Annotated in this window: 88 protein-coding genes, 3 tRNA genes, 1 other RNA gene, 3 pseudogenes and 1 CRISPR repeat array (2 of these 96 only partly in view); of the genes and pseudogenes, 51 read left to right on the top strand and 44 right to left on the bottom strand. The window is 70.6% G+C overall.

Translation table 11 applies throughout. The features are described 5' to 3' along the window. Together ACIHCL_RS18560 and ACIHCL_RS18565 are read right to left on the bottom strand one after the other, a co-directional pair. On the bottom strand, positions 1 to 2,004 hold the 5' portion of the coding sequence (locus ACIHCL_RS18560) for an MFS transporter (protein WP_399862962.1). 534 nt of this gene lie to the left of the window's left edge; 2,004 of the gene's 2,538 nt are visible here — the first part of the coding sequence; its start codon is at positions 2,002 to 2,004; its stop codon lies beyond the left edge, outside the window. Between the two features lie 23 nt (positions 2,005 to 2,027). Beyond that, positions 2,028 to 2,549, bottom strand: coding sequence for a MarR family winged helix-turn-helix transcriptional regulator (locus tag ACIHCL_RS18565; protein WP_399862965.1), 522 nt, complete (start codon positions 2,547 to 2,549; stop codon positions 2,028 to 2,030). 637 nt (positions 2,550 to 3,186) lie between these two features. Between ACIHCL_RS18565 and ACIHCL_RS18570 the strand changes: the two genes are divergently transcribed. Beyond that, positions 3,187 to 3,396 carry a hypothetical protein gene (locus tag ACIHCL_RS18570; RefSeq protein WP_399862967.1) on the top strand — a complete coding sequence of 70 codons (210 nt, stop codon included), beginning with the start codon at positions 3,187 to 3,189 and terminating at the stop codon, positions 3,394 to 3,396. A 201-nt stretch (positions 3,397 to 3,597) separates the two neighbouring features. On the opposite strand, the gene ACIHCL_RS18575 is transcribed toward ACIHCL_RS18570, so the two are convergent. The 12 genes from ACIHCL_RS18575 to casA all read right to left on the bottom strand — a co-directional run bounded on the left by ACIHCL_RS18575 (position 3,598) and on the right by casA (position 17,126). After that, on the bottom strand, positions 3,598 to 4,458 hold the full coding sequence (locus ACIHCL_RS18575; RefSeq protein WP_399862969.1) for a hypothetical protein: 861 nt from the start codon (positions 4,456 to 4,458) through the stop codon (positions 3,598 to 3,600). A gap of 68 nt (positions 4,459 to 4,526) precedes the next feature. After that, positions 4,527 to 5,387 (bottom strand): RNA polymerase sigma factor SigF, encoded by an 861-nt coding sequence (locus ACIHCL_RS18580; protein WP_399862971.1) that lies wholly within the window; start codon positions 5,385 to 5,387, stop codon positions 4,527 to 4,529. Between the two features lie 235 nt (positions 5,388 to 5,622). Further along, the gene (locus ACIHCL_RS18585) at positions 5,623 to 6,591 is read right to left on the bottom strand and encodes an RNA polymerase sigma factor SigF (RefSeq protein ID WP_399862972.1); all 969 of its coding nucleotides are present in this window, start codon (positions 6,589 to 6,591) and stop codon (positions 5,623 to 5,625) included. A 204-nt stretch (positions 6,592 to 6,795) separates the two neighbouring features. After that, positions 6,796 to 7,089, bottom strand: a complete 294-nt coding sequence (locus tag ACIHCL_RS18590; RefSeq protein ID WP_399862974.1) for a Dabb family protein — start codon at positions 7,087 to 7,089, stop codon at positions 6,796 to 6,798. A gap of 12 nt (positions 7,090 to 7,101) precedes the next feature. After that, positions 7,102 to 7,266, bottom strand: a complete 165-nt coding sequence (locus tag ACIHCL_RS18595; RefSeq protein WP_399862975.1) for a hypothetical protein — start codon at positions 7,264 to 7,266, stop codon at positions 7,102 to 7,104. 148 nt (positions 7,267 to 7,414) lie between these two features. Next, positions 7,415 to 7,777 carry a type I-E CRISPR-associated endoribonuclease Cas2e gene (gene cas2e / locus ACIHCL_RS18600; RefSeq protein ID WP_399862976.1) on the bottom strand — a complete coding sequence of 121 codons (363 nt, stop codon included), beginning with the start codon at positions 7,775 to 7,777 and terminating at the stop codon, positions 7,415 to 7,417. Continuing rightward, entirely contained in the window at positions 7,774 to 8,733 is a 960-nt protein-coding gene (cas1e, locus tag ACIHCL_RS18605; protein ID WP_399862978.1) for a type I-E CRISPR-associated endonuclease Cas1e, read from the bottom strand. The genes cas2e and cas1e overlap by 4 nt, the downstream gene beginning before the upstream one ends. Then, positions 8,730 to 9,455: a type I-E CRISPR-associated protein Cas6/Cse3/CasE gene (cas6e, locus tag ACIHCL_RS18610; RefSeq protein WP_399862979.1), complete on the bottom strand. Its 726-nt coding sequence runs from the start codon at positions 9,453 to 9,455 to the stop codon at positions 8,730 to 8,732. The genes cas1e and cas6e overlap by 4 nt, the downstream gene beginning before the upstream one ends. Further along, positions 9,455 to 10,234: a type I-E CRISPR-associated protein Cas5/CasD gene (cas5e, locus tag ACIHCL_RS18615; protein ID WP_399862980.1), complete on the bottom strand. Its 780-nt coding sequence runs from the start codon at positions 10,232 to 10,234 to the stop codon at positions 9,455 to 9,457. The genes cas6e and cas5e (ACIHCL_RS18615) overlap by 1 nt, the downstream gene beginning before the upstream one ends. Next, positions 10,231 to 11,472, bottom strand: a complete 1,242-nt coding sequence (cas7e, locus tag ACIHCL_RS18620; protein WP_399862981.1) for a type I-E CRISPR-associated protein Cas7/Cse4/CasC — start codon at positions 11,470 to 11,472, stop codon at positions 10,231 to 10,233. Before cas7e ends, cas5e (ACIHCL_RS18615) begins: the two co-directional genes overlap by 4 nt. 102 nt (positions 11,473 to 11,574) lie before the next feature. Next, the gene (gene casB / locus ACIHCL_RS18625) at positions 11,575 to 12,408 is read right to left on the bottom strand and encodes a type I-E CRISPR-associated protein Cse2/CasB (protein ID WP_399862983.1); all 834 of its coding nucleotides are present in this window, start codon (positions 12,406 to 12,408) and stop codon (positions 11,575 to 11,577) included. Continuing rightward, complete coding sequence (gene casA / locus ACIHCL_RS18630) at positions 12,405 to 17,126, bottom strand: type I-E CRISPR-associated protein Cse1/CasA (RefSeq protein ID WP_399862985.1); 4,722 nt, start codon at positions 17,124 to 17,126, stop codon at positions 12,405 to 12,407. Before casA ends, casB (ACIHCL_RS18625) begins: the two co-directional genes overlap by 4 nt. Positions 17,127 to 17,709: 583 nt before the next feature. On the opposite strand from casA, the gene ACIHCL_RS18635 reads away from it, so the two are divergent. The 4 genes from ACIHCL_RS18635 (at position 17,710) to ACIHCL_RS18650 (ending at position 20,091) form a co-directional block, all read left to right on the top strand. Then, positions 17,710 to 18,942, top strand: a complete 1,233-nt coding sequence (locus tag ACIHCL_RS18635; protein WP_399862987.1) for a helix-turn-helix domain-containing protein — start codon at positions 17,710 to 17,712, stop codon at positions 18,940 to 18,942. A gap of 99 nt (positions 18,943 to 19,041) precedes the next feature. Then, complete coding sequence (locus ACIHCL_RS18640) at positions 19,042 to 19,251, top strand: hypothetical protein (RefSeq protein WP_399862989.1); 210 nt, start codon at positions 19,042 to 19,044, stop codon at positions 19,249 to 19,251. A 151-nt stretch (positions 19,252 to 19,402) separates the two neighbouring features. After that, on the top strand, positions 19,403 to 19,591 hold the full coding sequence (locus ACIHCL_RS18645; protein WP_399862991.1) for a hypothetical protein: 189 nt from the start codon (positions 19,403 to 19,405) through the stop codon (positions 19,589 to 19,591). A gap of 362 nt (positions 19,592 to 19,953) precedes the next feature. Further along, positions 19,954 to 20,091: a hypothetical protein gene (locus ACIHCL_RS18650; RefSeq protein WP_399862993.1), complete on the top strand. Its 138-nt coding sequence runs from the start codon at positions 19,954 to 19,956 to the stop codon at positions 20,089 to 20,091. A gap of 304 nt (positions 20,092 to 20,395) precedes the next feature. Next, a CRISPR array of direct repeats spans positions 20,396 to 22,925; the repeat unit is 29 nt; unit sequence GGGACCACCCCCGCACGCGCGGGGACCAC. A 200-nt stretch (positions 22,926 to 23,125) separates the two neighbouring features. On the opposite strand, the gene ACIHCL_RS18655 is transcribed toward ACIHCL_RS18650, so the two are convergent. From ACIHCL_RS18655 to ACIHCL_RS18670, 4 genes are all read right to left on the bottom strand, one after another. Further along, a tRNA-Ser gene (locus tag ACIHCL_RS18655) sits at positions 23,126 to 23,213 on the bottom strand. Between the two features lie 45 nt (positions 23,214 to 23,258). Next, positions 23,259 to 23,780 (bottom strand): tRNA adenosine(34) deaminase TadA, encoded by a 522-nt coding sequence (gene tadA / locus ACIHCL_RS18660; RefSeq protein ID WP_399862995.1) that lies wholly within the window; start codon positions 23,778 to 23,780, stop codon positions 23,259 to 23,261. Positions 23,781 to 23,789: 9 nt separating this feature from the next. Further along, complete coding sequence (locus tag ACIHCL_RS18665; protein WP_399863206.1) at positions 23,790 to 24,341, bottom strand: hypothetical protein; 552 nt, start codon at positions 24,339 to 24,341, stop codon at positions 23,790 to 23,792. Positions 24,342 to 24,528: 187 nt separating this feature from the next. Beyond that, positions 24,529 to 24,750: a hypothetical protein gene (locus tag ACIHCL_RS18670; RefSeq protein ID WP_399862997.1), complete on the bottom strand. Its 222-nt coding sequence runs from the start codon at positions 24,748 to 24,750 to the stop codon at positions 24,529 to 24,531. Positions 24,751 to 25,225: 475 nt separating this feature from the next. Between ACIHCL_RS18670 and upp the strand changes: the two genes are divergently transcribed. Next, positions 25,226 to 25,861 (top strand): uracil phosphoribosyltransferase, encoded by a 636-nt coding sequence (upp, locus tag ACIHCL_RS18675; protein WP_399862999.1) that lies wholly within the window; start codon positions 25,226 to 25,228, stop codon positions 25,859 to 25,861. Positions 25,862 to 26,027: 166 nt separating this feature from the next. On the opposite strand, the gene ACIHCL_RS18680 is transcribed toward upp, so the two are convergent. After that, the gene (locus ACIHCL_RS18680; RefSeq protein ID WP_399863209.1) at positions 26,028 to 26,621 is read right to left on the bottom strand and encodes a LytR C-terminal domain-containing protein; all 594 of its coding nucleotides are present in this window, start codon (positions 26,619 to 26,621) and stop codon (positions 26,028 to 26,030) included. Between the two features lie 274 nt (positions 26,622 to 26,895). Then, positions 26,896 to 27,192, bottom strand: a complete 297-nt coding sequence (locus ACIHCL_RS18685; RefSeq protein WP_072488263.1) for a type II toxin-antitoxin system VapB family antitoxin — start codon at positions 27,190 to 27,192, stop codon at positions 26,896 to 26,898. Between the two features lie 777 nt (positions 27,193 to 27,969). Here ACIHCL_RS18685 and ACIHCL_RS18690 point away from each other — a divergent pair. Further along, positions 27,970 to 28,899, top strand: a complete 930-nt coding sequence (locus ACIHCL_RS18690; RefSeq protein WP_399863001.1) for a DUF4157 domain-containing protein — start codon at positions 27,970 to 27,972, stop codon at positions 28,897 to 28,899. Positions 28,900 to 29,122: 223 nt separating this feature from the next. Here ACIHCL_RS18690 and ACIHCL_RS18695 read toward each other — a convergent pair whose 3' ends face one another. After that, positions 29,123 to 30,496 (bottom strand): hypothetical protein, encoded by a 1,374-nt coding sequence (locus ACIHCL_RS18695; protein ID WP_399863003.1) that lies wholly within the window; start codon positions 30,494 to 30,496, stop codon positions 29,123 to 29,125. A 362-nt stretch (positions 30,497 to 30,858) separates the two neighbouring features. On the opposite strand from ACIHCL_RS18695, the gene ACIHCL_RS18700 reads away from it, so the two are divergent. The 20 genes and pseudogenes from ACIHCL_RS18700 (at position 30,859) to ACIHCL_RS18795 (ending at position 54,691) form a co-directional block, all read left to right on the top strand. Then, positions 30,859 to 31,485, top strand: a complete 627-nt coding sequence (locus tag ACIHCL_RS18700) for a response regulator transcription factor (RefSeq protein WP_399863005.1) — start codon at positions 30,859 to 30,861, stop codon at positions 31,483 to 31,485. A 537-nt stretch (positions 31,486 to 32,022) separates the two neighbouring features. Further along, on the top strand, positions 32,023 to 33,942 hold the full coding sequence (locus tag ACIHCL_RS18705) for an HYR domain-containing protein (protein WP_399863007.1): 1,920 nt from the start codon (positions 32,023 to 32,025) through the stop codon (positions 33,940 to 33,942). A 166-nt stretch (positions 33,943 to 34,108) separates the two neighbouring features. After that, positions 34,109 to 35,086, top strand: a complete 978-nt coding sequence (locus tag ACIHCL_RS18710) for a DUF4255 domain-containing protein (protein ID WP_399863009.1) — start codon at positions 34,109 to 34,111, stop codon at positions 35,084 to 35,086. Beyond that, entirely contained in the window at positions 35,083 to 37,128 is a 2,046-nt protein-coding gene (locus tag ACIHCL_RS18715) for an ATP-binding protein (protein WP_399863011.1), read from the top strand. Before ACIHCL_RS18710 ends, ACIHCL_RS18715 begins: the two co-directional genes overlap by 4 nt. A 348-nt stretch (positions 37,129 to 37,476) precedes the next feature. After that, on the top strand, positions 37,477 to 38,310 hold the full coding sequence (locus ACIHCL_RS18720; RefSeq protein ID WP_399863013.1) for an alpha/beta fold hydrolase: 834 nt from the start codon (positions 37,477 to 37,479) through the stop codon (positions 38,308 to 38,310). Positions 38,311 to 38,396: 86 nt separating this feature from the next. Beyond that, positions 38,397 to 38,772: pseudogene (locus tag ACIHCL_RS18725) on the top strand (cytochrome P450); the annotation flags it as partial. 34 nt (positions 38,773 to 38,806) lie between these two features. Next, positions 38,807 to 41,068 carry a serine/threonine-protein kinase gene (locus tag ACIHCL_RS18730; RefSeq protein ID WP_399863015.1) on the top strand — a complete coding sequence of 754 codons (2,262 nt, stop codon included), beginning with the start codon at positions 38,807 to 38,809 and terminating at the stop codon, positions 41,066 to 41,068. A gap of 500 nt (positions 41,069 to 41,568) precedes the next feature. Next, positions 41,569 to 43,128, top strand: a complete 1,560-nt coding sequence (locus ACIHCL_RS18735) for a phage tail sheath family protein (protein ID WP_399863017.1) — start codon at positions 41,569 to 41,571, stop codon at positions 43,126 to 43,128. Between the two features lie 188 nt (positions 43,129 to 43,316). Further along, positions 43,317 to 43,760, top strand: a complete 444-nt coding sequence (locus tag ACIHCL_RS18740; protein ID WP_399863019.1) for a phage tail protein — start codon at positions 43,317 to 43,319, stop codon at positions 43,758 to 43,760. Further along, a complete protein-coding gene (locus tag ACIHCL_RS18745) occupies positions 43,760 to 44,314 on the top strand; it encodes a hypothetical protein (RefSeq protein WP_399863020.1) in 555 nt (184 codons plus the stop codon). Before ACIHCL_RS18740 ends, ACIHCL_RS18745 begins: the two co-directional genes overlap by 1 nt. Continuing rightward, on the top strand, positions 44,311 to 44,454 hold the full coding sequence (locus tag ACIHCL_RS18750; protein ID WP_399863022.1) for a DUF6760 family protein: 144 nt from the start codon (positions 44,311 to 44,313) through the stop codon (positions 44,452 to 44,454). Before ACIHCL_RS18745 ends, ACIHCL_RS18750 begins: the two co-directional genes overlap by 4 nt. A gap of 50 nt (positions 44,455 to 44,504) precedes the next feature. Beyond that, positions 44,505 to 46,607: a hypothetical protein gene (locus ACIHCL_RS18755; RefSeq protein WP_399863024.1), complete on the top strand. Its 2,103-nt coding sequence runs from the start codon at positions 44,505 to 44,507 to the stop codon at positions 46,605 to 46,607. A gap of 181 nt (positions 46,608 to 46,788) precedes the next feature. Next, positions 46,789 to 47,226: a phage tail protein gene (locus ACIHCL_RS18760; protein ID WP_399863026.1), complete on the top strand. Its 438-nt coding sequence runs from the start codon at positions 46,789 to 46,791 to the stop codon at positions 47,224 to 47,226. A 5-nt stretch (positions 47,227 to 47,231) separates the two neighbouring features. Further along, complete coding sequence (locus ACIHCL_RS18765) at positions 47,232 to 48,047, top strand: peptidase M23 (RefSeq protein WP_399863028.1); 816 nt, start codon at positions 47,232 to 47,234, stop codon at positions 48,045 to 48,047. Continuing rightward, entirely contained in the window at positions 48,047 to 50,074 is a 2,028-nt protein-coding gene (locus ACIHCL_RS18770) for a VgrG-related protein (protein WP_399863030.1), read from the top strand. Before ACIHCL_RS18765 ends, ACIHCL_RS18770 begins: the two co-directional genes overlap by 1 nt. A 183-nt stretch (positions 50,075 to 50,257) precedes the next feature. After that, the gene (locus ACIHCL_RS18775) at positions 50,258 to 50,551 is read left to right on the top strand and encodes a PAAR domain-containing protein (protein WP_399863031.1); all 294 of its coding nucleotides are present in this window, start codon (positions 50,258 to 50,260) and stop codon (positions 50,549 to 50,551) included. 6 nt (positions 50,552 to 50,557) lie between these two features. Then, entirely contained in the window at positions 50,558 to 50,971 is a 414-nt protein-coding gene (locus ACIHCL_RS18780; protein WP_399863033.1) for a GPW/gp25 family protein, read from the top strand. Then, positions 50,968 to 52,926 (top strand): putative baseplate assembly protein, encoded by a 1,959-nt coding sequence (locus ACIHCL_RS18785; protein ID WP_399863035.1) that lies wholly within the window; start codon positions 50,968 to 50,970, stop codon positions 52,924 to 52,926. The genes ACIHCL_RS18780 and ACIHCL_RS18785 overlap by 4 nt, the downstream gene beginning before the upstream one ends. 5 nt (positions 52,927 to 52,931) lie before the next feature. Beyond that, a complete protein-coding gene (locus ACIHCL_RS18790) occupies positions 52,932 to 53,465 on the top strand; it encodes a phage tail protein (protein ID WP_399863037.1) in 534 nt (177 codons plus the stop codon). A gap of 482 nt (positions 53,466 to 53,947) precedes the next feature. Continuing rightward, on the top strand, positions 53,948 to 54,691 hold the full coding sequence (locus ACIHCL_RS18795) for a discoidin domain-containing protein (protein ID WP_399863039.1): 744 nt from the start codon (positions 53,948 to 53,950) through the stop codon (positions 54,689 to 54,691). Positions 54,692 to 54,833: 142 nt separating this feature from the next. Here ACIHCL_RS18795 and ACIHCL_RS18800 read toward each other — a convergent pair whose 3' ends face one another. The 5 genes from ACIHCL_RS18800 to ACIHCL_RS18820 all read right to left on the bottom strand — a co-directional run bounded on the left by ACIHCL_RS18800 (position 54,834) and on the right by ACIHCL_RS18820 (position 61,940). Further along, on the bottom strand, positions 54,834 to 56,213 hold the full coding sequence (locus ACIHCL_RS18800; protein WP_399863041.1) for a diaminopimelate decarboxylase: 1,380 nt from the start codon (positions 56,211 to 56,213) through the stop codon (positions 54,834 to 54,836). A 413-nt stretch (positions 56,214 to 56,626) separates the two neighbouring features. Then, positions 56,627 to 58,432: a PucR family transcriptional regulator gene (locus ACIHCL_RS18805; protein WP_399863043.1), complete on the bottom strand. Its 1,806-nt coding sequence runs from the start codon at positions 58,430 to 58,432 to the stop codon at positions 56,627 to 56,629. A gap of 352 nt (positions 58,433 to 58,784) precedes the next feature. Further along, positions 58,785 to 60,029, bottom strand: a complete 1,245-nt coding sequence (locus ACIHCL_RS18810; RefSeq protein WP_399863044.1) for a cytochrome P450 — start codon at positions 60,027 to 60,029, stop codon at positions 58,785 to 58,787. Between the two features lie 254 nt (positions 60,030 to 60,283). Further along, the gene (locus ACIHCL_RS18815; RefSeq protein WP_399863047.1) at positions 60,284 to 61,690 is read right to left on the bottom strand and encodes an NAD(P)/FAD-dependent oxidoreductase; all 1,407 of its coding nucleotides are present in this window, start codon (positions 61,688 to 61,690) and stop codon (positions 60,284 to 60,286) included. Further along, positions 61,680 to 61,940, bottom strand: a complete 261-nt coding sequence (locus ACIHCL_RS18820) for a ferredoxin (RefSeq protein WP_399863048.1) — start codon at positions 61,938 to 61,940, stop codon at positions 61,680 to 61,682. The genes ACIHCL_RS18815 and ACIHCL_RS18820 overlap by 11 nt, the downstream gene beginning before the upstream one ends. Before the next feature lie 755 nt (positions 61,941 to 62,695). Between ACIHCL_RS18820 and ACIHCL_RS18825 the strand changes: the two genes are divergently transcribed. Beyond that, positions 62,696 to 62,842: a hypothetical protein gene (locus ACIHCL_RS18825; RefSeq protein WP_399863050.1), complete on the top strand. Its 147-nt coding sequence runs from the start codon at positions 62,696 to 62,698 to the stop codon at positions 62,840 to 62,842. Positions 62,843 to 62,917: 75 nt separating this feature from the next. Here ACIHCL_RS18825 and ACIHCL_RS18830 read toward each other — a convergent pair whose 3' ends face one another. From ACIHCL_RS18830 to ACIHCL_RS18875, 10 genes are all read right to left on the bottom strand, one after another. Next, the gene (locus ACIHCL_RS18830) at positions 62,918 to 63,169 is read right to left on the bottom strand and encodes an antitoxin (RefSeq protein ID WP_399863052.1); all 252 of its coding nucleotides are present in this window, start codon (positions 63,167 to 63,169) and stop codon (positions 62,918 to 62,920) included. A 152-nt stretch (positions 63,170 to 63,321) separates the two neighbouring features. Next, entirely contained in the window at positions 63,322 to 64,230 is a 909-nt protein-coding gene (locus tag ACIHCL_RS18835) for a hypothetical protein (protein ID WP_399863053.1), read from the bottom strand. Further along, positions 64,227 to 66,311 (bottom strand): hypothetical protein, encoded by a 2,085-nt coding sequence (locus ACIHCL_RS18840; protein ID WP_399863055.1) that lies wholly within the window; start codon positions 66,309 to 66,311, stop codon positions 64,227 to 64,229. The genes ACIHCL_RS18835 and ACIHCL_RS18840 overlap by 4 nt, the downstream gene beginning before the upstream one ends. After that, positions 66,308 to 67,219 (bottom strand): hypothetical protein, encoded by a 912-nt coding sequence (locus tag ACIHCL_RS18845; protein WP_399863057.1) that lies wholly within the window; start codon positions 67,217 to 67,219, stop codon positions 66,308 to 66,310. The genes ACIHCL_RS18840 and ACIHCL_RS18845 overlap by 4 nt, the downstream gene beginning before the upstream one ends. Before the next feature lie 164 nt (positions 67,220 to 67,383). Then, positions 67,384 to 68,055, bottom strand: a complete 672-nt coding sequence (locus ACIHCL_RS18850) for a Crp/Fnr family transcriptional regulator (protein WP_399863058.1) — start codon at positions 68,053 to 68,055, stop codon at positions 67,384 to 67,386. Between the two features lie 388 nt (positions 68,056 to 68,443). Next, on the bottom strand, positions 68,444 to 71,173 hold the full coding sequence (locus tag ACIHCL_RS18855) for a class I SAM-dependent DNA methyltransferase (protein ID WP_399863060.1): 2,730 nt from the start codon (positions 71,171 to 71,173) through the stop codon (positions 68,444 to 68,446). Further along, entirely contained in the window at positions 71,170 to 74,511 is a 3,342-nt protein-coding gene (locus ACIHCL_RS18860; RefSeq protein WP_399863061.1) for a helicase-related protein, read from the bottom strand. Before ACIHCL_RS18860 ends, ACIHCL_RS18855 begins: the two co-directional genes overlap by 4 nt. 454 nt (positions 74,512 to 74,965) lie before the next feature. After that, a complete protein-coding gene (locus tag ACIHCL_RS18865) occupies positions 74,966 to 76,549 on the bottom strand; it encodes a prenyltransferase/squalene oxidase repeat-containing protein (RefSeq protein WP_399863063.1) in 1,584 nt (527 codons plus the stop codon). A 4-nt stretch (positions 76,550 to 76,553) separates the two neighbouring features. Further along, positions 76,554 to 77,312 carry an HAD family hydrolase gene (locus ACIHCL_RS18870; RefSeq protein WP_399863065.1) on the bottom strand — a complete coding sequence of 253 codons (759 nt, stop codon included), beginning with the start codon at positions 77,310 to 77,312 and terminating at the stop codon, positions 76,554 to 76,556. Continuing rightward, complete coding sequence (locus tag ACIHCL_RS18875; RefSeq protein ID WP_399863067.1) at positions 77,309 to 78,550, bottom strand: cytochrome P450; 1,242 nt, start codon at positions 78,548 to 78,550, stop codon at positions 77,309 to 77,311. The genes ACIHCL_RS18870 and ACIHCL_RS18875 overlap by 4 nt, the downstream gene beginning before the upstream one ends. Positions 78,551 to 79,890: 1,340 nt before the next feature. Between ACIHCL_RS18875 and ACIHCL_RS18880 the strand changes: the two genes are divergently transcribed. Continuing rightward, complete coding sequence (locus ACIHCL_RS18880; protein WP_399863069.1) at positions 79,891 to 80,550, top strand: HAD family hydrolase; 660 nt, start codon at positions 79,891 to 79,893, stop codon at positions 80,548 to 80,550. Here the strand turns inward: ACIHCL_RS18880 and ACIHCL_RS18885 are convergent. After that, positions 80,531 to 81,805 carry a transcriptional regulator gene (locus tag ACIHCL_RS18885; protein ID WP_399863071.1) on the bottom strand — a complete coding sequence of 425 codons (1,275 nt, stop codon included), beginning with the start codon at positions 81,803 to 81,805 and terminating at the stop codon, positions 80,531 to 80,533. The two genes, ACIHCL_RS18880 and ACIHCL_RS18885, sit on opposite strands and share 20 nt — an antisense overlap. A 216-nt stretch (positions 81,806 to 82,021) precedes the next feature. On the opposite strand from ACIHCL_RS18885, the gene ACIHCL_RS18890 reads away from it, so the two are divergent. The 9 genes and pseudogenes from ACIHCL_RS18890 to ACIHCL_RS18930 all read left to right on the top strand — a co-directional run bounded on the left by ACIHCL_RS18890 (position 82,022) and on the right by ACIHCL_RS18930 (position 89,341). Further along, positions 82,022 to 83,272, top strand: a complete 1,251-nt coding sequence (locus ACIHCL_RS18890) for a methionine adenosyltransferase (protein ID WP_399863072.1) — start codon at positions 82,022 to 82,024, stop codon at positions 83,270 to 83,272. After that, entirely contained in the window at positions 83,272 to 84,195 is a 924-nt protein-coding gene (locus ACIHCL_RS18895) for an aminoglycoside phosphotransferase family protein (protein WP_399863074.1), read from the top strand. The genes ACIHCL_RS18890 and ACIHCL_RS18895 overlap by 1 nt, the downstream gene beginning before the upstream one ends. Beyond that, on the top strand, positions 84,192 to 84,626 hold the full coding sequence (locus tag ACIHCL_RS18900) for a histidine phosphatase family protein (protein ID WP_399863075.1): 435 nt from the start codon (positions 84,192 to 84,194) through the stop codon (positions 84,624 to 84,626). Before ACIHCL_RS18895 ends, ACIHCL_RS18900 begins: the two co-directional genes overlap by 4 nt. A 47-nt stretch (positions 84,627 to 84,673) precedes the next feature. Beyond that, complete coding sequence (locus tag ACIHCL_RS18905) at positions 84,674 to 84,907, top strand: hypothetical protein (protein ID WP_399863077.1); 234 nt, start codon at positions 84,674 to 84,676, stop codon at positions 84,905 to 84,907. Further along, positions 84,900 to 86,192 (top strand): serine--tRNA ligase, encoded by a 1,293-nt coding sequence (gene serS, locus ACIHCL_RS18910; protein ID WP_399863079.1) that lies wholly within the window; start codon positions 84,900 to 84,902, stop codon positions 86,190 to 86,192. Before ACIHCL_RS18905 ends, serS begins: the two co-directional genes overlap by 8 nt. Position 86,193: 1 nt before the next feature. After that, positions 86,194 to 87,216 (top strand): glycosyltransferase, encoded by a 1,023-nt coding sequence (locus tag ACIHCL_RS18915; protein WP_399863081.1) that lies wholly within the window; start codon positions 86,194 to 86,196, stop codon positions 87,214 to 87,216. Beyond that, positions 87,210 to 88,208: a hypothetical protein gene (locus ACIHCL_RS18920; RefSeq protein ID WP_399863082.1), complete on the top strand. Its 999-nt coding sequence runs from the start codon at positions 87,210 to 87,212 to the stop codon at positions 88,206 to 88,208. The genes ACIHCL_RS18915 and ACIHCL_RS18920 overlap by 7 nt, the downstream gene beginning before the upstream one ends. A 20-nt stretch (positions 88,209 to 88,228) precedes the next feature. After that, positions 88,229 to 88,579, top strand: a pseudogene (locus tag ACIHCL_RS18925) (NUDIX hydrolase). A gap of 207 nt (positions 88,580 to 88,786) precedes the next feature. Beyond that, positions 88,787 to 89,341, top strand: a complete 555-nt coding sequence (locus ACIHCL_RS18930; protein ID WP_399863212.1) for an HNH endonuclease — start codon at positions 88,787 to 88,789, stop codon at positions 89,339 to 89,341. A 1,175-nt stretch (positions 89,342 to 90,516) separates the two neighbouring features. Here the strand turns inward: ACIHCL_RS18930 and ACIHCL_RS18935 are convergent. Continuing rightward, the gene (locus ACIHCL_RS18935) at positions 90,517 to 94,368 is read right to left on the bottom strand and encodes a hypothetical protein (RefSeq protein ID WP_399863084.1); all 3,852 of its coding nucleotides are present in this window, start codon (positions 94,366 to 94,368) and stop codon (positions 90,517 to 90,519) included. A gap of 234 nt (positions 94,369 to 94,602) precedes the next feature. On the opposite strand from ACIHCL_RS18935, the gene ACIHCL_RS18940 reads away from it, so the two are divergent. The 7 genes and pseudogenes from ACIHCL_RS18940 to ACIHCL_RS18970 all read left to right on the top strand — a co-directional run. Further along, complete coding sequence (locus ACIHCL_RS18940) at positions 94,603 to 94,773, top strand: hypothetical protein (RefSeq protein ID WP_399863086.1); 171 nt, start codon at positions 94,603 to 94,605, stop codon at positions 94,771 to 94,773. A 698-nt stretch (positions 94,774 to 95,471) separates the two neighbouring features. Then, positions 95,472 to 97,082: a type I-E CRISPR-associated protein Cse1/CasA gene (locus ACIHCL_RS18945; protein ID WP_399863088.1), complete on the top strand. Its 1,611-nt coding sequence runs from the start codon at positions 95,472 to 95,474 to the stop codon at positions 97,080 to 97,082. Beyond that, a complete protein-coding gene (gene casB / locus ACIHCL_RS18950; protein WP_399863090.1) occupies positions 97,075 to 97,695 on the top strand; it encodes a type I-E CRISPR-associated protein Cse2/CasB in 621 nt (206 codons plus the stop codon). The genes ACIHCL_RS18945 and casB (ACIHCL_RS18950) overlap by 8 nt, the downstream gene beginning before the upstream one ends. Further along, positions 97,692 to 99,035 (top strand): type I-E CRISPR-associated protein Cas7/Cse4/CasC, encoded by a 1,344-nt coding sequence (locus ACIHCL_RS18955; protein ID WP_399863091.1) that lies wholly within the window; start codon positions 97,692 to 97,694, stop codon positions 99,033 to 99,035. Before casB (ACIHCL_RS18950) ends, ACIHCL_RS18955 begins: the two co-directional genes overlap by 4 nt. Beyond that, positions 99,032 to 99,880: a type I-E CRISPR-associated protein Cas5/CasD gene (gene cas5e, locus ACIHCL_RS18960; protein ID WP_399863094.1), complete on the top strand. Its 849-nt coding sequence runs from the start codon at positions 99,032 to 99,034 to the stop codon at positions 99,878 to 99,880. The genes ACIHCL_RS18955 and cas5e (ACIHCL_RS18960) overlap by 4 nt, the downstream gene beginning before the upstream one ends. Before the next feature lie 59 nt (positions 99,881 to 99,939). Further along, positions 99,940 to 100,629 carry a type I-E CRISPR-associated protein Cas6/Cse3/CasE gene (locus tag ACIHCL_RS18965; RefSeq protein WP_399863097.1) on the top strand — a complete coding sequence of 230 codons (690 nt, stop codon included), beginning with the start codon at positions 99,940 to 99,942 and terminating at the stop codon, positions 100,627 to 100,629. Positions 100,630 to 100,727: 98 nt separating this feature from the next. After that, positions 100,728 to 100,910 (top strand): annotated as a pseudogene (locus tag ACIHCL_RS18970) (site-specific integrase); the annotation flags it as partial. A gap of 79 nt (positions 100,911 to 100,989) precedes the next feature. Here ACIHCL_RS18970 and ACIHCL_RS18975 read toward each other — a convergent pair. Next, positions 100,990 to 101,077: transfer RNA gene (locus ACIHCL_RS18975), tRNA-Ser, on the bottom strand. Positions 101,078 to 101,331: 254 nt separating this feature from the next. Here ACIHCL_RS18975 and ffs point away from each other — a divergent pair. From ffs to ACIHCL_RS19005, 6 genes are all read left to right on the top strand, one after another. Beyond that, an RNA gene (ffs, locus tag ACIHCL_RS18980) (signal recognition particle sRNA small type) lies at positions 101,332 to 101,428 on the top strand. Between the two features lie 92 nt (positions 101,429 to 101,520). Continuing rightward, positions 101,521 to 103,740 carry a DNA polymerase III subunit gamma and tau gene (locus ACIHCL_RS18985; protein WP_399863098.1) on the top strand — a complete coding sequence of 740 codons (2,220 nt, stop codon included), beginning with the start codon at positions 101,521 to 101,523 and terminating at the stop codon, positions 103,738 to 103,740. Between the two features lie 334 nt (positions 103,741 to 104,074). Continuing rightward, entirely contained in the window at positions 104,075 to 105,325 is a 1,251-nt protein-coding gene (gene purD / locus ACIHCL_RS18990; RefSeq protein WP_399863101.1) for a phosphoribosylamine--glycine ligase, read from the top strand. Positions 105,326 to 106,211: 886 nt separating this feature from the next. After that, positions 106,212 to 108,140, top strand: a complete 1,929-nt coding sequence (locus ACIHCL_RS18995; RefSeq protein WP_399863104.1) for a hypothetical protein — start codon at positions 106,212 to 106,214, stop codon at positions 108,138 to 108,140. A gap of 715 nt (positions 108,141 to 108,855) precedes the next feature. Continuing rightward, on the top strand, positions 108,856 to 110,316 hold the full coding sequence (locus ACIHCL_RS19000) for a N,N-dimethylformamidase beta subunit family domain-containing protein (RefSeq protein WP_399863107.1): 1,461 nt from the start codon (positions 108,856 to 108,858) through the stop codon (positions 110,314 to 110,316). Positions 110,317 to 110,657: 341 nt separating this feature from the next. Further along, positions 110,658 to 111,572, top strand: a complete 915-nt coding sequence (locus ACIHCL_RS19005; protein ID WP_399863110.1) for a phosphoribosylaminoimidazolesuccinocarboxamide synthase — start codon at positions 110,658 to 110,660, stop codon at positions 111,570 to 111,572. 149 nt (positions 111,573 to 111,721) lie between these two features. Here ACIHCL_RS19005 and ACIHCL_RS19010 read toward each other — a convergent pair. The 5 genes from ACIHCL_RS19010 to ACIHCL_RS19030 all read right to left on the bottom strand — a co-directional run. Then, positions 111,722 to 111,794, bottom strand: a tRNA-Gly gene (locus ACIHCL_RS19010). Between the two features lie 22 nt (positions 111,795 to 111,816). Then, entirely contained in the window at positions 111,817 to 112,428 is a 612-nt protein-coding gene (locus ACIHCL_RS19015; protein WP_399863113.1) for a response regulator, read from the bottom strand. Continuing rightward, positions 112,425 to 113,918, bottom strand: a complete 1,494-nt coding sequence (locus ACIHCL_RS19020) for a sensor histidine kinase (RefSeq protein WP_399863115.1) — start codon at positions 113,916 to 113,918, stop codon at positions 112,425 to 112,427. The genes ACIHCL_RS19015 and ACIHCL_RS19020 overlap by 4 nt, the downstream gene beginning before the upstream one ends. 33 nt (positions 113,919 to 113,951) lie before the next feature. Further along, positions 113,952 to 114,782 (bottom strand): ABC transporter permease, encoded by an 831-nt coding sequence (locus ACIHCL_RS19025; RefSeq protein ID WP_399863118.1) that lies wholly within the window; start codon positions 114,780 to 114,782, stop codon positions 113,952 to 113,954. Continuing rightward, positions 114,779 to 115,343: the 3' portion of an ABC transporter ATP-binding protein gene (locus ACIHCL_RS19030; protein ID WP_399863215.1), read on the bottom strand. Its footprint extends 416 nt past the window's final position; only the last 565 of its 981 coding nucleotides appear in the window; the start codon falls outside the window, past its right edge; it ends in the stop codon at positions 114,779 to 114,781. The genes ACIHCL_RS19025 and ACIHCL_RS19030 overlap by 4 nt, the downstream gene beginning before the upstream one ends.

Genomic DNA, 115,343 nt, shown 5'->3' on the forward strand with positions numbered 1-115,343 from the left:
GTACGACAGCGGCTCGGCACCGACGACCACCGTCGACGCCTGCGGCTGGAAGCCGTCGGCGGACGCGATCAGCACGTAGCTGCCGGTGCCCGGTGCGTTCAGGCCGTAGCTGCCGTCGGCCTGGGCGACGGAGCGCCCCAGCTGGCGGCCGGCCAGCGAGATCAGCGTGACGGCGGCCCGGGCGACGGGTGCGCCCTCCGCGGAGCGCACCACACCGTGCACGGCGGTGCCCTGGGCGGAGGCGGCCGGAGGTTCCGGAGCGGCGGTGGCCGGGGCCGGGACGGTCCGGGCCGCGCTCGCGGCGGTGGCCGCGGGGGCAGCGGTGGCCGCGAGGGCGGGGACGCGAGCCGGGGCCTCGGCCTGCTCGACGGCGGCGGCCTCGTCCGCGACGGGGGTCTCGTCCGTGACCGGGGTGGCGTCGGCGGCGTTCGTCTTCAACGCGACCTCCTTGATGAAGATCGTGATCAGGAAGGCGACCAGCGCGGCCGGAGCGGCGTACAGGAAGACATCGGCGACACCGTGGCCGTAGGCGCTCTCCATGATCTCGCGGAGCGGCGGGGGCAGCTTGTCCAGGTCGGGGATGCCCCCGCCGCCCGTACCGCCGTGTCCCAGTGCGGCGCCCTCGGGGCCGAGCGCCTTGAGGCCGTCCTTGACGTAGTGGGTGACGCGGTTGCCCAGCACGGCGCCCAGCGCCGAGACCCCCATCGCACCGCCGAGGGAACGGAAGAAGGTGACGACGGAACTGGCCGAACCGAGGTCGGACGGAGCGACCTGGTTCTGCGTGGCGAGCACCAGGTTCTGCATCATCATGCCGATGCCGAGGCCCAACACGGCCATGTAGATCGCGATGTGCCAGTACGCCGTGTCGTACCGGATGGTGCCCAGCAGCCCGAGCCCCGCGGTGACCAGGGCGCCACCACTGACCAGCCATGCCTTCCAACGACCGGTCTTGGTGATGATCTGGCCGGAGACCGTCGAGGAGACGAACAGGCCCGCGATCATCGGGATCGTCATGACGCCGGACATGGTCGGCGACTTGTCGCGCGCGAGCTGGAAGTACTGGCTGAAGAACACGGTGCCCGCGAACATCGCGATACCGACGAACAGCGAGGCCAGCGAGGCCAGCGTGATGGTGCGGTTGCGGAAGAGACGCAGCGGGATGATCGGCTCGGCGGCCCGGGACTCGACGACCACGAAGATCACCGCGAGCGCGAGGGAACCGAGGACCATCACGGCGGTCTGCCAGGACAGCCAGTCGTACTTGTCGCCCGCGAAGGTCACCCAGATCAGCAGCAGCGACACGGCGGCGCTGATGAAGAACGCGCCCGCCCAGTCGACCTTGACGTCACGCTTCACGACCGGGAGCTTCAGCGTCTTCTGGAGCACGATCAGCGCGATGACGGCGAACGGCACACCGACGTAGAAGCACCAGCGCCAGCCCATCCAGCTGGTGTCGGTGATGACACCGCCGAGCAGCGGACCACCGACGGTGGCGACGGCGAACACCGCACCGATGTATCCGCTGTAACGGCCGCGCTCGCGCGGGGCGATCATGGCCGCCATCACGATCTGCGCGAGGGCGGAGAGACCGCCGGTGCCTATGCCCTGGATGACGCGGCAGGCGATCAGCATGCCGCTGCTGGTCGAGAGACCGGCGACGACCGAGCCCGCGACGTAGATGACGAGGGATATCTGGACCAGCAGCTTCTTGCTGAACAGGTCCGCGAGCTTGCCCCACAGGGGAGTGGTGGCGGTCATCGCCAGCAGCGAGGCCGTGACGACCCAGGTGTAGGCGCTCTGGCCGCCGCCGAGGTCGGAGATGATCTTCGGAAGGGCGTTGGAGACGACCGTCGACGACAGGATCGCGACAAACATGCCGAGCATCAGCCCGGCGAGTGCTTCCATGATCTGCCGGTGTGTCATCGGCGCACCGGACGAGGGATCGGGAGACCCCCCGTGCTTGGCGCGGCCGCCCCGCACACCGGTCGGTGTGGTCGTAGCCATAGAGTTCCTTGTCTTTGCTTCTGTTACACGGGTGTACGGGTGTGCGCGTCGGTGGCGTCGCCGGAAGGCCGCGAGCGGCACTCGCCACTGTGCGTTCCGGGGACGCAGTCGCCGGCACCGCGGCAGGCGAAGCTGTCGCGCAGCCGGGCCAGGAGCCGATTGAGCTGTCCGACCTCGTCGTCGGACCAGTCGGAGAGGTTGTGGGCGAACATCTCGGTGATGCGTCGGTTCATGTCACCGAGCAGGTCGCGTCCGGCCGGGGTCAGCCGCAGGATGCGGGACCGCTTGTCCGTGGGGTCCGAGGACCGTTCGATCCAGCCGTGGTCGGCCACGTGGGCGACATGCCGACTGGTGACGGACATATCGACGTCCAGCAGTTCGGCCAGTCTGCTGATTCGCATCTCGCCGTGCTGTCTGAGCAGCGCGAGCACGGCGGCGGAGCCGGAGGGGCATTCGGCGGGGAGGACGCGTGCGACGCCTCGCTTGACGGCCCCGACCGCGCTGAGATGCCGGGCCAGCTCTTCGTACTGACTCCGTGCGGCCATGGGACCCCCCAGACGATTCCACCTGTGCATCTTGTTGCTTAGGGCAACCATAAAAGCCGTTGGTTGCTGCAGGCAAACGAAAGCGGGCTTGCAGAAGTAAAGGAAAACAAAAGGCCCTGTAGGGCTCCGGTCAAAGCCCCAGCGTGCGGGGGCGCGGCTCGGGGCGGGTGTGTCTCCTGCCACAGGCGGGGCTGGTTCTGTCGGGTTCTGGCCGGCCTCCCTCCCGGTCTTCGCAGGCTTCCCGCCGGGTTTCCCTCGGGTTTCCGCCGAGGCTCGCCGGGCCCTGCCGGCCCCTGCCGGCCCCTGCGGGCCTCTCCGGGTTCACGCTGGGACGAGGCCGGTTCCGGTGGTGATCGGGGCCGAGTGCAAGAGGCGCGGTGTGCAAGAGGCGCGGTGCGTTCGGTGGCGGCGCTCCACGGCCGTGTTCCGCGGTCGTGGCCCGCGGCGGTGGCCCGCTGGTTGCGCAGGCTGGTCCCGCGGTCGTGTTCTGTGGGTTCTGTGGTCGTGTGCCGCGGGCCGGCTCCGCGGGCCGGTTTCTTGTCCCCGCGAGGTGCCGGGTGCTGATGGGTTCGGTGTCAGGTCGCTTGGCCGACCCGGGGGTTGGGCCGTAACGCCGAGTTCGCTAGGGTCCTGCCCCATGGCACACAACCCCCACGCCCCTCAGGGCCCCGAGGGCAACCACGACCCGGCCGGCAGCACCCAGATGTTCCGCGCCTTCGTCGACGAGGGCGAACCGCAGCGCCGACAGCAGGCCGCCCCTCCGTCCGGACCGAAGACCGGGGTGATCGTCACCGTCGTCGCGGTGCTCGTCGTCCTCGCTGCGGTCGCCTGGCTCGCGCTCGGCTGACCGGTTCGCGGCGGTTGTCTCCGTAACCTTCCCGCTCCGTACGGGCCGGACGTCCGTACGGAGCGGGCGTCGTCACTTCCGCACGGCGGTGCCGTTCGGCGACGGAGGTGCACGGCGGATCACCGCCGTGCACCCACGGCACCACTGCGAACGTCGGGTCGGCGCTGCGGGTATCACCGTCACGACGGCGTCACGACGGCGTCACTCCACCACGGCGGTCACGTCGCGGGTCTCCACGTGCATGCCCAGCGGCACCCGCCAGGCGTCCACGCAGACGGTGTACGTCCTCGTCCGTGCCGCTCCCGCGTCGATCGGTGTCGGCAGCGGTGCAGTCGACTCGACGGTCGCCCAGTCGACCCCCAGCCCGCCGATGATGTGCGTGGCGAAGGTGACGGTGCCGTCGCGGGCCGGCGATCCGCCGGTGTTGCGGAACTCCACGGTCACCTTCTCGCACCAGCGCTGCTCGGCGGCCGCCCGTTCGAGGGCGCCGACCACCAGCACGGCCGGGCCGCCCGGTGCGGAGGGTCCGGGGGCCGGTGGGTCCGTGGTCCCGCCTCCCGCGTCGCCGGAACCTCCCGTACCGCCCCCGGGGCCGCTGCCCGCGCCCGGGCCCTCCGGGCTCTTCGAACCACCCGGGCCGGTCGAACCGCCCCGGCCGTCCGGGCGGGAGGCGTCGGCCGTCGCCCCTCCCCTTCCGCCGACCGTGGCGCTCGCGCCTCCGGCGCTCCCCGGACCTCCCACGCCTCCGAGGCCCCGGGGGCCGCTCCCGTCCGCGCTCGGAACCCTGTCCCCGGGCCCGCGCCCACCAGCGGTGGTGCCCTGCGAGGGCCCGGTGCCGCCGACGTCCCCGTCCAGCGGCACCAGCGTCACCCTTCCCGGCGGCGCCACCGCCCAGGGCGGTTCCCGTTCCGTACCGGAGCCCGCCGCGCCCACCGCCACGTAACCGTCGCCCGCCGTTCCGCCCCCGCAGGCGGCCAGCGCGCCGCCCAGGCACAGCACGGCCGCCGAGGCGGCGATCACGGTGCCCCGGCGGCCGGTCGAGTGAGCTGCCTGACGTCGCATCGCGCCAGTGTGGCTGACGGTCCGTCAAATCGGAAGCCTCTGTGCCGCGGCTGCGGCGTCCACGGCGGTCAGTCGGCGATGAGACCTTCCCTGAGCTGGGCGAGCGTGCGGGTCAGCAGGCGCGAGACGTGCATCTGCGAGATGCCGACCTCCTCGCCGATCTGCGACTGGGTCATGTTGGCGAAGAATCGCAGCATGATGATCTGCCGTTCGCGGGGCGGGAGTTTGGCCAGCAGCGGCTTGAGCGACTCGCGGTATTCGACACCCTCCAGTGCCGTGTCCTCGTACCCCAGCCGGTCGGCGAGGGAACCCTCGCCGCCGTCGTCCTCGGGCGACGGCGAGTCCAGCGAGGACGCGGTGTACGCGTTGCCGACGGCCAGCCCGTCGACCACGTCCTCCTCCGAGACGCCGAGCGCCCTGGCCAGTTCCGGCACGGTCGGCGAACGGTCCAGTTTCTGGGAGAGTTCGTCGCTGGCCTTGGTCAGCGCGAGCCGCAGCTCCTGGAGGCGGCGCGGGACGCGCACCGACCACGAGGTGTCGCGGAAGAAGCGCTTGATCTCGCCGACGACGGTCGGCATCGCGAACGTCGGGAACTCCACGCCGCGTTCGCAGTCGAACCGGTCGATCGCCTTGATCAGCCCGATCGTGCCGACTTGGACGATGTCCTCCATCGGCTCGTTGCGACTGCGGAACCGGGCGGCGGCGTACCGCACCAGCGGGAGGTTGAGCTCGATCAGCGTGTCCCGTACGTAGGCACGCTCCGGGCTCTCCGTTCCGTCGGGACCGGGCGCCAGTGCGGCGAGCCGCAGGAACAGGGAGCGGGACAGTGTGCGGGTGTTGATGGCTTCCGGCGAGCTGGCGGGCGCAACGGGTTCGGGTGCGCCCTTTGTGAGCGTGAGCACCTTCGAGCTGCCCTGTTCTTCGGACATGCCACCCCCTTGAGGTCGCGGACGGTCGCGTCGAGCCGCGACCATCGGAGGAACGCAGCTCCCACCTGAATACCGGAGGCGAGGCCGCGGCAAACGCGGTTTCCGCAGAATGTCACATGTCGGCAACACGCTGTAGCGACATGTCGACAAGTCTTTGTGGCGTCTGCCCAGTTAACGGGGGTGCTCGGTAAGTCTGTCCGCCCAAACCGGACTTCGAGTGCTCTACCCGATCCGGTTAGGCATCGATCCTGTTTGCGGATCTCAGACGGGCAAAGCTTCGGGCCAGAAGCCTTGACACATGCATCTGGGATACACCTAGCTCTGCGCTGATCTGGGACTGTGTCAGGTTGTTGTAGTAGCGCAGCAGCAGGATGCGCTGTTCGCGCTCGGGCAGTTGTACGAGCAGATGGCGGACCAGGTCGCGGTGTTCGACCCCGGCGAGGGCCGGGTCCTCGTACCCGAGGCGGTCCAGCAGGCCGGGCAGCCCGTCGCCCTCCTGGGCGGCCTCCAGGGAGGTCGCGTGGTAGGAGCGGCCCGCCTCGATGCAGGCCAGCACCTCGTCCTCGGAGATCCTCAGCCGCTCGGCGATCTCCGCGGTGGTCGGAGACCTGCCGTGCGCGGTGGTCAGGTCCTCGGTGGCGCCGGTGACCTGCACCCAGAGTTCGTGCAGTCGGCGGGGGACGTGGACGGTGCGCACGTTGTCACGGAAGTATCGTTTGATCTCGCCGACGACGGTCGGCATCGCGAAGGTCGGGAACTGCACGCCGCGTTCGGGATCGAACCGGTCGATGGCATTGATCAGCCCGATCGTGCCGACCTGGACGACGTCTTCCATCGGCTCGTTGCGGCTGCGGAAGCGTGCGGCGGCGTACCGCACCAGGGGCAGGTTCGCCTCGATCAGTGCCGCCCGCACCCGGCTGTGCTCCGGCGTGCCCGGTTCCAGTTCCTTGAGCTGTCCGAAAAGTACCTGCGTGAGCGCTCTGGTGTCCGCGCCCCTGCTTTTGGCGGGTGTCGCCGCCGTGCCGTCGGAGTCCCCGGACCGCATGGCCCCGACGGCGGGCGGCGCGGGTGAAGAGGGCGGATTGGCTTGTGCGGCCTGGGGGGACTGGGAGGCCTGTGCGGCCTGTGCGTCCTGGGCCTTCCGGGAGGACCGCTCGGCCTGGACGGTCTGGGGAGGCACTTGAGGCGCTGTACTGGCCGGCACGGTGAGGCCACCCCTTTGCGGTCAACTTTGGTCAACTCATCCGTCAAAAGCGGTCATAGCATCACAAGACATGCCCACTGTGTGCAAGCACCGTATAGCGTCGTGTTGGGTTCAACTTGGTTTGAACACGCAAAAAGACCCCTCGCCGTGACGGCGAGGGGCCCGGAGGGCGTACGGGGGGTCGGATCAGTCGGAACCGGTGAGTCAGAACGGATAGTCGGCGATCACCCAGGTGGCGAACTCCCGCCACTGGCCGGCGGCCGCCTGGTGGGCCGGATGCTCGATGTAGCGCTTCAGGGCGGCCTCGTCGGCGACGGCGGAGTTGATGGCGAAGTCGTACGCGATCGGCCGGTCGGTGATGTTCCAGGCGCATTCCCAGAACTCCAGCTCGGGGATCTGCCCCTCCAGGTCCTGGAACGCCTTCGCCGCGGCGACGACCCGCGGTTCGTCCCGCTCGACTCCGTCGTTCAGCTTGAACAGGACCAGATGGCGGATCACGGCGTGGTACTCCTAGTTCACGAGCGCGGACATGAAGTCGCCGACGCCCTGTGCGGCACTCGAAATGCCCTCGAACCCTACCTGCACGAGATCTGCGGCCCGGTCCGGGGACGTGATGATCGTGTACAGCACGAAGACGACTATCACGAAGAGAGCTATCTTCTTCGCTTGCGCCATCAGCCCCTTGCCTCCCCATCGGTGCTCTGTGCAGTCGGGCGATTGTATCCGCACGAATGGTCGCATCCATCTGGATCACAGACTCGCCCGTACGAGCGTCGCGACGCCGCTCACTCCTGCTCCCCGGGCTGTTACCGGGACCTGCCGATCACCGGCCGCCGAACCTTCTTCGCTTGGACGCCTTGCTCCAGCCCTGGCGGGGAACACCTGCCGGTTTCTGCGCGGCGCGTGGTGCGCCGGGGTTCGGACGGTGGATCAGCGTGAGGCCCTCGTGGTCGGTCGGGTGCCACGCGTGGTCATGGGTCTCGAAGGTGTAGCCCTGCTCGTTGTCCGTCTGGTAGGCGAGCAGCGCCCGTCCCTGTCCCGCGTACTGGCGGACCTCGTTCCACAGGACTTCGCGGATCCGTGCCGACGGGGCACCGAGAAAGACCCCTGGAGAGATCTCCAGCAGCCAGCGCGTGAGAAAGCCTCGCAGGCCAATGGGACAGTTGGTGAGAACGATGACGGTCACCAGATGATCTCGTCCCCGTAGTTGCGACCGCCCTCGACGTGCCGGTCGCCGTCGGACAGAAGCGTGACCCGGTCCTGTGCGGCGCTGGTCGACTCGGAGGTGTCGCGGGTGCCGTCGTAACCGAGCAGGTCTTTGATGTCCCGGACGCAGCGGTCGAGCAGTCCGATTTGGTTGATGCGGTCCCTGAGCATCCGGCGGGTTCGCGTTGCCACGTCCTCTTCGCCTTCGGCGGCGGCGTCGAACGCCACGGGAATGGCGACCTCCGTCCTGTAGAAGTCCGCCACGTCCATGACGAACGACCGCTCGTGCCCGGAGTGCACGAAGCCGAGGCCCGGGGAGCAACCGAGGGCCGCGATCACGGAGTGGGAGACCCCGTACATGCACTGGGCAGCGGCCGTGACGGCCTGGTTGGGGGCGTCTCCCGCGGAGAAGTCGTCGCGGTTGAACTCGCGTCGGCGCCACGGCACGCCCGAGCGCCGAGACTCCTGCTTGTAGCAGTCCTTCACGCGTCGCCCCTCCATGCCGAGGAGGTCCTGCCGAGTACGACCCGCGGTGTCCTCGCCCGGGAAGCGCAGGCGATACATGGCGCGCGCCACGTCCAACCGGGTGCGCCGGTTCGCCCAGGCGGTCGCCTGGGCCTCGACCAGGCCCGAGGAGCGCGTCAAGGCCCGCCCGCCCGCGTAGTACCGCACGCCGTGCTCGCCGACCCAGACGACCCCGGCACCGGATTCGCCGAGAAGGACCATCGCCTGGTGGGTGACGCGGGTGCCCGGTCCCAGCAGCAGCGTGCCGATGGTGGCGGACGGGATGTGCGTCACACCGTCCGCGTCCTCCGCGGTGATCGCGTTGGAGTCCCGGTGGATGGTGCAGCGCTCCAGATAGACGAAGGAGAGGCGCTCCCCGATCCGGGTGAGTTCGTGCGGGGAGGAGGCCCCTCTGCGGCCGACCGTGCTCATGCCGCCTCCCGCACCGGGGCCAGGGTCATCAGGCCGCAGCCGTATGCCTTCGCCTTGCCCAGGCCGTGGGTGAGCGTGCGGCGGAAGAGCGCCGGGTCCGTGACGCGCAGGCGGCCGTCGAAGGTGACCCGCGTGATCTGTACGTCGTTCTTGCTCGTCTTCGCCGGGGGGCGGGGGAACCGCAGCGGGACCTGGTCGCGGACGATCAGCTCGTAGTCGTCGCCCTCGGGCAGCAGCCGACGCTCCACCGGCTTCTGGACGATCTCGAATCCGGCCTGCTCCTGTCGCTTCAGCAGCCAGGCAATCTGGTGGCGGGGGGTCTTGTGCGCGGCCCGCTTCGTCGGGTCTCCCTCCTTGAGGTACTCGTGGCGGATGTTGTGCACGGGGTTGGCGGTGAGCCTGAACCCCCAGGTGTCGCCCGGGTGGAGCGCGGTGAGGAACTCCTCGTACGCGAACGTCGTCCAGCCCGGTTCGTCCGAGGCCGGCCAGCCCGCCTGCTCGACCAGGTGCGTCAGGTCGGGACGGGTCGGGCTGACGATGTACAGCAGCGTCTCGGACGGGGTGTTGCGATCCACCCGCCACAGCACCCGGGGGCCCGAGCCGTCGCGGGCGGGCGGGGTGGGGAAGGAATTGTTCACCGCGCCGTGCATGCGGTGCGGTGACCCGAGCAACCGCCGGGCGTCGGATCGTCCGGTGTTCACACGGAAGCGGGTGAGGTACATCAGTCGGTCCTCGGTGTGAGGGGCGTGAGCATTTCGGTGGGTTCGTGGGGCTGCGGTGGGACCGGCGACGGAGATCCGGCCGTGCCGGGGACGGGAATCCGCAGGGTGCGGACACCGCGCAGCCCGTACTGCCGGTGGCGCGGATCGAAGCTCACCGGCAGATCGCGCAGCGTCATGTGCGCGTCTTCCCCGGAGCCGTCACCTGGTCGTGTGCTGTCCAGCAGCAGGTCCAGGTAGCTGTCGGACAGCGAATGCCCCGCGCGCCGACAGGACGCCTCGCAGCGCGCCCGGTACCGCCTGGACGCCTCCCATTCGGCTTCGCGCAGAGCCTGCTCCAGGTTCGTCCCCCCATCCAGCGGCTCTCCGATCGTGATCGGCTCCGAGGGCGGGCAGGACCGACGTCCCAGGTACGGGAGGAAGACCGGCTCCAGCAACGCCTCGTACAGCCGCTGCACGAGCGCGGGCTCGCCCCGCACCCCTGCCACGAACACGGCGTCCGCCAGGTAGAAGCGCTCCGACAGCGGCATGGCCTTGTGGGTGTCCTTGTGGTGCGCCGTCTGGAAGTCCCGCAGCCGGGTGCCGGGCTGATCGATACGGACGCCGAACTCCAGCTCGGCCAGGTCGGAGAGATCGGCATCCCGCCTGCGCCCCTGCGCCGCGGCGAGGAGTCCGAGGACTCCGCTCTTCGTGGGCGCGTTCTCGGTGGTACGGCGCACGAAGCGGGCCGCGGACCCCCAGGACTGCAAGGGGCCCGCCAGCCGCATCAGCAGCACACTCATGCCCCGGTCTCCGAAGCGCTTCCCCCGTCATCGTCGGCGGCGGCCTTCCCCGGCTCCAGCCGGGCGACCACGGTGTCTCCCACGGCGGCCAGCAGTCCGGAGAGGTTCACCTCGTCCGCCAGCCCGCCGAGGCTGCTCGTCCCGGTGCCCACCCGCAGCAGCCAGCCCGGGTCGTTCCCGGAAAGCCCGTACCGGTCCTCCAGGTCCGGCACGAACGTGGCGAGCTGCTCGCAGGCGCTTCGGAGGTAGCCGCCGCCCTCGCCCGGCGGGACCGGCTGTTCGAAGGCTCCGACGTAGCTGATCGGGCGCCGGGAACGGGCCTTGACGATCACGACGGACGGCAGTGTCTGGTTGCCGAAGGTGTTGATCTTCCCGGTGGGGAGTGAGGTGATGAAGCCTTCGAGGAACGCGGTGACCGCTCGCCGCGTGGCGTCCACCGGTCGGTCCTCGTCGTTCCCGCCGGTCCCCAGGTTCTCGTGGAGCTGGTTCACGTCGAGTGCCGCGTACCGGTAGAGGGTGGCGGAGTTGAAATCGACGGTGCCGATCATTCCGGCGCCCGGCTCGGCTGCCGTGTTCTTGTCGTCGACCGCCGTGTAGTAGTCCGATTCGACCTCCACCGGGTGCACGCTCAGTGCGTGGGCGACCTGCACCGACGCGTCCACGTTCAGGTCGGCCGAGTCTGCGACCATGCGGCCGAACAACGCGATGTCAATGGAGTGTTCGGTGTCGGCGGCCTGCTTGGCCCGGTCCTTGTTCGCCTTGACCTTGAGGAACTCCTTGAGCGCCTTGACGTCACCGCCCCTACCGCCTTCCACCGCGAGCGCGGCGAGGGCGCTGAACTGCCTGTCGCTCAGGAACATCAGGTACGAGGACTCGCCGGCGGCCTGCTCGTCCTCCTCCTTGCTCTTGCGCTTGGGCACGGTGATCTTCGAACCGGTGGCCGTCTCGACCACCGTCGTCGCCAGCTCCAGCGCCATGGCACGCGTCAGTGACGAGTCGAGCAGCTGGATGCGCCCCGCGAGCTCTTCCGCGACCTTCTTGGTCCGGATGCCGAGTTCGGACTTGTCGAGCAGTTCGTCGAAGGCTTTCCGGGTGGCCCGCTTCCACGCCTGGCTGGACACCCTGGAACGTCGTACGCCTCCGTACGTCGCCGACTTCGGCGTGCCCGTGTCGTCCCGGTTCAGATTGCTCGGCGGGACGGTCTGGAGGATGTGAATGTCAAGGATGGTCCTGGTCATGCGTGCTCAAGTCCTCTGCTGAGAAGGTGGTTCAGAAGTGGAAAGGGCCGGAAAGAGATCGTCGGGGCGAGGCGGGACGCCTTCCCCGCATGAGGGCGGGAGTCACTCCCCCGCGGCGTATCCGCCGTACGTCTCCTCCTCATCCGCGGGCAGCGTCCGGTCGATGACCTCGTCCCCCGCCCCCGTTCCATCGGCGGCGGTCCTCTGCTTCCTGCCGCGTGGCGCGGCGGCCAAGTGGAACTCGCGTCCCCATTCGCGTTGCACACCGGGGCGATCGGGCCGGTGCTGCCATCGGTAGAGCTGGCCGGCCAGACGTGCGTAGTCGAGCGGTTCCGATGCGGCACGCAGGAGCAGCACGATCTCTCTGAGCCGCACAGCGACGGAATCGAGCGATTCGGCCGTACCGACCCGGACCAGACGCGTGCGCAGTGGTGAATTCTCCTCGTCCGCGCCTGGTGCGGCGTGCTGCTGGATCAGTGCCCGGACCGCACCTCCGAGCTGGCGTTTGTCGGCGTGCATTCCGTCTTCGCGACGGGACTGCTGATGCAGTGCCCACAGCGTCGTGGCGAGGAAGACTGCCTCCTCGGCTGCCTCGGCTGCCTTGGCCTCCCGCTGCCGAGTGGGCTCGGAGCGCTCCGCCAACAACGCGGCGAGGTCGTCCAGCGGGCCGACCCCCCACAGGTCCTGGACCTCGTGCGCCCTCTTCCCCGCGCCGCGCCGTAGCCGCGCGAGCTCCGCGACGGCCGCCGGATCGTCCCTGAGGTAACGGCTCTGAAGCCGGGTGATGGACGAACGCGTCACCTGCTCGACCACGGCGCGGAGCGTGGGCTCCTCCGATCGCGTGGCCGATGGGTTGTCCGGGCCGTCAGTGGATGCGGGCTGCTGGGTGGTGCCGCCGATGGGGCTGTCGCCGCCGGATGCCGTCGAGGTGGTCATGTGGTTCCCCCGGAAGGGTTGTCGTCGATGTGAGTGGCGGTGGGCGGTGCCGAAGGCTTCGGTGACGCAGCCGGTGCCGGCCCGTCCGGCCCGCTCGGTCCGTCGCCCTGCTCCGCCGGTTCGGGCGGCTTCGGCAGCACCTTGTTGATCCGGGTCCGGAACCACAGGTCGGCCCGTGAGCTGTCGACCCAGCGCGTGCCGACCCCGGGCAGCTCGACCACCCGGCCCTCCGCCGCCGCCCGACCCGCGCCGTCGAGGAGTTCGCGGCCGAGGTCGAGCACCATCCGCCGGACCTCGGCCTGCCATGCGGTGCGTGAGGCATCCGGATCCCTTGTCCTCCCGAGACCCGCCAGCCACCGCCGGTACGGGCCGTCGAGCGCCCCGAAACCCAGATCGCGGGCGGTGTTCGTGGCCGGGCCGGGCGGCGATCCCGTCGCACGGGCGAGATTCCCGGCCAGGTGTCCCAGCGCCGACACGGCCCGCTCGGCATCCGCGACCGCGTCCACCGCCGCCGCGCCGTGCAGCGGACGCTTCTCATGGAGCAGGACGACCGGCAGGGTGACTCCGTCGTCGACGACTTCGTCCACCACGGACTGCTGCGTTCCGTACACCGCACCGACGAGCCGCGTACGGATCAGTGACCGCTCCGGCAGAACACCCTCGTTGGCGAGGAGCGTCAGCCACCGCACCACCCCGGACGGCTTGCTCTCGTCCGTGCCCCGGCCCGACGCCCCGTCGTCCGACCGCTGCGCGTACAACAGGCTCGCCAGACCGCGCCAGGCGGCCCGGCTCGGATCGTGCTGACGTGGCAGATAGACCAGCGGGCGGCCGAGCTTCTTCTCCTGCGTCCGGCTGCGCCGCCACCCCGTCATGGGTTCTGACTGCCATCGGTTGACGGGCGCGAGCGGATCGCCGTAGCCCAGGACGACGCCCGTGACGTCAGCGCCCTCCGTGTGCAGCAGCAGCCGACGGGACTGCCAGGTGTAGAGATCCCGCGGGCCCGCGGGACGAGGCACGGACGGATCCCTCTCCAGTACGCCGGGGCCGGGCGGTGTCGCACGGCGCCAGACCGGCAGGTCGTCCTTCGGGTCCGCCGTCGAGTTGAAAATACGCTCCTTCGTCGGAATCAGGTTCAGCAGCAGCGTCTCGCGCAAGGTGCGCCCCTCGGCGTGGACGCCGCCCAGTCCCCCGGTCCATCCCACGCCCTGGGGATAGACCTTTCCGCTCTTTGCCCGGTCGTCGCCCACCATCCCGGTCTTGATGCCGGACGAGTCATAGGCATGGGTGTGGACCAGCCACCGGGCCGCCTCGGCAAGGCCCAGCCTGCCCACACCCGGCCTGCGCATCGAGAAGAACGCCTCCCCGTTCGGCACATCGGCCACGATCCGGTTCAGCGAGGCGACCTCGTGCTTCGCCGTGTGCAACCCGGCGACCTGGAAGAACGGACGCGTGGGGTGGAGCAGATCGAAGGACTCCCGGTGACGGTCGAGGTAGTTCAGGACGACGGCGAGCGACTCTTCGTCCTGCCAGAGCTCCTCCCAGTCCTCCAGCTCTGCCGGGGAGCCGGGTCTGCCGTCCTCCACCTCCGCGAGCGCGTCGTAGAGGATCGCCAGCAGCAGCCGGAGCAGGGCGAACTCCTGGGTGGGCAGATCGCCCACCAGCCGTCGCAGACTCCCGGCCTGCGCGAAGACGTCCGTCAGCGAAAGCTCGTCCGTCGTGCCGTCGTCGCGTTGTACGGGCAACCACGGCCGGGAGACCAGGTCGAAGGAGGGCGTCATCCGTTTCGGCCCCTTTGCTCTGGGCACGCCGATGGAACCCACCCGGAGTCCGTCGGCGGCGCTGTAGTGGATTTCCAAGCCTGACAGGCGGGTCTGACAACGCTCGTCGAGCACGAGCAGCAACTCGCCTGCCAGCCAGGGGCATTCCTTCACCTGCCACGCCGGAACGACGAACCGCTCCAGTTCCTCGATGGTCCGGTCGCTCACGCCCGGGTGGGTCAGGGAGCGGGGCAGCGTCAACGCGCTCGCGGCCACGACCTCGGCGGCCCGACGAACTGGAGGCGCGTGCTCCGGAAGGTCCAGTCCGCCGCGCCCGCCGTCGAGCCAGTCGACCGTGGTCAGCCGGCCGTCCTCCCGGCGCTGGACGACCAGAACTTCCAGGGTTTCCTCACTGTCCCGCACCTGGGCCCGACCGGCACGGCTGTCGTCGGCGTCCCCGGCGTTACCGTCCAGCCAGCCGATGATCGGCCGCCCCGCCCGCCGCACCGGATCGAGCCGGAAGGTGTTCGCGCGCTCCCGCTTGTCCGTGAGCCCTGTCAGATACTCACGCCGGGCCTTGGCCAGTACGGGAGCCCAGTGCCCGGGGCCGGCCGGCCGGTCGTCGTACGCGGCCTGCACCAGCGGGCTGATGTGGTCGGGCAGCACCAGCGGGGCGCCGTCGAGGTGCGGCCCGAGCACGGCGAGCGCCCTGAGCAGGGTGTGCGGCCCCTGATAGACGGCCACCGAGCCCTTCACCGGCTCGGGCGGATCGGCTGCCCAGTCGGCCACACCGGTCACCAGACACCGCGCCTCGGCCAGGCGCGGCGGGCGCTTGCGCGGATGCCGGTGCAGCCGGCCGATGCGCTGGAGCATCAGGTCCACGGGTGCCAGATCGGTCACCAGCAGATCGAAGTCGATGTCGAGCGACTGTTCGACGACCTGGCTGGCCACGACGATGTGCGGTCCGACGGGACGTCGGTCGCTGCCGGGCCCGAACCGTTCCCGCAGGTCCCTGTCCTTGCGCGCCCGGTCGGCGGCGAGGAATCGGGAGTGGGCGACGGTCACGGCCTGTGAACCGAAGCGGTCCCGCAGGAGTTCGGCGGCCTCCAGCACCCGGTCGACGGTATTGCGTACGACCAGCGCGCACCCGCCGTCCCGCAACTCGTGTTCCAGCCGGTCCGCCAGTACGGACAGCTCGTCGTCGAGCCGTTCCACCGTCACCTCGGTACGGCGGCCCGACGCCGCCGCGGGGCGTGCGGTTCGTGCCATATTGCCGGGGGCGACGGCGATGATCAACGGATAGGCGTCATCGGGGAGATGCAGCGCCTCCGCCGTCTCCGGAGTCTCCTCGCCGACGTACGCGGCGGCCAACTGCCGCCGTCGTTCGGCCGGCAGGGTCGCGGAGAGCATCACCACCGGTACGCGATAGGCGGCCAGCCATTCCAGGACCCGGTCGAGATAGGTGTTCATGTACGCGTCGTAGGCGTGGACTTCGTCGATCACGACGACCTTGCCCGCGACGGCCAGGTGCCGCAGGGCCAGATGCCGGCTCTTGAGTCCGGCGAAGAGCACCTGGTCGATGGTGCCCACGGCGAAGGAGGCGAGCAGGGACTTCTTGCGGCCGCGGAGCCACTGATGCGCGTGCAGCCCGGAAGGACGAGCCGAGTTGGCGTCCCTGGGCGCGGACAACGTCTCGTCGCCGTCCAGTTCGACGGCGGCAATGGTCCGGTTCCCGGCCTTCGTCATCCCGGACCAGACTTCGTTGAGCGCGGCCTTGGCATGGGCGAGGACCACCGAGCGGGGGCCGTCCGAGGGAAGACGCTCCAGCCAGTTCAGGAGCCGGGGGAACATGGCGTCGCCAGTGGCCCGGGTCGGCAGCGCGACCAGACAGCCCCCGGCGCCGGTACGGGCCGCCAGGATCTCCGCAGCCGCGAACGCCGCCTCGGTCTTGCCCTCGCCCATCGGCGCCTCGATGATCAGCATCCCGGCGGCGGGCATGGTGCGGGCCATCCGCACGGCCTCTTCCTGTACGGGCCTGATGGCGGCACCGTCCGGCAGCTCGAAGCGGTCCCGGAACAACTCCGCCGCGCTCTGCTGCGGCTCCTCGGGACGCCAGGGCCCCGGGAGGTCCAGCCCCGCCCAGGCGGCGCGAAGGCGCCGGTCCTCCCCGCCTTGTGCCTGCCCCGCCTCCTTTGCCCCTGACGGCGCCCAGGACGAGGGATCGTACGGAAACAGCTCGGAGGAACTGGCGATCCAGTCGGAGACGATGACGAGCGCCGTCAACGCCACTTGGACGGGCTGGGGCAGCCGGACCGACTGCCACTCCTCGAACCGTCCCTCCACCCCGGCCCGCCGCGCGCACGCGTCCAGCAACTCGTACTGCACCGAGCGCCAGACGGCCTCGCTCCTCCCGCGCGTACGCAGCAGCCGGGGGTGGGAGCGGAGATCATGGATCTGCTGGTCATCGGGGGGTGTGCCGTGATGCCCGCCGGCCACGATGGCGAACTGCCCGGACGCCCGGCTGCTCCATCCGTGGCGCTCGGTCAGCCATTCCTGGATGAGGAACTGCCCGGCCAGGCCGTGCGGAGCCATGCGACGGTCCACCCCGAACTGCTTCTGGTCCGGCATGTCGAGCCCGGCCCTCCGCATCCGATGGGCGAGACCCTCCACTTGGCAGGAGAATGCCGGCGATGCCTTGCCGATGTCGTGCACGCACGCGAGGTAGACCGCGAGGCGGCGGGCATCGGCTGCGCCCTGAGGGAGCGGATCCGCGATGAGCCCTTTCACGTTCTCGGGGATCCACTCGTCCCACAGCCGTTCCGCCACGGCGGCAGTGTCCGCCATGTGCCGCCACAACGGGAGCCACTCGTCGGTTGCCCGCTCGTGCTTGCCCCAGGCTGTCCGCGCTGCGGGGGACAACCTGGCGTAAGCCGAGGGGAGTTCGGGTTGATCTGGGCTCATGGGGGTATTTGACATGAGTACGGGTCGATCAGGTGTCGGATTTTGAAATAGCTCTAAAATGATCGATCTTGATCAAAACGTGATTGATAGGTCGCTGATCGCAGCACGGGTGCGTCCCGCGTACGCGGGGACCACTCGACGTGGCCCTTGCCCTCGGTGAGGTCGCCGGTACCACCCCCGCACGCGCGGGGACCACGCGAAGTCCAGGATCACCTGGTTGCTCCGGTAGGGACCACCCCCGCACGCGCGGGGACCACGGTTGCCCACTGGTGTTGTGCTCGATCAGGGCGGGTGGGTGTGAGACGGGGCTGCGGAGGCTCGTTGGCTGGGTGGTTGCGGGCGGCTTGCCAACGGAACTGGGACCACCCCCGCACGCGCGGGGACCACCTCTGGCGTCGCGACTACGACACTGCCGAGGCGGGACCACCCCCGCACGCGCGGGGACCACGTTTCGCCCCTTCCCGCAGCGCGCGGGGAGGGGCGGTTTCGTGCGTTCAGGATCAGCCGTCGTCGCCCTCGGCCTCCCCCGATATGCCGCCCGCCCGTACGCTGACGGAACCGACCGCGCCGACGGAGGGGACCCATGACCCACCCCGCATCAGATTTGAGCACTGGCGAACGAATCCGAGTCCTACGCGAGTCACGAGGCATGACCCGGCATGTCCTGGCGGAGCTGTGCGGTCGGGGCCCGGACTGGCTGAAGAAGATCGAGACCGGCGAACGGGATCTCCGGAGTCACACCCTGCTGCTCAAGCTCGCCGCTGCGCTTCAGGTGTCCGACCTGTCGGTCATCACCGGCACCGAGACCGGTCCCGCCCAGCCGGTGCCGCTCGGCCGCCTCTCTCACCCGGTCATGCCAGACATCTGGGCTGCGGTCATGACGCGGAGTCTCGCGGCTCCGGCCACCGGGCCCGTCTCTCCCGCCGTGCTTCAGGGGCGGGCAGATCAGACGTGGCGGCTGTGGCACACCTCTGCCCGGAACCGGACCGAGGTCGGGGCTCTGCTCCCCGCGTTGATTCGCGACGGCGAGACCGCCGTGCGCACGCTCGACGGCGAAGAGCGCCGAGCCGCCCTGGTAGCGCTGTCCGACATCTACCGCCTGACCGGGCAGGCGACCGCGTACATCGCCCCGGCCGAGCTGGCGTGGGTGGTGGCCGACCGTGCACTGTCGGCTGCGCAGGATGCCGACCAGCCCGCGGCCATAGCGGCGAGCGCCTGGAACATGGGCAACATCCTGCGGGAAACCAGCTACCCGGAGGAGGCGTTGCGCGTCGTCGACGAGGCCGCCGACCTGATCCGCCCCCACCTCGACGGAACGCCGGACGACTGGCGGGGCATCTACGGAGCCCTCCAGCTTCACGCCGCGGTGACGGCCGCACGCGAGGGGCGGGAGGGCGACGCCTGGCGGTACTGGGGGAAGGGCGACCAGATCGCGAAGTCGCTGCCCGCCTCGTACGTGCACCCATCCACGGTCTTCGGCCGGGCGAACGTCGACTTTCACGCGGTGTCGGTCGATGTCGACTTGAAGAAGGCCGGGCGGGCGCTCGGTGCAGCCGACGACATCGACCCGGATGCTATGCCGTCCCTTGAGCGTCGCGCCCGCCTCTGGGTAGAGGTCGCCCGCGGGCATCTCCAGCGCGGGGACCACACGGCAGCGCTCCACGTCATGAAGATCGCACACGAGATCGGAGCGGAGACCGTGGCGTTCACCCCGTCCGCCCGCACGGTCGCATCGGACCTGTGGCGCACAGCCCCGCGCGCCCTCCGCGGCGAGGCCAGCCACCTCGCCGCCGCCGTCGGCATCGCCACTGGATGAGGGGACAACCTGGGACAGGGGGACAGTTCGTCCCCCTACCTGCTCCGCGAGCCCTCTACCGTGATCGCCCACCAACCGATCGACGTAGGGGGCTCCTCCATGTCCGTCACGTCCTGGCACGCCTCACCGCAGCGTGCCGCGATGCCGCAGCACGATCCGAGTACGGGCGAGGTGCGCGTCCCGGTGGCGTTTTACTCCCTCGACGAGCTGCAAGCCGAGGTGCCGCTTGTCCTGTCCCGGGCGGAGGCCGAGGCGCTCCGCGACACCTTGACCACGCTGCTCAACGGCCCCGCCCTCGTGGTGGCGTGATGGCGACCATGACGATCAAGGTGTACCAAGTCGACCGGCACGGCCGGACGCAGGTCATCCGTCCGAAAGCCGCAGTCGTTCCCCTCAAGGCCCCGACCCAGAGATCGGCGTACCCCGCCTGTAAATGCGACCGGTGCAAGGGCGGGCAGCGGTGACCAGCCGCCCGGCGCAGACCCCGATGGCCGCTGGGACCGGGTGGTGCCACTGGCACAAGGGCCCGTCCGGAACCGCGGTCCTGGTCAGCATCATCGAGCAGGGCTCGGGCCCCGGAACCGCCCTGTACGCGTGTGCCCCGTGCCGGGAGCAGCGCCGCCTACGCCCGTACGACGAGCAGTCGTGACCGTGCCGACCAGGCGCCCACTCCCCGATCCGCGAACGCTGACGTGGGACCAGGTCGCCGGGCGTGCCTGCGTCTGGTGCAGGAATCCCCTAACCACCGGCACGGTCAGCGTCGGCATCATCCGCGACCGGCTCGGCGCCCACAACCTCGACACCGAGGTATGGACCGGGCCGTGCTGCGCGGACGGCGGGCGCACGCCCCGTAGCCCCTGAGACTCCCGCTCCGGGCCCGGTGGGGACTGACATAGCGGAGCGGGCCCCCGCTGCCCGTGCGGCGGGACACGGCGGCCCCGGCCGAGCACCAACCTCCGTGTGCCAGCCAGGGCCGCCGACTGCGAGAACCGAACAGAGAGAGCGAGAACGATGCCCCAGTCCGACGACAACGCCCCGGCCGCCCCGCAGCCGCTCGCACCCCACGAGGAGCCCGGCGCTCTTCAGGCCGCCGCCGAGGCAGCCAGGATTGCCGAGCGGGTGCTCACCGAGCTGGAGGGAGACGCCTGATCCCCCGTCCGTGGCCGGTGATCGCGCCCCGGCCACGGGAAGACCCTCTGCGGAGACCCCGCGCAGTAGAGTTGTCGGCCCCCGCAGGATGCTCCTGCGGGGCTGAGTGCGTCACCGCAGATCAGCAGCGCAATGCTTTACACACAGTGCTCGTGGTCACTGTGCACAAAACATGCTCCTACGTTGTGGCTGCGACCTCCGTCGCGGCCCAGGGATCAGGCTCCCACACAGGGTGGGCCTCGACCCATGCGGCACCGTCCGTCCGCACGAGAACGACCCGCCGGAGCACCTGCTTCAGCAACGCGGGACCACCCCCGCACGCGCGGGGACCACCCAGACCCCCGCAGAGCACCCCGCCGGACGCTGGGACCACCCCCGCACGCGCGGGGACCACATCGGCGTTCAGCACGACGCGTGGATCACCGCGGGACCACCCCCGCACGCGCGGGGACCACCGGATCCCACCGTTCGCGTACGAGAGGCCCTTGGGACCACCCCCGCACGCGCGGGGACCACAAAACGATGGCGTATTGCGTGATGAATGCTGAGGGACCACCCCCGCACGCGCGGGGACCACGCCCGCGCGGTCGGGCTGGCCGACGACCCGGCGGGACCACCCCCGCACGCGCGGGGACCACTCCAGCGGTCCGCCGTACAGCTCCACCGTCACGGGACCACCCCCGCACGCGCGGGGACCACGTGGCTTGGCGTCGCTGTCGGCCATCGTGTTCGGGACCACCCCCGCACGCGCGGGGACCACCAGTCGCACCGCGGGTGCCGCTGGAACCCTCTGGGACCACCCCCGCACGCGCGGGGACCACCCTGCGTGCTCGCCGTCGTCGGACCGAACAGCGGGACCACCCCCGCACGCGCGGGGACCACATGCCGGGCGACCTCGACGCCGACCAGGTCGAGGGACCACCCCCGCACGCGCGGGGACCACTACGCAGGCGGCTGATGGAGGCTCTGAGGGACGGGACCACCCCCGCACGCGCGGGGACCACAACGGCTGACGGATCAGGGCGTCACCCACGCCGGGACCACCCCCGCACGCGCGGGGACCACCCAACCGGTGGGCAGGGCGACACCCACCCGCCGGGACCACCCCCGCACGCGCGGGGACCACTGCACGGGGCCCCAGGCGCCGTGTCCGGCCCTGGGACCACCCCCGCACGCGCGGGGACCACAACGGCCGCGGGTTCACCGCCGGCCGGGTCGAGGGGACCACCCCCGCACGCGCGGGGACCACCGTCCTCGGTGAGCTTCAAGACGAAGGCGGTCGGGACCACCCCCGCACGCGCGGGGACCACGTAGCCCCGGTCCGAGGACGTCAGCTTGGACAGGGACCACCCCCGCACGCGCGGGGACCACCGGCCCGCTGATATCACCCTCGTCGACCGGCGGGGACCACCCCCGCACGCGCGGGGACCACTCGTGGGCCCCGGCCCTGCTCGTGTTCGCAAGGGGACCACCCCCGCACGCGCGGGGACCACGGAGTACAGCTCCAGATCTCCCGTCGGAGTCAGGGACCACCCCCGCACGCGCGGGGACCACTTCGGCTTCGCGTGGCGCACGGTCGCCGCGAAGGGACCACCCCCGCACGCGCGGGGACCACCACGCGCTCAGGACGGTGCGCACGGTTTTACGGGGACCACCCCCGCACGCGCGGGGACCACTGCGACTCGTGAAGGACGGCAGCAATTCCGCGGGGACCACCCCCGCACGCGCGGGGACCACGGCCGCGCCGTCGGCGCAGGGCGTCCAGAGCTGGGACCACCCCCGCACGCGCGGGGACCACGTCTGCTTCAAGGAATCGCCGGACGTAGTCGAGGGACCACCCCCGCACGCGCGGGGACCACGACGCGGAGGACGCCGGTACGGCGCTCGACCGGGGACCACCCCCGCACGCGCGGGGACCACGAAATCGTCCTTGTCCAGCGCGTCCAGGGCCGGGGACCACCCCCGCACGCGCGGGGACCACAACGTCTCCAGCGGGATCTGGGACGGGCCCAGGGACCACCCCCGCACGCGCGGGGACCACATGCTGAGATTGTCAGCACGCGCCCGCGACCAGGGACCACCCCCGCACGCGCGGGGACCACGCCCCCACCGAATTGCGGTTGTGGGCCGACCAGGGACCACCCCCGCACGCGCGGGGACCACGGCCCGGAGGTCGACGCGCCGTCGCTTGTTGAGGGACCACCCCCGCACGCGCGGGGACCACTCCGCGATCAACTCGGGTACCCCGACGATCGTGGGACCACCCCCGCACGCGCGGGGGCCACGGTCGCTGGCCAGTGCACATCGAGCGCAAAGAGGGACCACCCCCGCACGCGCGGGGACCACGGGACGCGCTGGCCGACGCATGGGCGACCGCCGGGACCACCCCCGCACGCGCGGGGACCACGTCACCGTGCCGCCAAGTCCACGGTCCGACGCGGGACCACCCCCGCACGCGCGGGGACCACGATTCCTGCAAGTGGTTGCAGCGGGATGGGGAGGGACCACCCCCGCACGCGCGGGGACCACGGTTGCTCCTGGGGGAACTCGCTTTCCAGCTCGGGACCACCCCCGCACGCGCGGGGACCACCGGCGAGACGCCGGCGGCAGGGCCTTTTTTACGGGACCACCCCCGCACGCGCGGGGACCACGCCCTGATGACCCTGCGCGCCCGGCGCTTCCCGGGACCACCCCCGCACGCGCGGGGACCACTGGGCCGACCTTAGCGGCGGCCGCGAGGAAGAGGGACCACCCCCGCACGCGCGGGGACCACGTGGCCAGGACGATCAGGCACTGCGCCCAGGTGGGACCACCCCCGCACGCGCGGGGACCACAGTTCCTGACCTGCTGGTTTATGCGGGGCAGGGCCTGTTTTTACTTACTTCCCGAGATTCGGACATATCGCCCTGTCTTGGGTGGCGTGGCGTCAGTGCGTACGCGGGGGCGTGGGGCTGCCGCTGCGCCGGGGGGGGTGCGGTTTCGGTAATGCGAACGCCCTCCCGTTCTGTGTTTCCACAGGGCGGGAGGGCGTCGATGGCGGTAGCGGAGGGATTTGAACCCTCGGTGAGTTTCCCCACACTCGCTTTCGAGGCGAGCTCCTTCGGCCGCTCGGACACGCTACCGAGAGAGAGCTTAGACCATGCGGGGCCGTGGAAAGAAATCGGTTCTCAGGGGGTGCGGAAGAAGGCCGTCAGGCGGGCCGCGCACTCCGTTTCCAGGACGCCCTGGATCACCTCCGGGCGGTGGTTGAGGCGGCGGTCGCGGACGACGTCCCAGAGCGAACCGGCGGCGCCCGCCTTCTCGTCGCGCGCTCCGTAGACCACCCGGTCCACGCGGGACTGCACCAACGCGCCCGCGCACATCGTGCACGGTTCCAGGGTGACCACCAGGGTGCAGCCAGTCAGCCGCCATTTGCCGAGTGCGGCGGCGGCGCGGCGCAGGGCGAGGATCTCGGCGTGGGCGGTCGGGTCGCCCGTCGCCTCGCGTTCGTTGTGGCCGACGGCCAGCAGCGTGCCGTCGGGCGCGAGGACGACGGCGCCGACCGGCACGTCGCCGGCCGCCGCCGCCGCGTCGGCCTCGGTCAGGGCGTGGCGCATGTGCGCCCGCCACGGGTCTCGTACGGGATCGTGCGGGTCTTCCGCCGGGTGGTGCGGTTCCGGCGGGCCTTGCGGGCGGGGTGCTTCGATCACCCGCGGACCCTAGCGGACGGTCTCCAGGACCTCGGCCGCGCCCAGCGCGTCCGCGATCTCCGCCAGCGCGTCCGTGCGCAGCATCAGCAGTTCGGCCTCGGGAAGACCGAGGTCGGCCAGGATGGCGGTGTCCCCGAGCGGCCCCGCCGGTACGGCGTCGGTGTCGAGTACGTCGTCATCGTCGGTGTCATTGTCGGGGGTGGTGTCCGGTTCGCCGTCCTCCGTACCGTCGAGGCTGACGAGTTCTTCGAGGGCGGCAATGGTGTCGTCGGCCCCGGGTTCGCGGCCGAGCAGTTCGTCGGTGAGCAGGATCTCCCCGTACGAGGATCGGGCGGCGGCGGTGGCGTCCGAGACGAAGATACGGGGGTCGTCCTCACCGTCCACCCGGATGACGCCGAACCAGGCGTCCTCCTGCTCGATGAAGACGAGCACCGTGTCCTCGTCCGCCGAGGCCTCGCGGGCCAGATCCGTCAGGTCGGACAGGGTCTCCACGTCGTCGAGTTCCGTATCGCTCGCTTCCCACCCGTCTTCGGTGCGCGCGAGCAGTGCGGCGAAATACACCGTGACTCTCCCACTGGTCATAGGGGTGTCGGTCCGGCGGGAGGGCAGTCGGTGGCCCGGCTGCCCTGCGTCCCGCCCATCGGAATCGTGGCAGAAACAAGTGCCTCACGAGAGGAGTTCGGCCGTTGCGTCGGCCATCAGTTCTCCCGGACGGGGCCACCAGGGGGACGGGGGACCGCCGTACGACCTACCAGCGGAAGGTCCGCATCCTCATCGCCTGACGCATCCGGGCCGCCCGGGCCCGGCGCGGCTGGACGCGGTCGCGGAGCGCCTTGGCCTCATGGAGCTCGCGCAGGAACTGGGCGCGCCGCCTGCGCCGCGTGGCCTCGGCCTCTTCGGGGTCCGCAATGGCCGCGCTTTCCGAGCTTTCCACGTTTTCGGTGGTTTCCGGGGGGCCTGTCGGGTCCATGGGGTCTATGGGCTCTATGGGGTCCACGGGCTCCGCTGAGGCCACGGGCTTGGCCGGGCCTATGGGGTCCGCGGTCTTCGCCGGGGTCCGGGCGGTTTGCGGCCGACGTGGTGCCCGCTGTTCCTGGGGCTTGCGCGGACTCCCGGGCTTCTGGGGCTTCACGGGCTTCCGGGAGTCCGGTGGGGGCGCGGTGTTCCGGCGGGGAGGCGTGTCCGGTGCGGTCGACTGGTTCCGTGCGGTCGGTGCGGTCGGTGCGGTCGGTGCGGTCGGTGCGGTCGGTGCGGTCGGTGTGTTCCGCGCGTTCGGTGTGCGCTGTGCGTCTGGGCCGCCCGGATTCGGTTGGTCCCGCTTGCGCTCTTCCGCGTCCGGCATCGGCTCATCACCCCAAGGCTGGGTTCGTGTGCAACCACCTTCCCCCCGAACGTGTGGTTGATGCCAGCGCAGCCGTGCTGAGGGCCCGGTTACTGTTGAGCCCATGCGGATCCACGTCGTCGACCATCCACTGGTCGCGCACAAGCTCACCACCCTGCGCGACAAGCGCACCGATTCCCCGACCTTCCGGCGGCTCGCCGACGAGCTGGTCACCCTGCTCGCCTACGAGGCCACCCGGGACGTGCGCACCGAGCAGGTCGATATCGAGACACCGGTCACGTTGACGACCGGCGTGAAGTTGTCGCATCCGCGGCCGCTGGTCGTACCCATCCTGCGGGCCGGCCTCGGCATGCTCGACGGCATGGTGCGACTGCTGCCGACCGCCGAGGTGGGCTTCCTGGGCATGATCCGCAACGAGGAGACGCTTCAGGCGTCCACGTACGCGACCCGCATGCCGGAGGACCTCTCGGGACGCCAGGTGTACGTGCTGGACCCGATGCTGGCGACGGGTGGCACCCTGGTCGCGGCCATCAAGGAACTGATCAAGCGCGGAGCGGACGACGTCACCGCGGTCGTGCTGCTCGCGGCGCCCGAGGGCGTCGAGGTGATGGAGCGCGAGCTGGCCGGTACGCCGGTGAGGGTCGTCACGGCCTCGGTCGACGAGCGGCTCAACGAGAACGGTTACATCGTCCCCGGCCTCGGTGACGCCGGTGACCGGATGTACGGCACGGTCGACTAGGACCCGGCCTGTCGGCTGTGCCCCCCTGGTCTGCCGATCCGTCCGTCCTGGTCCCGGGTCCGATTCTGGACCCCGGACGGGTGCCACCTGCCGGGTGCCGAGTGCCACCCGCCAGGGGTCGACTGCCGGGCGCCGGGCGCCGGGCGCAGGGCCTTCCGGCCGGGCGTCAGCAGGAGGGCGCTGGGGACGGCTTTGTCAGGGCGGCGAGTGCGGCAGCGGCCGAACCAGGTGTGTTGAAGGCCGTGAACTTCGTACCGAGAATCAGATCGACGTCCGCCGTCTTGCGGGCGTCGGTCTTCGGAACGGCCCCGTCCAATTGCGTGCCGAGCACTTGGAGCGAGCCGTTCGTGGCGGACGGGGCGCCCAGCAGCACTCCGGGCCCGGCGACCTTCTTGTCGTACTCCGGCGAGGCGTTCTCCACCTTGCCGATGTTGAAGCCGCGCTTCTTCAGTTCGTCGGCCGCCTGCTTGGCGAGGCCGCTGCGCGGTGTCGCGTTGTAGACGTTGACGGTGATCTTCGCAGGTGAGGGCAGCACCTTCGCGGGGGCGGTCGGCGTGGCTGACGGACAGTCCTTCTTGTGGTCGGCGGCACTGGCCTTCTTGTCGCCGCCCGTGAAGACGTCGATGAGCTGCATCGTGCCCCATCCGGCCAGCCCGAGGGCGACCACGGAGGCGGTGGCAGCGAGGATCAGTTTGCCGCGACGCCGGGGGCGGCGCATACGCGGGTACTTGTCACCCGTGATGCGGTACTTTCCGCCCATGCCGGGGGGAGTGAGCATGCTCATGAACGCAGCGTAGTGCTGCCCGATGGGGATGCCTACTAGATGATCAATGGATCGCAGCCGTCCGTGTACGAATGCACCCGAACGAGGGCGGACACGCGTCCGAACGTGGCCGGAGGCTGTCGGTGGGCCCGACAAATCCGCGGCGCGGCGCCACTGCGATGTGGTGTGACGCGGCGTCGCGGGGGATGCGCGGCCCGCTGAGGGCGGGCCCGCCGGGCATGCGGTTGTCTGCGAGGAGCCCGCTTCGTTCTCAGCCGAGTTCGAGCACCCGGGCGTGGAGCACCTGGCGCTGTTGCAGCGCGGCGCGGACGGCGCGGTGCAGTCCGTCCTCCAGATAGAGGTCGCCCTGCCACTTCACGACGTGCGCGAACAGGTCACCGTAGAACGTCGAGTCCTCCGCGAGGAGGGTTTCGAGGTCCAGGTTGCCCTTGGTGGTCACCAGCTGATCGAGGCGGACCGGGCGCGGCGCGACGTCCGCCCACTGCCGGGTGCTTTCCCGGCCGTGGTCGGGATATGGCCGCCCATTTCCGATGCGCTTGAAGATCACACGGAAAGCCTACCGGGCAAGAGCCTCTGGGCGTAGCCACGAGGTCGGACCGTGATGCTTGCGGGGTGTCGTAAATGCGGGCATTCCGGATTTGGGGCTGTGGCGAGCGACGGTGACAGCACAGGCCGCAGCGCGGATGTGGGTGCCGGAGGCGGTACGGACGCGGGTGTCCGCCCGGGGCAGGGTGGTGGCACGGGCGCGGACTTGACGCCGGAGGGTGACGTGGCGTCGGAACAGTCAGGGTGGGGCGAGGCGCCGGGCGGGTGGTGGCGTCCCGGAGTGGGGTGAGGAGTCGGGCGAGTGGTGAGGTCTCGAAGGGTGACGTGGCGTCGGGCGAATGGTGAGTGCTCGGAGTGGGGCGAGGCGCCGGTGCGTGGTGGGGGCCCGGGGGTGGGGCGAGGCACTGGGTAGGCGTGCCGTGGGACTGCCGTCGGACCTGCGGGAGATCGTGGCCGGGTACGCCGTTCGGGCCTGCCCTTGATCCGGGTGAGTTGCTCCGGGACGGCCTGGAGGAGTTGTTGATCCGTGGCCTCGGTATCGGAGAGGTGGTGAACACGGTGCCGGACGAGACCGGGGCGCCGACGCCGGTCGCCGCGACCCCGCTGCGCGCCCCACGGCCGCTGATGGGCCGAGGGACGTTGTAAGGGCTGCCCGAAGAGGCAGCCTCGGGTGCCCTTCGGCGGCGGAGTCCGGTCTGGACGCGGTGGTGACACGCCATGAAGGTGGAGAGGTGGGGCCATCACGACGCGCCCGCGACCCGGGCGTGGTGCAGGGGAGATGACGATGCACGCACTGGACTGGGACCACGAGCACGACCCCGAGCGCGAAGGGCACGCGTCCCGGCGGGAGCGCGACGAGGCCGTGCCCGCGTCGAGGGCGCCCGAGGACACGGATGCGGTCGACACTTCGCGCGTCTTCCGGGCGGCGGCCACCGGGCGGACCGACGTGGTCGGGGCTCGCGGGATGGGCGTCCTCCAGCGAGCGGTCGGCAACAGCGCCGTGGGCTCGATGCTTCAACGGCGGGAGCTCCAGCGGCAGGAGGAGGAAGAACGCTCTCCCGTGCACGACGTCATCTCGTCGGGAAGCGGCCGGCCCCTGGACGCCGGAACCCGCGCGGACATGGAACGGCGCATGGGCGCGGACTTCTCCGACGTACGCGTGCACACCGACTCCGCCGCGCACGAATCGGCGAAGGGCGTGGGGGCCCACGCGTACACCGTCGGCAACAACGTGGTGTTCCAACGCGATGCGTACGATCCGTCCTCGCCGCAGGGCCGGACCACCTTGGCCCATGAGCTCACCCATGTCATCCAGCAGCGCAATGGGCCGGTGGAGGGTACCGAGGCGCCGGGAGGCATCCGGGTCAGCGATCCGTCCGACCGGTTCGAGCGGGAGGCCGTCGCGAATGCCGACCGGGTGCTGGCTGACCCGGCACCCGCCCCGGAAGCGGTCTCGGGGCCGGATACGACCGCGGCTACGGAAGCGACCGCGGGCGTGGAAGCGGCCGACGCCACGGGCACGGGCGCGGCCCCGGCCGTGGATGTGCTGCCGGCCCCGGCCCCGGCACCGGTTGTGGCACCCGCCGTGCAGCGGGCGGCGACGGAGGACGAGGACGAGGAGCCCGCCGACGTGCAGGGCTCGTTCGTCCAGCGGGCGGAGGAGGGATCCGAGAAGAAGGAGGAGGACGAAGAGACGTCCCCCTCCTGACCGGGCCGGGCCCCGAACGCCGTGGGGAAGCCGCGAGATCCTGCGTGCGTCTGAGAGGCGCCAGCCGCTCCGTTCCGAGCGCCTCTCGGGCCGTCGGTCCGTGTCGTGCAGTCTGTGCCGCTCGGTCCGTGTCGTTCAGTCCGTGTCGTGCAGTCTGTGCCGCTCGGTCCGCGCCGCTCTGTTCACGCTGCTCGGTCCGCATCGTTCGGTTCGTGTCGTCCGGTCAGTTCGTGCCGTCCGAGGCGCCGGTGGCGTTCGTGCGCATCGTGCCGCCGAGGAACAGTGATTCCGCGCATCGTGAGGGCGTCGGCGCGTTCACCGGCTTGCCCACCTTCCGGCAGTTGACGGTCATGGTGACCTTGCCGCGCGCGGGCACCAGAATCGGTGTGACGAAGTGGTAGTCGGAGTCCCGGAAGTTCTCCAGTGCGAGCCGGAGCACGGGCGTGTCCCGGCCGGAGGAGACCACGAGCGTTCCCGCGTCGCCCTGCGGGTTCTGGACCACGATGTCCGTGAGCTGGAAGGTGTGCCCCGCAGGCACCTGCAGGGCCGTCGACGTGCTGGCGCCGCCGCCCACCGCATCCCTGACCTGCACCTGCGCACTGGTCGGGGCCGCGGCGCCCGCTCCGTCCGAGGTGCCGGCGGAAGTGCCGTCACCCGGCGAGAGGCTGGGTTGGGCCGCACCCCCGTTCGCCCCGCTGCCCGCGCCCGAGGAGGAGCCGTCCGCGCCCGATCCGGTCCCGGCCGGGGTGTCCTGATCCGGATCCTGGGTCCGGCTCCTGTCTGCCGCGGCGGCGGATCGTACGGCCTCCGGAGTGATCGCTTCCCTGGCCGCCGACTTCACCGCCGGCCGCAGCAGCGCGTACCAGAGGCCGACCAGAGCGATCAGCAGCACGGCCGCGGTGATCAGCGCCCTGGGCAGCCAGCGCGGCAGGATCGGGTCCTGCTGGTACGAGCCGTCCAGGACCACCGGCGCGGCCGGATCCTGGCCCTTCGTCACCTCCGCGGTGGCGACCACCTGGAAGGGATGTGCGACCGGCGTACCGCGCCACAAGCGCTTCGCGGGCCGGATCCGTACCTTGCCGAACGCGGCCCGACCGGGCTCGATCCGCAGGGTGTCCGACCCGAAGGAGATCCGGGCCCGGTCCGTGCCGGACCGCGTCTCCAGCCGTACCGTGGCCGGAGCGTTCCCCCGGTTGTCGACGGCGATCTGATGGCTGCCGCGCCATGCGCCGTTCGAACCGCGCGGCACCAGCTCGGCCGTCGTCTCGGTGAACGGCGGTACGGTCACCCGTCCCTCGGGCACCACCGTGTCGCCCTGCTCGCTGGTGGGCACCACCCGGACCCCGAAGGGCGTCTCCCCGGCCGGCACGGTGGAGTCCCGGGGCGGGCGCAGCACGAGCGAGACCGTTCGGGAGTCGCCCGGGTACAGGGACAGGGCCGCGGGCTCCACCGTCGACCAGGCGGCACACGCACCGACCACCTCGAAGCGGTATTCCTCGACAGTGCTGCCGGAGTTGAGGATCCGCAGTGGGACGGCCGTTTCCTCGCCCGGTGCGGCAATGACGGATGAATCGTCGAGGCTTGCCGTGAGACTCATAGGGCGAACCGTAGGGTCGGCCCTGAACACGGGCACCGGCCGCCGAGGAACACTTCCGGGCAGATTCCGTGCCCGTGACGACTCTCCTGTTTACCCGTAGGTGAGCGGGGGAATCGTCTGACCGCTTCAGAACGAGCGAGTCAAGCGGTCAGTGAGCCGAGCAGCGGTCAGTGAGCCGAGTGTTCGGTGAGACAGGCGCTCAGGAGACAAGCGTTCCGTGAGCCGAGCGTTCAGCGAGTCAAATGTTCAGCCGATTCGCGCGCATTGTGTGATCCACGCGAATCGAGCGACTCATACGAAACAGCCGTGATGGTTGTGTTCGCCGTGGTATCACCGGCTGTTGTCCAGGGGGGAGCATTGCCATGGAGCGAACCACTGTCGCGTTACGGGCCCAGGACCCGATCTCACAGGCGGGCGTGGCGAGTCAGTTACGGGCCCGGCCCGAGGTCAGCGTGACGGAGTGGGCGGAGGGGGATGCCTCGCCCCAGATCGTGGTCGTCGTCGTGGACACGGTCGACGACGAGGTGTTGACGACGCTGCGCCATATCCAGCGCACCAGCACCACACGAACCGTCCTCGTCACCACGGACATCGACGAGCAGAAACTGGTGAGCGCCGCGGAGTGCGGTGTCGCCGGCGTGGTCCGACGGGCCGAGGCGACGCCGGAACATCTGGTGCAGGTCATCGGGACGGTGGCGCGCGGCGAGGGGCACCTCCCTTCCGACCTGCTGGGACGCCTCCTTGAGGAGGTCGGTCGCCTTCAGGGGCAGGTGCTCGGGCCGCGGGGCCTGCACTTCACCGGTCTCGCGGCCCGGGAGGTGGATGTGCTGCGCCTGGTCGCGGAGGGGTACGACACCGCGGACATCGCGACGAAGCTGGCCTACTCCGAGCGCACGATCAAGAACGTGCTGCATTCGGTCATGACGCGGCTGCAGCTGCGGAACCGGTCGCATGCCGTCGCCTATGCGATGCGCCAAGGGCTGATCTGAGCCGTTCGGCACGGACCGGATCCGGCGAGGACCGGTGGGTCCGAGGAAAGGCGCGGTCGGCAGAGGCTGAATCCGGCAGAGGCCCCGTCGGCGGATGGGGTGACTGCCCGAAAGGGCAGCGGGGGCTTCCCGCAGATGTGGCTCACGCACCACTGCGGGGCGGGTGCCCGTACAGGACCGTGGCGTGCGGACACCGGGTCGGCCGGATGGTGGGGGAGGGCTTTCGTGCGCTGGTTCCAGCCGCTGCGGTGGGCGATGTGGTCGCGGTCATGGCCGTGGCCGCGGTTCGGGTCGCAGTCGCGGCCGCGTTCGTGGACGGGCCCGGGAGCCGGGGCTGGAGCCGGAACCGGGACCGCACCTGCGGCCACCGCACGATTCTTGCCTTCCGTCTCACGCAGGGCCCTCGTTCTGATCCGCGTTCCCGCGCTGGTGCTGATCCTTCTGGCCACCGGCATCGCGCCCGGCTCGGCCGTGGGCCCGGGAGGGCCGGGGGCGGGAGAGCCGCGGGTCGGAGGGCCGGGGGCGGGAGAGTCGGGCGTGGGAGAGCCGCGGGTGGGGGAGCCCGAGCCGTGGGTCACGCCCGCGGTGTTCACCGACGCCGTGGACCCGGGTGGTTCCACGGGCGTGGACAAGAGGGTCGTCACACCCGGGATTCCTCCACGTCCCGATGTGATCCTGCTGGTGGACGGTACGGGCAGCATGGAGGTGCCCATCCAGCGGGTGAAGGAACGCATTCCCGAGATCACGAAGGCGATCCGCGACGAGCAGCAGGACTCCCGCTTCGCCGTGGCCACCTTCGGCGACCAGGAAGTCGACCCCGATGCCGGCTTCAAGGTGCTGCAGGGTCTGACTTACGACCTGGACGCGGTGCAGACGGGCGTCGACCAGCTCAAGGCCGACATGGGCGACTACAGCAAGGGCCCGTCCGAGGACTGGCTCTACGCGCTGTGGAGGCTCGCCAACGGCGGTGACGGGAAGACCGTGTTCCGACCCGACTCCAGCCCCGTCGTCGTACTGGTCGGAGACGCGTCCAGCCATGAGCCCAGCAACGGAAGGTCGTTCAACGACGCCCGGTTCGCCCTGGAGGACGCAGGAGCGCGCCTGATCGCCGTCGACCTGACCAGTGACCGGGGTGACGGCCTCAACGGAAACGGGCATCGGCCCCCGTACCACGACGACACACACCCGCCGGACCAGGCCAAGCGCCTGGTGACCGCCACCAATGGCCGGATGCTGGAAGGCATCGAGGGCAATGACGTGGTCGACGCCATCATCGCCGGATTCAGCAACCTTCCCACCAACGTGAGTTATCGCCTGGAGGACTGTGATCCGCGCCTCTCCGTCAGTCTCGACCCGCCCACTCAGCAGCTCACCAGCGGGGACACCGCACATTTCGCGGAGAACATCGATGTCGCCGCCGATGCCCCGCAGGGCACCCGGCTGAGCTGCACCGTCCAGTTCCTGATGGGGACACAGGCACCCGGAGCGGAGACGATCGGACCGGCCGCGGCGGCCGATCCGGACTTCACGGAGCAGATCAACATCGACGTGAACGACATCGACGCCCCGGTCGTCACCGTGGACGATCTGATCGTCCGGGCCAAGGACGAGAAGGGCGCGCGGGTCACCTACGAGGCCACCGCCCAGGACGCCACCGATGGTGCACTCCCGGTGACGTGCACTCCGCCCTCGGGTTCGCTCTTCCCGGTCGGCGTCACGACCGTGACGTGTTCGGCCACCGACTCCGCAGGCAACACCGGTACGGACACGGCACGGATCGAGGTCCTGGAGGCCCCCGTGCCGCCCTCGGCGAACGTGGCGGTGAAGGTCGATGTCCGCCCCGACCGCACATACACCGGACGCCCCGCCCGCGCCCGCTTCATCGTCACCAATGCGGGCCCGGATGCGGCGACGGGCGTGGTGCTCGGCTCGGCCTGGCCGAAGCCGTCCAAGGCGAAGGACCGCGCCCTGGCCGCCCTGACCCGGTGCACAACCGCCAAGCCCTGCACCATCCCGGCCGGCGGCCGCATCGAGGTGGCGCAGACCGCGACGTATCGGGCGGCGATCACCGGTGATGTACGGGCCAGTGTGCGCGGCACGCTGCCCGACCGCCGGACGGCCGACAACCAGGATGCCGATCGGCTGCGCGTTCTGAAGCCCTCGCTGACCGTCACCCCGCAGGTCGTCAAGCCGGGTCAGGTGGTGCTGGCACGGGGCAAGGACTATCCGCCGGGGCAGTCCGTACGTTTCACGTGGAACATCGGGATCAACGCGGAGATCTCCACCGTGGTCGTGGGCCGCGACGGCACCTTCGAGGTCCAGATCCCGGTCCTGCGCAAGGACAAGCTGGGCCCGCGCAAGCTGCGTGTGGACACCCGCGACATCGATCGTCTGCAGAAACCGGTCCTTGTAGTCCAACGGAACCTTCAGCCACCGGACTTCGCGGGGCGCGCATGAACGCGGGCGACCGTATGAGCGCGGGTGGCTGTATGTGTGCTGACCGTACGCATGCGGGCGGTTGTACGCATGCCGGTGACCGTACGAGCGCGGGCGGGCGCAGGGGCGAGTGTGTCGGGCGACTCGGTGAGCTGGTGAGCCTGGCGGCCGGTACGGGGGAGAGCGGATGATCCACGAGGTCGACGACGTACTGCGGTCTCTGATCAGGGCGGAGGTACTCGAAGGCGGCCAGATCGCCGTGGTGTTCGATGCCCCGACCCGTGAGTGGGCGGCGAAGGTCAACTCACCGATGGTCAATCTCTATCTCTACGACATTCGCGAGGACATGCGAAGGCGCGAGCGGGGTCTGCACAACGAATACGACGAGCGCGGCACGATCGTCGCACGCCGCCGCCCGCCCCGCTTCTTCAAACTGTCGTATCTGATCACGGCGTGGACGAAGCGCCCGGAGGACGAGCACCGGTTGCTCGCATCCCTGCTCGGCTGCCTGCTGAGCTACGAGGCGCTGCCCCCTGAACGGCTGACGGGCACCCTGGCCGAGATCGGGGCCGCCGTGCCGATGTCGATCGCACTGCCGCCACCGGAGGACCGTTCGTTCGCCGATGTGTGGAGCGCGTTGGGCGGCGAGTTGAAGCCGTCGCTGGATCTGGTGGTCAGCGTGCCGGTGACGGCGTCGCCGAGCTACGCGGCCGGACCGCCGGTGGGGGACGAGGGCGTGCAGGCCCGATTCGGGGACATGCCGGAGCGGGGCGAGCCGCCCTCGGAACCGATGCCGGGGCGCGGCCGGCTCCCGCTGTACGGGGGCCGGCCGGGCAGGCCCGCACGATCGGCACCGGACGACGACCGGATCCGGTCGGACGCTGCCCCGAGCAGGTCGGGCGGTGACTCGAGCAGGTCGGGCGGCACCCCCATCCGGTCGGACGGTCGACGGAACTCCGGCACGGGCCGCCGACACGGTCTTTCGCTCCGCATCGCCGAGAACCGGGGAACTGGTACGGCGGACGGGACAGCCGGTGCGGCGGCTGACTTGGGGATCGACCTGGAGCATGACCGGGGGAGGGGCCTGGAGCGTGACCGGAGGAGTCGCGCGGGGAACGACGCGGGGAACGATGTGGAGAACGACGCGGAGGACGGCACTCCATGACGGCCGAGGACGACGCGAGCCTGCGCCATCTCCTGGCCCGCGCGGCCGCGGTGGAGCAGCGCATCAGGCGAGCGGTGGAGGCCAGGCAGCTTGCCGACCCGGCTCCGGACGACGACTTTCGCGGTCTCTACCTCACGGACGACACCATCATGCGCCTGCTGGACTCGAAGGAGGCGCGTGCTTTCCCGTCCCCCGTTCCGGACCACGACGAGGCGCCGACCGGGCCGTCCCGGCTCACCGCCCTGGCGGATCGCTTCGGGCTGACCGTTCTTGATGTCGAGATCCTGCTCATCACGCTCGTCCCGGATCTGGACGACCGCTTCGAGGCGTTCTACGGCTATCTCAACGACGACGTCACCCGCCGCCGCCCATCGATCGGCCTGGCCCTGGGCCTGTGCGGGCTGTCCCCCGCGGACCAGATGGCGCGCGGTCGGCTGTCAGCCCGTGCGCCGCTCCGCGAAGGGCGTCTGCTGCTGGCCGAGGACCCGGACCGCCCGTTTCTGAGTCGCGCGCTACGCGTTCCCGACCGGGTGACCGCCCACCTCCTGGGCGACGACGCGCCGGACCCCCGGCTGGCGGACCTGCTCGCCCCCTGGCGTCCCGTCCCGGGCGTCGGCGACCCCGCCCCGCTGGCCCGGGCCCTCGCCCACGGCGTCCCACTGGTCTATCTCCGCGAGGACCAGGGCGGTGCGGGCACCGCCTTCGCCGCCACCGCGCTGGCCCGCGCCGGCCACCGGATTCTTGGCCTCGACCTGGTGAGGCTGGCCGAGGACCCGGCGCCCGCCGAAGCGGTCCGCTCCCTGGTCCGCGAGGCCCGGCTGACCGGTGCCGGCCTGGTCTGCGCCCCGCTCGACGCCCTTTCACGCGAGCATCCGGGGCTTCTCCGGCTGTTCACCGGCACCCCGGTCCCCACGATCCTGGTGGGGCGGTCCCCCTGGGACGCGGCCTGGTCCGCCGCGCCGCCGCTCCTTCTGCACGCTCCGCAGGTGGCGCCCGCGACCCGGACCGCCCTCTGGGCCGACGCCTACGAGGACGGGTCCGGCGCTCCCATCTCCGGGACCGTGGACGTCGAGCGGCTGCTCGCCCCGTTCCTCCTCACCCCGGAACAGATCACCCGCGCCGCCCGGGGCGCCGCCCAGGCCACCCATCTGGAAGGCGGGACCCTCACCGCCGACCACGTCCGGCACGGCGCCCGCGCCCAGAACGCGGCGGGCCTGGACCGGCTGGCCCGCCGCATCGAACCGTCCGTCACCTGGGACGACCTCGTCCTCCCGCCCGACACCCACGCCCAGCTCCGTGAACTCACCGCCCGCGCCCGCCACCGCGACCGGGTCCTGGGGGAGTGGGGCATGCGCCCCGGCGGCGGCAGGGGCCGGGGCGTATCGGCCCTCTTCGCGGGCGACTCGGGCACCGGGAAGACCATGTCGGCCGAGGTCATCGCCGCCGACCTGGGCCTGGACCTGTACACCGTGGACCTGGCCACGGTGATCGACAAGTACGTCGGGGAGACGGAGAAGAACCTGGAACGCATCTTCTCCGAGGCCGCGGGGGTGAACGGGGTTCTCCTCTTCGACGAGGCCGACGCGATCTTCGGCAAGCGCTCGGACGTGAAGGACGCCCACGACCGCTACGCGAACGTCGAGAGCGCGTATCTGCTCCAGCGCATGGAGTCCTTCGACGGCCTGGCCATCCTGGCCACCAACCTCCGGGCCAACCTCGACGACGCCTTCACCCGCCGCCTGGACCTGGTCGTCGACTTCCCGGTCCCGGACCCCGGACAGCGCCTCGTTCTCTGGGAGCGATGCCTGGGCCCCGTGCTCCCGCGCGGTACCGACCTCGACCTCGCCTTCTGCGCGGAGAACTTCGAGCTGGCGGGCGGCAACATCCGCTCCATCGCGGTGACGGCCGCCTATCTGGCCGCGGACACGGACCAATCGGTGACGATGCCGACGCTCATCCACGCGATCCAGCGCGAATACCAGAAACTGGGCCGTTTGACGCTGGCGTCGGAGTTCGGGCCGTACCTGGAGCTGCTGGGCTGAGGCGCCTGGAGGCTGCTGGGCTGAGGCGCTTGGAGGCTGCTGGCGTGAGGCGTCGGGGAGCCGCCGGTATGAGGTCCCGGGGAACCGCCGACGTGAGGTGCGGGACGCGGGAGGTCTCACGGCTCCGGCGGTCGGGCCCTGACGATCCGCATCCGGCCACCGCTCGGCAGTTCCAGGTATGCGGGATCCGATGTGAGGAGCACCGTCGACCGTGGCGGCGGAGGGCGTCGGTTGATCTGCTCGGGCCTTTGGCGAGTTGGGCCCTTGCGCGCTCCCGGAGTTGTCGCCACCGTGGTCAGCACCGACCGGTGCCAGGCCGGCCGGCTCCGTACCGTGACGGGAGTACGTGTGACCGCAACGCCTGTCCTGCCCCACGCACTGCACGGCGACGGCCCGCACAAGGTGATCGCGGTGCACGGCTGGCTCGCCGACCGCTCGGCCTACGACCCGGTGCTGCCGGACCTCGACCTCGGATCGTTCCAGTACGCGATGGTCGACCTGCGCGGATACGGCGAGGCCAGGGACGCGGACGGCCCGTACACCACGGCCGGGGGCGCCGCGGATGTGCTCGCGCTGGCGGACCGGCTCGGCTGGGAAAGGTTTTCGCTGATCGGCCACTCGATGGGCGGTTCCGTCGCCCAGCGGACGCTGGCCGCGGCCTCGCACCGGGTGCGCAGACTCGTGGGGGTCTCACCCGTGCCCGCGTCCGGCGTGCCGTTCCCGCCCGACCAGCGGGGGCTTTTCGCCGGGGCGGCGGATGCCCCGGCGAACCGCCGCGCCATCCTCGACACCACCACCGGGGGCCGACGTCCCGCTGCCTGGCTGGACCGCATGGTGCGCCGCTCACTCGAACGCAGCGACGCGCAGGCGTTCCGGGTCTGGCTGGACTCCTGGGCCGGTGAGGACTTCCACGACCGGATCGAGGGCTCACCCGTACCGGCCCTGGCCGTCGTCGGCGCGCTGGACCCGGCGCTGTCGGCCGAGGTGCAGCGCGCCACCTGGATGCGCTGGTATCCGCGCGCCGAGTTGGTGGAGCTGCCGTCGTGCGGGCACTACGCGATGGACGAGGCCCCCCTCGACCTGATCCGCGTGGTGGAAGACTTCCTGCGCGCCGATGACCAAGCCGACGGCCGAACTGGAGACCGCGCCGACGAACGAGCCGAAGGCCAAGCCGGCGAGTAGGGCGACGGGCACGCCGACGGCCGGATCGACGCGCAGGGCGACGGGCACGCCGACGGCCGGATCGACGGGCAGGGCGACGGGTGGGCCGAACCGCCGCCCGCGACACCGAACTCGCCGGTACCCGCATCCGGTCCGGTGACAAGGTGGTCGTCTTCCACGCCTCGGCCCACCCCGGCGAACGCGTCTTCCCCGACCCGTTCACCCTGGACCTCGCCCGAACCCCCAACCCCTGCCCCTCCTTCGGCGACGGCCCCCCCAGTCTGCCTGGGCGCCCACTTCGCCCGCCTGCAACCGAGGGTGTTCTACGGGGTGTGCAGCGGCCTGCCCGCCGGACCTCTCCGGCTCGCCGGCGTTCACTCCAGCAGCCCACAACCAGCCGCAGCACAAGGAACCGTGACGCCTCGTCGGGCGTCTGCTCTGAACAACCACAGAGGCCTCACGCAGCCCTGGTCGACGGTCTAACCTGAAAGATTCCGAGTAGAGAACAGGGGTCCGCATGCGCAGCGAGGGAATGGCCGGCGACGGTTCCGAGGGGCCCGCCGCCGACAGTTGGCCCGGCGTGCATCTTGAGAGCGGCGGAGCACGGGAGGGCGCCCACAACAGTGCGCACGCGGGCCCCGGTTTCCCCGCGCCGCAGGATTCCCGGCCCAAAGCTCCGGGCCCGGACGCGGCCAGGGAACCGAACACTGTGATCGCCGACCGATATGTGTTGCAGCGTCCCCTCGGCCGCGGTGGGATGGGCGTCGTCTGGGAGGCCCTGGACACCCGCCTCAACCGGCAGGTCGCGGTAAAGGGGCTCCTCTACCGGGGGGCTGTGGACCCCCGGACACAGACCCATTGGGTCGAGCGGGCGCGGCGCGAGGCGCAGGCCATCGCCAGGATCGGGCACCAGAACGTGGTGTCGGTGCACGACGTGATCGAGGCGGACAGTCAGGTCTGGATCGTGATGGAGCTTCTCGACGCCCGTTCGCTCGCCGACCTGTTGCATGAGCAGCAGCTGCTTCCGGTGCCGCAGGCCACCCGGATCGGGCTACAGGTCCTGCGCGGTCTGCGTGCCGTGCATGAAGCGGGGGTGCTGCACCGTGACGTGAAGCCGGGCAACGTCCTCTTCCGCCCCGACGGGCGTGCGTTGCTGATGGATTTCGGCATCGCGACCTTCGAGGGTGCCGTGCAGGTGACCAGGATGCACGAGGTCATCGGGACCCCGATGTACATCGCGCCCGAGCTGGTCAGTCCTGCCCCGGGGCGACCTGGGGGTGCGACAACCGCCTCGGACCTGTGGTCGCTGGGTGTGACTCTGTACGAGATGGTCGAGGGCCGGTCGCCCTTCCCCGGGATCGCCCCGCTGGAGATCCACGTTGCCGTGCGCGATTCGCCGGTTCGGCCCATGAGGTACGCCGGACCGCTGAGCCCCGTGATCGAGGCTCTGCTGCAGAAGGACCCCGGCCGGCGCCCGGGCGCCGCGCAGGTCGAGGAGATGCTCCTGGCGGTCACCAACGACTCGCCCGTGCTGTACACGCCACCCATGTACTCGACGCCCATGCCCCCGCCTGCCGCTCCCCCGGCCGCCGAACCGGCCGCCGAACCCGCGTCCGCACCCTTGTCGGGGCCACCGCCCGTTTCCCCCGCTTCCGGCCCCTCCTCGGTGCCGTCCTCCGTGCCCCCCACCCCCGTACCCCCCGTTTCCGCCGAATCGGCAGCCCCCGCCTTCGGTCCCGATTTGGTACCGCCCCCGGCGTCCCCTTCCTCGCAGCCCGGTGCATCGGCGGCCGACCCGGCACCGCTCAAGCGAAGCAGGGCACGGCAGGCGGTATTGGCGACGGCGCTGTGCATGGGCCTGCTGGGTGGCGTGGGCTGGTACGCCTGGGAACGGTCCCAGGGGGAACCCGAAGCACCCGGGCCCGAGGCCAAGGCACCCGCTCCCCTGCTCTTCAAGGATGACGGGCACAGCACCCTGGACATCGGTGTCAAGAGGGACCAGCCGGGGCTGAGCAAGCGGACCGGCACTCGCACGGTCGACGGTCAGAAGCGCGGCACGTACGAAGGGTTCGAGATCGACCTCGCCTACGAGTTGGCCGGGAAGATGGGCTACGACAAGGACGACGTCGTATTTCATGAGGTGACCTCGTCGAACCGCGAAAGCAAATTGCTGACCGGCGAGGTGGACCTCGTTCTCGCCACGTACAGCATCAGTGTTGACGACCCGAACGAGACAGGAACAGCAGGCAAAAAGGCAGACGATCGGATCCTTATGGTCGGCCCTTATTATCGAGCCGGCAGGGGTTTCCTGATTCGCACGAAGCACAAAGACAAGTTCGATACCCCCGAAGACCTCAAGGATGCGAAGGCCTCGGTGTGCACCGCCACGGATTCCACGTACCCGGCCGTCCTCCGCAAGTTGGGCTACACCGTGAAGAGCTACGCATCGTACTCAAAGTGCCTTGCCGAGTTGCAGGATGAGGACCCGGACAACACGGTGTACGCGGTGAGTACGGACGATGTGATCCTGGCGGGTTTCGCCAAGGAGAAGGAAAACCGGGGCAAAGTCATGATGCTGGACAACTTGGGTGGTGTGGAGGAATGGGGCGTCGCCATGCGCCGCCCGGAAAAGGACTCGAAATCACGGCTGGACAAAGAGATGTGTACCGCGCTGAAGGAAACCCTGACGGGCGACACGTGGAAGAAGCTGTACGACAAGCACCTCTACGAACTGCTGGGTTCGGGGGCACCGGAGCAGCCAAGAGTGCGGGGTTGCTGACACCACGGGACAGTCCTTGGCCCGGTGCAGGGCCAAGGCGATTCGCCCCACCGGCCAGGGCTCGCGGCCCTCGTAGCACCTCACGTCATCCGTACGTGGGAGGCAACCGGCGGAGACTTCGGGCTTGCCGGGAATCGACACGTGTGACGGGTCTTTCCGCGGCGGTCGAGCTGCCGGGCGGGGCCTTGGCGGCGGTGGCGGTGTCATCGGCGGACTTCTCCTTGCCATCCGGGACCTTGCCGTCGACCTCCGCCTTCACCCGGCGAAAGCCCTGCGCCCAGGCCTGGGACGACCCTGTCGCGGTCCCAGGGTGTGGCGAGGGGAGAACGCGAACGACGGGCGCGGGACCGGTCATCGGGCAGAGCACGGTGGCATGTACAGGCTGCTGTGTTGCCTGATCGGGCAGCCGCCGGTGCACGGGCGGGCGGCCTCGCGTCCGTTCCCGGTGATCGCGGCTGTCACGAGAATGGCGGGCGTTCCCCGGCCAAGGAGAAGCTCATATGCCGTCGTACCTGTCACCGGGCGTCTATGTCGAGGAGATCGAGTCCGGGTCCCGGCCCATCGAAGGGGTGGGCACCTCGGTCGCCGCCCTCGTCGGCTTCGCGCAGAAGGGCCCGTTCGACGAGCCGACGCTGATCACCAACTGGAGCCAGTTCACGGCCACGTTCGGTGATGTCGTCGACGGTACGTATCTTGCCTCCGCGGTCCACGGGTTCTTCGCCAACGGCGGTGGTGTCTGCTACGTGGTGCGCGTCGGCGACGGCACCGAGCCCTCGACGAAGGACGCGGGGAACGCGGTCGGCGCGGTCGCCGGGCAGTCGCCCCCGGGGGCGGAGACCCGGCTCGGACCGTACGCGGTGAAGCCGCGCCCCGGCGCGGCCGGTGAGATCACCGTGGAAGTGGCCGACGCGGAGGGAGACGATCCGCCCTCCGACGTGTTCCAGTTGATCGTGAAGCGGGACGGGCAGGTCGCCGAGACGTACCCCGGCGTCACGACCAAGCGCAGCAAGGAGAACGTCGCCACCCGCGTCAACGCCACGTCGGAGCTGATCGAGATACGGGAGTCGGGACACGGTGCCGCCCCTGCCCGGCCCGAACCGCAGACCGTCGTCCTTGCCCCCGCCGCGCCCGCGCCGACCGGAACCGGAGCGCTGAGCCCCGGGGTGTACGTCGGCGATCCCGACCGCCGTACCGGACTGGGGGGCCTCGAAGCGGTGGAAGAGGTCACCACGGTCGCCGTCCCGGATCTGATGAGCGCGTACGAACGCGGACTGCTGGACCTGGAGTCCGTCATCGCCGTACAGCAGGGGATCATCACCCACTGCCAGCTGATGGGGGACCGCGTCGCCATCCTCGACCCGCCGCCCGGGCTCACCCCGCAGCAGATCCGCGTCTGGCGCACCGACCGGGCCAACTTCGACTCCAAGTACGCCACGCTCTACTACCCGTGGATCCGGGTCGCCGACGCCCCCTCGGGGCGGGCGCGACTCGTACCGCCGAGCGGTCACGTCGCCGGGGTGTGGGCGCGCAACGACGCATCGCGGGGGGTGCACAAGGCCCCGGCCAACGAGGTCGTACGCGGGGCGATCGCGCTCCAGACGCAGCTGACCAAGGGCGAGCACGACCAGCTCAACCCCATCGGGCTGAACTGCATCCGGTCCTTCCCCGGGCGCGGCATCCGGATCTGGGGGGCGCGCACACTCGCCTCCGACCTGGCCTGGCGCTATCTGAACGTCCGACGCCTCTTCAACTACCTGGAGGAGTCGATCCTCGCCGGTACGCAGTGGGTCGTCTTCGAGCCGAACGACGATGCCCTGTGGGCCCGTATCCGGCGCACGGTCTCGGCGTTCCTGGTCAACGAGTGGCGCAAGGGGGCCCTGTTCGGGCTCACACCGGAGGAGGCGTTCTACGTCAAGTGCGACCGCGAGACCAACCCGCCGGAGAGCATCGACGCGGGCCAGGTCGTCTGCGAGATCGGGGTGGCGCCGGTCAAGCCGGCCGAGTTCGTCGTCTTCCGCCTCTCGCAGTTGAGCGAGGGCAGCGGCGGCGTCGACGAATGATCCTGCCCGGGGCGTCGGCGTCGGCGTCGGCGTCGGCGTTGACGTTGGCGACGCCGACGGCGGCGGCACGGCCGATGGTTCGCGGCCATGGGCCCCGGAGGCGTGGACGGCACCGAGCGTCCCCAACGGTAGGGGCGGAGTGAGCGGTATGAGCGGTAGGAACGGCAAGAGCGGACAAGGAGCCTGTTGTGCCACTTCCCGATCTCGACAGCACCGTCGGCGCTTCCTTCGGCCTCGAATTCGACAGCGTCGTCATCAGGCAGATCACCGAGGTCAGTGGTCTGAAGATGGAGCAGGACGTCATCGAGCTGAAGCAGAACACCGCCGACGGCCGCTACGCCATCAAGAAGCTGCCCGGCCGGCCGAAGGCCGGTGAGGTGACCGTGACCCGGGGCCTTACCGAGGACAACAGCTTCGAACGGTGGATCAAGGACTCCCGGTTCGGCCGGATGCCCATGGCCCGGCGCAACGGGGCGGTCATCGTGTACGACCACGAGGGCGTCGCCATCAAGCGCTACAAACTCATCAACGCCTGGCCGAAGTCCCTGGAAATCGGCACCCTCAAGGCCGGTGACACCTCGGTACTGACGGAGAAGCTCTCCATCACGTACGAGAGCATGGAAGTCGACTGATGCGGCGTACGGCACCGGCTTCCACACGTGTTCCCGCTCCCGGTTCCCTTCCCACCGCCGGTTCCGCTCCCGCTCCCGGCTCCGATTCCAGTTCCGGCTCCGGTTCCGCGGCCATGTACGACGCGGGTGGGCAGGGCCACGGGCGGGCGGCAGGCCGGGGCGCGGGCTCGGGACAGCGGGACACCCTGCGCACGGAGTTCGCCTTCGTGCTGCCACGCGGTTACGTCGACGAAGCGGGCGTCGTGCATCGCGACGGGGTCATGCGGCTGGCCACGGCGCGCGACGAACTCGTGCCGCTGCGGGACGACCGGGTGCGTGAGAACTCCGCGTATCTCTCGGTCGTGCTCATCGCCCGGGTGGTCACCCGGATCGGCACCATCGACGACGTCCATCCCGGCATCATCGAGGACCTCTTCGCCTCCGACCTGGCTTTTCTCCAGGACTTCTACCGGCGGATCAATGCCGAGGGGCACACCCGCGCCGCCGTCTCCTGCCCGTCCTGCCAGGAGGAGTTCGCGGTGGATCTCGCCGGTGGCCGCCTGGGGGAATCGTGACGTACGCGACCGACCTGCTCTACGAGGAGGTCGCGTACCTCGCCTACCACTTCCACTGGCCGCTCGATGAGCTGCTGGATCTGGAGCACGCGGAACGTCTGAGGTTCGTCGCACAGGTCGCTCGCCTCAACGGGCAGTAGCGGCCCCCAAGGAGCAGGAGCGAGGAAGCGCGGGGAGGGCGGAGGAGTTCATGGGGCTGATGTCCTGGCTGCGCGGCGGTGGCTCCCGGGCGCGCGACGGCGGGCGCACGGAGGACGGCCCGCGGGTGGACCACGACGCACGGGCGAACCAGGGTGCGTTGACGGACGACGGTTCGTTGGCGGATCACGGCGGGTTGGCGGATCAGGGCGCGTGGACGGATCCCGGCGCGTGGGCGGGGGCGGAGGGCTCGGTGGAGGGTGCCGCACCGGCCGGTGCGGAAGCCGTCGCTCCTGTCGCCGTACCGCGTGAACGCGCCGATCTGACCGAACTCCCGCCCATCCAAAGGACGGTGACGGATCAGGGCCTGGTGATGAATCCGACCGGGTTCGAGGGGACGCTCTCCACCCGGCGCGACATCACGCTCGGTACGCCGCTCGGCCATCTGGTCAGTCCGGAGGCGCCGACGGGGATCGTGCACGGCATCACCGCCCCGGCGCCGGTGAAACGGGACGGCGACTCCGTGCAACGGTCGAGGGATGCGTCGGGGGAACGGGCGGGCGAGGCGCCGATGGGGCTGCCGGTCCGGGGCAGGTCCCTGCCGGTGGCTCCGCCCGCATCCACCGGTGTCCCGGGGCCCGGGGCCGTCGGAGTCCAGAGAACCACGAGCGGGCGGCCGTCGGCGATGACGTCGGCCGGGGACTCGGCCGGGGGGGAGCCGCCCGTACGCCACCTGGTGGGCGAACGGACCGTCGGCACGGTCCCGGACGCCTCCGGCGCATCGCCCATGCCCACGCTTCACGCCGCACCGGCACCACCGCCCCTTCAGCGCGTTTCGGAGCCTCCGGCCGGGGAGCGGCCCCGACGCGCCGGTCTCGGGGCGCCGTTGCCCGCCCTGCCGTCGACCGCGCAGCGCCGGGTCGCGGCCACCGACACGCCGAGGGGGCCGGTCGCGGAGGCCGTATCCGTCGCGCGGAGCGCCCGGAACGGCGGCGATGCCGACGACGGGACCGCGGTGGCGTCCGCCGCACCCGACGCCACCGCGTTCGAGGCTGCTGAGGGCCGGGAGGCGTCCGGGACCACCGAGAACGGGCAGGCGTCCGGGGCCGCCGAGAACGGGCAGGCGTCCGGGGCCGCCGAGAACCTGGAGGCGTCCGGGGCGTCGCAGTCGTCCCATGGGCCCGAGGCCCCCACCGCGCCGCTCCTCGGGGACGACCCCCTGCTGCCCGCCCTGTCGGGGACCGCACCCGGGTCCGCCACGGCGGTGCAGCGTCACACCGGGCCATCCGCTGCCGCGCCGCTCTCGCCGCCCCCGCCCACCGGACCGGTCGCACCGCTGCTGGCGGACCGGCCGCTGATGCCGCAGTCCGGCCGCGGGGGCCCCATGGGGGGCGGTTCGGCACCCGCCGTACAGCGTTCGGGACCGGCGGACGGCCCCGGGGGAACCGGGACCGGACCCGCGCCCACCGCTCCCTTCCCCGATGCCGTTCCGGTGCGCTGGACCTCCGCGGGGACGGGAGCCCCCGGGACCCTGCCGACGGTGCCGACGGCATCGCTCCCGGCCGAGGTGCCGGTGCAGCGCGTGAGCCCGGGGCCGGGGAACGTGTCGGGTGCGCCGGGCGTACCGGGACCGCTCTTCCCGCCGCGGCCCGGTTTGCAGCGGCGGGCGATCGACGGGCCACCGGTGCCACGTTCGCTGCCGCATTCCGGCAGCGGCCGCAGCGCCTTCCCGGTGTCCGTCGACGGGTTCACCACGGCGGGTTCCGTAGCGGTCGCGGCAGGGGTGGCCCAACGGATGGCGGACGGCAGCGTGGTGTTCGGGCCGGCCCCACCCGCGTACTCGGCATCGTCGTACTCGGTGCCGACCGTCCAGCGCGAGGCGGAGAGCGAGGAATCGCCCCCTCCCGAGCCGCCCCAGAGCCCCGAGCCGCCCCAGAGCCCCGAGCCGCCCCAGAGCCCCGTGCCGGATCCGGAGCCGGAACCAGATCCGGAGCCGGCGCCCGGACCCGAGCCGCCCGGTGCTCCCGGCGGGGCGCCGCCCGTCGTCACCGACGAGCTGGTCCGCGCCCTGTATCCGCCGCTCAGCAGGCTTTTCAAGGCCGATCTGCGGCTGGAACGCGAACGGGCCGGTTTCCTCATCGACACCCGGCACTGACGAACGACATCGACACCCGGCACTGACGAGCGGCGATGAACGAGACGAGACGAGACGAGAGAGACACGCGAACCCGACGGCGACACGCCCCACGACGCCGAGCAGCGGCCCCACGACGGCGAACAGCAGCCCCAAGACGGCGAACAGCAGCCGCACCCCAGGGAAGTGAGAGGTACCTGCCATGGCCACCGCCCCGAACGACGACCCGGCCGTCAGTGTCTGCTTCGTCGTGACGATCGACGACATCGAACTCGGGTCGTTCAACACCTGCGAAGGGCTGGGCTGCGAAGTGGTGCTCGAAACACGGGAGGAGGGCGGCAACAACGGGCACGTGTGGCAGCTGCCGACCCGCCTGAAGTACTCCAACGTGAAGCTCTCCAGGCCGCTGACCAAGGAGACCGAGAAGGTCGCCCGCTGGTTCGCCACCATGACCACCGGCTTCAGCCGCAAGACCGCACACATCGAGGCGCGGACCGGGGACGGGCAGAAGGTGGCCCAGTGGGGGCTGTTGGAGGTGGTGCCGGTCCGGTGGACCGGGCCCTCCTTCAACCCCGAGTCCCCCAAGGTCGCGATGGAGACGATCGAGATCGCCCACCACGGCTATGTGATGGAGGGCTGAGGACCATGAGCGGTGCGGGTCCCATCGCGTTCAGCGCCGCCGGTACGTCCGGGGCGTCGGCCACCGCGAGGGCCGGCGGGAGCGGTTCTGCCCGGCCCAAGCTGGAGCACGCCTACCTGGAGCTGCGTACGCCGCCGACCGGGGGCGGGCTCACCCCCGGTGCGCCCTGCGGGCGGATCGACTTCCAGTTCAACCCGAAAGAGCTGAGCCTGACCAAGGCCGCGTCCTGGAAACGGAGCCCTGCCAAGGGCGCCAAGAGTTCGGGTCCGCCCGAGTACCAGGGCTCGCAGCCCAGCAAGCTCACCGTCGAGATGTTCTTCGACGCGGGCGACACCCACGACACCCGTGTGGTGACCGCGGTGGAGCAGCTCTTCGCGTGCTGCGTACCGACGAACGAGACCCGGCAGCAGCAGCGTTCGTCGCCGCCCTGGGTGGTGTTCCACTGGGGAGGGCTGACCGGGTTCCCCGGCTATGTCAGCCAAGTGCAGGCGAAATACACCCTGTTCACCACGTCGGGCGTGCCGATCCGGGCCGTGTGCCAGGTGACGATGGAGGAGATCAGCGGCGAGACGCCGGGGCAGAACCCGACCTCGGGCGCCCTCGCGGCCCGCCGGGTCCACCGTCTCGGCGCGGGCGACTCGCTGCCCTCGCTGGCCCAGCGCGAGTACGGGGACCCGGCCGCCTGGCGGGTGATCGCGGAGGCGAACGGGATCGACGATCCGATGCGGCTGGTTCCGGGCCGGCAGCTGCTCCTTCCCGCGCTGGACGAGCTGAAGCGCGCGAAGGACGAAGAACGGGCCCGGGGCGGGGGGTGGTCCTGATGGCGCAGCCGGGGGTCGCGACCGCGCTGGTGGTGGAGTTCGGGGGCCGTCCGCTGCCGCCGAAGTTCGTGAACACGCTGGTCGAGGGGTATGTCGACGACAGCCGTACACTTCCCGACCTGTTTCTGCTGCGCTTTCGTGACCCCGACCGGGTGCTGCTGGAACAGGCCGGGTTGAAGATCGGCACCGAGGCCCGGCTACTGGCCCGTGCGGGTGGCGACACGGTCCCGAAGCCCCTGCTGAAGGGGGTGGTCACCGCCCTGGAGGTGGAACTCGACGAGACCGGCACCTTCACCGTCGTACGCGGGCTCGACGAGTCGCACCGGCTGTTCCGGGGACGCCGGGTGGCCAGCTACCAGAACATGACGCTGGCCGACATCTGCGCGCAGGTCGCCCAGCGCGCCGGGCTGAAACCGGGGAATGTGGACGTGGCTGGGCCGGTGCTCGAACACGTCGCCCAACCCAACGTCACCGATTGGGAGTTCATCAGCTCCCTCGTCCAGGAGGCGGGCGCCCAGGCGTATGTGCTGGACGGGCAGTTGCACATCACCCGTCCGGCGGAGGCGAGCGGCGCGCCCGACGGCTCCGCCCGTGCCGACGGGGATCCGCTGGTCCTGGAGATGGGCAGCAACCTGCTGCGCTGCCGGGCCGGGGTGTCGTCCGCCGAGCAGGTCTCCGAGGTCGAGGTGCGTGGCTGGGACGTGAAGACGAAGCAGCCGCTCGTCGGGCGGGCACCGGCCGGGAAGTCGACCACGCTGGAGCTGGGGGTGAGCGCCGCCGACGTGACCGCGCCGTTCGGCGAGGCGCGCTTCGTGGTCACGGACGCGGGCTACGCGGCGCAGGCGCAGGTGGACCAGGCAGCGAAGGCCCTGGCGGAGCGGATCGCCGGATCGTTCGCGGAACTGGAGGCGGTGATCCGGGGCAACCCGGAGGTACGGGCGGGCAGCCCGGTGGCGCTCAATGCGGTGGGCGCGCCGTTCGAGGGGCGGTACACGGTCACCACGTCCCGGCACGTCTTCGACCCGGTGCGGGGGTACGAGACCTGGCTCACGGTCTCCGGGCAGCAGGAGCGCTCGCTGTTCGGGCTGACCGGCGGCGGGCCCGGGTCCGGCGGGTCCGGGGCGGGGGCCGGAGGCGGGGCGCGTTGTGCGGGGCTGGTCAACGGGACGGTCACGGACACCCAGGACCCGGAGGGTTCGGGCCGGGTGAGGGTGCGCTTCCCGTGGCTGTCGGACGAGTACGCGAGCGACTGGGCGCGTACGGCGCAGTCGGGCGGGACGAGCGGTGGCGAGGCGTTCATCCCCGAGGTGGGGGACGAGGTGCTGGTCGGCTTCGAGCATGGGCATCTGGACCGTCCGTACGTCCTTGCCGGTCTGTACAACGGCAAGGACCGTCCGTCGCAGGGCAGCGGGGGAGGAGGCGGAGCAGCCGGAGGAGGAGACGGTGGTGGTGGCGGTGTGGGCGGCGGGCCGGGGGGTGCGGCCGGTGTGGTGGCCGTTGCCGTGACCGGCGGCCCGGACACCGTCCCGGGCTCGGGCGGGGACTCCGGACCCTCCGGGGGAACCCCGCTGGTGGATCCGACCAGCGGAGCGGTCAACCGTCGCTCGATCGCATCCAGGAGCGGGAACCAGCTGGAGATCCTGGACGGCGCCGACGGGCCGCAGGGCGTACGCCTGCTGACCGGCGACGGCAAGCTGAAGATCGACCTCGACCGCAGGGGAACCGTCATCGTGATCAACAGTGACGGCAGCGTGACCATCGAGGCCGAGCAGCAGGTGTCCATCAAGGCGGCTCGCGGCGTCACGTTGGACGGGGGGCAGGGCGCTCTCGAACTCAGTGGCGACAGCGTCACGTTGACGTCGCGCGGCGGGGTCCGGGTGGACGGCGGCAACGGGGAGGTCGAGCTTTCCACCGGCGGCACGGTGAAGGTCCGGGGCGCGCAGGTCGCCGTCGACGGCACGCAGCGTACCGACATCAAGGGAGGCGGCTCGCTGGCCATCAACGCACCCCTGGTGAAGATCAATTGACGGTCCGTCCGGCGCCGTGCGCGCCGACCGGTCGAGCCGGAGCGACCGAACGGACCGAGCACCCGAACGCACTGTATGTACAGAGCGGCCGAACGAACCGAGCGGGCCGAACGAACCGAGTGAGCCGAACGAACCGAGTGAGTGGAACGAACCGAGTTCGCCGAGCGAGAGGAGCCGAGTTCCATGTCAGCAGGCGCGGCGGCAGCCGCCCGGGTCGGCGACCCCACCGCACACCCGGGTACGGTCGGGCCGCCCGGTGTCCCGTCCGTGCTCATCGGCGGGCTGCCCGCGGCCACGGTCGGCACTCCGCACCAGTGTGCCGCGCCGCCGCCCGCCGTGCACCCGCCGTCCGTGATCGCACCGCCCGGCAGCACCACCGTGCTGATCGGCGGGCGGCCCGCCGCCCGGGTCGGGGACCTGGTCGGCTGCGGCTCGCCCGTCGTGTCCGGCTGCCCGACCGTTCTGATCGGGGGCTGAGCGGACATGGGCCAGCAGTTCATCGGCGCGGGCTGGGCGTTCCCGCCGCGCACCGACGCCACCGGGTCCATCGCCCTGGTACAGGGCGAGCGCGAACTGGAGGAGTCGATCCGGCTGATCCTCTCGACCTCGCCCGGCGAGCGGCCCATGCGCCCGGAGTTCGGCTGCGCCATCAACGACTACGTGTTCGCCCCGGCGGACGCGGGCACGGCCGGACAACTCGCGTACGAGGTACGCCTCGCGCTGGACCGGTGGGAGCCCCGGATCGAGGTGACGGAGGTCGTCGTCCGCTTCGACGAGGCCGACGAAGGCGTGCTGTACATCGACATCGGCTACACCGTGCGCGGCGCCAACGACCCCCGGAACCTGGTCTTCCCGTTCTATGTGATCCCGGAGCACGAGGAGGTGGACGGCACGTGACGCTGCCCAGTCCGCACCTGGACGACCGCCGCTTCCAGGGCCTGGTCGACGAGGCGAAACGGCTCGTCCAGCAACGCTGCCCCGAGTGGACCGACCACAACGTGTCCGACCCCGGTGTGACCCTCATCGAGGCGTTCGCGACCATGGTCGACCAACTGGTCTACCGGGTGAACCGGGTGCCGGAGAAGAGCTACCTGACCTTCCTCGACCTGATCGGGGTGCGGCTGCACCCGCCCACCGCCGCCCGCACCGATGTGACGTTCCGGCTCTCCGCGCCCCGGCCGGAACCGGTGCGGGTGCGGGCCGGGACCGAGGTCGCCACCGTACGCACCGAGACCGAGGAAGCGGTCGTGTTCACCACCACCCGTGAACTGTCCGTCGTCCCCTGCGAGTTCGCGCACCTGGCGACCTGGCCGACGTTCGGGGACGCCGTCGACCGCACCGAGGAGCTGGCGCTCGGCCGGGCCGTCCCCTGCTTCGGCGCCGCGCCCGCGCCCGGCGACGCCCTGTACGTGGGCCTGTCGGCGGCCGTGCCCTCGGGCGTCGTGGTGCTGCGGCTGGACTGCGCGGTGGAGGGGGTCGGCGTGGACCCGCTGCGCCCGCCGCTGCTCTGGGAGGCGTGGGACGGCAGCGCCTGGACGGCCTGCGAGGTCGAGAAGGACGACACCGGCGGCTTCAACAGGTCCGGTGAGCTGATCCTGCACCTTCCGGAGGGCCACACCCCGGCCGTCGTGGTGCGCCGGACCGGCGGCTGGCTGCGCTGCCGGCTGGTGGAGGCCGAGCCGGGGCAGCCCACCTACATGGCGCCCCCGGTGGTGCGCGGGGTCACCGCGTTCACCATCGGCGCCACCGTCGGGGCGGTGCACGCCGAGACCGTGGCCGACGAGGTGCTGGGCCGGGCCGAGGGCGTGCCCGGGCAGAACTTCACGGTGAGCCGCCCGCCGATCGTGCCCGGCGACTTCGTCGTCGAGGTGTCCGATCCGGCGGGCGGCCCGTCCGGCACGGAGTGGACCCGCGTCGACGACTTCGCCCACTCCGGCCCCGACGACCGGCACATCACCCTCGACCCCAACTCGGGCCGGGTCGAGTTCGGCCCCGCGGTCCGGGAACGGGACGGCTCCATCCGCTCCTACGGGGCGGTGCCGCCGAAGGGGGCCACCGTGCGCGTGCGCACGTACCGCACCGGTGGCGGGCTGCGCGGCAACGTCGCCCGTTCCACGCTCCGGGTGCTGCGCAGCGCGATCCCGTACGTGGCGCGGGTGGAGAACCGGCGGCCCGCGCTCGGCGGGGTCGACGGCGAGACGGTGGAAAGCGCCCGAGTGCGCGGCCCGATGACGCTGCGGACCCTGCACCGGGCCGTCGTCCCGCACGACTACGAACTCCTGGCCCGGGAGGTCGCCCCCGACGCGTCCCGGGTGCAGTGCGTCCCGGCCGGCGGTGACTCGGACGTGGAGGCCGGCGGGGTGCGGCTGCTCGTCGTACCGGCCGGGCGCAGCGACGAGCAGGGCCGCATCCGGTTCGACGAACTGATCCCGCCGCAGCACACCCTCGCCCTGATCGCGGGCCATCTGGACGAGCGGCGGCCGATCGGCGCCCGGCTGGTGGTCGAACCGCCCTACTACCAGGGGGTCACCGTGGTCGCCTCGGTGCAGGCCCACCGGGGCGCGGTTGCGGAACGGGTGCGGGAGGAGGGCCTGGCGGCGCTCTACCGCTACTTCAACCCGCTCAGCGGCGGGCCCGGCGGCGACGGCTGGCCGTTCGGGCGGCCGATCCAGTCGGGCGAGGCGTTCGCCGTGCTGCAACAGGTGGCGGGGGTGGACCTGGTGGAGGACGTACGCCTCTTCCCTGCCGACCCCGTGACCGGGCAGCGCGGCGAGCCCACCACCAAGATCGCCCTCGGCCGGCACGCGCTGGTCTTCAGCTACGAGCACCAGCTCCGGGTACGGGAGGGCTGACCGCCATGCGCACAGGCGTGACCGGGCTGCCGACCCCGCACCCCCTGATCGAGCAGCTTCCGGCGGTCTACCTGGAGCAGGACTTCCTGCGGCGGTACCTCGCCGCGCTCGACGAGGTGCTCGCCCCGGTCCTGCTGGCCATCGACAACCTGCCCGCCCACCTCGACCCGCGCAGCGCGCCGGAGGACTTCCTGTCCTGGCTGGCCCAGTGGGTGGCCGCCGATCCGCACGAGGACCATCCGGTCGAGCGGCGGCGCGCGGCGGTGCGCGGTGCGGTCGAGCGGCACAGCAGGCGAGGTACGCGGCGCGGGCTGGCGGAGGCGGTGCTCCTGGAGACCGGCATCGAACCGGACATCGTCGAGAGCGGCGGCACGGCGTGGTCGTCGACCCCGCACACCCGGTTCCCGGGCGGCCCCCGGCCGTGGGTGACGGTACGGCTCCGGGCCGAACGGCCGGACCTGGTCGACCGGGTGCGGCTGGAGGAGCTGATCCGTACGGAGATACCGGCACACGTCGGCTACGACCTGGAGGTGTCGTGATCTGCGAGGCGTGTGGACAGAGCAACGCGCCGGGCACCCGGTTCTGCACATCGTGCCAGGCGTTTCTGGAGTGGGAGGGGGCACGGTCGGCGGATGCTCCGGGCGCCTCCGGTCCTCCACCTTCTTCCTCCGACGGCCCTCCGTCTTCTCCCCCTTCTCTCCCTTCTTCCCTTTCTTCCCCTTCTCCCTCGTCTTCCCCGTCTTCCCCTGATGGTCTTCCGACTTCGCCCTCTGACCATCCTCCGGCGTCGTCTGCTCCTTCGGCCGCTTCCGGTGGTCCGGGCGTACTCGGGGCATCCGGTGGGGCCGGTGAGCGTGGAGTTCCTGCTGGTCCCGGTGCGCCAGATGGTTCCGCCACTACTGCTGCCACAGCGGCCCCGCGCCGCCCCGGTGACGAGCCGGACGCACATCAGCCGGGGCCCGAGGCGTTCCCCGATGAGCAGCGCGGCTCCGCCCCCGTCCGCCGGGGCCCGCGCCCCGCAGTGCCCGTCCGCTGCCCCAACTGCCGTACGGAGAACACCCCGGACCGCACCCTGTGCATCCGCTGCGCCCTGCTCCTGGACCCGGGCCCGCCGCCCGGGGCGCGGCCGCCCTGGTGGCGCCGGATACTGCGGAGACGACGGCGGCGGTCGCCCGTCGCGGGCACCCGGCCGAAGCGCCGACTGTGGCGTCGTCCGGGCCTGGCGCTGCCGATCGTGTTGGTCCTGGTGGCGTGCGGGGTCTGGTTCGCCCTGCCGCACGTGCCGGGCTGGCTGGGCCTCGCCAGGGACGAGACGGGGACGCCGGAGGCGGTGCCGCCCACCCGGTTCAGGTCCTCCAGCCGGGCGCCCGGGCATCCGGCGGGCGCCGCGTTCGACGGCTTCAACAACCGCTACTGGGCTCCTGCGGAGGCGGGACCCGAGACCGGTGTGGGGGAGTACCTGGAGTGCGACTTCGAGCAGCCGGTCCGGGTGCTGAAGCTGGTCGTCTTCTCCGGCACGTCGACGAAGCTGGACGAGTTCCTCACCCAGGCGCGACCGGCCAGGATCACCGTCCAGCTCACCTCCGCCGACGGCGACCGCGTCAGCAAGGTGATCAGGATCAAGGACCAGCCTGGTCAGCAGAGCTTCGACGTGCGGGGTTCCGAGGTGGTACGGGCCCGGCTCACGGCGGACAGCACGTACGGAGCCGGCCCGGGCCGGCGCATGGCCGTCGCCGAGGTCGAGTTCTTCGGACGGCGGTCCTGACCGTGTGCGTCCCCCGCCGTCGCGGCGGCCAGCCCGGTGCGGCGCGGGCACACCCGCACACGGGGAGGCCCCGACCGGGCGCCGAGCACACCTTGGGTTCTAACGGTCTTCGCCGTACAGGGAGCGGACGGTCAGCGGGTGGTCAGGGCTTCCGACCCGGCTTCGGCCTTCCCACGGGGCCGCCTGAACGCAGCGCGACCAGGGCGTTTGCCTGGGAGAGCCCGCTCTCCTCGACCACGCCGCGCACGCTCTGCGCCTCGCGCACGAGTGCGAACCGTACCTGTCCATCGGAAGTAGTCCGATAACCGTATACAGCGGGTCGAGGCAGGGAATTGTAGGAGAAATGCGAGGAGAAGTAGTACGCCCCGGTGTCGTACAGCGCCACCACGTCCCCCGGTTCCACCGCCGGGAGTTCGCGCCCGGTCGCGGTCAGGTCGCCGGCGAAGCAGCACGGGCCCGCGATGTCGACGACCTCGGACGGGCCCTGCTTGGGGCGTCCCGTGGCGTCGAACACCCCGACGCGTAGCGGCCAGGCGTCCGGCATGAAGACCGTGCGGGTCGCCACCTGGGCCCCGGCGTGCGTGACCGCGATCCGCCGTCCCCCGGCCGACTTCGTGTACTCGACGACCGTGGCGATGGTGCCGCTCTTGGCGAGCAGTGACCGGCCGAACTCGGTGACCAGGGTGTAGCGGCCGTCGAACAGCCCGGGTGTGGTGCTCCGGAGCTCGGCGACGTAGTCCGCGAACGTCGGCCGGTCGTCCTCGTCGTCGAAGTTGACGGGCAGGCCGCCGCCGATGTCGATGCCGGTGATCCGGGCGTGGCCCAGCTCCGCGTTGATGCGCTCGGCGAGTTCGTACGCGGCCCGCACGCCCTGGGCGATGAGCGGCAGCGGGCAGCCCTGGGAACCGACGTGGGCGTGCAGCCGGTTGAGCCACGGCCGCTGCGCGAAGGCCGCGACCACCGCGTCGACGGCCCCCGGATCGCGCAGTGCGACGCCGAACTTCGAGGTCGCGGTCGCGGTACTCATCGCATCGATGGCGCCCGAGCCCACCTGGGGGTTCACCCGCAGTCCGATGGGACCGGAGGGTTCCCGGCCGGCCAGCAGGCGGTCGACCCGTGCCAGCTCCTGGAAGTTGTCGAGGTTGATCGCGATCCCGTGGACCAGGGCGGACTCCAGTTCCTCGACCGTCTTCGCCGGGCTGTCGAAGACCAGCCGGTCGTACGTGAACCCGGCAGCCAGCGCCTGCTCCAACTCCCCTGGCGAGGCCACCTCGCAGCCCATCCCCGCATCCGCGAGCAGGCGCAGCACCGGCACCAGGCCGCACGCCTTCGCCGCGAACGTGTGGTGCACCGTGGCCGGTCCCTCGAACGCCTCGTTCAGCGCCTCGACCGCGGCGAGCACGCCGTCGACGTCGAGCAGCCCGACCAGCGGGGACCGCGCGCCGAGCAGACCGTCCTCGACGGCGCGCGCCAGCGCTGCCTGACGAGCGGCGGTGCGCCGAGGGGAAGAACCGGAAGTCACATGAACCACACTCCAGACATCGGGCGTGCGCGGCGCCCGTCGAGCGGCCGACCGTTGTGTGTACAGCTTCGGCGTGTGGCGCCCGTCACGTCTTCATTCCGCTCGACCATGGATGGGTCGTCTTCATGTCCGATCCGACAGAAAAATGATCAAGATGTCTCGGGCGGTGCGGAAGCGGGTGGGCGCGGAAGCAGGGCGGCGTGGGGCGTGGGGCGTGGGGCGAGACGGAAGGACGACGACACGGGACGGTGCGGGACGGTGCGGGACGGTGCGGTGGGGGAGAGCGGGGCGGCGCACGGGCGCGGGACCGTGGCCAGGCCCGCGTGGCGCGCACGGAGAGCGGGAGAGCGGGCGGGGCTCCTCTCACGGCGTGTGCGGGGCGGGTCTCTCACGGGCGTACGGAGGCCGGGTCCTCACCGCGTCCGCCGGGCCAACCGCAGCCCGATGTCCGCCAGGAGCCGCACGGTGGGGTTCGCCAGGTCGACGCCGAACAGTTCGCGGGCCCGCCGCAGCCGGTACCGCAGGGTGTTCGCGTGCACGTTCAGACGCCGGGCGGCCTCGCTCGTGTCTCCGAACGCGTCCAGGTAGGCGGCCACCGACGCACCGTACGCGGAACCGTGCCTGCGGTCGTGTTCGATCATCGCGTGCACCGGCCCCGACAGGCTCTCCCAGAGCGGCTCGATCCGGTCAAGGACTCGGAGCAGCGCCGTCTCGGGCAGCACCTCGTCGAATGTTGCCGCGGCCGACACCGCCACCGGGGCTGGACGCCGCCCGGCCCGTTCCCGCAGCACCCGTACCACCGCCCGGGCCGCCTCGCACGACGCGGGCAGCCCCGACACGTCCCCGGCCACCGGGCCGGCGCCCGCGAACACCACGCTGCGCGGCATCGGGCGCGACGCCGTCGCCAGCAGGGCCCGCGCCGGGTCGGCCTCGCCGTCGCCCGCCGGGACCAGCACGTACAGCCGCCTCCCCGACCGCGCGGTCACGCACCCGTCCCGGTAGGCCGCCGCCTGCAAGGCCAACACGTCCAGCACCCGCTGCTCGGCCGCACCTCCCGGGACGCCGCCGGCGGGGGCCCCGGCGTCCCGCGCGTTGTACGCCTCCGTCCCGGGCCGCGCCGGGGACGCCCCCGCAGCCTCCGCCGGATACGCCTCCGCCGGATACGCCTCCGCCGGATACGCGTCGGTTGGATACGCCTCTGCCGGGTGTGCCTCCGCGATCAGCACCGCGTAGGGCCGTCCCGGCACGATGCCGGCGTCGTGCGAGGCCCGCGCCACGTCCGCGCCCCCCTCCAACAGGGCGTGCACCGCCTCCTCGCGCGCCAGGGCCGCGGCCCTGCCCCAGGTCCGGTGGTGCGACAGATGAGGCACGGCCGCCCGCGCCGCCGTGCGCAGCGCCGCCGCCGCGGCCTCGGCGAGCGGCCTGCTGTCCGCGGCTGCCCAGAGCGAGCCGAGGACCTCCGAGCCGTGGCGGACCGCGATGGCCAGCCGCTCGGCGTAACGGTCGTCGGCGGGCAGGCGCACCACGTCGTCGGTGCTCCACAGGGCCTGGAAGAAGCCGCTGGCCCGCAGTTCGTGGACGCGCCAGCGGGGCACCTGCTGGCCGAGGATGGTCAGCCGCCGCATCGGATCGGGCTCGTGGTCCATGCGCGAATACGCGAGCACCCGGGACTGCGGGTCCTCGATGGTGATGGCGCCCCCGACCAGGTCCGCCACCGTGTTGGCCAGCCCCGGCAGATCGCCCAGCCGTAGCCCGCCCACCGCATCCGCCCCGCTCGCCCCGGCCGGTCCGGCGGGGGCGCTGTGCGCCAGCGCGGTGCGCAGTCGGCCGAACACCTCCGTCCAGCCCTGTTCCGGCCGCCGGGTCAGCAACGCGGTACGTCCGGCGCCCGCCGCCTCCAGCAGCGCCGACCGCGGCCCGCGGGGCCCTCGCCGCAGCACCACCGCCGCGGCACCGGCCCGGTCGGCGGCGCGCAGTACGTCGACCGCCTCCGGCGAAGAGACCTCCACGCCGATCACGAGCAGGATCAGCCCGGACGCCGTCCAGGTGCCGTCGTCCCGTTCCTCACCGGGATCGTGCAGCATCACATCGGCCACCGGGACGTCCAGGCCGCGCGGTGTCACGGCGACGTCGAGCGTGCCGGGAGCGATCAGCCCGAGGATCTGCCCCAGCGACGGCCGGGTGTCGAATCCGTCCGTTTCCTGCGCACGCGGTGCCATGCATCCATCATGGTCTGCCGCCCCGGGCACGGGCCGGGGCGGCCGTATGCCTCCCCACCCGGCCTACCGCGGCTCCCGGCACGAGGCCGTCTTCGGCACGAGGTTGTTTCGGCCCGGCAGCGTTTCGGCCCGGCAGCGTTTCGGGCCGACCTCGTTTTGGCGCGGCCCCGTTTCGGCTTGGCCCCGGAGCTGTCTTCGACCGGCCCGGAGCCGCCCCGTCCCGCCTACGGCACAGGCGTATGCCCTGCAGCACGGGCGCACGCTCTACGGGCACGGGCGCACGCCCTACAGCCCGGGTGCAGCCCTACCGCACGGGCGCGCGCCTCTCTTCTCCGCCGGGTCCGCGCTGCTCTCATCCGGTCCGGCCCCGTACCCCGTCGAAATCGATCTTCAGATGCCGGGGCCCGCGCAGCACCGCGTTGCGCCGGTACGGCGGCGGGTCCTCCACCAGACGCGGGTTGTCGAGCCTGTGGGCCAGCTCGGTGAGGGCGATCTGCGCCTCCAGACGGGCGAGCGGCGCGCCGAAACAGGCGTGGATGCCGCTGCCGAAGCCGAGATGCTGGTTGTCCTCCCGCCCGGGGTCGAAGCGGTCCGGATCGGCGAACCGCCGGGGGTCGCGGTTGCCGGAGGCCACCATGAGCCAGAGGGCGGAACCCTTGGTGATGGTGGTCCCGCAGAGGTCGATGTCCGCGAGGACGGTGCGCTGCGGCAGCATCTGCACGGGCGGTTCGAAACGCAGGAGTTCCTCCACGATCGGGGCGGCGAGCCCGGGGTCGGCGCGCAGCCGTTCCAGTACCTCGGGATTGCGCAGCAGGGTGAGCATCCCGTTGGTGATCAGGTTGACCGTGGTCTCATGACCGGCGATCAGCAGCAGGGAGGCGGTGCTGAGCACATCCATGCGGCTCATCCGCCCGTCCGGACCCTGCTGGTTGACCAGTGCGGAGAGCAGATCGTCGCCGGGCGCGTCGCCCCGTTCGTCGATGAGCTCCGACAGGTACGCGCCCAGCTCGGTGCGCGCCTGTTGGGTGACGCGGCGCCGCTCGTCGGGGTCCTGGTCCGGATCCGGGTCGAGACCGGCGGCGATGGTGTCGGCCCAGGTGTGGAAACGTGCCTCGTCCTCGCGCGGAACGCCGAGCAGCCGGCAGATCACGGTGACGGGGAACGGGTACGAGAAGTCGTCGACGAGGTCGATCTGCTTCCGGTCCCCGAACGCGTCGATGAGCCCGGAGACGATGCCGCCCAGCTCCCCCCGCATGTCGTGAATGCGCCGGGGGGTTTCCGGCGGTCCGAACGGGCGCATCGTCATGCGGCGCAGCCGGTCGTGCTCGGGAGGATCACGTCGGAGGAAGGAGGGCGGGAGTGCGGACGTGTCGCCGTCCTGGAGCAGGTATCCGGCGGCGCTGGGCGAGAGGTTGCGGGCGTCCGAGCTGACCCGAGGGTCGTGCAGCAGTCCCTTGACCTCCCAGTACGTGCTGACGACGAACAGGCTGTCGCCCCCTTGGACGACCGGTGTTCTGCGGAGTTCGGCATAGAGCGGATAGGGGTCGGCGCGGTTGGAGTAGGAGAGGATCTGCCGCAGGAGTTCTTCGTTCGTCATGGTGGCGGTCCTTGGAAGGCGGGCCGTGTCCGGCGCGGGCGGGAGTGTGTCGGCTCGGTGTCCGGCGCGGGCGGGGGTGCGTCGGGCTTGATGTCCGTGCGGGGGCGTGGGGCTGGGGTGTGTCGGGGCGTGGGGTTGGGGCGTGCCGGGCTCGGTGTCCGTGCCGGGGCGTGTCGCTCGGTGTCGGTGCCGGGCCGGGGGCGGATGCCCGGCTCCGCGTCCGATTCACGTTCACGCTCGACTTCACGTCGGTCTCAGGCCCGGCTCCGCGTCCGGGCGGGGGTGAAGGTGAGCTGCTGGTCGGTGGGCGAATAGCCGCTGACGGTGACGGTCGGTCCGTGGGTGGGCAGGGAGGGGTCCGGGAACTCGGCCGGAACCGGCCGCAGACCTTCGGGACGGTGGTCCACGGAGGCGTACACCGGCGGGAACGGCGCGGCCGACTCGATCTGGTGCCGATAGAAGTCCAGCCACTTCGTCTGGTCGAAGGTGACGGCGGCGATGACCCGGTCCTGGTACCCGTACACACAGGTGAAACGGTGATCGGCGAGCGACCCCTGGGCGACGACGATCTCCTCCCCCAGGGACGGGACGCCGACCGACTTGATGTTGACGCCGAACTGGGCGGACCAGAACGCCGGCACCCACAGGTGCGGGCGCCGCTGAGAACTGCTGCTGATCATGTTGTGCGCCGCGGTCTCGGCCTGTGCGACGGCGTTGCCCCAGTGTTCGAGGGAGAGGAACTGGTAGCCGAAGAGCGCATGCGGGGAGCGGGCGACGTCCCCGGCCACGAACACGTCGTCGGTCACGATGCCGCGCACGTCGAACGCCCGGCACCCGGCGTCGCAGGCGATTCCCCGTGGTCCGGCGCCCAGGCCGGAACCGGCCAGCCATTCGGTGTTCCGGGACGCGCCGAGCGAGACCACCGCGACATCGGCGTCGAGAGCCGTACCGTCCGAGAGCTGGGCCTGCCGCAGGCGTCCCGCCGCGTCGCCCTCCAGGGCCGTGACCATGATTCCGCAGCGCAGGTCCACCCCGTGTGCGCGCTGCAACTCCGCGGCTGCCCGGCCCACCACCCCGCCGAGCGCGCCCACCAGCGGCGCCTCACCCCGTTCGGCCACGGTCACCGGCAGGCCCCGCTCGCGGCAGGCCGAGGCGATCTCCGAACCGGTGAACCCGGCGCCGATGACGAGTACCCGGCGCGGCGATGCCGCCAGCCGCCTCCGCAAGCGGGCCGCGTCCTCACGGGTGCGCAGGACGAAGACCCCGTCCAGCCGGGCCTCGGCCTTGTTCGGCCAGGGACGGGCGTGCACACCGGTGGCGATCAGCAGCCGGTCGTACGGCACCTCGTCCCCATCGGCCAGGCGCACCCGCTTGGCCGCCATGTCCAGGCCGGTGGCGGCGACGCCGAGCCGCCAGTGGGCGTCGAGCGCCGCACGCCGGGGGAGCGCGGTGCGCTCGGCGGCTGCCCGGCCCAGCAGGACTTGCTTGGAGAGCGGCGGTCGGTCGTACGGTTCGTGGGGCTCGTCACCGATCAGCGTGAGCGTTCCGGCGAAGCCCTCCTTCCGCAGGGTCTCCGCGGCCCGGAGACCGGCCAGCGAGGCGCCGACGATCACGATGCGTCCCTCGCGCCTCAGCCACTCCAGCGACGTGTCACCGGACACTGGACAGCCCCTCTCCCGCACCGGTCAGCCGTGACGAGGCCGCCTCCGACGCGTCGTCGGGATCGTCCTCCACCAGGATCGCCTGCACGGGACACGCAGTGGCGGCGCGCAGGACCTGTTCCCGCTGGGCCTTGTCGGCGTGCGGGTTGTACAGCAGCGCCTCGTCTCCCCGCATGGTGAAGACATCGGGCGCGAGGAAGGCGCACTGCGCGTAGCCCTGGCACCGGTTGAGATCGACGACAAGCCTCATCAAGGGGCCGCCTTTCCGAGTAGTACCCCCGCCTCAGCCTGAAAGGGTCGTCGCGGTTCCGCGAGCAATGGCGGCCCGATGGAGTCAACGACGGATGAACCACACGGCGTCCGGGGGAACGCTCTTTGGGACGACGACGGTGGAACACCGCGGCCCCCGGCGCACCGCCCCTCCGGCCATCGACCACCACCGCTGCCACCGCCACCACCAGCACGGGCACCACCACCGCAGACGCCGCGCAGCCACCCATGTACGCACCGAATCCGGTGAGTCGGTCTCTCCCGAAAATCTGAAAAAGGGCTGGACGAGCCCTTGACTCGGCAGAAAACGGGAGGAAACTAGTCAATACACCAGAAAACCAGAGTGAGCCGCACCGTCGGCGGAGACGTTCGCTGGTGCGAGTGACCCACTCGTTGGCTCTGGCCAGGCCCCCGGCAGATCCACCCGATCCCGGAGCTTTCGACGACGGTCGAAAACCCATGAGATCGAGAAGGACTACCGGGGACTGTTTGTGTCCGGGGTCGCTACCGGCCCCGCCGCCGGGGTTCCCAGGCTCCCGGATTCCCGCCCTCGTCGAGGCGGCCGTTTCCGCCCGCGTCAAGGGCTGCGGCTCTCCCAGCCACCAAAGCACGCAAGGCACGCGTTGAGAGCGCCGTTGCCCGCCCCTGCGCGCGAGTGCCGCCCGTCCGCGTTCGGCCCGGCCGCGCGGGTACGGGCACGGGGTCCGGAGTGGGCGGAGACGACCGGACGGCGCGGTGCAGCGGACCATCGATACGGTCGTCGCCACCGCGGAGGGCCCGGTGCATGGCGCCGCCCACGACGGTCCGCGCAGCTTCCAGGGCATCCCCGTATGCCGCCCCGCCGAGCAACTTCAGAATCAGGGCCGGGGCTACCAGGGCTGAGGCCCGGTGCCAGTCCGCCGGGCCGAGGGGGGACAGACACCGGGCCACCGGGCCGAGGGGCGGAGGACGGCCCCGTCAGTCCTTCTTCTCGCTCTTCTCGCTCTTCTCGCTCTTCTCGCTGTTCTCGCTGTTCTCGCCCTTTTCGCCCAGCTTCTCGACGAACTCCTGCGCCTTGTCGACGGCGGTGTCGATCGTGCCGCTGTGCTTGTGGCCGGTCTTGTCGTCGATGAAGCCGCCGGCCTTCTCAAGCCCCTCGGTGATCTTGCCGCCGTGCGTCTCGGCGATCTCCTCGGCCTTCTCCTTGAAGTTCTTCAGAGCGTCAAACATGCGGAATACCTGTTTCCTTTAGTGAAGTGCCTGGTCAGAAAGGTCAGAAACATGATTCCACGAGGACGTGGCAGATGGGTGACGGTCCGTGAAATATGCGTCCGGAGGGATCCGCGCCCCCACCCGGACGGGCAGGAAGGCGGAGGGGATGGTCACGGGCGTTCCCCGTCGGGGGTGGTCCAGCCTTCCGCCTTGTCGGCGCGGTTGATCCTGTCGAGGATCTCGTCGCCCTGCGGGACCCCCACATCACTCAGGACACGCGCCAGGTTGACGCCCACGAAGCCCCGGTCCTCCGGTGTCAGCGCATGCAGTGTGGCCGCGAGGGTGTGTTCCCAGCTGTCCTTGTCGGAGAGGAGGCCGTGGTGGTTCACCGTCCAGTCGAGCACCTCTCGCGCCTGTTCCGGCTGGTGCAGCAGCCAGAGGGCCGCCAGACCGACGGGCCCGCCGGCGACGACCTCCCGGTAGAAGCCGTACGCCTCACGGTGCGCTTCACCGAAGCCGGGCGGGAGGACGGGTTCGGCACCGATGCCCGGGGTGGGCCGGAACGCGGCCGGAGGGTCCAGGAACCAGTACGTGATTCCGGAGCCGTCGATCACCTGTGGTTGTCCGGGCGGTTCGACCTGGGTCGTACCGGGATGGGGCGGCGGCTCCCGCAGCGGGTCGGCGGTGCCCGGCAGAGTGGCGTTCTCGTTGATGTGACGGCTCACCAGCTGTTCGGCGGCTTCCTCGGTGATCTGGTTCCTGGCCGCCACGACCGGGTTGCTGACCCGCCAGGCGACGCCGTAACGAGCAGGGGGCTTCGGTGCCCGACGCGGGATGTCGACGGAGAGCTGCCGGCTCGTGAGCGAGACCCACACGATGTCGAAGAAGTCGTCTTGGTGCACCGCACTCGCCGTGGGCCGCGGGTACCCCCAGTAGTCGCCGGTGCCGGGCGGCACCATCGCGTCGGCCCCGTTGTGCGCGAGGAAGACCAGAGCGCGGTCCTCCCGGAAACCGAGTCGGTGGCGGAGCAACTGCCAGGTCGGCGAGGAGTTCAGGGGCGTGATGAGAGGACCGGTCATGAGGCGAACCCTTCTGTCGGGGAGCCCGTGCGGGTGCGATGGCGGCCCAGGACGAAGCGCATGACCCCGCGGTGGCCCCGGGCCGTACCGGAGAGCGCGGCGAGGAAGCGGGGAAAGGCGGTGCGCCGCCGTTCGTCCGGGTCGTTCTCGATCAGGGAAAGCCCCTGGGCCACCGCCGTGTGCGTGACCGGGTCGTCGAGGCCCTTCACCACCATCCGGAGGGCCTGTTCGGGGTGGTCTGTGAGCAGGCCGGCGAGACGCAGGCGCCCTGCGCCGGACGTGCCCGGACGGGGGAAACCGACCAGGCTCATCGAGCCGATGACATGCGCCGCCAGGGCGTGGCGCGGTGTCCCCGCCTCGGCCTCCTGCCAGCGCCACAGGTATGCGAGGACGAGACCGTGGTTGGCCCGCTCGGAGAGCAGGGTTCCCAGCGCGAAGGACACGGCGGAGCGCAGGCCGCGTTCCAGATCCGTGTCCGACGGCCCGTCCAGTGCGGCGTCCAGGAGCTTCAGGGCCACAGGTGGGCGGGCCAGGCCGTAGCCGCCGCCGCAGGTCTCGGCCACGGTGCACCGGAGGGGTAGGTGCGCGGCCTGGCTCCACAGCCTCAACTGCTCCCGGACCGCGCCGGTGAGCGCCGGGTACTGGGCCACCTCCCCGAGCGCGTAGGCGACCAGCCGACGATGCCAGCGCTTCTCGGACCCGGCGAAGGTCTGGAGCTGGCGCAGGGCGTCCGGACCGGTGGCGTGTGCCAGCACCCTGCCGATCGCCTGGCCCGCCGCCAGTTCGACGCCGGGGTGGTGCGGAGCTGCTGCCAGGGCTCTCCACAGCAGCCCCGCCATGCCCTCGTAGTCCAGCCACAGACAGCGGAGCAGGGACTCCGAGCGGTGCCGGCCGGAGAAGGCCACCGGCTGGACCGGGTAGCGCTTCCCGGCTTCGACGCGGGCCGGTAGCAGCCGGGCTCCGACCGCTGCCAGCCGGTCCTCGAAAGCCGGTCCGAGAACGTCGCGCCGGGGCCCGGGCTCCTGGTCGGCCGCTCCCGCCGATTCGAGCTGCCCGGCCCCCGCGGCGGCCGGTGCCGGACCGCAGCGTTCGAGGACGAGAGGCCGCAACACGGCCCCGTACCCCTCGACGACCGTACGGTCCAGCCCGGACAGCAGCGAGACCGCGGCCATGAGGGAGATGTCGTCGGCTCGGTGACGCGACTGGGCCAGCACCTTGTGGGCCTCTGCGGGGCTGCCGGTCCGAAGGTCGTCGAGGACGGAGTCGGCGTCCTTCCCCGACACGACGACCTCGCGCAGACCATGGGCGACGCCCACCGCGTCCCGGGGCAGCGGATGGGCATGCAGATAACCGGCGAAGCCGGAGGAAGCGAGGAGCTTCAATGCCTCCGACCGCTGGGCGACGGTGAGTTCACCCGCCTCGAACATGGTGTTGAGGCCCTTCGTCGCCACCTCGGCCGCCGGCGGTGGGTGATGCACGACCTGCCAGGGCGTCGTGCTGACGGGCAGCGGCGTCTCCTTGCGGACGGTGATGACGAGATGGGCGCCCGCCCGGCGCAGCAGCCCGGTCAGCGCGGTGAGGACGACTTCGCCGAGCGGGTCGGCGGCAGCCGGGGACAGGCTCTGGAGCAGATAGCCGCGCCCTTCTGCCGGGCGCCAGCGCGAGAGGTCCTCCGAGGAGTCCAGGCCGGTGATGCCGTCGGGCCCGTGCCGCTCCGCCAGCAGCGCGAACGCGGCGGTGCTCGCCCCCGTTCCGGCGCCGGCCCTGAGCACGAGCACATGGCCGTCGAGCATCTTGCGGCACCGGGTGTAGGCGGGCGGCTCGACGAACGCGCGCAGTCGGCCGAGGACGTCGTCCGCGGGGTACGGGCCCTCCCGCAGACGTGGTTTGACGATGTGGTCCGTGACGGACTCGTCGGACGAAGCGCCGATCACCATGGTGACGTCGCCCGTGATCCCGCCCATGACCGCCATGCCCCGGTCCAGCCGCTGCTGGTTGTCGCGGTAGGAGTTTTTGGCCCCCGGCCGCTCGTAGGCGTCCGAGTCGTCCGGTCCCGGAACGGTGCCCGCCCCGGTGCTCACCGGCGGTCCCCGGACTCGCCGGTCCGCTTGTCCCCGGTCACGTTGTCACCACTGCCCCAGTGCTGGTTGGTGCCCTGGTACGAGGTGGACTTGCCGGTGTACACGACGTCCCGGCCCACATCGCCCATCACGGCGGCCCCCTCGCCGACGCGCTGGGTATTGCCGCTGTACCCGGCTCCGTACCGGTCCGCCGACGTTTCCCCCGGCTCGGTGGGCGCGGCGTCGGCGCGGTCCGCCGGCTCCTCGCGGGCCCGCACACCGGCCTGCACGAGGTTCCCGGAGGGCGACGGAACATACAGCCAGGCACGCTGGGAGAAGTTCTTTCCGTCCACGGTGGCCGGGACCTCCACACAGCGGTCCGGGTGGAGTCCGGTGTATCCGCCGAGTACGACGTCCTCGTAGACGCGGTGCGACATCACCGCCGCCAGATGGGTGACCTGTTCGCTCGCCGCGGCCAGGATCGCCTTCACCGGCCGGGAGTCCAGCAGGCGGTGGGTGTCGTTGCGCGCGGTGCCGTTGCCGTCGTCCGGTCGGCCGGCGTCAGGCAGCGGCCCCACGTGGACACTGGCCCGGAGCCGGATGCGGGGCCCCACGAACTGCTGGTTGTACGACCCGAGGACATCGTCCAGCACGCCCAGGAACGGCCAGAGCACGAACGGCAGCATCGCTGGATCGAAACCGAACACCACACCGTCCCCGGTGCTGGCCGGGAAGCGCTTGGAGTCGCGCAGTTCGTGGAGCCCGGCCCGTTCGAGCGCCTGGTCGACGAGCTCGGGGATCAATTGGCTCACCGGGCCGTGCTGCACGGCGGAGAGTCCGGTGAAGTCCTTCGCGTCGACGGCGAACAGCGCACGGTAGGGAGGCAGTGGCCGGCTCTCGGTGTGCGGGGCGGGGACAGGCGTGTACACGGTGAACTCCTCGTGGAAGGAGGGAAGGTGGCGAAGCCGGGATCGGCTGGTTCGAGACTCCGCCTGTTCCGTCCGGTGAACTGCCCAGCGCAGGGCACTTCCCGGGTGTTCCACATCACAGCGCGCGTGCTCGGGGCAGGGGCCCGCTCGGACGGCGGCGGGGCTCAATCACCCGGGCGCGCCGGTCCGGGCGCCGTGGCGGTATTCGCCCAGCCGCGCAGCTCGTTCATGTTCTTGATGACGATCGCCCTGCGGGCCGTCTCCACGGCACCGGACTCACGCAGTCGCTGCAACCCGGTGATGACCGCGTTGCGGGTCACTCCGATCGCCTGGGCGACCTCCTCCTGGCTCAGACCGGTCAGCCGCACGACGCCCGGTTCCGCGGCGGGCGAGGTGAGTTCCGCCAGCCGCAGCAGGGTCCGCGCCAGCCGCACGACCAGCGGAAGCGTCAGCAGCTCGGTGCGGTGCGCGTCGGACTCCCGCAACCGGGACAGGGCCTGTCGCATCAAATCCATGACGAGCCCCCGCCGTTCGACGAACCGCCGGAACCGTTCCGCCTCCAGCACTACCGCCGTGCACGGGGTGAGCGCGATCACCTCCGCGGTGCGCGAGGTGCTGTTGAAGACGGACACCTCTCCCAACAGGTCACCCGGCCCCCGGAAGGCGAGCCAGGTCACGGCCCCGTCCGGTTCCCGGCACACGACCTTGGCGAGGCCCTGGGTGAGTGCGAGCAGATAGGTTCCCGCGGAGCCCTGCCGGAGCATCACGCCGCGTTCGGGAAAGGTGCGGGGTGTTCCCTGCTCCAGCAGCTCGCGCCATGTCTCGTCCGAAAGCACTCGACGCCTTCCTCGTTCGCCCGGTACCCGCCCTAGCCCCGGCTGTCGCCCACGGGCGGCCCTGTCGTCCTCCCCCGGCCCCACGAGTTCTACTCGGGGCCGGCTGCCATCGCCGCCGACCGGGGGAGCCTCCCCCTGGAGCGCGCCGGGAGTTCTGTGGGTTCGGGCGCAGCCGCCGACGTCGGGGCCCATGCACAGGGTGTGGATCGCGTTCGGAGCCCGGGAGGGTACGGGGACACCAACGAGCGGTCGGCGGAAAGGCGGGTAGGACCCGGCCGCTCCGGGCCGGGTCCTGCCCGCCTTTCCACGCTTTTGACGCCTGCACCTCCGCGCTGCCCGGCGCCTCCGCGTGCTTCCGCCTCCTACCTGTCCGTAACGGCTCCGGCTCTCAGCCGGTGAGCTCGTGGTAGCGCCGGAAGAGGATCGACTGGCGCTCCGCCTCCGTCCGGCACATCCGAGATGCGCCGAATGCCTTGTCCACCACCGCGTCCAGCGCATCATGGGCTGCGACGAGATCAGCGTCCATTGCCGTGACTTTATAGTGTTCGGCCAGAGATTTATGCGGAGCGAGCTGGCGGACCGAAATGACTCCGCGACCCTTCTCGATTATTTCTTGCCGCAGGTCCGGAGGTGTCCACGGCAGCGGAAGGTTGTTCCATACGATGGTGTTGGAGAAGCGGAGATCGGACTTGATGCGACCTCCGATCGCCCGCTGCCACGTCATGAACATCGAGGACGAGATGAGCCCGAAGAGGAAACCATCCTCGTCCGGGGTGAGGAAATTAGCGTTTCCGCAGATGACGTCCGCACCGAACCGCGCGGCGGTGAAGTAGCGTCGAGCCTCACTGACGTGCGCCGGGATGGCGAGGTAGGGGACCTCGGGTTGCCGATTCTCTGCGAAGAGCTGAGGAGAGGCAGCGAGTGCGCGGGTCTGTGCTTTAGAGCTTTCTTGTCGCTTCTCGCGCACAGAGTTCAGCCTTGCCGCCAGCACCGGGCTCGCCGCCAGATCGGCGGGGTCGGCGCCTTCCAGCCAGAGACACCAGCGGTCTTTTGCCTGCGTCAACTCGTCGGCGCCGAGGTAGGTTCGCACGTACCTCGCCGCTATGGGGTCGGCGACTACCTTGTCCCGATCGCCCGGCTCGACGATGAGCCCGCCCCCGTCGGTCGGCTTCGAACCGTACACCACGGGCGGAACTTGGGCGGAGATCGGTTTGGAGCGTTTGCGTACGAGAAGGTCCGGGCCGTCGATCAGATAGGAATTGATCCCGTTGACGACCGGTGTTTCGATGGGGTCGCCCCCGACGTCCGGGTAATCGAAGAGCCGCTGCCCCTTCCTGCCCTCCCTGCCTGCCTTGGCGAACCCGATGATGACGCAGTGGACGGCTGCTTTGCCCGCCGCCTCCGAAGTCCAGGCGAAGGTCCGGTGGGCGAACTTGATGCGCCATCCGTCGTGTTGGAGGGCTTCGAAAAGGGCCGGGACGGCTTGGCCCTGCGTGATGGAGTTCGTCGTGACGAAGGCGAATTGGCCGGGGCTGCCTTTGAAGTACTCCATGACTTTTGCGTGCCAGACCGTCGCATAATCGAGGTAGCCGTCGTAGCGTGCCCCCCACGCGTGCTTGGCATCCGCGATCTGCTCCGCCGTCTTGGTGTATTGGCCGATGAACGGAGGATTGCCGGCGACGATCACGTCAGGGCCGGGCTCGACCAGCAGCGACCAGTCGTGTCGGGCCGCGTTGGACACGGTGATGGTGGCCTGACGCCGGATGGGCAGCCGGTCGGGAGCCCATCCGAGGCGCTCGATGAGTTTCAGGTCGGCCTGGCGGTCCATCAGGAACATGGCCGTCTCGGCGATCTTGGCCGGCCACTCGTCGATTTCGATTCCGTAGAAGTTGTCGAGGGTGACTTTGAGGCCGAGATTGGCCAGGAGCATCTGATTGCTGCCGGTGAGCTCTTGCAACCTCTCCATGATCCGCAGCTCCAGGTCGCGGAGTTCACGGTAGGCGATGATTATGAAATTGCCGCACCCGCAGGCGGGGTCCAGGAATTTCAGACGTCCGATTCTGTCGCGAAGCCGCGTGAGGGCCAGTTTCTCGTTCTTTTTTGACTTGGTGGCCTCGAACTCGGCGCGCAATTCGTCCAGGAAAAGCGGATTGAGTGTCTTCAGGATATTTTCTTCGGAGGTGTAATGCTCTCCGAGTTCGCGACGGGTTTTCGCGTCGCGTACCGACTGGAACATCGACCCGAAGATGGCCGGACTCACCGTGGCCCAGTCCCTCTGGCATGCCTCGAGTACCGTGTCTCGGAACTCGGGCTTCAGGGCGGGCAGGGTGATCGGTTCGTTGAAGATCCCGCCATTGACGTACTTGAAGCCGCGCAGATGCTCGGGCGCGGGGCCGCGGTCCTCGTCCGCTCTGTCCAACCAGGTGAACAGCTCGTTCAGCCGGGGCGCCAGGTCCGAGGCGTCCGGTTCGGTGTGGGTCGCGATGAAACGCTGGAACAGGCCGGCCTGCCACATGTCGGTGTCGTCACCGAACATCAGGAACAGAATCCGGGCCAGACTGACGGAGATCTCGTGCTCCGACGTTCCGCATGATTCGAGCGACGCGTACATGCGGGCCATGAGCTTGGAAGCCTGACGGGTCTCGTTCTGCGCTTCGACGTCGAAGGCCTGTCGCACCTGGGCGATCAACCCAGTCGCATCCGGCGGCTGGTTCCAGTCGATACGGATCGATTCGAGCCGGTGGGCGAAGTTCGGATTCTCTTGCCCCGTGGTGTGGCGGTGCGACGAAAGCCGTGTGGTCGTGCCGCTGCCCGTGGACCTGCGCACCGGCCAGCGCCAGACCTGCTCGTTCCCGTCGTGGAAGATGATGAGCCGGTCGACCGACTGCTGAGCGATCAACTGGTCGAGCTGGGCCTCCAGGGCCGACCCGGGCCGCTGAGCGCACACCCAGACGCAGACGCCCTTGTGACTGGAGACGTTCTCGGCCGCGATCGACTCGCCCTCGTCGGTCGTGAGGACGACGGGCCGCCTATGGGCGGGCGCGGACCAATGCAGGTCCTTGAGGAACAGGTCGCGGTAGCTGTGCGACTCGACGCGCTCGATCAGGCGGTTGTTCATGCGGGGGTCACTCCGATCGAGCAGACGATCTTGATGGGGTCGGATTCGCTGGTCCTGATGACCAGCCTGTCGTCCTCGTGGAGCTGGTTCAGCACGTCGATGAGGTCGTCGTAGCTGTACCGGTTCCGCAGGGCGATCCGAAGCCTGGCGTTGGCGTGCTCCGTCAGGGGCCGTTCGTGCAGTGCGTTGAGTGCCTCACGCGCCTGATCCGTGAACAGGGTGCCGGTGCTGCCGTGCAGCCGCTCCCACACGCGCTTACGGGTGCCCTTGAGGTTCCCCTCGGCCACCGCCTCCGTGGTCAGCGGGCCGTGTACCAGTTGCTCGACGCGTTCGAAGAAGTCGCCCAGCGGTTCCCGTACCGGAGTGTCGGGCTCGGCCTCGAACACCCGCAGCGCCTCCAGCGGAGTCACCAGCCGCTCCCTCATCACCCCGTCCGGGCCGGGGGCGGAGATCGCGAACGCCTCGACTCCGGACCGGGTGTTGATGAAGCAGGCGACCTGGTCGCCGCTCTCGGCAACCCGTGGGGAGCGGGTACTACCGATGTTGTCCTGCGAGGCGAGGACGCGTCGGACGAGGTCGGGGTACCGCTCGGTGGCATGGGACCACACCAGGTACGCCTCGCTGACGGCGTCCGCTTCGCCTTCGTCCTCGTCGGTGTCGGACAACTTGCCGTTGTACAGGTCCTCAAGGATCTCGACCTCGCGCTCGGACCCGAAGAACTGCTCGTCCGAACCGAACGCCTGGGCACTGTCGGCGAGCCGCTGCTTGATCCGCCGACGCAGATTGATCTGCTGCTCCACCTTGTCGTGAGTGATCAGATACACGTACACGTGGTCGGAAGCCTGACCGACGCGGTCCACACGGCCTGCCCGCTGGATGATGCGGATGATCGCCCAGGGCAGGTCGTAATTGACGACGATGTGCGCGTCCTGAAGGTTCTGCCCCTCGGAGAGCACGTCGGTGGCGACCAGGACGTCGAGCTCGTCGTCGGGTGCCGGCGCGGCCGAGGGGTCGTGCTCGTCGTCGGGCAGTGCGTTGGAGCGGGGAGAGAAGCGTTTGGCGATCTCGGCGGGGTCGGCGGTGCCGCCGCTGACGAGCCCGACCCTTCCGATGCCGGCATCCTGCAGCGCCTGGGCGATATAGGTGGCGGTGTCCACGTACTCGCTGAACACCAGGACCTTCTCACCGGGGTGTTCGTGACGCAGCAGGTCCACAAGCCGGTTGACCTTGGAGTCGCGGGTGACGTCCCAGGTTCCGAACCGGGCGAGCAGCGCCTCGATGGTCTCGTTGTCCCGCCGGAGGTCGGCCCGCAGCGCCGGCGTGAACACCGTGGAGTTGATCCATTTGGTGTTCCTGGGCAGCGAGTGCTTCAGCTGTTCGTAGCGGCCGGCCATGTCGCCGTGCAGCAGAGGACCGTCGGCCTCGGTCTCGGAGTCGGCGCCGAGATCGGTGAACCGCAGCTGGGCGTCGGTGAACGTGCCGATGGGGAGGGGGAGCCCCTCGTCGATCGCGTACAGGAACAGCTCGTTGCGGGCCCGCTGGCGGGTGAGCGACACGATGAACGAGTGCCCCGACGAGGACAGCCGCTTGAAGAGGCCGGTACGGACGAAGCCGACGACATTGCCCCGGCCGGAGCGGATGTCGTCCAGGACCGCACGATCCGTGTCGGTGTGCTCGGCCTTCGGGTTGTCGTACGAGGACAGTCGGTAGCGGGGCAGCAGCAGCGAGGCCACTGCGTCGAGCGTCGCGTCGCTCTCCATCTCCCGGGCCACGTCGTCCTCGGCGAAGTCGTGCACCAGCGGACGCGGTACGCGTGTCGGGAAGTGGAACCGCTGTCCGTTGGCGAATTCGAGATACTCCCGCTCGACCGTGGTTCCGTCCGGTGCGACGACCGACTCCGTCTTCGCGGACCGCTTGACGAACGACCGGGTCCTGCGCACGAGGTGGTCGCTCATGAGGCGCTTCCAGTCCTCGGCCTCGGCCGATCTGCGGAACGCGGTGAGAGTGGTCGTCTTGCCGTCGACCTTGGCCCGCAGACCGGGCTCCTTCCCCAGCGCGACCGTGGGCTCGATACCCAGGTCGTCGTCATCGTCGAGGTAGAGCCCTATCTGGTTGGCGACATCCGTGAAAGCCAGGTTGAACGGTGTCGCCGTCAGCAGCAGTACCTTCGCGCCGTTGTCGCGGACGTACTGGTGGATGGCCTCGTAGTCGACGCGTGTGCTGTTGCGCAGGTTGTGCGACTCGTCGCAGATGACGAGGTTGAACCGCTTCAGTTCGGGGAGCCGCCCGGCGGCCGTCGAGTACGGCACGACGCGGCCGTTGACGTCGTACTTCTCCAGATGCTTGTGCCACATCGCTTCGAGGTTCTTCGGGCACAGGACGAGGGTGGAGTAGTCCTCGGCCCCCTGCAGCATGAGCGCGGTCGCGATGGCGGTGAGGGTCTTGCCCATGCCCACGACGTCACCGAGCATCGTGCCGCCCCGCCGGACTATCCGGCGTGCGAGGGTGCGCACCGCCGTCTCCTGGTAGTCGAGCAGCAGGTTCCTCATCGACGGCGGCAGGACGTAGCCCATGCCGGCGCGGGCATCCTGGGACAGCTCGTGGCAGACCTTGAGGTACACCTCGAACGGGGTCGGCTGGTCACCGGCCCAGGACGCCGCGATCAGATCCATGATCTCGGTGGTGATGGTGAGAGAGAAAGGGTCGTCCCACCGGTTGTCGAACCATGTCGCGAGCTTCTGGGTCGCGTCCTTGTCGGGGACCTCGATGTTCAGTTCGAGGTTGCTGTAGAGCCCCGCGCCCGTGAAGTTGGAGGAGCCGACATAAGCGAATCGAGGCGTGTGGTGGTCACCGGGCTTGTGGAAGATGTACGTCTTCCCGTGGAGCGGTTTCTCGGTGAACACCTTCACCTGCACCAGGCCATCAGCCAGCTGGCTGCGCAGGGTGTCCAGGGTGGCGCGGCCCTTCGTGGTCGCCAGCCCGCGCATCAGCTGATTGCGCAGGTGACCGACCAGACGCTCCTTGCGCGAGTGTGCTGTCCCCATGTCGTGGTACTGCTCGTCGTCGCCGTGCGGGGACTGCACGTCCCGCTGCAACGACTCGAGGATCGTGTCCGAGTCACTGGGGGCGACCATGCCGACAAGGAGGCGCACCACCGGGGCCCCGGCCCCGCCGGCCCCCTCGGCCCCGCGCTTGGACTCGACGAGGTCTTTGAACGAGTCCCAGCCGCGCATGTCGAAGTACCCGGTCGCGACATCGACGGTGGCGAAGCCGGCCAGCGACTGCTTCAGCGCAGTCCCCAACTGCTGATCGTCGAGGTTGTCAAAGATCTCAGGCACAGAGCTTGCTCCTGGCACCGGTGGCTGGACGAATTCCGCGTGGGAGGCGCGGAGGCAGCTCCGATGCTACGGCGGGGCGGGGCAACGCCTTTCAGGGCGCCCGATCGACGGGCGGGGGCCGAGCTCTCCGGGACGCCCTTGGGGAGTGGCTGAGGCCGTGCGACGACGAGGGTCCCGACCGCTGCGCGGTCAGGGCCCTCGTCCGCCCTGGTGGGCGGATGCGGTGGATACGAGATTCGAATTCGTGAGGGGTTGCCCCCAACACGCTTTCCCATGCTGCTCAGCTTGGTCCACCGCAGATCCGTACCCGTTCTGAGCTGCGGTGGAGTGGACCGCGGGGCAGCGGCTGGACCAGGCCGGACAGGGATGAACGAGATCAGGACCGAGACCGGACGGCTGATCGGAACGGGCCGTGGGAGTGCGTCCGGAGGCGGTGGCCGGAGTCGGGTTCGGGTCAGCGCCCTGCCGGGATCGGTTCTTCCGCGGCCTGGGCCGGGACGAGTGCTATGCGGCGGGAGACGTGGCCGAGGGCCATGAGCGTGAAGACGTCTCCCAGGACGGGGACGCGGAAGACGAAGGGGCGTGGCCCGATGGAGTCGGAGATCGAGTCGATGCTTCCCTCGCTGTTCTGCCTGGCCATCAGGTAGGCGACGCCGGCGGCGACGGGCTGTGGGTCCGGCTGGTGGCACAGGGCGATCAGGGCGTAGGCGGTGCTGACCGGGTCGCTGGGCGAGCCGGGCTGCTGGCCCCAGCCTCCGTCGCCGTTCCGGCTGCGCAGAATGTGATCCAGCGCCTTCGACCGCAGTCCGTGCGCGCCGGGTTCGTCGAAGTGCGAGACGGCCAGCACAGCACGGAACACGGTGTGGAGCCTGCTGGCGCTCCAGTCCGGCGGGAAGGTGCCGTCCGCGCGCTGCTGGGCGGTGAGATACGCCAGGGCGTCGGTGAGTACGGCGGGGTCGTGGGGCGGTCGGCAGGTGAGGGCGTTGATCGCGGCGGCGGTCATGCACGCCTCGGACGGGGCACCGGCGACATAGGTCGGGAAGCCACCGTCGGGGCCGCGGGTGGCGAGCAGTGCCTGCCGGGCGCTGTCGACGGCCGCCTCGTGTGCGGGGTCGCCGAGGGTCTGGAGGAGTTCGAGGATTACCGAGACGTCGTCGTTGTCGGTGACGTCGGAGACGTCGGTCACCGACCACCCGCCGTTCGGCTTCTGCCGCTCGACGAGGTTGTCGGCGATGGCCCGGACGACCTCGTCGGGTGCGCCGGCGGCCAGCAGCGCCACGCCCGCGGTCGCGGTGCACCAGGTGTCGGTGTCGGTGAAGAAGGGGATGCCTCCGTCGCGGCGCTGGTGTTCCAGGAGCCTGTCCACTCCGGCCCGGACCACGTCCTCATGCCCGCCCAGCCGGTGCAGCGCGTGCAGCACGGACAGGTGCACCAACAGGTTGCCCTCCCAGATCCCGCTCCTGCCCTGGGTGGACAGCAGCAGGTCGACGTCACGCTGTTCGACCCGGCCTGTCACGCCCGGCACCGTCGCCCAGATGACCTTCACGGAGGTGGTCTGGACGTCCGCCCAGGGGTGGAGCCCAGCGTTGGAGAAGGACGCCGGGTCCGGCTCCCGGTCCGTGTCGTGCTCGGCGCCGCAGGCGATGAGCAGCGCATCGAAGGTGGCACGCTTGCGGCGACCGGTGAAGTCGGGGGCCTGCGCGATGTAGGCGTCGAGGTCGAGGGGCCGGCTTCCGGCCGGGGTGCCGCAGGCCGCCGCGATGACCGCCTGCTCCAGCGGGTGGGCGGTGCTGCGGCGCCGGTCCAGATAGCCGGCGATCCGTGCGGCACGATCGGCCCGGTCGGGCATACCGCGCAGGAGCGAGAGCGCGAGTGCGGACTCCAGCACCCGGCTGTGGCAGGGGTCGCGAACCCCGCCGTCGGATTCGACACGCTCGATCACGTACGTGGTGAGCCGGTGCATCGCGGCACGCCAGCCGATGGGAAGCGAGTCCTCGGGCCAGCGGATGTGATCGGGCAGGGTGGGTCGGAAGCGCACGGGATCACCTTTCGGAAGCGAGGTGGATGGTGCTGTCGACGGAGTGTGGTGCTGGGGCGGCCGTCAGGGCGGCCAGCTCGTCGATGCGGTCGACGACCCGCCAGGCGTGCGGATGCAAGTGGGTGTTGTGCGAGCAGACCATGAGCGCGCCTCGTCCAGTGCAGGCGAACATCTGTAGGTCGTACTTGCTGTCGCCCGCCACCAGCACCCGGCTGGGGTGCAGCCCGTGACGGGTGCAGAAGTCGTGGAGTTGCCGGTGCTTGAGCCGGGCGGCGTCGATCGTGAAGTTCACCGAGGTCAGCAACTCGGCATCATCGAACATGAGTTGGACATTGCTGTACCAGTCGGTGGCCCCCAGGCGCACCGCCATCCGTTCGACATAGGTGTTGAAGGAGGCGGAGATCAGCCCCACCCGCAGCCCGGCTCGTTGGAAGGCGCGGATCACCGGCGGCACCGAAGGCCGCAGCCTGATCTTCGAGAACACCGCCTCGGCGGCACCGCGGGTGACCTGGCCGGTGGAGGTCAGCAGGGCCAGCAGGCGCTGGTCGGCGACCTGCTGTCTGATCCGTCCGGATTCGGACTCGCGGATCAGATCGGCCAGCCCCCGCAGAGGGATTCCCAGGGCTGTCAGGAGCTCGCGGGCCGAGTTGTCGATCGTCAGCGTGTCGTCCACGTCGGCGATCACCGCGTCGAACGGGCGTCGGCGGCCGTCCGGCGGTGCGGGCGAGGGCGTGCTGCCGGGGCAGTCGAACGGCGCGGTCACGGCCGCACCCGCAGGGCGGTCAGGGCCCGCAACGGGAACGTCGGCCGGTACGCGGCGGCGGCCTCCGGCGCCGCCGACAGCCCCGGGAGCCGGGCGGCCAGCTCCTCCAGAGCGATGCGCAGCTCCGTCCGGGCCAGGGCGGCGCCCGCGCAGTAGTGCGTACCCCGGCCGAACGCCAAGTGCGGTGCGGCAGGCCACCGTTCAGGCAGGAACCTGTCCGGAGCCGGGTACCGGCCGGGATCGTGGTTGCCGGCCCCGTACAGCAGCAACACCCTGCTCCCGGAGGGCAGGACGCGGTCGGCGACCGTCACCTCCCGTACGGTGGTGCGGTACATCCCGACCACCGGGCAGTCCAGCCGTAGGCCCTCCTCGACGAGGTCGGGAATCGGCACGGTGCAGCCCACCAGCGCGGCCCAGCCGCCCGGTGAGTGCAGCCGGTCCCTGACGACGATGGCCAGCGCCTGTGCCAGCGTGGTGTGGCCGGTGATGATCAGGGTCGGGATCAGCGCGGCCACCTCGTCCGGGGTGAGCCGGTGGCCGTGGGGGCTCTCGTGCAGCATGGTGCTGATCAGGTCGTCGCGCGGAGCGGCCAGCCGCTGTGCGGTCAACTCCCGTGCGAAGTCACCGAATGCGCGCAGCCCGGTGGCGTACTCCCGTAACTGCTCCGGTGTGTGGTCGCGGCCGACCATGAGCTGGACCTTGTGGTCGGACCAGCGCAGGCAGTCCTGGTGGTGTTCGTCGGGGATGCCGAGGAAGCGCATGATCACCGTCAACGCGTAGGGCAGTGCGAAATCGGTGATGAGGTCGAACTCCGTTACCTTCACGAGGGGTTGCAGCATGCGTGCGGCCGTGGCCCTGATGTCCGCCTCCGCACCCCGCAGGGCCTGCGGGGTGAATCCCGCGTTGATCACCGACCGCACCCTGGTGTGCTCGGGCGGGTCCATCTCACCCAGCGAAGCCGACGCCCCGCTCCAGGTGCTCAGCATCTCCTCGACGTCCGGCGGCAGGTTCGTCAGAGGGCGCGGTTTGTGATCGTGTGCGGAGAAGGCCTCGTCGCTGCGCAGGATCGCCGCGATGTCGTCGTACCCGGTCACACACCACGCCTGGAGCTCCGGCGAGTAAACGAGTCTGCCGCGGCCGCCGAGCCGCGCCAACGCACCGTAAAGGTCGTTCTGATCACGGCCGCGGGGGTCGAAGCCCGTCGGTGGATCTTCATCGTCGGTCAAGGGCTGTGCCATGACTGCCTCCGGTGCGAGCGCGTTGCGGGCCCAGGAGATCCTCACAGCGGGCCGGCCCCGATCCCTCCCGGAATCCTCCAAACCACGCGAACGAGTGGCAGGCTCGGCTGTGGCCCACCTTCCCGCACACCCACGGCACCGCCTGGACTCGGGCGGCGGCGCCAAGATCTTGCTCTACCGGCGGCAGTCCGCACGTCGGCTTCGACCTGCGGGGTATCACCCGCCTGTGGGCGTTCGAGCAGCTCTGCACCCGCCTCTGCGGAATCGCCCGTCACCCCTGGAACGAGCACCGCATCGACGACTGTCGGCTGCTTCCCGGCCGCCGGTACGGCGGGCTTTGTGACCGGTCCGATGCTCAAGCAGGCTGCCGGAAGCCCGCCGAGGTGGTCTGGGGGACCTCGGAGAGCCCCTCTGTGGACGAAGACCAGGGCAACGAAGGCTGGATGAACGACGAAGGGTCCCGCTGAAGTTTCAGCGGAACCCTTCGTTTCGCCTGTTCAGGCGGGTGCGGAGGATACGAGATTCGAACTCGTGAGGGGTTGCCCCCCAACACGTTTTCCAAATGTTCGTATGGATGTCCGGCGGAGGTCATGGGTGTCCTGACCTGCGGCGGAGTGTTCGGGGTGGCCCCGTCTGGACGCGGCCGGACGGGGGCGAATGAGACCAGAACTGAGACCAGGGAGCGCGGCCCTCAGGGCGTATCCAGGTTCATGGTGAGGCATTCGCTCAAGTCACGCTCGGGACTGGCCCGTCAGACGGATGTCCCGCAACGGGCGCAAGGTCCGTAGCCGACCGCTCGCGCGTCACCGAGCAGCATCCAGCTCGCCTGTTCCGGGTGCCGGCTTTCCCCTGTGATCAGTCCACAGCGATCGTCGCTGTGGAAGACGTCTCGGTTGTCGGGTGCACTCGCGCGCACCAGGACAGCTGGCTCGTTCCGCCTGTCCTCCCCCTCGTCCAAATAGCAATCCTGCATGTACAACTGGGCGTCTTCCTGACCGTTCGCCTCCGTCGCGGGAAGCTCCCTACCCCTCATGTGTTCCTTACTCCTGTTCTGCTGGCGCGCCGAGGCACCTTGGTCGCGGCGTTGCTGGGGGAGTCCGCGGTTCCGGCCTCGGGGAACATCATGAGCCGCAGCATGACACGAGGCCCCCCTGTACAGGCCCCGGGGCCTACGAGCTGGGGCCGCACGGCTTCGTCTCATCCCGCCTTCGCCGACGTCTCCTGCCAACACTTTGGCGAGACGTTCGCTCTCGCGTGATCAGCTCAGGTAACGGGTGGGGATTCAGCCGCAATCTGACAGGCCTGGGTCCTCCCCGCGCCGCACCGTCTAACCTGCGGGCATGATTCGTGCGGTGGTGTTCGACGTGGGTGAGTGTCTTGTCGACGAGACCCGGGAGTACGGGACCTGGGCGGACTGGCTGGGGGTGCCGCGGCATACCTTCGCGGCGATGTTCGGGGCGGTCATCGCGCAGGGGCGCGACTATCGCGAGACGTTTCAGGAGTTTCGTCCGGGGTTTGACCTGACCGAAGAGCGCGAGAAGCGCGCGGCGGCCGGGAAGCCGGAATGGTTCGGCGAGGACGACCTCTACTCCGACGTTCGCCCTACGCTGGCCGCGCTGCGGGAGGCCGGCCTGTGGGTGGGCATCGCTGGAAACCAGACCGTGCGGGCCGGCGGCCTGCTGCGCGGGCTGGACCTTCCGTCCGACCTGATCGCAACCAGTGACGACTGGGGGGCGTCGAAGCCAGACGTGAAGTTCTTCGACCGCGTCATCGAGGCGACGCCTGCCGAGCCGGGCGAGATCCTGTACGTCGGCGACCGGCTCGACAACGACATCCGCCCGGCCGTGCAGGCCGGACTTCTGACAGCTCTGATTCGGCGTGGGCCGTGGGGCACGATTCAGCAGCGTGACCCGGACGCGGACTCGATCACCACGATGCGCATCGACTCGCTCGCGGAGCTGCCTGAGAAGATCGCCAAGTTCAACGCTGGAGAGCGCTGACTGTCGTGCCCCAGTCGTAGAGACGATCGTCGAGGTCTCGGACGCACTGCTCGTTCTGCCATGGAGCGAGCGTGCGCCGGACTTCGCGGATCCGCTCCATGCCTGTCGCGTACCAGGTGATGGCGAGCTGGTCGAGGGCTTGGACGGCGTACTGGCATGCCGCCTCCGGGTGGCTGTCCGCGGCTTCGACCGCGGCGAGATCGCCGAGGACTACCGTGCGCTGCTTGTCCGACTCGGGCGGCAGGTCGTCGAGAACCTCCTGGAGGGTCTGGCGTGCTTGCGGCAGGTGGCCGGCCTTCAGCTGCGTGTTCCCCTTGAACGCGGACAGTCGCACCCAGCTGAACCAGTCCAGCCAGTCAGGAGTGGGGTGCTCCGAGCCCGAGGAGAGGGCGTCCTCGGCGTGGTGGATCAGGCGGAGTGCCGCACGAGGGTCGCCGCATCGGGTCTCGCATTCCGCCTCGACCGCGTCCAGCCACGCCCAGAGCTCCGCGGAGGCGTCTCCGCGTCGAGCGTAGGTGCGGGCCGCCATCATGCGCTCGATCGCCGTTTCACGGTCCTCGGCCCAGCCGGGGGCGAAGGCCATGTGCGCCAGGATGGCCGATCCGAGAAGAGGATCGTCCGCTTCCCCTGCCGCCTGCAGGGCATGCAAGAGGGTTTCCGAGGACTGCTCGGGCTGGCGTAGGTCGAAGAACTCGATGCGACCGGCCAGGAGATAGGACTCGGCGAGTGCGCCGGCGAGGGTCTGGCGAGCGGGGTTCGCCGTCTCGGGCAGGAGAGCGCATCCCAGACGAGCGTGTTCCAGGACCGCGGGGTGAAGTACGGCCGGTGCCACGGACCAGTAGAGGTGCCGATGGGAACGGGTGACGGCCTCGAAGTCCTTGCCCACCGTGACCGGCTGCCTTGTGACGCCCGCCTGCGCGGGGATGCTGGCCAGCCGCGCACCCGTCAGGGGGGTGCGAGGGGTGCTGCGGACCGTCGAGCCGACGGGGCGGCTCTCGGTTCCCCAGGGCGGGGTGAATCCCAAGTCCTCCATGCTCTGACCCAGGAGGTGGGTCAGGACTCGGTGGACGTCAGGCTGTGGCCAGGGCGGCGTGGCGGACTCCCAGCGCCGGATCTGTCGGACACCGACGGCGAGCCCCCTGATGCCCAGCTTGGGAGCTGTCTCGGTGATGGCGTCGGCCAGAGCCTGTTGCGAGTTGTATCCGGCAGCCAGGCGGGCGGACTTGAGTCGGGTGTTGCCTGCGGGACGGGACATGAATCTCCTCCGGGACGAACTCTCGTCTGAGAGTGACATGTGGTGTCCCTGCTGCGGCGCAAAATCATCCACAGGAGCCCAACAAAGCCCTATTGAAGTCCTCTTGATGACCTGTCAGGGCCCTCGAATAGGACTTGCAGGGCCCGGATAGTTGGCATCTCCGCAAGACCAGTAGCGCTCGTCTCCGACCTGTCCCCCCCTGAACGGGAGTTCGTGATGCCTCGTACGAGCACGACCATCAACCACAGCCACCTCGTCATCGACACCGGCATGGCCAAGCCCGACGCGACGACCATCGTGGAGCGGAAGGGGCTCGGCCACCCGGACACCCTGGCCGATCACCTCGCCGAGCGGCTGTCCCGCGCCTACAGCCACTACACCGCCCAGCGCTTCGGCGCCGTGCTGCATCACAACTTCGACAAGCTCGCCCTCCTCGGCGGGGCCAGCGAGGTCCTGTACGGCGCAGGCCGGATCACGGCCCCGGTACGCGTCCTGGTTAACGGGCGGGCCGCGCCCATGTGCGGGGGCGAGAGGATCCCCGTCGAGGAGATCGTCGAGGCCGAGGTCCGCGCGTTCTTCGCCGAGAGGCTTCGCGAGATCTCGGACCACCTCGACATCCAGTTCAACATCACCAGCAATTCCAGCCCCGGCGCCGTCCTCACCGGCGACGAGGTCCCGGACCGCACCCGCTGGTTCAACCCCCGCTCCATCGACGACCTGCGCGAGCGACGGATCCGGCTGTCGAACGACACCTCGCTCGGGACCGGATGGGCGCCGGATAACACCTTCGAGTCGTTCGTCCGCGAGCTGGTGAACCACTTCTCCGGCGAGAGCGAGTTCACGCTCTCCCACGCCTGGTGCGGCTCCGACGTCAAGCTCATGGGCTACTGGGACGGCGACCAGGCCGACGTCGTCCTGTGCGTGCCGCAGAAGTCGCGCCACGTCGGCAGCCGCGCCGAGTACGTCCGTAACGCCGAGACCGTTCTCGCCGAGTGCTACCGGCTCGCCGGCCTCAGGCTTCCCGGCGCCGAGGCCCACTTCCGGCTCAACGCCCGCGACGTCCCGGAGAAGGACGAGCTGTACCTCACGTACACCGGTAGCTCGATCGAGTCCGGAGACGAGGGCGTCGTCGGTCGCGGCAACCGCGTCAACGGACTCATCACGCCCCTGCGGCCGATGAACCTGGAGGGCGCCAACGGCAAGAACCCCGTCTACCACGTCGGCAAGCTCTACAACATCGCCGCTCAGCGCCTGGCCCAGCGGCTGCACGAGGCCACCGACGGCCACGCCGAGGTCCACCTGGTCAGCACCACCGGCCAGCGTCTCGACCAGCCGTGGCGCATCCTGATCCGGCTGTCCTCTGCGGACATCGAGGCCGACAAGGTCCAGGCCCTCGTGGCCGAGACCCTGGAGGGATTCCCCGCCCTCACGGACGAGCTGGTCTCCGACGGGATCGTGCTGAGCTGATGGCGAGACGCACGCTCGGAGATGTGCCGTCGGGGTGCCGGGAGCGGTTGCTCGCACACTACGGCCCCTCGGTCGAGGAGTGGCTGGACGCAGCCCCGGGCCGCCTGGCCGAGGCGGCCAGGCGGTGGAACCTCTCGCTGAGGAGCTACCACGACGCGGGACACGCCTCGGCGGTCGCGCTCGCCGTGGCCCCTGACAGGAGCCGCTTGGTGCTGAAGGCGTGGGTGGAGCCCACCCGCTACCGCCACGAGACGGCCGCCTTGCGGGTGTGGGCCGGTGGCCCGACCGCGAACGTGGTCCACGCCGCGGATGACCTGTCGGTGGCCGCCCTTGAACTTGTTGGCGGGCAGCCCGGAGGAGACGTCCGTCCCGTACGCGAGACGCAGGCGGTGGCCACAGCGATCCACAGGCTTCACACGCTCGGCCGGCGGACGCCCGGATCGGGCGTGTCCAGCCTGGACGACTTCCGGCACGAGATGGTCCTACCGCGCATCTACCGACGGATGCGCGTACTCGACCTCGGCTCCCACGGAGGACTCGCGAGGGAGGTATGCCACGAGCTCGCGGACCTCTGTGAGGTCTCCGCCCGGACGACGGTCCTGCATGCCGACCTGTACGCGGAGAACGTGATTTTCGACGTGGAGCAGCGTCCTCACCTGATCGATCCCCACCCTGTCGAGGGTGACGCGGTCTTCGACTGGGCTTTCTGGAGCGTCTACTACGACCTCGAACGAGGGATGGCCGATCGGCTCGCCACGGCCGCCCGGATCTCCCGTATCCCCGTACCGGAGATCACGCCCTGGTGCAGGGCGCTCGCACTCGACGGGCTCCTCTACTACACGGAGATCGGCGACCCGGCGAGACCGAAGATCGCGGCGGTGCTGTCCTTGCTGATGGCCTTCGAAGCGGTGAGGGACCGATGACGACGTACATCCTTCGCCACGGCCAGACGAACTACAGCAAGCGCTACCTCGTCAACGGCGACCCGGGTAAGCGCATCCACCTCAACGAGGAAGGCCGGCAGTCCCTGAGCCACGCCTGGGCCACGCTCCCCCTGCACTCCGTGGCCACCTGGCTGACCAGCGAATTCCCCCCGGCTCTCCAGACCACCTCGCTGCTGATGGGTGTTCCGTTCGCCGGGCCAGTCGTGGACGCGCGGCTCAACGAACTCGACTACGGGCAATTCGAGGGCGTGCCTTTCCTCGACTACGCCGTCTGGCTCGACGCCCACGGAGCCGATGAGCGGCCGCCCGGGGCATCCGAGTCCCAGCGTGAGGGCATCCGGCGGATGTTCTCCGGGTGCTCTCCGCCGGCCAGCATCCCGGTCCCGGGGTTCTCGTCGGCCACGGCCTGATGGTCTCGGTCCTCCTCTGGTACCGCGAGCGGACCGAGGGGGAGCCCATGCCGCTGTTCCTCCCCGAGGCCCCGTACGTGGAACCGGTCGTCATTTCCGACGACGAGCTGCCCGTTCTGATCGGTGCCCTCCTGGACGATCTTGATTCGGGCATGTGCGAAAAGATCACCGGCGCCGGTGGCACGTCCTTATTCCGGATCAGCGAGGGGGCGGCGGTTGCTACCGTCGATTCGGTATCCCCATCCCATTTGCTGGATAAAAAGGATCTTCCTCATGCATGACGCCCGCGCCCTGATCGAAATGGGTGCCGAAGCTGTTCGTCGGCTCGCTCGTCGCGGCTACTCCCTGGACCTGTCCGAGCTGGAGTCCCTCCAGTCCCGGCGCAACCAGAACATCCGCTCCGCCGACGAGCTGCGGGCGGAGTCCAAGCGGGTGGCGAGCGAGGTCCAGCAGACCGCGAAGCAGGGCGGGGACATCAGCAAGCTGAAGGAGCGTGCCCGCGAGCTGAAGGAGCAGATCCGCGAGATCGATGCCGGGCAGGAGGGGATCGAGGCCCAGCTTCGTGACCTGCTCCTGAGCATCCCGAACCTGCCGGACGACTCGGCCCCGGACGGTGACTCCGAGGAGTTCGCCATCGAGATGCGGCGCGTCGGCACGCCCCCCGCGTTCACCTTCGAGCCGAAGGACCACGTCGACCTCGGCGAGGCCACCGGCATCCTCGACTTCGCCCGGGCGACGAAGCTGTCCGGCTCCCGTTTCGCGGTGTCGCGTGGGGCCGGCGCGGCCCTGGAACGCGCTCTGGCCACGCTCTTCCTCGACATCCACACCCGTCGGCACAGGTACGTCGAGCACTCCGTGCCCTTCCTCGTCACCCGCAAGACGATGACCGGCACCGGGCAGCTGCCGAAGTTCGAGGAGGACCTGTTCAAGACAGGTGTGGCCGACCGCGACCTGTTCCTGATCCCGACGGCCGAGGTCCCGCTGACCAACCTCTACGCCGACGAGATCATCCCGCTGGCCGAGCTGCCGCTGGCCCTGACCGCCCACACCCCGTGCTTCCGCTCCGAGGCCGGCTCGTACGGCCGGGACACCCGCGGTCTGATCCGCCAGCACCAGTTCGCCAAGGTCGAGATGGTCAAGATCGTCGACCCGGAGGCGGCGGACGCCGAGCTGGAGACGATGGTCGGCCACGCCGAGGCATGCCTGAAGGAGCTCGGCCTCGCCTACCGGGTCATCAAGCTGCCCGCCGGCGACACCGGCTTCTCCGCCCAGCTCACCTACGACATCGAGGTCTGGATCCCGAGCCAGAACACGTACCGGGAGATCTCCTCAGTCTCCAACTTCGGCACCTTCCAGGCCCGCCGCGCCAACATCCGGACCCGAGGCGAGGACGGCAAGCCCAAGCTCGTCGCCACCCTCAACGGCTCCGGCCTGCCCATCGGCCGCACGCTGGCCGCGCTCCTCGAACAGTGTCAGCAGGAGGACGGCTCGCTCGTCCTGCCCGAATCCCTCTTCCCGTACCTCGGCTTCCGCCGGATCAAGGCGGACGGAACACCGGAGGCATAACGTGCTCGTCGGCGTCTGCGATTTCCCTGGTAGCTACGCCTTTCCGCCCGCCGGCTACGGCGGGATCGAACGATGGCTGTGGGCGGTCGCCGTAGGCGCCCGGGCCGTAGGCGCCGACGTACACCTCCTCGGGCCGGGCTGGCTCGCGGACCTGGAGAACGACTGGGTCCGCAAGCCGGTCCGCCTGGAGGACATCACCCCCGGATCGCTCGCTGATCGCGACGTCCGCGACACCAAGTACGACCTCCTGGTCGTCGGGCACGAGTACCCCTCGCTGCCCGCCTGGACCCGCGCCTGGGACGCGCTGGACTGCGACGTCGCCACCTTCCAGCACTCGCCGGTCTTCCAACACGCCGCCACCGCCTTCGACGGCAGGCGCTCCCGGCTGTACTGCTACTCGCCCGAGATGATCGAGCGGTACGCGGACCACCGGCCCATCCCCGAGCTGGCCGTACACCTCGGCCTCGACGAGGAGGAACCGCCGGCGACCGCCGGACGCGACCTCGTCTGGCTCGGCCGCGTCGACGCCGAGAAGGCCCCCCACCTGGCGGTCCGCGCCGCCCAGATCCTCGGCCGCCGTATCCGCGTCGTCGGCCCGGTCTTCGACCACGACTACGTCCAGAGCCACGCCCGCCTCTTCAAGGCGGACCACGTCGATTGGATCGGCGAACTCGGAGGGCCAGCCAAGACAGCCGCCCTCCGCGACGGCTCCGTATTCGTCTACACCTACGCCCGCACGTACGTAGAAGCCGGCGCCGCCGTCTTCGGAGAGTCCCTCCGCGCCGGCACCCCCATGGCCGCGCTCACCTGGCGGACGGGCACCTGCGCCGAGGCGGCCCTCTGCGACGAGACGGGCGTCATCACCGTGGCCGACCCGGACGAGGACGACGAGACCGCGGCCCAGCGACTCGCGCTCGCCATCGAACAGGCGGAAACCCTCGGTCACAGGCGGGTCCAGGAGATCGGCCAGCAGCGCTTCGACCCCGCCCGGCACTTCCTGGCGATGGCGTCACGGTCGTGCTGACCGGCTCAGCTCGTACGACCGGAGACGCGCTGACCTCGCGGATACCCTCCGTACTCCGTGGAGCGTTACCCAACCCGCAGTGGGAGTTCGCCATCGACGGCCCCCATGTCGACATCCGGCACCAGCGGCGAGGCACCCCGTACCGCCCGCCGCGCAGGCCGCCCTCGTGGAGGGAACTCCTCCATGGCGTGGAGACCGCCTTCGCCCACATCGGCGCGCGACGCGACGACTGTCTCCCGCTCCGCTGGGGGCGAGACACGGAACTGACCATCTCAGCGATCCAGGCCCTCGACCCGCTCCTCAAGGACGGAAGACCCCAGACGTACCGACAGGGCTTCCTCCCTCAGCCGGTCGTCCGCTTCACCGGCGAACGCGATACCTCTGGCGACCTCTGCGACGGCTTCCTGACCTCCTTCGTCAACATCTCCCGTGTCCAACCTGTTGGAGGACTCGACGAGTATGGCGCGCTTCTCGACGGCTGGTTTTCCGTCCTCTCCCAACTCGGCTTCCACGCCCGCCACCTGAGCGTCCACGGGACCCTGACCCCCTGGCGTCGACGCGAGGTCGCGGGCATCACGCTGCACTTCCGACACCTCGGGCTCGACCTCGGCGACATCGTCCTGCTGTGGAACGCAGATGAACCCGCCCGCATGGCCGTGGACCTGGGAACCGGCCTGGAACGCCTCGCCTGGGCGCGCACGCAGCAGCGCTGGCACGAGCTGGTCTATGGAGACTTCGCCGGCGCGGCGCCACCCACCACGCTGGACGCCATCCGCACCGCCACGCTGCTCCTGGGCAGCGGGATCACCCCCGCGCCCCGCGGGGCCGGGGGTGTCACCCGGCGGGTCATAGGCGCGATCGAACCCGAAGCGGTACGCCTCGGGGTCAGCGCCGTAGTTCGCGAGGCGCATGGCTACTGGTCCCTCTTCGGTGCTATGCGTGCTCCGTGGCCGCAGGTCGCTTGCGCCATCGAGGAAGAGGTACGCAGGTGAGGGAAGGGAGTCAGCGGCCCATCGCCGCAGCCATCGTGGTGCGCGAGGGACGCGTGCTCATGGTGCGGCGACGGGTCAGCGAGGGTCGGCTCTCCTGGCAGTTCCCGGCTGGAGAGGTCGAGCCAGGCGAGTCTCGCGAGGACGCCGCCGTGAGGGAGACCCAGGAGGAGACCGGCTTGGACGTGGTGGCGGGGAAGACACTCGGCGAACGGGTGCACCTGGCCACTGGCCGACTGATGTCGTACACGGCCTGCGAGGTGATCGGCGGGAGCACGTACGTCGCGGACACCGACGAGCTGGCCTAGCTCGCGTGGATTACCCACGCGGAGATCCCGCAGTACGTCCCGTACGGGTTGTTCGTGTCGGTGTAGGAGCACCTCGACGCGGTCCTGAGCCGCTGACGAAGGGCACGGAGGGCGCCACACCCTTGTGACGCCTCCGTCGTCGGGCCGGCTAACGGTCGCCGTCCTATGGGAGCCCGATCGGGAGCCGCTCTCGGCGGATGACCAGCCTCCGACTCGGGTGCGGTTTGAACCCAGACAGGGTGGGAAGATCGCCCGCCTGGCGTGGACTGCTGCATGTATTGCGGCAACCACATGGCCGACACGGTCGACCATTTCGTGCCCAAATCCCAGTGCTCCCTGCGGACCTTCTACTGGCCCAACCTCTTGCTGGCTTGTTCCTCGTGCAACACCCGGTTCAAGGGAGACAAGCACCGAGGTGACGGCCTCGTCGGCTCTCTCCTGATCGACCCGACCCGCGAACATCCCTTCGATCACCTGAATCTCCGGCTGGCCAGCGGTGTCTACCGCGCCGTCGAGGGCTCTCGGAAGGGGCAGTGGACCATCGACGTGTGCGGCTTGAACGAGGGCAAGCGGCCACGCGTCAGGGCAGACGCATGGGTGAACCTGGAAGACGATCTGACGGGCTGGGCACAAGCCCGCGCCGATGGTGATCACAAGGACATGCGTCGCAAGGAGTGGCGCGTGCGTAACCAGCCTTTCGCGGACGTGTGCCACGCGGCACTCCGTAGGGCGACGTCCGACGACGCTCAGCGGAGTTTCACAGACACGGATCCGGCCATCGTCGACCTGCTGAGGGATGAGGAGCTGCGGGCGGCCCTTCAGGCGTGACAGCTGTGCGTAGCGCGGCCGGCCGGCGTTTGCCTCTGGGGACCCTGCGACGGGTGGACATCGGTCCCTGCATCGGTGTGCCTTACGCCTCGGCTTCTGCTGTCGGGGCTCGTCCGACGATAAAGGAGAGCTCACCACGGTACGGCGCGCCCAGTGCGCTGACGGCCCCCCACCATCGGTCCTGGCCCGTGCTTCATACGACTCACGTAGTTCTCCGGGAGCAGGACGCGATCGCCGACCTCAAGGCGCCCGCCCCACGCCAGCGGTAAGCGTATCCACCGACTTCCACGACCTGGTCGCCAGCGATCTCGTGCACGCGCGTCGCATCGTCCAGGCGCTGCTCGAGCTCCATGACCCGACGCTCCAGCCACTCGATCTCGGGCTGTGCCGAACTGGCCCCGGACTTGCAGCCCCGCTCGTATCCCTCGCTCCAACCCCGCTGATGTGCCGCCGCGACTGCACGGTCCTCGTCGGTCGCATGTGTGCCGCATGCCACGTCCGATCCGTAGATCCGTACCCGGCAGGGATGGCCCGATCGCGTTGGTCGACCGCACGTCCGCTGTTCCTGCACGTTCACCGCACTGCTCCCCTCAGTCGGCTGGTGCGAAGAAGCTAGCCCTCCGCCCGGGCTGGGGGCACGATCGCGTCAACTGAGACCAGGACTGAGACCACGGAATGACGAAGGTCCCGGCCGCTGGGCGGTCGGGACCTTCGTTTCGGCTGGTCAGCCGTGGCGGAGGATACGAGATTCGAACTCGTGAGGGGTTGCCCCCAACACGCTTTCCAACTGTTCGTCGGGGGCAGGCGAGTTCGTGGCCGTTCTGGCCTGCAGTCCGGTGATGGTGGATCACGCGTATGGATCCCCTTGAACGACCGCGAATGCAACCCAAACTGCAACCCTTGGTCCTTCTCCGGGCGAGCCCTGTAACGGGGCACGTCTCAAGGGCTGCCCGCATACCCTGCCGCTTCGGCCGGGGTGAGGATCATCCTGGCGCCCTGGTGGGGGACCACCCCTGCACGCGCGGGGACCAGCGGGTCGGCGAGTCGCTCGGGCAGCAGCAAGGGACCACCCCCGCATGCGCGGGGACCGCGGTGAGCAGTCAGCCGACCTGGTGTCCGACAGTGACGTGGGACGCCCGCTTGGTCGGGGCGCCCACCGGGTCCAGGGGCCCGGCTCAGCACGGCGGGTCGTTCGCGCCGGTGTCCGGCTCGGGCGCCCGCTGTCGCCGGGCGTGCAACGCGATCCCGGCCAGGTGTGGCAGCGCTTCCGGGGCGGTGCCGGGAAGTGCGGGGAAGGCGCGAGTCCAGCCGCCTGTCCTCAGCAGTCGGTGCACTGTGTGGCGGGCCGACCCTCTCCTCGACGGGCCATCCCTGGTGGCGGCCCGGGCGAGCGCGAGGCAGAGCCGGACCATGCGGTCGTCCGCCTGTGGGTCGGTGGCCAGCGGGGTCTCGGCCCCGGCCAGATACGCCGCGACGGCACCGAGAGCCAGCGACTGTTCCGCCGGGGTGGGAAGTGATTCGGCGTGACGCCATGCCAGGTCGGTGTCACCGTCCACGGCGGCGAGCAGAGCGATCTCGGGCCCGGAACCGGGCCCCGGCCGGAGCGAACAACACCATCGGCCAACGGCGGCCTCGGCGGCTTCGGCGGTCTCGTCGGAGAGGCAGCCGAGCCGCCCGAGGAGGGTGAGGACGGTCATCGTCGCCGCATGCTGCGGAGCGGGAGAGCCGATCACCTCCCGTACGGCCTGGTGCAGGGCATTCCGCAGACGCGAGCCGGACGGTAGTACGTCCGGTGCTGCGAGAAGCAGGGTCGCCAGCTCCGGGAGGACCCGGAACAGTCCGGTCCGGTTCGGTACCGCGATCCGCCGGGCCAGTTTCGCGGCGAGGCCTTCGGTGAGACACACCGCCTCCTCGGGACGGTGCCGGGCGAGGCCGACAGCGACTGCCGCGTCTGCCTGCCGCCTCTGCGCACTGGTACCACCGGTGATCGGAGCCAAGGCCATGCTTTCGGCGCCGGCGTACGCGAGGGCTTGGTTCACCCGGGCGGCCAGGACGGGACCGGCGTCGTCCGGCAGCAGTTCCCGCGCCGCAGTGGCGTACTCGGCCCCCGCGCCACTGTGCCCGCCGAGGGAGCAGCCGAGGGAGAGGGCCGCCAAGTGCCGTGTCTGATCCGCTGGTTCGGCCGACTGGGCCACCAGTGCCGTGGCGTCGTCGAATCTGCCCATCGTGCCGAGGGCCTGGCAGAGATCCGCAGACCAGAGCTCTGGATCGCAGGAACCTTCGGCGCCGGCCGGAGCCTGGAGGCGGGGTGCCGTCCGCAGCGCTGCCTCCAGAAGTTCCCGGCTCTCCTCATGGTTCCCCGCGCAGAGGCGGTCCTCCGCCTCCTGGAGCAGGAGGCGGTGTGGGGGAGTGGTCTGCGGATCATCGGCGGGTGCGGGCAGACCCCAGGTCCTGCGGTGCGCGGGAGCACGCCGAGGGGCCGGAGGAAGCGGTACGCGCGGCTGCGGAGAGGCTTCGAAGACCGGCACGGGCGCGCTTCGGCCGTGGGTCTTCCGCTGGTCCCTAGCCCGTTTGTATTGGTCGTTTTTCCGGTCTCGCTCCCGCCGCTCCGCCTGTTTCACCGCGCGCTGCCGCTCGTCCCGCTCCGCCTCCTTCTCCGCCCGCTCCTGCTCCTCGTGGTCCAGGCGCTTTTCGGCCTCGCAGACGATCCACTTGCCGCGTTCCGTTATGAGCTCCCCGAGTACGCCGACACGCAGGGGCTCCGGCAGGGACTCAGGAAGGGAGCCCAGTTGCTGATCGAGGCGGCGTAGGCCCTCTTTCGTCGCCTTGGTGTCCGCCACGGCTTGTGCGAGGCGGGCCAGGACTCCCTTCAGTTCAGGACGAAGGTGGGCCTGGTCCTCCTCCGACAGCAGCCCTGTCTTTGCCGCGGGTAGAAGCTCGAAGACAAGAGCCTGGGCTTCTCTTACCAAAACGGCCGCCTTGCGCGTCCTCGATGCGGGAAGCCGCGCGAGCGCCGATGCCGACGCTGCCAGCACGTTCACTGCTCCGAGCGCGTCGTCCCGTTCCAGTTTGGCGCAGATGTCCTCGATCCGGTCGCCCGCCCGCTTGCTGTCCACGGCCTTCGCCCGCGCCAGCGCTACCCAGAGATCCACCGAGGCCGCCTGGGCCCGCGCGGGCCCAGCGCTCAGCATCTCCGCACGTGCGGTCAGCATCGGCACGAGATCGAGGTCACCGAACTCGGCCAGCAACCCGCCAGAATCGGCGAGTTCGCCGACTCCCGCGCCGTGACCGCCGACCACGGCCAGGAGCAGCGGCCTAGCGGCACCGGAACCAGCGGCCTTGCGGATCTCGACCGCGGAGGCCAAGAGCCGGGTCCAAACGTCGAGCAGCGGGTGGTTCCCGGAGGAGCCATGAGCGGCACGGTTCTGCGACAGGCATTCGACCGCCTCACGGACCACGGCGTCCACACCGGGGAGCTTCGCGAACGCCAACTCGACCGCCATGTCCGAGAGATGCACCGCCCGGGCGGTGGGGGTAGGGGCGCTCAGGGCCAGCCCACGTGCCCGCGCGGTATCCCCCAGGCGGGCCATGAGCGGGGGAGCGCCTTCGGGCACCTCACGGGCTTCCCGTCGCACCATGTCTCGCGCTGCCGCCAGCGGTACCAGTGCCGCCAGATCGCCGGAGGTGTCGGCGAACGACGCTTCGAAGGCGCTGAGTTGATCCAGTACGACGCCCACGCCGGCCGCTACGGAGAGCCTGCGCAGCCGGTCGGGATCAAGGACGTACGCCGTACGCGCAGCGGTGTCGGAGAACAGTTCCGGCGGAGCCGCGAGCGGAAACGGCGGTGTGTCCGCCGGCCAGCCGGCGTCCTGCCAACTCCGAACCCACGCGACAAGCTTCTGGGTGCACTGGGCGACTCCCGAGTTCCCCAGCTCCTCCCGCACTTCGCGTTCGAGCTGTGGACCGGCCAGGCGGTACGTCCCGGCCACCCGGTCGTCCAGGACCAGGGAACGCCCGGCCGGGCCCTGGAACAGCCGGTCCAGCCGGTCGACGGGCACTCCGGCCAGCCCCGCCAGGTCCGCCGTACACAGGCCACCGCCCGACACAGCCAACAGCCCGGCTACCGGCACACCCAATGCGGCAGGGGCCGGGGGCGGTTGACGGTCATGGGCAGCGCCCGCGACCGGCCCGAGAACGTGCCGGTACGTCAGGTCGCACAGCGGATGGCCGGACGGCAGGTCGTCGGGGGGACGCACGCAACTGCGCAGCGAGACGAGGACGCGCATGCCCCGGGGCGGGGCGGTCGGCAGCAGCCCGGCGATGCTGTCAGCGGCTTCACCGGGCCAGGCCACGTCGTCGTCCAGCCCGTCGACCACGAGCAGAAGGTTCCGCTTCTCTCGCCTGCTCTTCGCCGCGGCCCGGCCGAAGAGGCGGTGCCACTCGGCCGTCCCCTGCGGCGGGTGTGCCGGATGTTCACCGAGGAACGTGCCCAACTGACGCGTCATTTCGGTTGCGAATGCGGCCAGGGTGTCGGTGTGGTGAGCCGGAGAGACGAAGTAGCTCAGGATGTCGACGGTGGCCGGCGGGTGGCGCAGCACGTAGTCCGCGAGCAGTGAGGTCTTCCCCACGGGGGCGTCCGCACACCAGCACAGGTACGCCGGTGCTTCGGCACCGGTCTCCCGCGCGAAGGTGTCCATGACCGCGCGCTCGGCGGTGCGGTCCCGGGCCGGTGCGGCGAGCACCTCGTCAGCCGGGTGATGCACACCGACGTAATGCTGTCGTGCCTGGTTGGCCGTGCCCTCCCGCTGGGCGGCGCGCAGAGCTTCCACCCACTGGGCATCGGTGGGACCCTCCTGGTCCGCCGTCTGCCGCAGCAGCCGTACGACCGACCAGAAGTCGTCCTCACGACTGGTGCCCGGCGCCGTCTTCCCGTCCCTCCAGGTTCGCAGAGTGCTGAGCGCGACTCCGGATTTCCGCGACGCCTGCCTGAGGTCGAGCCTGGAGGAGGTGAGCAGGCTGCTCAGCATTGCGCCCAGCTTGGCTCGTGCCGTCCCCGTCCCCGTCTCGGTCACCGTCCCGCCCCCAAAGCTCGCCATCCGAAGACCGAACCGTTCCTTGCCAGCTCGCTGAGCTGCGGAAATCGTCGATTTGTCCCTGCCGCCACTCGTCGCACACCCGCCGTCTTTCCGATGCTGAGCCCTGACAGCAGCAGCCGGTAACCGGCTCCTACGGAAGGGTCGCACGTGTTTCAGATCTCCCAAATGCTTTTCAGCACCACACTGTTGAGTGGTTGCGCTGCCCTGATCTACATGGGTGCCCTGTTCTTCGTCGTCCTCGTCTCCGTTCTCGCGCCCAGCCCGGAACGGCGCAAGGACGCCCGAGCGACTCTCGGCATCCTCGTACGGCTGCGAACACGGACGGGGACGCGGTGAGGTGGAGCCTTCCCTCGGCCCCTCGCCAGACCTTGTCGAGTTAAGAGGCAACTCGACAGGGTCGGTGCTTCGTTTTTCCGAAACGCCTGCGGCAGGGCAGCGTCGGCTGGTTCACTGTTGGTGGGCGGCCCGCTCCGTCGGCCGTATCGACGCCCCCTGCTCTGATGTGCAGGGGCGCGAGGCGTCGATACGGAAGGTGGCTCAATGGGCACGTTCATGCGGGAATGGCTGCGACGACGTGGAGGCGATCTGGTACTCATCGTGATCGCCGCAGTGCTCGGAGGAGTGGTCAACCACTTCTTCTAGGTGGCTGTTCTTGGCGCGTCTACGGCGCCAAGAACAGCCGGTCCCAGCCAGTGGTGGTCCTCTGCTCCGTGTCAGCGGAGCAGGGGCCACTCGCCGCCTCACCGGCATGCCGGTGAGGCGGTGGCCGAGACCGCCGATGGCTCGGCAGTTTCCGAGTGTATGGCGTTCATACATCCGGCTTCCCGGAGTCGGCTGAGCTGTACGAAAGTGATTCCCGGCCAGGACCGGCACAGCGCATCGTCCCGCGTATGCGGGAGTGTCCCTTCGACTGGGTCAGGGGCGTTTCTGGAAGCCCTTTCCTCCCCGCGCGCGCGGGGGGTGTCACCTCCCGGACTGACCTCATCGGCCTCCGGGTTCGCCGCTTACGCACCTAAGGACGGTGGTGGAGAAGAATGCCCGACGACCCGCTTCCCCTTCCTGCTCCCCCTCTCCGTCCCTTCTCCTGGGACCCCCGGTACTCCCCCTGCATTCCCACCGTCACCCTCGACGGCTACTCCGCTCACCACTCGCTCTGTGCCCTTTTCCGGCACGCCGACGAACTGTTCACGGTTGAGTGGTCATCGCCGGGCGAGGGAGTGGCGGTCATCGAGTACCTGTTGGCGATCTGCTTCGCCGCCGGAGTCTGCCCTGACTCCGACGAGGAGTGGCGCGACTGGATCGAAGCCGGACGGGACCTCTCGCCCGCCGCCGACTGGCTGGACGGCAGCCCCGACGACTCCTGGGACCTGTTCCACCCCAGCTCCCCCCTGGCCCAGAGCAGCAAGCTGGCCGATGACTTCGACGAAAGCGGCACCGGAACAGCCCAGTTGGTCATCGAACATGCGGGTGACTACAACCAGCACTTCGACCACCACCACCTCGAACGGCCCCATCCTCTTCCTGCCGCCGAAGCCTTCCGGGCCGTGCTCACCCAGCATGCCTACGGCCCCTACGGGCGGGCGAGGATGTCAGGGAAGCGGCTCGGCGCGAAGGTGACCAATCTCGCCGCCGGCCGGCTCACCGGCCGTATCCGGGTCGTGGCCCTGGGCAGGACGCTCGGCGAGACCCTGCGCCTCAACCTCTATCCGCCCGACGGACCGACCGGCTCGCTCAACACCTCCTGGACCACTCCGGACGGATTCCAGCGACGGTGCTTCAAGGGCGCGTCCGATCCCCGCGCGCCGCACGGCCCGGCAGATCTGCACAGCGCGCTGGGGCGTTCGGTTCTCCTGCGCCCCGCGGCCGGTCCGAACGGGCAGACCGTGGTCGACCGGGTGCTGATCGGCGCCGGTGAAGTCCTCGCCCTCGACCCGGACCGTCACTGTCAGGACGCTGTCTTCAGCACGACCGCGGGCGGTGTGCGCAAGCCGCTGTGGCCCTCGCCCACCAGGGCGCTCTGGCAGGATGCCCACGCTCTCTACGGTGCGGTCCGCGACGACCGCACGGGGCTGTACGCCCGGCTCCGGTCGCTCCGGCTCCGCAGCAGCGATGTCGGAGCCCCGTACCAGCTGTGGGCCGTGGGGCTGCTAGCGAACAAGACCCTGCCGGTCATCTGGACGTACGGCTCCTATCCCTATGCCCCGCACATGGAAAGGCACCTCCACCAGGCCTCCTACCGGGGCTCCGTCCTGGCCGAGTACCTGGCGTGGTCACTCAAGAAGGCGGCCGTCCTGGCGGCCGAGACGGCATTCCCGGCGATGCGTACGGCGGACGAAGCGGGCCAGGTGGCAAGGCTCGATGCCCGGTACATGTTCTGGCCTGCCGCCGAGGAGCCCTTCTACGAATTGCTGGACGAGGTGATCGACCGGGGACCGGAGGACGACCCGGTCTCCGAGCCGTGCATCGCGTACGCGGCGCTCCTCCTGGCGACCGCCCGCACTCAACTGCTGCAACGCCTGGACGGGCTGCACCTCCTCAGCGCCAACAACAACCTCGCACGGGCCCGCGCCGTACAGCTCTTCGAGAACCTCGTCACCGCACGAAACGCGCCTGCCGAACTCCGAGGGGAGACCGCTCATGAATGAACTTCCCGTCCAGGCCGGGCCCGAGCATGCGAGAACCCCGTTCCCGCATGACAGTGCGGGACTCACCGCCTGGCTCGCTGCCCTTGTCCGTAACCGCGAATACGGCACCCTGGCCGAATTGCGTCGGGCTCGGGGCGGCACCAGCGCCCATATCCGGGCCGGCTGGTACGGAGGCGACGAGCACCGCGAACTGTTCGAGCGGGTGGCCTTTCTCTTCGCCGTCTACCACCAGGGCCGTTCCGTTGCGTCGTACGGCGGAGGCAGCCTGGGCGCGGCGGTCCGCCGGATCGGGGACGGGGCCGGGCATGGGCCTGGCAACCCCGGCGCTCGGCGGCTGCTGGACAGGGTTGTCGCCAGCCGCCGCATCCCCTGGCGGCATCTCCAGCACGCGGTCGCCCGCCTCAGGTCCTGTGAGCAGCCGCCCCCTTCCTGGACCGGTTTGACCGAGGACCTGATCAAGTGGAACGACCGGCGGGCGCGCGTCACGTACCACTGGTCGGTCGAGTTCTACATGCCCGCGTCGACGAGCCGAGGCGCCATGCCCGAACCGGCCCCCCGGCCCGGGGCCGACCTCCAGAACGAACTGAACGCCCGGAAGGACTCCATCCCGTGACCGAACCACTCAGCAGGAGCCAGTTCCTCTCCCTCCACCTCATCGAGACCCTGGCCGCCGTCCTGCCCGTCCGTGACGAGAACGGTCAGCCGAAGACGCTGGTCTTCGGCGGTGTGGAACGACACATGATCACCAGCCAGGCCCGCCGCCGTGCCGAGCGGGTCCACGCCCGCAACCGGGCCAACGCCGGCCGGGGGGCCCTCGGCGGGCGCAGCATGGGGGTCCGTACCCGCGAATGGGCGCTGCTGGCCGGCCGTGAACTGGAGTCGGCGCATGGATGGAACCGCGAGCACGCCGTGGCCGTCGTCCGTGCGGTCATGGAGGGGTGCGGCCTCAAGTTCGGTGACCCGCAGAAGAAGACCGTCGCCAACCTGACGAAGGTGCTCGTCTTCGCGCCCTCGGACACGGCGGTGAGGATCGCCGCCCACCTCGCCGCCCACGAGGCCGCGGTCGAGGAGTGGTACGCCGAGTACGCCAAGGCCCTGGCCCGTGCCGAAGCCGCGAAGAAGACCCGCCGTGCCGCTTCCAAGAAGAAGACCGACGGCACGGAGCTGGAAGCGTCGACAGAAGGCACGGAGCCCGGTTCTGTGACCCCGCCGCCCCTGCCCAAGGCCACCCGCGACGCCGTTCTGCTCGCCCTGGCCCCCCGCGACGCCGTGGACATCGCCCTCTACGGCCGCTTCCTCGCCGAGATCCCTGACTCCCCGAACGTCGACGGCGCGGTTCAGACCGGCCATGCCTTCACCGTGCATGAATCCGAACAGATCGAGGACTTCTACGCAGCGGCGGACGACGCCAAACTCGACCGTAAACGCAACGCGCTCAACTTCCTCGACGCCGCCGACGACGCGGGCGCCGGAATGACCGGCTACCAGTCCCTCATCTCCGGCACGTTCTACCGGCACGCCGTCCTCGACCGCGTACAGCTCCGCACCAACCTGCGGGTGGTCGGAATGACGGAGGAAGAGGCCGAGCAGACCGCGTCCGAGGCCGAACGGGAGTTCGTGAACGCGTTCGTGGAAGCATTCCCGGAGGCGAAGAAGAACTCGACCGCCTCCACCGGCTCCCTGCCCGTGCTCGTCCTCGCGTTCGAGGGTGAGCGTCCGTACAACTACGCGTCCGCGTTCCAGCGGCCGGTCGACGAAGTGGCCCAGGGCGCGGCCGGACCCGTCGCCGTGAGCAGGCTGCTGCGCCACCACGTCTTCGTCAGCGGCCGTCGCGACGATCTGCATGCGGCCAAGCTCCTCACCTACGACCCCGAGATCGACTCGTTGCTGGCAGAGCTGGGGCTTCCGGACTCCCTCGAAACGGTCAAGCGAGCCGAGGAACTCACCTCGTGACCGACCGCCACGTTCTGCTCATCCGGCTGGCCGGCCCTCTCCAGTCCTGGGGGATCGCGGGCCGGTTCGCCCACCGCGACACCCACAGCCGGCCCACCAAATCGGGGGTGATCGGCCTGTGCGCGGCGGCCCTCGGCATGGACCGCGAGGAACCGCTCGGAGAACTCGCCGAGGTCCGCTTCGGCGTTCGTGCCGACCGTCCCGGAATCCGCGTCCGCGACTACCACACCGTCGGCGGCGGCACTTTCCCGCTGCGCCCGCGTGATCTCCTGACCGATTACCAGCGCGCCGCGAAGGCCACCGCGACCGTCGCCGCGCCACCCGATGTCTTCGGCCGAGTCGACCTGCCGGCCTGGTACGGCTCCCCGAAGTACGTCACCACCGACCCGGCATCCGGCGCCCTCGTCTCCAAGGAGGTCCGCCGCCACGCCCTGATCACCGAGCGCTGGTACCTCGCCGACGCCGCGTTCCTGGTCGGCCTGGAACATGCGGAATCGGCCTTCCTGGAGCGGGTCGCCTACGCCTTGGAGCATCCGAAGCGCCTGCTCTGGCTGGGCCGCAAGGCATGCCCACCGACCGGTGACCTGGCCCTCGGCGTCGTGCCGGGGACGCTGCGGGATGTGTTCGAGTCGTATGCCCTGCTTCCCGACGCGGCCGGTTCGCAGGGGGCCACGAGCACGCGTCCCTGGGCATGGATCGAGAGCCCTCGCCCGCTGCCCGGCGCTGGCCTGCCGGACCAGCCCGTCCGCTTCGACGCGGACGGCGGCGTCCATAGCCTCCGCTGGGAGACCCGCCACCGCATCACGATCACCCCGCACGCCCCCGGATGGGACATCATCCTGTGAACACGACGCCAGCTGCCTCCCCTTCGACCCCGGCTCCCGCACCGGGCCCCGCCAGGTTCGTGGCCACCCAGACCTTGCTGACCCTGGACGCCCGGCACCCGTTCGCCGCCAAGTCGCTCATCGACGCCCAGGACATGCACCGGACGGTGATGAGCGGTTTCCCCGGCTGGGTGGACGACGGCAGCCTCGACCCCCGGGCCCAGATGGGTGTCCTGTCCACCTGGACCGTCGACCTCCGACGGGCACGGCTCAATCTGGTGGTCCAGTCATCGGTCCCCGCCGACTGGAGTGGCCTTCCCCGGGCGGCCGTAGCCGAGCCTCCGCACACCCTCACCCTGGACCGCGCTTTCCGGCCCGGCGACCGCGTCGACTTCCGTACGGTCGTCAACCCGGTCCGCACTCTGCAGCCGCCGCCCGGCTCCCCGCCGAAGACCCGCGGTACCCGGGTCCCGCACACCCGCCCCGAGCACGTAAAGCGTTGGTTCGCCCGCCGCCTGCAACCGCTCGGCCATCCTCCGACCGCTCCGGACGGGGTCGTACGCATCGGCGCTGACACGGACCTGGAAAGGCTCGCTGTGCGCATGTTGCCTCAGGTCTCCAGCCCGGCCCCGCACAAGGGCCTGCGCATCGCCCGAGCAGAGCTCAAGGGCACTCTCACTGTCACCGACCCCACCGCCTTCGTCACCGCCCTCACCCGGGGCATCGGCCACGCCAGGGCGTACAGCTGCGGGCTGCTGCTGGTGCGGTGAATCAACCCTGGGAAGCGACAGGCAAAAGGCGAACCTTCAGGAGCCGCTCTGGGCGGTGCCCCGAACAACTACGCTGTCGTTTTCGCGTGCCCCGGGGCCACACGGCGGCGACTGTCCTGCTGATCCTCGGCGTCCCCGACGCGATCACGAGCTGGGAACCCGGCAAGTCCGCCCGGATGCGCTGCCGCTACCAGCACCTCACCACCCGCGTGCTCACCGACGCCGCCGACAAGACCGGCGGCCTCCTCTGGCCTCTCCCCGTGGAGCCGCCCGTCGCCTGACGCGGCAACTGCAACCTCCAACGTCGATGGGCCCCACCGCGAACGGTGGGGCCCATCGACAACGTGCCCGGTGAGGCACTGGCGGAGGATACGAGATTCGAACTCGTGAGGGGTTGCCCCCAACACGCTTTCCAAGCGTGCGCCCTAGGCCACTAGGCGAATCCTCCGCCGCAAACAATACAAGACGTTGAGGAGTGCTCGCGAACCCCTTCCCCATCGAGACCCACTCGAGACCGTTCGGAACGGGCCGGAGAGGCCTGGGGCGGTGTGGGGAGCTGTGGGGGTAGGTGGAGGGGAGCCTGGCGGAGGTCCCGGGGAGATCCGGGGACGTGGGGGGACGCGGGAGGAGCGGGCGGTGAAGCGAGCGGATGCGTGGGTTGGGTAGGTGGACCGGGAGGGGTGGGGATCGGCTAAGGTGGGCGTCAGCCCCTCACGTGGCGCTATCTGACTGAACTCCCCCAGGGCCGGAAGGCAGCAAGGGTAGGTCGGCTCTGGCGGGTGCGTGGGGGGCCCTTGTGTTTCCTGCGGGCCCCACGGGGCGCGGGCCTTGCCGGGGCGGCGCCGGCTGGGGCGGGACCGGTTGTCGGTGCGCCCGGATAACCTCGTATGTGTGTCGTCGCTTGCGCTGTACCGCCGCTATCGTCCCGAGTCGTTCGCCGAGGTCATTGGGCAGGAGCATGTCACTGACCCACTGCAGCAGGCCCTGCGGAACAACCGGGTCAATCACGCGTACCTGTTCAGCGGTCCGCGCGGATGCGGGAAGACGACCAGTGCGCGCATCCTGGCGCGCTGTCTGAACTGCGAGCAGGGGCCGACGCCCACGCCGTGCGGGGAGTGCCGCTCCTGTCAGGACCTCGCGCGCAACGGGCCGGGGTCGATCGACGTGATCGAGATCGACGCCGCGTCGCACGGTGGCGTCGACGACGCGCGCGATCTGCGGGAGAAGGCGTTCTTTGGACCCGCGTCGAGTCGTTACAAGATCTACATCATCGACGAGGCGCACATGGTCACGTCGGCGGGGTTCAACGCCCTGCTGAAGGTGGTCGAGGAGCCGCCCGAGCACCTCAAGTTCATCTTCGCGACCACCGAGCCCGAGAAGGTCATCGGCACCATCCGGTCGCGTACGCACCACTACCCGTTCCGGCTGGTCCCGCCGGGCACGCTGCGCGACTACCTCGCGGAGGTCTGCGGCCGGGAGGACATCCCCGTCGAGGACGGTGTGCTGCCGCTCGTCGTGCGGGCCGGGGCCGGGTCGGTGCGTGACTCGATGTCGGTGATGGACCAGCTGCTGGCCGGCGCCGACGAGGACGGTGTGACGTACGCCATGGCGACGTCGCTGCTGGGTTACACGGACGGCTCGCTGCTCGACTCCGTCGTGGACGCCTTCGCGGCGGGCGACGGGGCCGCGGCGTTCGAGGTCGTGGACCGGGTGATCGAGGGCGGCAACGACCCGCGCCGCTTCGTCGCCGACCTCCTGGAGCGGCTGCGCGACCTGGTGATCCTGGCCGCCGTGCCGGACGCGGGGGAGAAGGGGCTGATCGACGCACCCGCCGATGTCGTCGAGCGGATGCAGGCCCAGGCGTCCGTCTTCGGCGCGGCCGAGCTGAGCCGCGCCGCCGACCTGGTCAACGAGGGACTGACCGAGATGCGCGGGGCGACCTCGCCGCGCCTCCAGGTCGAGCTGATCTGCGCCCGGGTGCTGCTGCCTGCGGCCTTCGACGACGAACGCTCGCTCCAGGCTCGGCTGGACCGGTTGGAGCGCGGCGCGTCCTTCGCGACCGCCGGTCCGGGGCCCGGCATGGGATACGTGCCGGGGCCGGAAGTCCTGGCCCACGCCCCCGCCGCGCCGGCCGTCCAGCCGGGAGGCGGACCCGCTGCCGCCCGTGCCGCCGTGCGAGGGGACGCGCCCGCGGCGCCTCCGGCCGCGCCACCCGCACCTGCGGCGCCTGTTCCTACCATGCCGCCCGCGGCGCCTGCGCCCGCCGTGTCGCCCGCCGAGGTGTCCCCGGCCCCCGCGCAGCCCGCTGCCCCCCCGCCGCCTCCGGCCGCGCCGCCCGCCGGAGCGCCCGCGGGCGGACAGCGCCCCGGGGCCTGGCCCACCGCCGCCGCGCCGGACTCCGGTCGCCGCCCAGGCGGCTGGCCGACCGCCGCCGCCCCCGGCCGGCCGCAGGCGCCGCAGCCCGCGCCCGCCCCGGCCGCCCCCGCCGCACCGGTGCCCGCCGCCGAGGCGAGCCCGGCCATGGCGCAGGGCGCGGGCCAGGTCCGGAACATGTGGCCGGACATCCTGGAAGCCGTGAAGAACCGCCGCCGGTTCACCTGGATCCTGCTCAGCCAGAACGCCCAGGTCACGGGCTTCGACGGCACGACTCTGCAACTCGGCTTCCTCAACGCGGGTGCGCGCGACAATTTCGCGAGCAGCGGCAGCGAGGAGGTGCTGAAGCAGGCCCTCGCCGAGCGGTTCAACGCGCAGTGGAAGATCGAGGCGATCGTCGATCCCTCGGGCGGTGCGGGCGCACCGCCGCAGTCCGGCGGCGGCCGGTCCTACGCCGCACCGCCCGCGGCGCAGCGCCCCGCCGCCCCGCCCCAGCAGCAGTACGAGCCCCGGCCCGCTCCCGCCCCTGCCCCGGGCCCGCAGCCGAGCGCGGCGCCCGAGGCGGCCCCGGCCCGGTCCTCCGCCGCGTCCGCCCCCGAGCCCCCGCAGCCGGTCGCTCCCGAGGACGACATCCCCGAGGCCGATGATCCGGACCTGGTCGACTCGGCGCTGTCCGGGCACGAGTTGATCGTCCGTGAACTGGGTGCCACGGTCCTGGAGGAGTTCACGAACGAGTAGGCGGGTGACCGCGCGGACCTATGGCGCGGTGGGTACGCGCGGCGGTGAGCAAGAGCGGAGCGGCGGCTGCGCGACGGTGGGCACGCCGGCGAGAGGACGGGCGGATGCACGCCGGTGAGCGCGCGCGGCGGGCGGGTGGGCGGACGCGCGGGCGGGTGGCGGCGGGGCCGTTTCCGTACGACGGGGGCATGGGGCGCGGCCCCCGTCCCACGGCGCCGGTGTCCGTTCGACGCGGACGGCTCCGAGGGCGGCCCGCTTCGCGTCACGCTGCCCGGTGTGTCCACGGAGCGGCGCCCGTCAAGGCCGCCGCGCCCCGGCGACTAGGCTGCACCCCGTGAAGGTCCTCGTCATCGGCGGCGGCGCCCGCGAACACGCCCTGTGCCGCTCTCTCTCCCTCGACTCCGACGTCACCGCTTTGTACTGCGCTCCCGGCAACGCCGGTATCGCGGAGGTGGCCGAACTCCACCCGGTCGACATCCTCGACGGTGACGCCGTCGCGCGCCTCGCCACCGGCCTGGGCGCCGATCTGGTGGTCGTCGGCCCGGAGGCGCCGCTCGTCGCCGGTGTCGCCGACGCCGTGCGTGCCGCGGGCGTTCCGTGCTTCGGCCCGTCCGGTGAGGCGGCCCAGCTGGAGGGCTCCAAGGCGTTCGCCAAGGACGTGATGGCCGCGGCCGGTGTGCCGACCGCCCGCAGCTACGTCTGCACCACCCCCGACGAGATCGATGCCGCCCTCGACGCCTTCGGCACCCCGTACGTGGTGAAGGACGACGGTCTCGCCGCCGGGAAGGGCGTCGTCGTCACCGACGACGTCGAGGCGGCCCGCGCCCACGCCCTGGCGTGTGACCGCCTGGTCATCGAGGAGTTCCTCGACGGTCCCGAGGTCAGCCTGTTCGCGATCACGGACGGCACCACGGTGCTGCCGCTCCAGCCGGCTCAGGACTTCAAGCGCGCCCTGGACGGCGACGAGGGCCCGAACACCGGCGGTATGGGCGCGTACTCGCCGCTCCCGTGGGCCGATCCCAAGCTGGTGGACGAGGTCCTGGAGACGGTGCTCCAGCCGACCGTCGACGAGCTCCGCCGCCGTGGCACCCCGTTCTCCGGGCTGCTGTACGCGGGCCTCGCGATCACCTCGCGCGGCGTCCGGGTGATCGAGTTCAACGCCCGGTTCGGCGACCCCGAGACACAGGTGGTCCTGGCCCGTCTGAAGACCCCACTGGCCGCCGTGCTGCTGGCCGCCGCCAACGGCACCCTCGACGAACTGCCGCCGCTCAACTGGCGAGACGAGGCCGCCGTCACCGTGGTCGTCGCCTCGCACAACTACCCGGGCACTCCGCGGACGGGGGACCCGATCCACGGACTCGACGACGTGGCGGCGCAGGACGCCCCGAACGCGTACGTCCTGCACGCCGGCACCCGGCAGGACGGTGACACGGTCGTCAGTGCGGGCGGCAGAGTGCTGTCCGTGACGGCGACCGGCAAGGACCTCGCTGCCGCCCGCGAGCGCGCCTACGCGGCGGTGTCCCGGATCCGGCTCGACGGCGCGCAGTTCCGTACGGACATCGCCCGGAAAGCCGCGGGAGCCTGAGCCGGGAGCCTGATTCCGGCGTCCTGTGCCCGGCCCCCGTGCCGGGGCTCGATGCCGGGACTCGATGCCCGGACCCCGTGCCGGACGGCGTGGTCGGGACTCGATGCCCAGACCCCGTGCTGGGCCCTGTGGTCGGGACCCGATGTCGGAGGCCTGCTTCTTGGGCCTGGTCCCGAGGGGCCGGCCGCGAGGGCTGGGCGCCGGGGCCGGACCGGCACGGCGCCTCCTGGCCGAGGGCCGGGGCACAGGCCCCTGGCACGGCACCGCCCCGCTGCCGCCAGGGGCACTTGAGCCCCAGGGGCGGCTGACGGCGCCTGCGCACGGTCGGTGAAGGCCGTACCCGGAACGTGTGGCCGTCGGCGCGTGCGTCCTGGGTACGGCCGGTTGCAGGGACCGGGCCCGGCGACCGGCCGTACCCGTCTCACCCTGCCCGGCCACCCGGGGGCGCCCCCGCCCGCACAGTCCGCCCACACCCCCGCACAGTCCGTTCACCCCGGCACAGTCCGCGTACCGTGGCACGCCCCTCGTCGGCAGTGGCCCGACCCCCGTACGCAGTGGCACGAATCGCGTACGGAACATGCGCGCTTCCGGCTCCTCGTCTCCCGCATCCGGCCTCTCAGCCGCCCCCGCCCGCCGTCGTTTCCCGGTTTCGCTTTTCAGCCACTGACACACCACTGCCAAGATCGACGACATGCCAGCACCTTTGCCCAAAGCCATTCCATCGAGTGACGGCTGAGCTATCCGGCTGACGCGCGCCGACACCCCAACTAGGGTGCGGCGCAGGCGTTCCGGCACTTGGCCCACTGGCATTGCGATGTCAGTGACGAGTGCCACAGTGGGGGAGTGACCAACACCGCCGCAGGGGCAGAGGGGGTGAAGTCCGGCCGTGTCCGGTATCGGTGCCAGTGAGGAGCCGGGTGCGCGGAGTGCGCGTGCCCGAGCTCTCGCTCTGCTGCGCATCCGCAACAGAGCCACCGCGGCAGCCATCCTTCCGGCGGCCGTGGCCGTCGTGCTGCTCGCCGCGGGTACGCAGGGCCACGCCGTCGGCAGCGGATGGGACGTGGCCCGCTGGACCGTCAGCGCCTGCGCGGTTGTCGTGCTGGTGGTCGCCGCGGTGGTCGCCGTCGCGATCGTACGGGCGAGACCGGCGGTCAGCCCGATCGTTCCGCTCGCCGAGGAGGCCGCCCCCGATCTCTACCGCCTCGTCGGTGACCTCGCGGATCGCCTGGGGGTTCCCGCGCCCTCGGCGATAGCTCTCACGCCCGACTGCGACAGCTGGTTGGAGGACCGCACCCACCCCTCGGCGCAGCCTCCGCCCCGCCCCGACACGGCGGGGAGGGCGCGTTCCGCGAAGCGGGCCGCCGACGCCCGGGACCGGGCCGCGCTCCGGGGCCGCCGAGAGGCTCGGACGGCTCCTGTGCTGGTCATCGGTTCGCCGTTCCTGTGGTGGATGAGGGTCGCGGAGCTACGGGCGGTCCTCGCCCCGGTCGTCGCGGGTACGGGTCCTTCGGCGCACCCCGACATAGCGGCGGCGCGCCGCTTCGTCAGAGGGCTGGACGGAGTGGTCGCCGATGCGGCCGCGCCGGTCGCCGGGCCGCTGTCCGCGGTGCGGAGAGCGCCCCGTGCCGTCGTCGGCTGGATCGCCCGGCTGCTGCTGCGCAGCTGCCAAGGCCACGCGGCGGAGATGGAACGGGGCGTCGCCGCCGCTGCGTCCGCCCGTGCACAGGGTGTGGACTACGGCCTGCGGATCGTCGCCCAGGAGCAGGTCGGCCTCGCGTACGCGGGCTGGGACCGGTTGCTGACGCGGGTCGCGCTGCCCGCGTGGCAGATGGGCCGTTGGCCGTCCAGGCTGGACGCGGGGGTGGTGTCCGCCCTCACCGAGCTGTCCCGACGCGACCGGCTCGCCGACGACTTCAGCTCACGGCTCGGCGAGCGCCCCGCCTGCGACCTCCTGGAAGAACCGGGTGCGGCCGACGAGGCGACGTCGCTGCTGGCGGCCCGGCTGTTCCACGGCGGACCCGCGGAGTCCGGTCCCGGCTGGTCGCCGGTCGACTGGCAGCAGTACCCGGAAGAGGTGGTCGACCGGAAATGGCGTACCGAGGCGGCCCGGCTGCACCGTGTCCTGGACGGCCTGGACTCGATGCGCACGGTACCCGCCCCGGCAGCCGTCGGCGGCAGGCGCGGCCCCGTCCCCAGCAGCCCCGGCATTCCCAGGGGCTCCGCCCCGGTCGGCGGCTTCGCGGGAAGCCCCGGCCCGGTCGGCGGATCTGTCAAGGGCCCCGGTACGGCCGGTGCCTCCGGCCCCGACCGTGCCGCGTTCCCCGCCGACGCCGGGGTGCCCACGCTGGCCCGTGTCGTCGAGTATCTGGCCGGCCGGGACGACGACGGCGAGGAGCTCGCGGCCGGGATCAGTGCCGAGGTGGCCCGGGAGGAGGCGGCGGCCCGGCGCAGCCCCCCGTCCGCCGCCGCGCCGACATCGCCGGGCGCCCCGGGCGGCGTCAACGTGGGCGGGGACGTCCTGGGCTCCTGGGGGCCCGTACCCCTCCCGCTCTTCCCGCTCCTGCCGCATCGCACGGGTACGGAGCTGCTCGCCGACCATGTCGCGGCGATGGTCTGCTGCGCCGCCGTCGACACGGCCGGCGCGACCCCCGGCCTCGACTGGCTCGACGGCCCGGCCCTGCTGGTCGACGGCGCGCGCCGGGCGGACCTGGGCGGCCCCGTCCTCAGCCTGGTCGAGGACGGGGACGCCGAGCCGCTGCGCTCCTGGCTGGCCTCGGTCGGCGTTCGGACCGACAAGCCCGTCCGACTCGTCTGAACGCCCCGACCGCGAGCGCCCCGGCTGAGCCCCCGATCGCGAACGCCCCGACTGAGCCTCCCCGACCGCGAGCGCCCGACCGTGAATCCCCCCGCCTGCGGCGCTTGCCGTACCCGGGTCTCGTCCGTGCCCCCGGCCCCGGTGAGGGGTCGGTTCAGCAACACCTCGCCCGACGCAGAGGGCATCAATGGCATCTGAGGCATCAGTGGCATCCAGGATGCCTGCGATTTCTGGGACATCTGGTGTGTCTATGGCATCTATGTCACCTATGCCATCTACGGCATCTATGCCATCCGATCCATCGTGGTTCGGTGTGTCGATGCCTCAAAATTCGGAAGTGTACGTTCCGTTCACGTCAATTCGCGACGAACGGTGATGGAGTGCATGCGTTATGTGATGTGCTGGGGATCGACGCTGACAGTCGGCGCGTCACCGTCGGTGCGTCACCGTCGGTGCGTCGATGACGCACGTCCGAAATCGACCACCGCTGACGGTCGACATGGTGAACGGCGAACGGGAGCACGGGCGACCGGCGATCCGCGGACAACGGTCGGGGAGCGGACCGACGGCCAGGGGCCGAAGCCAACGGCCAAGGGGCGACGGTCCAGACGACGGCCCAACGGCCGGTGGTCATCGGCGGACGGCCGCCGACCGGCAGCGGCGGCCGGTCAAACAGTCCCACTGTTGTCGCGGGGGACCGAGGGAGGGAAGCGGTATGGGGGCCGAGCACATTCGTCGATGGGAGTCGGGTGCCCTGGCGCACGCCGTCTCGGATCCTTTCGGCCAAGGGCCCCTGCCCTGGCTGCGCGGCAGTGAGAACTACTTCGACGACACCGGGCACATGGTTCCCTGGTACGCGGATCCCACCCTGGCCCGTTCCACCGACGGCGGCACCCGCACGGCCGACGACGTGCACCGCCAGATCAAGGGCTTCGTTTCCACCGGCGCCGCCGCCCCCGGCGAGGCGATCGACTTCCACATCACCGTGGACCCGCCGCAGCAGTTCTCCGTGGACATCTATCGCATCGGCCACTACGGCGGCGACGGTGCCGCCAAGGTCACCACGAGTCCCCGGCTTCCCGGCATCGTCCAGCCCGCCCCGCTCACCGCCGACCGCACGGTCTCCTGCCACCACTGGTGGCAGTCGTGGCGGTTGCAGATCCCCACGTACTGGTCGATCGGCGCGTACGTCGCCGTGCTCACCACGGCCGACGGGTACCGCTCCCACATCCCGTTCACGATTCGCGACGACCGCCCGGCCGATCTGCTGCTGGTCCTCCCGGACGTCACCTGGCAGGCGTACAACCTCTACCCGGAGGACGGGCGCACCGGCGCCAGCCTGTACCACGCCTGGGACGGGCGGGGTCGCCTCCTGGGCGAGGAGGACGCCGCGGTCACCGTCTCCTTCGACCGCCCCTACGCGGGCGCGGGTCTGCCGCTCCACGTCGGCCACGCCTATGACTTCATCCGCTGGGCCGAGCGATACGGCTACGACGTCGCGTACGCCGAGACCCGTGACCTGCACGCGGGTCGGATCGACCCGAGCCGCTACCGGGGACTGATCTTCCCCGGCCACGACGAGTACTGGTCGGCGCCCATGCGCCGCACCGCGGAGGAAGCCCGCGACGGTGGTACCTCGCTCGTCTTCCTCTCCGCCAACACCATGTACTGGCAGGTCAACCTCGCCCCGTCCGCGTCCGGGGTCCCGGACCGGCTGCTCATCTGCCGCAAGCGCCAGGGGCCGGGAAAACCCGTGCTCTGGCGCGAGATCGACCGCCCCGAACAGCAGCTCCTGGGCATCCAGTACGCCGGACGGGTCCCCGACCCGCACCCCCTCGTCGTACGGAACGCCGAGCACTGGCTGTGGGAGGCGACGGGTGCGGGGGAAGGGGACGAGATCGACGGACTGGTCGCGGGCGAGGCCGACCGCTACTTTCCGCGCACCGCACTCCCCGAGCACGACAGCCGCATCCTGCTCGCCCACTCCCCGTACCAGGACAGCGAAGGGGCCACCCGCCACCAGGAGACCTCGCTGTACCGGGCCCCGTCCGGCGCGCTCGTCTTCGCCTCCGGCACCTTCGCCTGGTCACCGGCGCTGGACCGTCCCGGCCATGTGGACCCCCGCATCCAGCGAGCCACGGCCAATCTCCTGGACCGCATCTGCAAACGGGACTGAGACGGGGGCCCCGCCCGCATGCCTCCCAGCGCCGCCCGTCCGCCCCGCCCGGCCGGGGCCTGCACGCCTTCCAGCACCGCCCGCGCGTCTTGCCGGCGCCTGCACGCCTCCCAGCACCGCCCGCGCGTCCCGCCAGTGCCCGCACGCCCCCCGCAGTACCACCGACCGTCCGTCCGGCGGCCTCGCGCCTCGCAGGCCGACGCCCGTCGCCCCCGCCCCGTACCGCAATCCCGCGCACGTCCCCCGGATGCCTCATCCGCCCGCATGCCCCCGCTCCACCCCACCGCACCCCGATACGGGAGAATCGGAACGACTCCTGGATCAACCTACGCGGAGGCAGCGTGTCCGGATTCGTAGAAAAACCCAATCCCGTGCAGGTTCCGGGGCTCACCCACCTCCACACCGGCAAGGTGCGTGACCTGTACCAGAACGAGGCGGGCGACCTCGTCATGGTCGCCAGCGACCGTATCTCCGCGTACGACTGGGTCCTGCCCACCGAGATCCCGGACAAGGGCCGCGTCCTCACGCGGCTCTCCCTGTGGTGGTTCGACCAGCTCGTCGATCTCATCCCGAACCATGTCCTGTCCACGGAGGTACCCGCCGGAGCCCCCGCCGACTGGGAAGGCCGCACGCTGGTCTGCAAGTCGCTGCGGATGGTTCCGGTCGAGTGCGTGGCCCGCGGCTACCTCACCGGCTCCGGCCTCGTCGAGTACAACGAGTCCCGCACGGTCTGCGGTCTCGCGCTCCCCGAGGGCCTCGCCGACGGCTCGGAACTCCCCGCGCCGATCTTCACCCCCGCCACGAAGGCGGCGGTCGGCGACCACGACGAGAACGTGAGCTACGAGGAGGTGGCCCGGCAGGTCGGTGCGGAGACCGCCGCCCAGCTGCGCCGCGCCACGCTGGACGTGTACGGCAGGGCCCGCGACATCGCGCGTGAGCGCGGGATCATCCTCGCCGACACGAAGTTCGAGTTCGGGTTCGCCCCCACCGCCGACGGCGGCGAGGAGCTGATCATCGCGGACGAGGTGCTGACGCCGGACTCCTCGCGCTTCTGGCCCGCCGCCGACTGGGAGCCGGGCAGGTCCCAGCCCAGTTATGACAAGCAGTTCGTCCGGGACTGGCTGACCTCGCCGGCCTCGGGCTGGGACCGCGGGAGCGAGCAGCCGCCCCCGGCGCTTCCCCAGGAGATCGTGGACGCGACCCGGGCAAAGTACCTGGAGGCGTACGAACTCCTCACCGGTACTGCCTGGAAGTGAGCAGCCGGGTACCCGGCCACCGGCCGGGTACCCGCCGCGCCACATCAGAACCGGAAGGCGTCCCGGGCAGAAAGCGCCCGGACCGGAACGCACCTGGGCCGGAACGCCGAGAAGCCCCGACCGAGAGGTCGGGGCTTCTCCTTCAACCGAGCGGACGACCAGGTTCGAACTGGCGACCTCAACCTTGGCAAGGTTGCGCTCTACCAACTGAGCTACGTCCGCGAGCGCCGAAGCGCGAGCACCACTATACCCAACCCCGCTCGCGTGCGAGACGCACCGCCGCATGACGGTTCTCCACGCCGAGCTTCGAGACCGCCGCCGAGAGGTAGTTCCGCACCGTTCCCTGGGACAGCGAGGCCCGTTCGGCGATCTCCGTGACCGGTGCCCCGTCGGCCGCCAGCTCCAGCACCTCGGCCTCGCGCGCGGTGAGCGGCGAGTCCCCGGCGGAGATGGCGTCAGCCGCCAACTCCGGGTCCACGTAACGGTTTCCGGCGTGCACGGTGCGGATGATGTCGGCCAGCTGCCGGGCGCTGACGGTCTTCGGCACAAAGGCCCGGACGCCCGCCGCGAGCGCCCGTTTCAGATGCCCCGGCCGCCCGTGACTCGTCACGATCATCGTGCGGCAGCCGGGCAGTTCGGCCCGCAGGGATGTGGCGACATTCACACCGTCGGCGCCCGGCATCTGAAGGTCGAGGACCGCCACATCGGGGCGATGGGCCCGCGCCATGGCCAGGGCCTCCGGACCGGTCGCCGCCTCCGCGACCACCACGAGGTCGTCCTCCAGGGCGAGCAGCGCGGCCAGGGCGCCCCGGATCAGATGCTCGTCGTCCGCGAGCAGCACCCGTACGGCCGTCATCGTCGTTCCTCCACAAGGTCCTCGCCCACATCCGGGCCCCCTTCCGTGCCCGAACAGCCGCCCGCGCCTGAAGCCGTGCCTGAAGCCGTGCCTGAAGCCGCGCCCGAGACCCGGGAAGACGGAGGGGCAGCGAGAGAAGGAGCCGAAGAATCAGAAGAGGAAGAAGCCGAAGCGGGGGGAGAAGCCGCAGAGGCGGCAGGGGAGACAGCGGAGACAGAGACGACAGAGGAGACAGAGACGACAGAGGAGGCGGAGGGAGAAGTCGGGGAAGAGGCGGCAGAGAGCGGGATGTGTGTCGTCAGCCGAAACACCCCGCCCCCCGCCGGGCCCGCGTCCAGCGAGCCGTTGAGCGCGCGCAGCCGCTCCCGCAGCCCGGCCAGCCCGGAGCCGCCCGTTCCGTCGGAGGAGGGCGGCGCCCCGTCGTTCTCCACCTCCAGCACCACGTCGTCCACCGTCGTCCGCAGCCGGATCGTGCAGTGCCGAGGGTCGCCGTGGCGCAGCACATTGGTCGCCGCCTCCCGTACGACCCAGCCGAGCGCCGACCGTACGGGCGCGGGCAGTTCGGCGCTCAGTTCCCCCGTCACCTCGCAACCGATCCCGGCCGCCTTCAACACCCCTTGGGCGCCGGCCAGTTCCGTCGCCAGGTCGGCCTCCCGGTATCCCCGTACGATGTCCCGCACCTCCTGCTGGGATCTGCGGGCGATCTGCATCACCTCGGCCATCTGGTCCACGGCCGCCGGCTTGCCGCGCTGCGCCAGCTCCACCGCCAACTCGCTCTTCAGCGCGATCACGGCAAGGTTCCGGCCCAGGACGTCGTGCATGTCCCGCCCGAACCTCAGCCGCTCCTCGGCGACCGCCAGTCGCGCCTGCAGATCCCGGGCCTCCTCGGCCTGCCACATCACGCTCAGACTCCAGACACTCGGCCGTACGGAGACCAGGACCAGCAGGGTTCCGAAGAGCGTCGCGGGCGCTATCCCGGCCAGGACGCCGCCCCGCACCCCCACCGCGGCGAACACGCCGACGTTCAGCGCGGCGAGGGCGAGCGACTGGAGCAGAAAGGTGCGGACCCGGACCAGCACGACCTGGTTGATCACGAACGGCAACGGGATGATCATGACCATCAGGACCAGTCCGCCCGTCCCGAGCCCGTCCAGGCCGACCAGTGCCGCCAGCACTCCCAGGCTCAGCAGCATCAGCGCCAGAGGTGTCGACTGCCGCCGCCGGGGGAAGGGGGCGGCCCCGAGATAGTGCAGGCACGAGGGCCGAACGTTCCGGGTGCTCAGCACGCACTGCGCGAGGCTCAGCAGCAGGAACACGGCACCCAGCGCCTTCGCCACCGGCGTATGGCGGAGTTCCACGGTGAAAGGCAGGCCTCCCCACGACAGGGTGAAGACCCAGGGGATCGCCGAGATGGTCACCCGGTAATACAGGTCGATCCGTTCCAGCTTGCTGCGTTGCCGCCAGCTGTGTCGCCAATCCCGTACACGCATCCCTACGGCCGTCCTCCGCCGGTGAATCCTTCGTCAGCGTCGGGGCTCCCAACGGAACCACCGCTGCACAGCAAACACGGCGAACACGGTCCATGCCAGTGCGGCGATTCCGGCCCTGAGCAGGTCGGACCCGTCGACCCCGCCCAGCCACCCCGCCCGCACGAGCGTCATCACACCGGTCACCGGCAGTAGTTCGCACACGGATGCCACCCGGTCCGGCAGCACCTCCAGCGGTACGAAGAGTCCCGAGCCGATCATCGAGACGAGGAACAGCGGCAGGGTGGTGATCTGCGAGGTCTGTACCGTCCGGGTCGCCACGGAGGTGAGGGCGGCCAGGGCGGCCAGCAGGACCGACCCCGACAGCATGCCCGCGATGAACAGCTCCGGTCGTTTTGGCGCCCCGAGACCGAAGGCCGCGGCACCGGCCAGCACCATCAGCGCGGTCTGCACCAGCGCCAGCACGACCGACGGCAGCGCCGTCCCGGTGAGGATCTCCCAGTCGGTGACCTCGCCCGTGCGCAGCCGCTTCAGGACCAGGTCCTCGCGCCGCGCGACGTACGCGGCGACCAGGTTCATGTATACGACCTGCATCAGCACCATGCCGATGCCTCCGGTGAGCGCCATCCCGGTGACGGTCAGCCCGGTCCCGCCCAGGTCGATCCGCTCCAGCGTCGTCTTCATCGCCAGGACCATCGCCAGGGGCACCAGCAGCGCGACGAAGACCGCTGTCCGGTTCCGGGCCAGGAGGACGAGCTCGGCCTGCCCGAGCGCCCACAGCCGCCCCACCGTCGTCGTACGCGGCCGGTCGACCGTCGTGCCTCGCTCGGTCGTCATGCGCCGTTCAGCCGTCGTCGTGCCGGTCATGCGGCAGCCGCCTTCCGTGTCTCGGGTTCCGACACGCTCTGCGCGATGTCGAGGAACGCCTCTTCGAGCGAGGCCGACCGGGCGTCGAGCCCGTGCAGCCGCACGTCCGACTGCCGCGCCCAGAGCAGTAGTTCGGTGAGCGAGTCCTGCAAGGCATGGGTGCGGATCTCGATCAGGCGCCCGTGGGCGGCCGCCCGCAGCCCCAGGGGGAGCCGGGCCGCCGGTACGTCCTCGGGCAGTTCGAAACGGATGCGGGCGGGGCGGGCGGCCGTCACCTCGGCGGGCGTACCGGCCGTCACGATCCGCCCCCGGTGCATGATCGCCAGCCGGTCGGCGAGGCTCTCCGCCTCCTCCAGATAGTGCGTGGTGAGCAGGACGGTGGTCCCGCCGTCGCGCAGTTCCCGTACCAATTCCCAGGTCTCGCGCCGTCCCTCGGCGTCCAGTCCGGTGGTCGGCTCGTCCAGGAACAGCACCTCGGGCCGGCCGAGCAGCGCCAGCGCGAGGTCCAGACGGCGCCGTTCGCCGCCGGAGAGCTGCTTGACCCGTACGCGCGCCCGATGG

The organism is Streptomyces sp. NPDC052042, from assembly GCF_044548345.1.
Classification (GTDB): domain Bacteria; phylum Actinomycetota; class Actinomycetes; order Streptomycetales; family Streptomycetaceae; genus Streptomyces.

Coding starts and splice junctions, on each gene's coding strand:
- ACIHCL_RS19000 (WP_399863107.1), top strand. CDS start 108,856: ATGGGGGCCGAGCACATTCGTCGATGGGAGTCGGGTGCCCTGGCGCAC.
- ACIHCL_RS18885 (WP_399863071.1), bottom strand. CDS start 81,805: ATGTCCCGTCCCGCAGGCAACACCCGACTCAAGTCCGCCCGCCTGGCT.
- ACIHCL_RS18745 (WP_399863020.1), top strand. CDS start 43,760: ATGCGGCGTACGGCACCGGCTTCCACACGTGTTCCCGCTCCCGGTTCC.
- cas7e (WP_399862981.1), bottom strand. CDS start 11,472: ATGACCAGGACCATCCTTGACATTCACATCCTCCAGACCGTCCCGCCG.
- ACIHCL_RS18830 (WP_399863052.1), bottom strand. CDS start 63,169: ATGTTTGACGCTCTGAAGAACTTCAAGGAGAAGGCCGAGGAGATCGCC.
- ACIHCL_RS18635 (WP_399862987.1), top strand. CDS start 17,710: ATGACCCACCCCGCATCAGATTTGAGCACTGGCGAACGAATCCGAGTC.
- casA (WP_399862985.1), bottom strand. CDS start 17,126: ATGAGCCCAGATCAACCCGAACTCCCCTCGGCTTACGCCAGGTTGTCC.
- ACIHCL_RS18565 (WP_399862965.1), bottom strand. CDS start 2,549: ATGGCCGCACGGAGTCAGTACGAAGAGCTGGCCCGGCATCTCAGCGCG.
- ACIHCL_RS18730 (WP_399863015.1), top strand. CDS start 38,807: ATGCGCAGCGAGGGAATGGCCGGCGACGGTTCCGAGGGGCCCGCCGCC.
- ACIHCL_RS18780 (WP_399863033.1), top strand. CDS start 50,558: ATGGGCCAGCAGTTCATCGGCGCGGGCTGGGCGTTCCCGCCGCGCACC.
- ACIHCL_RS18765 (WP_399863028.1), top strand. CDS start 47,232: ATGAGCGGTGCGGGTCCCATCGCGTTCAGCGCCGCCGGTACGTCCGGG.
- ACIHCL_RS18770 (WP_399863030.1), top strand. CDS start 48,047: ATGGCGCAGCCGGGGGTCGCGACCGCGCTGGTGGTGGAGTTCGGGGGC.
- ACIHCL_RS18710 (WP_399863009.1), top strand. CDS start 34,109: ATGATCCACGAGGTCGACGACGTACTGCGGTCTCTGATCAGGGCGGAG.
- ACIHCL_RS18945 (WP_399863088.1), top strand. CDS start 95,472: ATGCCCGACGACCCGCTTCCCCTTCCTGCTCCCCCTCTCCGTCCCTTC.
- ACIHCL_RS19025 (WP_399863118.1), bottom strand. CDS start 114,782: ATGACCGGCACGACGACGGCTGAACGGCGCATGACGACCGAGCGAGGC.
- casB (WP_399862983.1), bottom strand. CDS start 12,408: ATGACCACCTCGACGGCATCCGGCGGCGACAGCCCCATCGGCGGCACC.
- ACIHCL_RS18755 (WP_399863024.1), top strand. CDS start 44,505: ATGGGGCTGATGTCCTGGCTGCGCGGCGGTGGCTCCCGGGCGCGCGAC.
- ACIHCL_RS18880 (WP_399863069.1), top strand. CDS start 79,891: ATGATTCGTGCGGTGGTGTTCGACGTGGGTGAGTGTCTTGTCGACGAG.
- ACIHCL_RS18790 (WP_399863037.1), top strand. CDS start 52,932: ATGCGCACAGGCGTGACCGGGCTGCCGACCCCGCACCCCCTGATCGAG.
- ACIHCL_RS18695 (WP_399863003.1), bottom strand. CDS start 30,496: ATGAGTCTCACGGCAAGCCTCGACGATTCATCCGTCATTGCCGCACCG.
- ACIHCL_RS18690 (WP_399863001.1), top strand. CDS start 27,970: ATGACGATGCACGCACTGGACTGGGACCACGAGCACGACCCCGAGCGC.
- ACIHCL_RS18835 (WP_399863053.1), bottom strand. CDS start 64,230: ATGACCGGTCCTCTCATCACGCCCCTGAACTCCTCGCCGACCTGGCAG.
- cas6e (WP_399862979.1), bottom strand. CDS start 9,455: ATGTACCTCACCCGCTTCCGTGTGAACACCGGACGATCCGACGCCCGG.
- ACIHCL_RS18650 (WP_399862993.1), top strand. CDS start 19,954: ATGCCCCAGTCCGACGACAACGCCCCGGCCGCCCCGCAGCCGCTCGCA.
- ACIHCL_RS18890 (WP_399863072.1), top strand. CDS start 82,022: ATGCCTCGTACGAGCACGACCATCAACCACAGCCACCTCGTCATCGAC.
- cas5e (WP_399862980.1), bottom strand. CDS start 10,234: ATGAGTGTGCTGCTGATGCGGCTGGCGGGCCCCTTGCAGTCCTGGGGG.
- ACIHCL_RS18575 (WP_399862969.1), bottom strand. CDS start 4,458: ATGCGACGTCAGGCAGCTCACTCGACCGGCCGCCGGGGCACCGTGATC.
- ACIHCL_RS18760 (WP_399863026.1), top strand. CDS start 46,789: ATGGCCACCGCCCCGAACGACGACCCGGCCGTCAGTGTCTGCTTCGTC.
- casB (WP_399863090.1), top strand. CDS start 97,075: ATGAATGAACTTCCCGTCCAGGCCGGGCCCGAGCATGCGAGAACCCCG.
- ACIHCL_RS18935 (WP_399863084.1), bottom strand. CDS start 94,368: ATGCTGAGCAGCCTGCTCACCTCCTCCAGGCTCGACCTCAGGCAGGCG.
- serS (WP_399863079.1), top strand. CDS start 84,900: ATGCATGACGCCCGCGCCCTGATCGAAATGGGTGCCGAAGCTGTTCGT.
- ACIHCL_RS18715 (WP_399863011.1), top strand. CDS start 35,083: ATGACGGCCGAGGACGACGCGAGCCTGCGCCATCTCCTGGCCCGCGCG.
- ACIHCL_RS18895 (WP_399863074.1), top strand. CDS start 83,272: ATGGCGAGACGCACGCTCGGAGATGTGCCGTCGGGGTGCCGGGAGCGG.
- ACIHCL_RS18580 (WP_399862971.1), bottom strand. CDS start 5,387: ATGTCCGAAGAACAGGGCAGCTCGAAGGTGCTCACGCTCACAAAGGGC.
- ACIHCL_RS18670 (WP_399862997.1), bottom strand. CDS start 24,750: ATGGACCCGACAGGCCCCCCGGAAACCACCGAAAACGTGGAAAGCTCG.
- ACIHCL_RS18820 (WP_399863048.1), bottom strand. CDS start 61,940: ATGAGGCTTGTCGTCGATCTCAACCGGTGCCAGGGCTACGCGCAGTGC.
- ACIHCL_RS18900 (WP_399863075.1), top strand. CDS start 84,192: ATGACGACGTACATCCTTCGCCACGGCCAGACGAACTACAGCAAGCGC.
- upp (WP_399862999.1), top strand. CDS start 25,226: ATGCGGATCCACGTCGTCGACCATCCACTGGTCGCGCACAAGCTCACC.
- ACIHCL_RS18855 (WP_399863060.1), bottom strand. CDS start 71,173: ATGAACAACCGCCTGATCGAGCGCGTCGAGTCGCACAGCTACCGCGAC.
- ACIHCL_RS18640 (WP_399862989.1), top strand. CDS start 19,042: ATGTCCGTCACGTCCTGGCACGCCTCACCGCAGCGTGCCGCGATGCCG.
- ACIHCL_RS18680 (WP_399863209.1), bottom strand. CDS start 26,621: ATGGGCGGAAAGTACCGCATCACGGGTGACAAGTACCCGCGTATGCGC.
- ACIHCL_RS19020 (WP_399863115.1), bottom strand. CDS start 113,918: ATGCGTGTACGGGATTGGCGACACAGCTGGCGGCAACGCAGCAAGCTG.
- ACIHCL_RS18805 (WP_399863043.1), bottom strand. CDS start 58,432: ATGGCACCGCGTGCGCAGGAAACGGACGGATTCGACACCCGGCCGTCG.
- ACIHCL_RS18595 (WP_399862975.1), bottom strand. CDS start 7,266: ATGGCGCAAGCGAAGAAGATAGCTCTCTTCGTGATAGTCGTCTTCGTG.
- ACIHCL_RS18810 (WP_399863044.1), bottom strand. CDS start 60,029: ATGACGAACGAAGAACTCCTGCGGCAGATCCTCTCCTACTCCAACCGC.
- ACIHCL_RS18735 (WP_399863017.1), top strand. CDS start 41,569: ATGCCGTCGTACCTGTCACCGGGCGTCTATGTCGAGGAGATCGAGTCC.
- ACIHCL_RS19015 (WP_399863113.1), bottom strand. CDS start 112,428: ATGACGGCCGTACGGGTGCTGCTCGCGGACGACGAGCATCTGATCCGG.
- ACIHCL_RS18700 (WP_399863005.1), top strand. CDS start 30,859: ATGGAGCGAACCACTGTCGCGTTACGGGCCCAGGACCCGATCTCACAG.
- ACIHCL_RS18570 (WP_399862967.1), top strand. CDS start 3,187: ATGGCACACAACCCCCACGCCCCTCAGGGCCCCGAGGGCAACCACGAC.
- ACIHCL_RS18875 (WP_399863067.1), bottom strand. CDS start 78,550: ATGGCACAGCCCTTGACCGACGATGAAGATCCACCGACGGGCTTCGAC.
- ACIHCL_RS18940 (WP_399863086.1), top strand. CDS start 94,603: ATGCTTTTCAGCACCACACTGTTGAGTGGTTGCGCTGCCCTGATCTAC.
- ACIHCL_RS18905 (WP_399863077.1), top strand. CDS start 84,674: ATGCCGCTGTTCCTCCCCGAGGCCCCGTACGTGGAACCGGTCGTCATT.
- cas1e (WP_399862978.1), bottom strand. CDS start 8,733: ATGAGCACGGTCGGCCGCAGAGGGGCCTCCTCCCCGCACGAACTCACC.
- ACIHCL_RS18775 (WP_399863031.1), top strand. CDS start 50,258: ATGTCAGCAGGCGCGGCGGCAGCCGCCCGGGTCGGCGACCCCACCGCA.
- ACIHCL_RS18930 (WP_399863212.1), top strand. CDS start 88,787: ATGTATTGCGGCAACCACATGGCCGACACGGTCGACCATTTCGTGCCC.